This window comes from Cupriavidus sp. YR651 (assembly GCF_900101625.1).
In the GTDB taxonomy this organism is placed as follows: Bacteria; Pseudomonadota; Gammaproteobacteria; order Burkholderiales; family Burkholderiaceae; genus Cupriavidus.
Genome location: NZ_FMYZ01000005.1, coordinates 283,796 through 398,831, shown reverse-complemented (window position 1 = coordinate 398,831; position 115,036 = coordinate 283,796). Strand labels below are relative to the sequence as shown.

At 65.9% G+C, this 115,036-nt stretch carries 102 protein-coding genes and 2 tRNA genes (2 of these 104 cut by a window edge); 48 read left to right on the top strand and 56 right to left on the bottom strand.

Features of this window, described 5'->3' with window-relative positions; translation table 11 throughout:
• From aceF to lpdA, 3 genes are all read left to right on the top strand, one after another.
• Positions 1-662: the final stretch of a dihydrolipoyllysine-residue acetyltransferase gene (aceF, locus tag BLR29_RS16860; RefSeq protein WP_092138149.1), read on the top strand. It extends 1,006 nt beyond the left edge of the window; the window shows 662 of its 1,668 coding nt (coding positions 1,007-1,668); its start codon lies off the left edge, out of view; it ends in the stop codon at positions 660-662.
• Positions 663-830: 168 nt separating this feature from the next.
• A complete protein-coding gene (locus BLR29_RS16855) occupies positions 831-1,460 on the top strand; it encodes an Ntn hydrolase family protein (RefSeq protein WP_092138148.1) in 630 nt (209 codons plus the stop codon).
• Between the two features lie 39 nt (positions 1,461-1,499).
• Positions 1,500-3,290, top strand: coding sequence for a dihydrolipoyl dehydrogenase (gene lpdA / locus BLR29_RS16850; protein WP_092138147.1), 1,791 nt, complete (start codon positions 1,500-1,502; stop codon positions 3,288-3,290).
• 436 nt (positions 3,291-3,726) lie between these two features.
• Here lpdA and phaP1 read toward each other — a convergent pair whose 3' ends face one another.
• A complete protein-coding gene (gene phaP1, locus BLR29_RS16845; protein ID WP_092138146.1) occupies positions 3,727-4,305 on the bottom strand; it encodes a TIGR01841 family phasin PhaP1 in 579 nt (192 codons plus the stop codon).
• Positions 4,306-4,783: 478 nt separating this feature from the next.
• Between phaP1 and BLR29_RS16840 the strand changes: the two genes are divergently transcribed.
• The 5 genes from BLR29_RS16840 to pbpG all read left to right on the top strand — a co-directional run bounded on the left by BLR29_RS16840 (position 4,784) and on the right by pbpG (position 9,421).
• Complete coding sequence (locus BLR29_RS16840; RefSeq protein ID WP_092138145.1) at positions 4,784-5,791, top strand: histone deacetylase family protein; 1,008 nt, start codon at positions 4,784-4,786, stop codon at positions 5,789-5,791.
• Positions 5,788-6,723: a DMT family transporter gene (locus tag BLR29_RS16835; protein WP_092138144.1), complete on the top strand. Its 936-nt coding sequence runs from the start codon at positions 5,788-5,790 to the stop codon at positions 6,721-6,723. The genes BLR29_RS16840 and BLR29_RS16835 overlap by 4 nt, the downstream gene beginning before the upstream one ends.
• 106 nt (positions 6,724-6,829) lie before the next feature.
• Entirely contained in the window at positions 6,830-7,279 is a 450-nt protein-coding gene (locus BLR29_RS16830) for an acyl-CoA thioesterase (protein ID WP_092138143.1), read from the top strand.
• A gap of 38 nt (positions 7,280-7,317) precedes the next feature.
• Entirely contained in the window at positions 7,318-8,073 is a 756-nt protein-coding gene (locus BLR29_RS16825; RefSeq protein ID WP_255371287.1) for a nitroreductase, read from the top strand.
• A gap of 163 nt (positions 8,074-8,236) precedes the next feature.
• Positions 8,237-9,421, top strand: coding sequence for a D-alanyl-D-alanine endopeptidase (pbpG, locus tag BLR29_RS16820; protein ID WP_092138142.1), 1,185 nt, complete (start codon positions 8,237-8,239; stop codon positions 9,419-9,421).
• 78 nt (positions 9,422-9,499) lie between these two features.
• Here the strand turns inward: pbpG and BLR29_RS16815 are convergent, their stop codons facing one another.
• A complete protein-coding gene (locus tag BLR29_RS16815; protein ID WP_092138141.1) occupies positions 9,500-10,285 on the bottom strand; it encodes an IclR family transcriptional regulator in 786 nt (261 codons plus the stop codon).
• A gap of 236 nt (positions 10,286-10,521) precedes the next feature.
• Here BLR29_RS16815 and BLR29_RS16810 point away from each other — a divergent pair, with 236 nt between their 5' ends.
• The 3 genes from BLR29_RS16810 (at position 10,522) to BLR29_RS16800 (ending at position 13,042) form a co-directional block, all read left to right on the top strand.
• Positions 10,522-11,259 carry a (Fe-S)-binding protein gene (locus BLR29_RS16810; RefSeq protein WP_092138140.1) on the top strand — a complete coding sequence of 246 codons (738 nt, stop codon included), beginning with the start codon at positions 10,522-10,524 and terminating at the stop codon, positions 11,257-11,259.
• 107 nt (positions 11,260-11,366) lie between these two features.
• Positions 11,367-12,779, top strand: coding sequence for a LutB/LldF family L-lactate oxidation iron-sulfur protein (locus BLR29_RS16805; RefSeq protein ID WP_092138139.1), 1,413 nt, complete (start codon positions 11,367-11,369; stop codon positions 12,777-12,779).
• The gene (locus tag BLR29_RS16800) at positions 12,776-13,042 is read left to right on the top strand and encodes a hypothetical protein (protein ID WP_092138138.1); all 267 of its coding nucleotides are present in this window, start codon (positions 12,776-12,778) and stop codon (positions 13,040-13,042) included. The genes BLR29_RS16805 and BLR29_RS16800 overlap by 4 nt, the downstream gene beginning before the upstream one ends.
• A gap of 172 nt (positions 13,043-13,214) precedes the next feature.
• On the opposite strand, the gene BLR29_RS16795 is transcribed toward BLR29_RS16800, so the two are convergent.
• The 15 genes from BLR29_RS16795 to BLR29_RS16725 all read right to left on the bottom strand — a co-directional run bounded on the left by BLR29_RS16795 (position 13,215) and on the right by BLR29_RS16725 (position 28,545).
• Positions 13,215-14,009 (bottom strand): ABC transporter ATP-binding protein, encoded by a 795-nt coding sequence (locus BLR29_RS16795; RefSeq protein ID WP_092138137.1) that lies wholly within the window; start codon positions 14,007-14,009, stop codon positions 13,215-13,217.
• A 1-nt stretch (position 14,010) separates the two neighbouring features.
• Complete coding sequence (locus BLR29_RS16790; protein ID WP_092138136.1) at positions 14,011-14,907, bottom strand: ABC transporter permease; 897 nt, start codon at positions 14,905-14,907, stop codon at positions 14,011-14,013.
• 200 nt (positions 14,908-15,107) lie between these two features.
• A complete protein-coding gene (locus BLR29_RS16785; protein ID WP_092138135.1) occupies positions 15,108-16,088 on the bottom strand; it encodes an ABC transporter substrate-binding protein in 981 nt (326 codons plus the stop codon).
• Positions 16,089-16,381: 293 nt separating this feature from the next.
• Positions 16,382-17,440 carry an aldo/keto reductase gene (locus BLR29_RS16780; RefSeq protein WP_092138134.1) on the bottom strand — a complete coding sequence of 353 codons (1,059 nt, stop codon included), beginning with the start codon at positions 17,438-17,440 and terminating at the stop codon, positions 16,382-16,384.
• Positions 17,441-17,578: 138 nt separating this feature from the next.
• Entirely contained in the window at positions 17,579-18,622 is a 1,044-nt protein-coding gene (locus BLR29_RS16775) for a quinone-dependent dihydroorotate dehydrogenase (protein WP_092138133.1), read from the bottom strand.
• Between the two features lie 186 nt (positions 18,623-18,808).
• Positions 18,809-19,612 (bottom strand): arginyltransferase, encoded by an 804-nt coding sequence (locus tag BLR29_RS16770; RefSeq protein WP_092138132.1) that lies wholly within the window; start codon positions 19,610-19,612, stop codon positions 18,809-18,811.
• A 340-nt stretch (positions 19,613-19,952) separates the two neighbouring features.
• Positions 19,953-20,696, bottom strand: a complete 744-nt coding sequence (aat, locus tag BLR29_RS16765; RefSeq protein WP_092138131.1) for a leucyl/phenylalanyl-tRNA--protein transferase — start codon at positions 20,694-20,696, stop codon at positions 19,953-19,955.
• Positions 20,697-20,721: 25 nt separating this feature from the next.
• Complete coding sequence (locus BLR29_RS16760; protein ID WP_092138130.1) at positions 20,722-21,306, bottom strand: NUDIX hydrolase; 585 nt, start codon at positions 21,304-21,306, stop codon at positions 20,722-20,724.
• A 217-nt stretch (positions 21,307-21,523) separates the two neighbouring features.
• Positions 21,524-21,599 (bottom strand) — tRNA-Met (locus BLR29_RS16755).
• A 123-nt stretch (positions 21,600-21,722) separates the two neighbouring features.
• Positions 21,723-22,475, bottom strand: coding sequence for an RES family NAD+ phosphorylase (locus tag BLR29_RS16750; RefSeq protein WP_176860974.1), 753 nt, complete (start codon positions 22,473-22,475; stop codon positions 21,723-21,725).
• On the bottom strand, positions 22,435-22,824 hold the full coding sequence (locus tag BLR29_RS16745; protein WP_092138128.1) for an MbcA/ParS/Xre antitoxin family protein: 390 nt from the start codon (positions 22,822-22,824) through the stop codon (positions 22,435-22,437). Before BLR29_RS16745 ends, BLR29_RS16750 begins: the two co-directional genes overlap by 41 nt.
• A 101-nt stretch (positions 22,825-22,925) precedes the next feature.
• Positions 22,926-24,188 (bottom strand): benzoyl-CoA 2,3-epoxidase subunit BoxA, encoded by a 1,263-nt coding sequence (gene boxA / locus BLR29_RS16740; protein ID WP_092138127.1) that lies wholly within the window; start codon positions 24,186-24,188, stop codon positions 22,926-22,928.
• Positions 24,189-24,255: 67 nt separating this feature from the next.
• Positions 24,256-25,683, bottom strand: a complete 1,428-nt coding sequence (gene boxB, locus BLR29_RS16735) for a benzoyl-CoA 2,3-epoxidase subunit BoxB (protein ID WP_092138126.1) — start codon at positions 25,681-25,683, stop codon at positions 24,256-24,258.
• 53 nt (positions 25,684-25,736) lie between these two features.
• Positions 25,737-27,434 carry a 2,3-epoxybenzoyl-CoA dihydrolase gene (gene boxC / locus BLR29_RS16730; protein WP_092138125.1) on the bottom strand — a complete coding sequence of 566 codons (1,698 nt, stop codon included), beginning with the start codon at positions 27,432-27,434 and terminating at the stop codon, positions 25,737-25,739.
• A 172-nt stretch (positions 27,435-27,606) separates the two neighbouring features.
• Entirely contained in the window at positions 27,607-28,545 is a 939-nt protein-coding gene (locus BLR29_RS16725) for a helix-turn-helix transcriptional regulator (protein WP_092138124.1), read from the bottom strand.
• 319 nt (positions 28,546-28,864) lie between these two features.
• On the opposite strand from BLR29_RS16725, the gene BLR29_RS16720 reads away from it, so the two are divergent.
• The 8 genes from BLR29_RS16720 (at position 28,865) to BLR29_RS16685 (ending at position 38,578) form a co-directional block, all read left to right on the top strand.
• On the top strand, positions 28,865-30,580 hold the full coding sequence (locus tag BLR29_RS16720; RefSeq protein WP_092138123.1) for a benzoate-CoA ligase family protein: 1,716 nt from the start codon (positions 28,865-28,867) through the stop codon (positions 30,578-30,580).
• Between the two features lie 28 nt (positions 30,581-30,608).
• Positions 30,609-31,424: an alpha/beta fold hydrolase gene (locus BLR29_RS16715; protein WP_092138122.1), complete on the top strand. Its 816-nt coding sequence runs from the start codon at positions 30,609-30,611 to the stop codon at positions 31,422-31,424.
• Positions 31,425-31,521: 97 nt separating this feature from the next.
• Positions 31,522-32,715, top strand: a complete 1,194-nt coding sequence (locus tag BLR29_RS16710; RefSeq protein ID WP_092138121.1) for an ABC transporter substrate-binding protein — start codon at positions 31,522-31,524, stop codon at positions 32,713-32,715.
• Between the two features lie 100 nt (positions 32,716-32,815).
• Positions 32,816-33,682 carry a branched-chain amino acid ABC transporter permease gene (locus tag BLR29_RS16705; protein WP_092138120.1) on the top strand — a complete coding sequence of 289 codons (867 nt, stop codon included), beginning with the start codon at positions 32,816-32,818 and terminating at the stop codon, positions 33,680-33,682.
• Positions 33,683-33,709: 27 nt separating this feature from the next.
• Positions 33,710-34,798 (top strand): branched-chain amino acid ABC transporter permease, encoded by a 1,089-nt coding sequence (locus tag BLR29_RS16700; RefSeq protein WP_092138269.1) that lies wholly within the window; start codon positions 33,710-33,712, stop codon positions 34,796-34,798.
• Positions 34,799-34,803: 5 nt separating this feature from the next.
• Positions 34,804-35,571 (top strand): ABC transporter ATP-binding protein, encoded by a 768-nt coding sequence (locus BLR29_RS16695; RefSeq protein WP_092138268.1) that lies wholly within the window; start codon positions 34,804-34,806, stop codon positions 35,569-35,571.
• Positions 35,568-36,290, top strand: a complete 723-nt coding sequence (locus tag BLR29_RS16690) for an ABC transporter ATP-binding protein (RefSeq protein ID WP_092138119.1) — start codon at positions 35,568-35,570, stop codon at positions 36,288-36,290. Before BLR29_RS16695 ends, BLR29_RS16690 begins: the two co-directional genes overlap by 4 nt.
• Before the next feature lie 389 nt (positions 36,291-36,679).
• Positions 36,680-38,578 (top strand): potassium transporter Kup, encoded by a 1,899-nt coding sequence (locus tag BLR29_RS16685; RefSeq protein ID WP_092138118.1) that lies wholly within the window; start codon positions 36,680-36,682, stop codon positions 38,576-38,578.
• A gap of 104 nt (positions 38,579-38,682) precedes the next feature.
• Here BLR29_RS16685 and BLR29_RS16680 read toward each other — a convergent pair whose 3' ends face one another.
• A complete protein-coding gene (locus BLR29_RS16680) occupies positions 38,683-41,046 on the bottom strand; it encodes a Tex family protein (protein ID WP_092138117.1) in 2,364 nt (787 codons plus the stop codon).
• A 165-nt stretch (positions 41,047-41,211) separates the two neighbouring features.
• Between BLR29_RS16680 and BLR29_RS16675 the strand changes: the two genes are divergently transcribed.
• From BLR29_RS16675 to BLR29_RS16665, 3 genes are all read left to right on the top strand, one after another.
• Positions 41,212-42,006 carry a hypothetical protein gene (locus tag BLR29_RS16675; protein WP_092138116.1) on the top strand — a complete coding sequence of 265 codons (795 nt, stop codon included), beginning with the start codon at positions 41,212-41,214 and terminating at the stop codon, positions 42,004-42,006.
• Between the two features lie 51 nt (positions 42,007-42,057).
• Positions 42,058-42,261 carry a YdcH family protein gene (locus tag BLR29_RS16670; RefSeq protein ID WP_092138115.1) on the top strand — a complete coding sequence of 68 codons (204 nt, stop codon included), beginning with the start codon at positions 42,058-42,060 and terminating at the stop codon, positions 42,259-42,261.
• Positions 42,262-42,480: 219 nt separating this feature from the next.
• Positions 42,481-44,769: an ATP-dependent DNA helicase gene (locus tag BLR29_RS16665; protein WP_092138114.1), complete on the top strand. Its 2,289-nt coding sequence runs from the start codon at positions 42,481-42,483 to the stop codon at positions 44,767-44,769.
• A gap of 149 nt (positions 44,770-44,918) precedes the next feature.
• Here the strand turns inward: BLR29_RS16665 and BLR29_RS16660 are convergent, their stop codons facing one another.
• Positions 44,919-45,749, bottom strand: coding sequence for an outer membrane protein assembly factor BamD (locus BLR29_RS16660; protein WP_092138113.1), 831 nt, complete (start codon positions 45,747-45,749; stop codon positions 44,919-44,921).
• Positions 45,750-45,764: 15 nt separating this feature from the next.
• Between BLR29_RS16660 and BLR29_RS16655 the strand changes: the two genes are divergently transcribed.
• Both BLR29_RS16655 and pgeF read left to right on the top strand, forming a co-directional pair.
• Entirely contained in the window at positions 45,765-46,991 is a 1,227-nt protein-coding gene (locus BLR29_RS16655; RefSeq protein WP_092138112.1) for an RluA family pseudouridine synthase, read from the top strand.
• The gene (gene pgeF, locus BLR29_RS16650) at positions 46,975-47,775 is read left to right on the top strand and encodes a peptidoglycan editing factor PgeF (RefSeq protein ID WP_092138267.1); all 801 of its coding nucleotides are present in this window, start codon (positions 46,975-46,977) and stop codon (positions 47,773-47,775) included. Before BLR29_RS16655 ends, pgeF begins: the two co-directional genes overlap by 17 nt.
• A gap of 43 nt (positions 47,776-47,818) precedes the next feature.
• Here pgeF and BLR29_RS16645 read toward each other — a convergent pair whose 3' ends face one another.
• Positions 47,819-48,064, bottom strand: a complete 246-nt coding sequence (locus BLR29_RS16645) for a hypothetical protein (protein ID WP_092138111.1) — start codon at positions 48,062-48,064, stop codon at positions 47,819-47,821.
• A gap of 332 nt (positions 48,065-48,396) precedes the next feature.
• Between BLR29_RS16645 and phaC the strand changes: the two genes are divergently transcribed.
• The 9 genes from phaC (at position 48,397) to BLR29_RS16600 (ending at position 59,581) form a co-directional block, all read left to right on the top strand.
• Positions 48,397-50,253: a class I poly(R)-hydroxyalkanoic acid synthase gene (gene phaC / locus BLR29_RS16640; RefSeq protein ID WP_092138110.1), complete on the top strand. Its 1,857-nt coding sequence runs from the start codon at positions 48,397-48,399 to the stop codon at positions 50,251-50,253.
• A gap of 91 nt (positions 50,254-50,344) precedes the next feature.
• Complete coding sequence (locus BLR29_RS16635) at positions 50,345-51,526, top strand: acetyl-CoA C-acetyltransferase (RefSeq protein ID WP_092138109.1); 1,182 nt, start codon at positions 50,345-50,347, stop codon at positions 51,524-51,526.
• Positions 51,527-51,631: 105 nt separating this feature from the next.
• Positions 51,632-52,372 carry a 3-ketoacyl-ACP reductase gene (locus tag BLR29_RS16630; protein WP_092138108.1) on the top strand — a complete coding sequence of 247 codons (741 nt, stop codon included), beginning with the start codon at positions 51,632-51,634 and terminating at the stop codon, positions 52,370-52,372.
• A gap of 376 nt (positions 52,373-52,748) precedes the next feature.
• Entirely contained in the window at positions 52,749-53,300 is a 552-nt protein-coding gene (phaR, locus tag BLR29_RS16625; RefSeq protein WP_092138107.1) for a polyhydroxyalkanoate synthesis repressor PhaR, read from the top strand.
• 333 nt (positions 53,301-53,633) lie between these two features.
• Positions 53,634-54,614, top strand: coding sequence for a tRNA dihydrouridine synthase (locus BLR29_RS16620; protein WP_092138106.1), 981 nt, complete (start codon positions 53,634-53,636; stop codon positions 54,612-54,614).
• A 171-nt stretch (positions 54,615-54,785) separates the two neighbouring features.
• Entirely contained in the window at positions 54,786-56,168 is a 1,383-nt protein-coding gene (gene rimO / locus BLR29_RS16615) for a 30S ribosomal protein S12 methylthiotransferase RimO (RefSeq protein WP_092138105.1), read from the top strand.
• Between the two features lie 135 nt (positions 56,169-56,303).
• Complete coding sequence (gene bktB / locus BLR29_RS16610) at positions 56,304-57,488, top strand: beta-ketothiolase BktB (protein WP_092138104.1); 1,185 nt, start codon at positions 56,304-56,306, stop codon at positions 57,486-57,488.
• Between the two features lie 36 nt (positions 57,489-57,524).
• A complete protein-coding gene (locus BLR29_RS16605; protein WP_092138103.1) occupies positions 57,525-58,169 on the top strand; it encodes a hypothetical protein in 645 nt (214 codons plus the stop codon).
• A gap of 200 nt (positions 58,170-58,369) precedes the next feature.
• The gene (locus tag BLR29_RS16600) at positions 58,370-59,581 is read left to right on the top strand and encodes a cystathionine beta-lyase (protein ID WP_092138102.1); all 1,212 of its coding nucleotides are present in this window, start codon (positions 58,370-58,372) and stop codon (positions 59,579-59,581) included.
• A gap of 13 nt (positions 59,582-59,594) precedes the next feature.
• Here the strand turns inward: BLR29_RS16600 and BLR29_RS16595 are convergent, their stop codons facing one another.
• The 7 genes from BLR29_RS16595 to mfd form a co-directional block, all read right to left on the bottom strand.
• Positions 59,595-60,041, bottom strand: coding sequence for a cupin domain-containing protein (locus BLR29_RS16595; RefSeq protein WP_092138101.1), 447 nt, complete (start codon positions 60,039-60,041; stop codon positions 59,595-59,597).
• A 222-nt stretch (positions 60,042-60,263) separates the two neighbouring features.
• Complete coding sequence (locus BLR29_RS16590) at positions 60,264-61,895, bottom strand: PepSY-associated TM helix domain-containing protein (protein ID WP_092138100.1); 1,632 nt, start codon at positions 61,893-61,895, stop codon at positions 60,264-60,266.
• Positions 61,896-61,905: 10 nt separating this feature from the next.
• Positions 61,906-62,196: a hypothetical protein gene (locus BLR29_RS16585; protein WP_092138099.1), complete on the bottom strand. Its 291-nt coding sequence runs from the start codon at positions 62,194-62,196 to the stop codon at positions 61,906-61,908.
• Positions 62,193-62,498, bottom strand: coding sequence for a hypothetical protein (locus tag BLR29_RS16580; RefSeq protein ID WP_092138098.1), 306 nt, complete (start codon positions 62,496-62,498; stop codon positions 62,193-62,195). Before BLR29_RS16580 ends, BLR29_RS16585 begins: the two co-directional genes overlap by 4 nt.
• A 231-nt stretch (positions 62,499-62,729) precedes the next feature.
• Entirely contained in the window at positions 62,730-63,584 is an 855-nt protein-coding gene (gene serB, locus BLR29_RS16575; RefSeq protein ID WP_092138097.1) for a phosphoserine phosphatase SerB, read from the bottom strand.
• A 253-nt stretch (positions 63,585-63,837) separates the two neighbouring features.
• Positions 63,838-65,052, bottom strand: coding sequence for an acetylornithine deacetylase (gene argE, locus BLR29_RS16570; RefSeq protein WP_092138096.1), 1,215 nt, complete (start codon positions 65,050-65,052; stop codon positions 63,838-63,840).
• Positions 65,053-65,133: 81 nt separating this feature from the next.
• The gene (gene mfd / locus BLR29_RS16565; protein ID WP_092138095.1) at positions 65,134-68,586 is read right to left on the bottom strand and encodes a transcription-repair coupling factor; all 3,453 of its coding nucleotides are present in this window, start codon (positions 68,584-68,586) and stop codon (positions 65,134-65,136) included.
• 116 nt (positions 68,587-68,702) lie between these two features.
• On the opposite strand from mfd, the gene ispD reads away from it, so the two are divergent.
• Entirely contained in the window at positions 68,703-69,503 is an 801-nt protein-coding gene (gene ispD / locus BLR29_RS16560) for a 2-C-methyl-D-erythritol 4-phosphate cytidylyltransferase (protein ID WP_369804628.1), read from the top strand.
• 39 nt (positions 69,504-69,542) lie between these two features.
• A complete protein-coding gene (ispF, locus tag BLR29_RS16555) occupies positions 69,543-70,049 on the top strand; it encodes a 2-C-methyl-D-erythritol 2,4-cyclodiphosphate synthase (RefSeq protein WP_092138094.1) in 507 nt (168 codons plus the stop codon).
• A 22-nt stretch (positions 70,050-70,071) separates the two neighbouring features.
• Here the strand turns inward: ispF and BLR29_RS16550 are convergent, their stop codons facing one another.
• The 6 genes from BLR29_RS16550 to ompR all read right to left on the bottom strand — a co-directional run bounded on the left by BLR29_RS16550 (position 70,072) and on the right by ompR (position 76,114).
• Positions 70,072-70,653 carry a GNAT family N-acetyltransferase gene (locus tag BLR29_RS16550; protein ID WP_092138093.1) on the bottom strand — a complete coding sequence of 194 codons (582 nt, stop codon included), beginning with the start codon at positions 70,651-70,653 and terminating at the stop codon, positions 70,072-70,074.
• A 235-nt stretch (positions 70,654-70,888) separates the two neighbouring features.
• Positions 70,889-71,410, bottom strand: coding sequence for a carboxymuconolactone decarboxylase family protein (locus tag BLR29_RS16545; protein WP_092138092.1), 522 nt, complete (start codon positions 71,408-71,410; stop codon positions 70,889-70,891).
• A gap of 118 nt (positions 71,411-71,528) precedes the next feature.
• On the bottom strand, positions 71,529-72,077 hold the full coding sequence (locus tag BLR29_RS16540) for a peroxiredoxin (protein ID WP_092138091.1): 549 nt from the start codon (positions 72,075-72,077) through the stop codon (positions 71,529-71,531).
• Between the two features lie 395 nt (positions 72,078-72,472).
• Positions 72,473-73,762: an MFS transporter gene (locus tag BLR29_RS16535; RefSeq protein WP_092138090.1), complete on the bottom strand. Its 1,290-nt coding sequence runs from the start codon at positions 73,760-73,762 to the stop codon at positions 72,473-72,475.
• A gap of 255 nt (positions 73,763-74,017) precedes the next feature.
• Complete coding sequence (locus BLR29_RS16530; RefSeq protein WP_092138089.1) at positions 74,018-75,367, bottom strand: ATP-binding protein; 1,350 nt, start codon at positions 75,365-75,367, stop codon at positions 74,018-74,020.
• 24 nt (positions 75,368-75,391) lie between these two features.
• The gene (gene ompR, locus BLR29_RS16525; RefSeq protein WP_006576352.1) at positions 75,392-76,114 is read right to left on the bottom strand and encodes an osmolarity response regulator transcription factor OmpR; all 723 of its coding nucleotides are present in this window, start codon (positions 76,112-76,114) and stop codon (positions 75,392-75,394) included.
• Positions 76,115-76,398: 284 nt separating this feature from the next.
• Between ompR and BLR29_RS16520 the strand changes: the two genes are divergently transcribed.
• Positions 76,399-76,803 (top strand): hypothetical protein, encoded by a 405-nt coding sequence (locus BLR29_RS16520; RefSeq protein WP_092138265.1) that lies wholly within the window; start codon positions 76,399-76,401, stop codon positions 76,801-76,803.
• A gap of 52 nt (positions 76,804-76,855) precedes the next feature.
• On the opposite strand, the gene BLR29_RS16515 is transcribed toward BLR29_RS16520, so the two are convergent.
• Positions 76,856-78,118 (bottom strand): Zn-dependent hydrolase, encoded by a 1,263-nt coding sequence (locus tag BLR29_RS16515; RefSeq protein WP_092138088.1) that lies wholly within the window; start codon positions 78,116-78,118, stop codon positions 76,856-76,858.
• Between the two features lie 39 nt (positions 78,119-78,157).
• Complete coding sequence (hpnD, locus tag BLR29_RS16510) at positions 78,158-78,994, bottom strand: presqualene diphosphate synthase HpnD (RefSeq protein WP_092138087.1); 837 nt, start codon at positions 78,992-78,994, stop codon at positions 78,158-78,160.
• 409 nt (positions 78,995-79,403) lie between these two features.
• Here hpnD and BLR29_RS16505 point away from each other — a divergent pair, with 409 nt between their 5' ends.
• The gene (locus BLR29_RS16505) at positions 79,404-80,609 is read left to right on the top strand and encodes an efflux RND transporter periplasmic adaptor subunit (RefSeq protein ID WP_255371284.1); all 1,206 of its coding nucleotides are present in this window, start codon (positions 79,404-79,406) and stop codon (positions 80,607-80,609) included.
• Positions 80,610-80,619: 10 nt separating this feature from the next.
• A complete protein-coding gene (locus BLR29_RS16500; protein WP_092138085.1) occupies positions 80,620-83,730 on the top strand; it encodes an efflux RND transporter permease subunit in 3,111 nt (1,036 codons plus the stop codon).
• 135 nt (positions 83,731-83,865) lie between these two features.
• On the opposite strand, the gene BLR29_RS16495 is transcribed toward BLR29_RS16500, so the two are convergent.
• The 6 genes from BLR29_RS16495 to BLR29_RS16470 all read right to left on the bottom strand — a co-directional run bounded on the left by BLR29_RS16495 (position 83,866) and on the right by BLR29_RS16470 (position 89,478).
• The gene (locus BLR29_RS16495) at positions 83,866-84,102 is read right to left on the bottom strand and encodes a hypothetical protein (RefSeq protein ID WP_092138084.1); all 237 of its coding nucleotides are present in this window, start codon (positions 84,100-84,102) and stop codon (positions 83,866-83,868) included.
• A 113-nt stretch (positions 84,103-84,215) separates the two neighbouring features.
• Complete coding sequence (locus BLR29_RS16490) at positions 84,216-85,109, bottom strand: HpcH/HpaI aldolase/citrate lyase family protein (RefSeq protein WP_092138083.1); 894 nt, start codon at positions 85,107-85,109, stop codon at positions 84,216-84,218.
• An 8-nt stretch (positions 85,110-85,117) separates the two neighbouring features.
• A complete protein-coding gene (locus tag BLR29_RS16485; protein ID WP_092138082.1) occupies positions 85,118-86,077 on the bottom strand; it encodes a Bug family tripartite tricarboxylate transporter substrate binding protein in 960 nt (319 codons plus the stop codon).
• A 42-nt stretch (positions 86,078-86,119) separates the two neighbouring features.
• Positions 86,120-87,136, bottom strand: a complete 1,017-nt coding sequence (locus BLR29_RS16480; RefSeq protein ID WP_092138081.1) for a cyclase family protein — start codon at positions 87,134-87,136, stop codon at positions 86,120-86,122.
• 11 nt (positions 87,137-87,147) lie between these two features.
• Entirely contained in the window at positions 87,148-88,380 is a 1,233-nt protein-coding gene (locus BLR29_RS16475; protein ID WP_092138080.1) for a CaiB/BaiF CoA transferase family protein, read from the bottom strand.
• A 24-nt stretch (positions 88,381-88,404) separates the two neighbouring features.
• Positions 88,405-89,478 (bottom strand): tripartite tricarboxylate transporter substrate binding protein, encoded by a 1,074-nt coding sequence (locus BLR29_RS16470; RefSeq protein WP_255371283.1) that lies wholly within the window; start codon positions 89,476-89,478, stop codon positions 88,405-88,407.
• A 66-nt stretch (positions 89,479-89,544) separates the two neighbouring features.
• On the opposite strand from BLR29_RS16470, the gene BLR29_RS16465 reads away from it, so the two are divergent.
• Entirely contained in the window at positions 89,545-90,420 is an 876-nt protein-coding gene (locus BLR29_RS16465) for a LysR family transcriptional regulator (protein WP_092138079.1), read from the top strand.
• Here the strand turns inward: BLR29_RS16465 and BLR29_RS16460 are convergent.
• On the bottom strand, positions 90,392-91,339 hold the full coding sequence (locus BLR29_RS16460) for a LysR family transcriptional regulator (RefSeq protein WP_092138078.1): 948 nt from the start codon (positions 91,337-91,339) through the stop codon (positions 90,392-90,394). The genes BLR29_RS16465 and BLR29_RS16460 overlap by 29 nt on opposite strands.
• A 117-nt stretch (positions 91,340-91,456) precedes the next feature.
• Between BLR29_RS16460 and BLR29_RS16455 the strand changes: the two genes are divergently transcribed.
• Positions 91,457-92,323 carry an NmrA family NAD(P)-binding protein gene (locus BLR29_RS16455; protein WP_092138077.1) on the top strand — a complete coding sequence of 289 codons (867 nt, stop codon included), beginning with the start codon at positions 91,457-91,459 and terminating at the stop codon, positions 92,321-92,323.
• A gap of 26 nt (positions 92,324-92,349) precedes the next feature.
• On the opposite strand, the gene BLR29_RS16450 is transcribed toward BLR29_RS16455, so the two are convergent.
• From BLR29_RS16450 to BLR29_RS16415, 8 genes are all read right to left on the bottom strand, one after another.
• Positions 92,350-93,669 carry a S1 family peptidase gene (locus tag BLR29_RS16450; protein WP_255371282.1) on the bottom strand — a complete coding sequence of 440 codons (1,320 nt, stop codon included), beginning with the start codon at positions 93,667-93,669 and terminating at the stop codon, positions 92,350-92,352.
• 205 nt (positions 93,670-93,874) lie between these two features.
• Entirely contained in the window at positions 93,875-94,288 is a 414-nt protein-coding gene (locus BLR29_RS16445) for a DUF3830 family protein (protein WP_092138076.1), read from the bottom strand.
• Positions 94,289-94,409: 121 nt separating this feature from the next.
• Positions 94,410-95,603, bottom strand: a complete 1,194-nt coding sequence (locus tag BLR29_RS16440; protein ID WP_092138075.1) for an amidase — start codon at positions 95,601-95,603, stop codon at positions 94,410-94,412.
• Positions 95,604-95,638: 35 nt separating this feature from the next.
• Positions 95,639-96,712 (bottom strand): ABC transporter ATP-binding protein, encoded by a 1,074-nt coding sequence (locus BLR29_RS16435; protein WP_092138074.1) that lies wholly within the window; start codon positions 96,710-96,712, stop codon positions 95,639-95,641.
• Positions 96,713-96,730: 18 nt separating this feature from the next.
• Complete coding sequence (locus tag BLR29_RS16430) at positions 96,731-97,807, bottom strand: ABC transporter ATP-binding protein (RefSeq protein WP_092138073.1); 1,077 nt, start codon at positions 97,805-97,807, stop codon at positions 96,731-96,733.
• A gap of 2 nt (positions 97,808-97,809) precedes the next feature.
• Positions 97,810-98,709 (bottom strand): ABC transporter permease, encoded by a 900-nt coding sequence (locus BLR29_RS16425; protein WP_092138072.1) that lies wholly within the window; start codon positions 98,707-98,709, stop codon positions 97,810-97,812.
• 9 nt (positions 98,710-98,718) lie between these two features.
• A complete protein-coding gene (locus tag BLR29_RS16420; RefSeq protein WP_092138071.1) occupies positions 98,719-99,669 on the bottom strand; it encodes an ABC transporter permease in 951 nt (316 codons plus the stop codon).
• Between the two features lie 129 nt (positions 99,670-99,798).
• The gene (locus BLR29_RS16415; RefSeq protein WP_176860980.1) at positions 99,799-101,466 is read right to left on the bottom strand and encodes an ABC transporter substrate-binding protein; all 1,668 of its coding nucleotides are present in this window, start codon (positions 101,464-101,466) and stop codon (positions 99,799-99,801) included.
• Positions 101,467-101,654: 188 nt separating this feature from the next.
• Here BLR29_RS16415 and BLR29_RS16410 point away from each other — a divergent pair, with 188 nt between their 5' ends.
• Positions 101,655-102,902, top strand: a complete 1,248-nt coding sequence (locus BLR29_RS16410; RefSeq protein WP_092138070.1) for a Zn-dependent hydrolase — start codon at positions 101,655-101,657, stop codon at positions 102,900-102,902.
• A gap of 65 nt (positions 102,903-102,967) precedes the next feature.
• Here the strand turns inward: BLR29_RS16410 and BLR29_RS16405 are convergent, their stop codons facing one another.
• On the bottom strand, positions 102,968-103,774 hold the full coding sequence (locus BLR29_RS16405; protein WP_092138069.1) for an IclR family transcriptional regulator: 807 nt from the start codon (positions 103,772-103,774) through the stop codon (positions 102,968-102,970).
• A gap of 230 nt (positions 103,775-104,004) precedes the next feature.
• Between BLR29_RS16405 and BLR29_RS16400 the strand changes: the two genes are divergently transcribed.
• The 5 genes from BLR29_RS16400 (at position 104,005) to BLR29_RS16380 (ending at position 108,590) form a co-directional block, all read left to right on the top strand.
• Positions 104,005-104,703 (top strand): GntR family transcriptional regulator, encoded by a 699-nt coding sequence (locus tag BLR29_RS16400; protein ID WP_176860973.1) that lies wholly within the window; start codon positions 104,005-104,007, stop codon positions 104,701-104,703.
• A gap of 35 nt (positions 104,704-104,738) precedes the next feature.
• Positions 104,739-105,416, top strand: a complete 678-nt coding sequence (locus BLR29_RS16395) for a DUF2848 domain-containing protein (RefSeq protein ID WP_092138068.1) — start codon at positions 104,739-104,741, stop codon at positions 105,414-105,416.
• Positions 105,413-106,735 carry an amidase gene (locus BLR29_RS16390; RefSeq protein WP_092138067.1) on the top strand — a complete coding sequence of 441 codons (1,323 nt, stop codon included), beginning with the start codon at positions 105,413-105,415 and terminating at the stop codon, positions 106,733-106,735. The genes BLR29_RS16395 and BLR29_RS16390 overlap by 4 nt, the downstream gene beginning before the upstream one ends.
• Positions 106,736-106,883: 148 nt before the next feature.
• Positions 106,884-108,209, top strand: a complete 1,326-nt coding sequence (locus tag BLR29_RS16385) for an MFS transporter (RefSeq protein ID WP_092138066.1) — start codon at positions 106,884-106,886, stop codon at positions 108,207-108,209.
• Positions 108,210-108,503: 294 nt separating this feature from the next.
• Positions 108,504-108,590: transfer RNA gene (locus BLR29_RS16380), tRNA-Leu, on the top strand.
• Between the two features lie 7 nt (positions 108,591-108,597).
• On the opposite strand, the gene BLR29_RS16375 is transcribed toward BLR29_RS16380, so the two are convergent.
• From BLR29_RS16375 to BLR29_RS16370, 3 genes are all read right to left on the bottom strand, one after another.
• Positions 108,598-108,861, bottom strand: a complete 264-nt coding sequence (locus BLR29_RS16375) for a site-specific integrase (protein ID WP_255371280.1) — start codon at positions 108,859-108,861, stop codon at positions 108,598-108,600.
• 130 nt (positions 108,862-108,991) lie between these two features.
• On the bottom strand, positions 108,992-109,684 hold the full coding sequence (locus BLR29_RS33205) for an Nmad2 family putative nucleotide modification protein (protein WP_176860972.1): 693 nt from the start codon (positions 109,682-109,684) through the stop codon (positions 108,992-108,994).
• Positions 109,681-110,574 carry an Nmad3 family putative nucleotide modification protein gene (locus BLR29_RS16370; RefSeq protein WP_092138065.1) on the bottom strand — a complete coding sequence of 298 codons (894 nt, stop codon included), beginning with the start codon at positions 110,572-110,574 and terminating at the stop codon, positions 109,681-109,683. The genes BLR29_RS33205 and BLR29_RS16370 overlap by 4 nt, the downstream gene beginning before the upstream one ends.
• 235 nt (positions 110,575-110,809) lie before the next feature.
• Here BLR29_RS16370 and BLR29_RS16365 point away from each other — a divergent pair, with 235 nt between their 5' ends.
• Positions 110,810-111,220, top strand: coding sequence for a trypco2 family protein (locus BLR29_RS16365; RefSeq protein ID WP_143018469.1), 411 nt, complete (start codon positions 110,810-110,812; stop codon positions 111,218-111,220).
• Between the two features lie 63 nt (positions 111,221-111,283).
• Here BLR29_RS16365 and aspA read toward each other — a convergent pair whose 3' ends face one another.
• The gene (aspA, locus tag BLR29_RS16360) at positions 111,284-112,702 is read right to left on the bottom strand and encodes an aspartate ammonia-lyase (protein WP_092138063.1); all 1,419 of its coding nucleotides are present in this window, start codon (positions 112,700-112,702) and stop codon (positions 111,284-111,286) included.
• A gap of 217 nt (positions 112,703-112,919) precedes the next feature.
• Between aspA and BLR29_RS16355 the strand changes: the two genes are divergently transcribed.
• On the top strand, positions 112,920-113,822 hold the full coding sequence (locus BLR29_RS16355) for a M28 family peptidase (protein ID WP_092138062.1): 903 nt from the start codon (positions 112,920-112,922) through the stop codon (positions 113,820-113,822).
• A 28-nt stretch (positions 113,823-113,850) separates the two neighbouring features.
• On the opposite strand, the gene BLR29_RS16350 is transcribed toward BLR29_RS16355, so the two are convergent.
• On the bottom strand, positions 113,851-115,036 hold the 3' portion of the coding sequence (locus BLR29_RS16350) for an AMP-binding protein (protein ID WP_092138061.1). It continues 1,646 nt past the right edge of the window; 1,186 of the gene's 2,832 nt are visible here — the last part of the coding sequence; its start codon lies off the right edge, out of view — the gene reads right to left on this strand; its stop codon occupies positions 113,851-113,853.

The following is a 115,036-nucleotide window of genomic DNA, read 5'->3' as shown; positions in this document are numbered from 1 at the left end:
GCATCAAGAAGATTTCCGGTGCCAACCTGCACCGCAACTGGGTCATGATCCCGCACGTCACGAACTGCGACGAGGCGGATATCACTGAACTGGAAGCCTTCCGTGTCCAGCTGAACAAGGAAAACGAGAAGTCCGGCATCAAGGTCACGATGCTCGCGTTCATGATCAAGGCCACGGTCGCGGCGCTGAAGAAGTTCCCGAACTTCAATGCCTCGCTGGACGGCGACAACCTGGTGCTGAAGAAGTACTTCAACATCGGCTTTGCCGCGGACACCCCGAACGGCCTGGTCGTGCCGGTGATCAAGGACGCCGACAAGAAGGGCGTGCTCGAGATCAGCCAGGAAATGGGCGAACTGGCCAAGCTGGCCCGCGACGGCAAGCTGAAGCCGGACCAGATGCAGGGCGGCTGCTTCTCGATCTCGTCGCTGGGCGGCCTGGGCGGCACCTACTTCACGCCGATCATCAATGCGCCGGAAGTCGCCATCATGGGCGTATGCAAGTCGTACATGAAGCCGGTCTGGGACGGCAAGCAGTTTGCGCCGCGCCTGACGCTGCCGCTGTCGCTGTCGTGGGATCACCGTGTGATCGACGGCGCCGAGGCAGCCCGCTTCAACACGTACTTCGCGGCGCTTCTGGCGGACTTCCGCCGCATCCTGCTGTAAGCGGTCGCTTGAAGATGATTCTGGCGTCGTTGCGCGGCCTTGCCGCACCACTTGTGCAGTCTGTGGCCGCGCGTCCAGCCAGAACCGCTCCGCTTCATCTTGAAGCAACCGCACTGCACACCGGCACTGCCGGTGTGCGAACTGCGGCGTGACGAGTGGAGGTGATCCATGACTACCTGCGTTGTCGTCAGAAAGGGTGCCGAAGTGGCGATCGCGGCGGACGCTCTGGTCACCTTCGGGGACACGCGCCTGTCGCGTGCCTATGAACGCAACCAGAAGGTCTTCCCGGTAGGCGAGAGCTTTGTCGCGCTCGCCGGCACGACGGCGCACTTCCCGGTCATGCGCAGCCTGCTGGCCGGCATGGGCGAGGAATGCCGGCTGCTCACGCGCGACGACGTATTCCGGACCTTCCTGAAAGTGCATGAGCGACTCAAGAACGAGTACTTCATCAACACCAAGGAAGACGAGGACGACCCCTACGAGTCATCGCAGATTGTCTGCCTGATCGCCAATCCGGGCGGCATCTTCGGTGTCTATTCCTACCGCGAGGTGTTTTCGTTCGACCGTTTCTGGGGCATCGGCTCGGGCCGCAACTATGCGCTCGGGGCCATGCATGCGGTCTACGACCGGCCCGACATGGACGCTGGCGCCATCGCGCGGATCGGAGTGGATGCGGGAGTGGAGTTCGACAAGAGTTCGGCAGGACCAATCGACGTGCATACCGTGCGGCTGCAGGCGCAGCCGTCGCCGGCGCAAGCCAGTGGCGACGCGGCAACCAACAACGAAGGCGCGGCCTGACCCGCAGGCGGGCAGGGCGCGCATCCCAGGAGGAAAAGCATGAGTGTGATCGAAGTCAAGGTGCCGGATATCGGCGATTTCGACGCGGTGGAAGTGATCGAGGTGCTGGTCAAGGCCGGCGACACGGTCGAGGAAGAGCAATCGCTGATCGTGCTGGAGTCCGACAAGGCCAGCATGGACGTGCCGTCGTCGGCCACCGGCAAGGTCGTGGACGTCAAGGTCAAGGTTGGCGACAAGGTAGCCAAGGGCACGGTGATCTGCACGGTGGAAGCCGGCGCGACCGCAGCGCCGGCACCGGCCCCCGCCGCAGCGCCCGCTCCGGCGGCGCCGACCCCCGCGCCGGCAGCCGCTGCACCGGCGGTCGCACCGGCTGCGGCAACGCACAGCGGCAGCGCCGATATCCAGTGCGACATGCTCGTGCTGGGCGCTGGCCCCGGTGGCTACTCGGCCGCTTTCCGCTCGGCGGACCTGGGTATGAACACCGTGCTGGTCGAGCGCTATGGCTCGCTTGGCGGCGTGTGCCTGAACGTGGGTTGCATCCCGTCGAAGGCGCTGCTGCATAACGCGGCCGTGATCGACGAGGCCAAGGCCCTGGCGGCGCACGGCATCCTGTTCGGCGAAGCCAAGATCGACCTGGACGGCCTGCGTCACTACAAGGAAACCGTGGTCGGCAAGCTGACCGGCGGCCTGGCCGGCATGGCCAAGGCCCGCAAGGTGCAAGTTGTGCGCGGTATCGGCAATTTCCTGGATCCGCACCACCTGGAAGTCCAGGAAACCGAGGGCGATGGCAAGGCGACCACCGGCAAGAAGACGGTGATCCGCTTCGAAAAGGCGATCATCGCCGCCGGCAGCCAGGCCGTGAAGCTGCCGTTCATCCCGGAAGACCCGCGCATTTTCGATTCGACCGGCGCGCTGGAGCTGCGCGACATCCCGAACAAGATGCTCGTGATCGGTGGCGGCATCATCGGCCTGGAAATGGCCACCGTGTACAGCACGCTGGGCGCGCGCATCGACGTGGTGGAAATGCTCGACGGCCTCATGCAGGGCGCTGACCGCGACCTGGTCAAGGTCTGGGACAAGATGAACAAGCATCGCTTTGACAACGTGATGCTGAAGACCAAGACCGTTGGTGTGGAAGCCAAGCCGGACGGCATCTACGTGAAGTTCGAAGGCGAGGCCGCACCGGCTGAACCGGTGCGCTACGACGCGGTGCTGGTGTCGGTGGGCCGCACGCCGAACGGCAAGAAGATTGGCGCTGAGAAGGCTGGCGTGGCCGTGACCGACCGTGGCTTCATCGACGTCGACAAGCAACTGCGTACCAACGTGCCGCACATCTTCGCAATTGGCGACATCGTTGGTCAGCCGATGCTGGCCCACAAGGCCGTGCACGAAGCGCACGTGGCCGCGGAAGCGGCCCATGGCGAGAAGGCGTACTTCGACGTCAAGCAGATTCCGTCGGTGGCCTATACCGATCCGGAAGTGGCCTGGGCTGGCCTGACCGAAGAGCAGTGCAAGGCGGAGGGCATCAAGTACAGCAAGGGCACGTTCCCCTGGGCTGCTTCGGGCCGCGCCATCGCCAATGGCCGCGACGAGGGCTTCACCAAGCTGATCTTCGACGAGGAAACCCACCGAATCATCGGCGGCGGTATCGTAGGCATGCATGCCGGCGATCTCATCAGCGAAGTCTGCCTGGCCATCGAGATGGGCGCGGATGCCGTGGACATCGGCAAGACGATCCACCCGCACCCGACGCTGGGCGAGTCGATTGGCATGGCCGCGGAGATCTACGAGGGCGTCTGCACGGACGTGCCGCCCCCGCGCAAGCGCTGAGAACCTGGTCGCGCCGAAACGAAACAGCCCGCCTGATGGCGGGCTGTTTTCATGTCAGCTTGGCAACTAACCGCCAGGAATTCTTGGCGACCGTAAAGGCTGGCTGGAAGAGGCGTGAATCTGGGGCGGGAACGGGAAGGGGCGTTCAGCCTGGGGTGCGGGCGGGAAGGCGGGAATTCGCGCGGCGTGCCCGTCGAGCAGGCCAAAAAAAACCCGGCACCCTCTTTCAGGGCCGGGCTTGAACGATACCTTTGGAATCTAAGGAGACCGGGGTACCGAGGAGACATCGGCACGCGGCGAAGGCGGGACCTGGATGCATCGGATTCCCGTCGTCACCACCGTTGGCAAAACGTCCATTGGAGCGGGGCGCTTTGCCAACGGACCGGCCGGAGCCGGTTCGCTGGTCTTGCCTGTTACAGCTTGCGACTTCTACAGCTTAGGCCGTGGTCGTCGGCTTCTTGGTTGCCGTGCGAGCCGTGGCGCTGGCTTGCTGGGCAGCCTTGGTCGCGGCGGTGGCGGCAGCCTGGAAGTTGCTTTCGGCCATTTCCACAGCTTGCTTCGTGGCCTTCTGGACCGACTCGTACGCGTTGTTGGCAGCCGAGATGGCCGACTTCACGATCGCGACGGTCGATTCCGAACCGGCCGGGGCGTTCTTGGCGAAGTTGTCGACGAGCGCTTGCACGTTCTTCGAGCCTTCGGCCAGTTGGGCTTCAGCCACCTTGGTGAACTCGCTTTGGGTTTCCGAAGCGATTTCGTACAGGTGACGCGTGTAGGCGAGGGTCTTTTCGGCAACCGGTTGCACCAGGGAGGCCTGAATGGCCAGCAGTTCCTGGGCGTCCTTGGCGGACAGTGCCTTCTTGGCGTTGTCGACGTTTTCGGCGAAGGTGGCCTTGACCACTTGCAGGTTCAACTCGACAAGCTTTTCGACGCCTTCGAATGCCTTGGTGGTCAGACCGAACAGGGTCTCCAGGTTGGCTTTTTGTGCGGCTGCAACTTGTTCCGGGGTCAGGATCATTGCTGGTCTCCAGTGGTGAACTTCAAGGTCAAGCAAAATAGAAAATTAGGCCGCCCAGATGTCAAAGCCATGACTTGTGTCGTAGCCGAGCCCGAGCGTATGTTCGTTTGCGGTCGATCCGAGGTCAGAAACCTTTGGTGCGCCGCAACAATTCCAATTCTAGAGAAACTTCGAATCGTGTCAAGCGGTTTTGGTGCGGTGCACAAAATGTCTTTCGGTTTGCACCCTTCTATGGGCAGTAATGTCCACGTATCCCGCATGGGGCAAGGGTTTATCCTGATATGGCGTGGTTGGTGCGACGCGAGAATCGCCGCGCTGATGGGGTGCCTTGAACATGCGTTGAGTGGCGATGCTACTATCCCAGACTGCCCGGTCGGCGAATGTGGATCTCCCGCCACTTATCCGGGCCGGATCAGGCATTCCTGCCTCGAATCCTGATGTCCCATCTCGTCGCTACCCCGAAGCCGACCTGCCATCGATGCTAGCTTTCTACGCCGACCACTTCGTATTGCCATTGCCGCCGGGACACCGCTTCCCGATGCGCAAATACAGCATGCTGCGGGATGCGGTGGTGCGGGAGGTCGCGGGCATCGAACTGCGGGAAGCCCCGCGGGCGGACGACAATGCACTGCGGCTGGCCCATACGGCCGACTACATCGCCGAAGTGTCTGCCGGACGGCTCGACGCCGCGCGTCAGCGAGAGATCGGCTTCCCGTGGTCCCACGAGATGGTGGAGCGCTCGCGGCGCTCGGCCGGCGCCACGATCGCCGCCTGCAGGACGGCCATGGAAGAGGGTGTTGCAGTGAACCTGGCCGGGGGCACCCACCATGCCTACGCCGACAAGGGCGGCGGTTTCTGTGTCTTCAACGATGCCGCGATTGCAGCCCGCCAGCTCCAGCGCGACGGGCGTGTGCGCCGCGTCGCCGTGATCGATCTCGATGTGCATCAGGGCAATGGCACCGCGTCCATCCTGCGCGACGACCCGACAATCTTCACGCTGTCGCTGCATGGCGAGAAGAATTACCCCTTCCGCAAGGAGGCCAGCGATCTGGATGTGGGTTTGCCTGACGGGTGCGACGACGACGGCTATGCGGCCGCGCTGGTGTCCGCGCTCGACGCGCTCTATGCACGCTTCAATCCTGAACTCCTGATCTACCTGGCCGGCGCCGACCCTCACGAGGGCGACCGCCTCGGGCGGCTGCGACTGACCCTGGCAGGCCTGGCGCGGCGCGACACGATCGTCTTCGAATCCGCGCTGGCGCGCCGCCTCCCCATTGCCGTGGCGATGGCGGGTGGCTACGGCAATCAGATCGAGGATACGGTGGCTGTTCACACGCAGACCGTCGGCCTGGCTGCGCACTATCACGCGCGCTACCGGGCTGTGGGCGCCGACAGCCGCGCTTCCGGTATCTCCACGGGCGTCGTTGCCGAAGACCCCGCCGGTTTTCCCCCGGGCTCGTCCAACCTGGCGACGGCGGCGTCATGAGTTCGCGCGCTACTACCCGACCCAGCAACGCCGATATCTCCACGGGCGCGCGCCTGTGGGTGGCTGGCATGCCCGCGCTGTTCGTCCTGATCTGGAGTACGGGCTTCATCGTCGCGAAGTACGGCATGCCCTATGCCGAGCCGATGACGTTTCTCTTCCTGCGCTTTGTCGGGGTGTTGGTCCTGATGGTGCCGTTCGTGCTGCTTGCGCGCGTGCCGTTGCCACAGCGGCAGACAGCCGATGGCCCACGCGTTGACTGGGCGCGCGTCGGCCATATCGCCGTGGCGGGGCTGTTCCTGCAGGCGGGCTACCTTGGCGGCGTCTGGGCGGCCGTGAAGCTCGGCATGCCCGCCGGCTTGTCGGCGCTGATCGTTGGCATGCAGCCGCTGCTGACGGCACTCTTTGTCAGCCGCATGGGTGAGCGCGTGAGTGGCAGGCAATGGATCGGGCTGCTGATCGGGCTGGCTGGCGTGGGCCTGGTCGTCGCCAACAAGCTCACCGCGACGGGATTGTCGCCCGCCAGCCTGGTGCTGGCCGTCGGCGCGCTGGTCTCCATCACGTTCGGCACCCTCTACCAGAAGCATTTTTGCCCGGTGTTCGATCTGCGCATGGGCTCGGTGATCCAGTTCGCGGCGTCGGCCGTGGCGTGCCTGCCATTCATGTTTTTGTTCGAAACGCGTGAGGTGCATTGGAACCTTGCGATGGCGGGTGCGCTCTTATGGTCCGTCGTGGCGCTATCGATCGGCGCCATCTCGCTGCTGTTTGTGCTGATCCGGCAGGGTGCGGCGACCAAGGTTTCCAGTCTGATGTACCTGACGCCACCGACGACCGCCGTCATGGCCTGGCTGCTGTTTGGCGAGCGTTTCTCGCCGCTGGCCGCGGCGGGCATGGTGGTCGCCGTTTCGGGTGTCGCGCTGGTTATCCGCCGGTAGCGGCCAGGCAGGACACCGCCAAGCCACCAGCAAGCCACCAACAAGGTACGGAAAGACCGCCAATCGGCCCCAAAGACAGACCCAGACGAACGTTCTCTGACCCGCCATGAAGCCAGAACCCGATCGCCGCAGTGCCTTTGCGCACTTCCAGCCCATCACGACGCGTTGGATGGATAACGATGTCTATGGCCACGTTAACAACGTTGTCTACTACAGTTATTTTGATACGGTCGTTAACACGTACCTGATCCGGGCGGGCGCGCTCGACATCGAGTCGGGCGCCACCATCGGGCTGGTGATCGAGACGCAGTGCAACTATTTCTCATCGCTGACCTTCCCGGATACGGTCGTGGCGGGGCTGCGTGTGGCAAGACTCGGCAATTCGAGCGTGCGCTATGAAGTGGGGCTGTTCCGCAATGACGACGACGTCGCAGCGGCACAGGGACACTTCGTGCACGTCTACGTCGATCGCGAGACGCGGCGCCCCGTGCCATTGCCGCAGGCATTGCGGCAGGCGCTGGAACCGCTGGTGATGCAAGGCCAGGCGTCAGCCTGAAGCGTGTGCAACCGTACAAAACCTGGAGACGAAAGAGCATGTTCAACCCCGGTAACGCCATTCGCGCAACCCTTGAGGCCACCGCGGCCAATGGCGATACGTCCGTGACCGATGCCGCCGCGATCGTCGATCGCGCCATCACCACGCGCCGGTCGATCCGTGCGTTCCTGGATACCCCCGTGCCACGCGAAACCGTGGAGGAGATCCTGGCTGTGGCCAGCCGCGCGCCGTCCGGCACCAATGTCCAGCCGTGGAAGGTTTATGTACTGTCAGGGGATGCCAAGGCGCGGTTGTGCGCCGATGTGCTCGCCGCCTACGACGATCCCGATCGCGATGACAAGTATCGCGAGGAATACCCGTACTACCCGCGCGAGTGGGTCAATCCGTACCTCGCCCGGCGCCGCAAGGTGGGCTGGGACCTGTACGGGTTGCTGCAGATCACCCGCGAGGACAAGGCGGCCATGCACGAGCAGCATGCCCGCAATTTCCGTTTCTTCGATGCACCGGTCGGCCTGATCTTCACGATCGACCGGATCCTGGAGCAGGGCAGCTGGCTTGACTACGGCATGTTCCTGCAAAGCATCATGGTGGCGGCGCGTGCACGCGGACTGGACACATGCCCGCAAGCCGCCTTCACTCAATTTCATAGTGTCCTGGCCAGGCAATTGCGGCTGACCGAGGACGAAATGGTCGTTTGCGGCATGTCGCTGGGTTACGCCGACCCGGAGGCCACCGCCAACCAACTGAAAACGGAGCGTGAACCGGTCAGTGGGTTCGCGCGTTTCCTGTCGTGATGACGAAAGTGTGGTTTTGAGGAATGATCTAATCGTCTCATTTCCCGTAATGTGGAAATGTATGCGAATCGAACTTTAAAGAGGCTTCGTAAGTCATTAATCTTGCTAACAATTTGTTATTTTCCTAAACTAGCGCAATTCCTATGCCGCGCTGAACAGAATCATGTTCCGGTCCGACCCTAATATGCCCCGACTCTTCGGCCTCTCCCAACTGACCGCCATCGCGACGACCGCGCTGGTGTCTGTTGCCTTGCTGGCCGCGCCGGCCACGTACGCAGCGACGAAGTCGACTGCGACGAAAACCTCGGCGAAAAAGCCAGTAAAAGCTACCAAATCCTCTAAAAAAGTCGCGAGCGCGCAAGCGGAAGCTGCGCCGTCACGAAAGGTGATCGTCCTGCGGGGCGGCAAGCGCACCGTGGTCGCCAGCCGCGCGGCGCCAGTGCGAGCCGTCTTCGTGCCAGCCAAGCCGTCGCTGGCCGAGGCCATGGGCCTGCGCGATACGGAAGACGCACTTGCGTTGCGTTCCTCCGTGGCGCTGGTGATGGATCAGAACACCAACGAGGTGCTGTTCCAGAAAAATCCGACTGCCGTGCTGCCGATCGCCTCGATCACCAAGCTGATGACGGCCGTGGTAGTGATGGATTCGCACCTGCCGATGGACGAAGTGCTGACGGTGAGCGAAGAAGATCGCGATACCGAGAAGCACAGCAGCTCGCGCCTGCGCTTTGGCACGCAGCTGACCCGCCAGGAGCTGCTGCTGCTGGCGCTGATGTCGTCGGAGAACCGCGCCGCGTCGGTGCTGGGTCGCAGCTACCCGGGCGGCCTGCCGGCATTTGTGGGAGCGATGAACCGCAAGGCACGCGAGCTCGGCATGAATGACAGCCACTTCGTGGATTCCAGTGGCCTGTCCAGCAGCAACGTCTCGAGCGCGATGGATCTGGCCCGCCTGGTCAATGCCGCGTATCGCAACCCGACCATCCGCGAGTTCTCGACCCAGACCGAACACGAAGTGAACGTCCTGGGCCGCACGCAGCACTACGTCAGCACCAACCGCCTGGTGCGCGGCGGCAACTGGGAGATCGGCCTGCAGAAGACCGGTTTCATCTCGGAAGCGGGCCAATGCCTGGTGATGCAGGCGCGCGTCAACGATCGCAACGTGGTGATGGTGTTCCTGGATTCCGTGGGCAAGCTGTCGCGCTTTGCCGATGCCACGCGCGTGCGCAACTGGCTCGAGCATTCGCCGGCAACGCCGACGCAACAGCGTCCGTTCCCGTCGTCCCCAAACCTTACGCAGGGTCCCCACACGCCTCAGGCGATCCTGGTCTCGCAGCAGGCACGCGGCACCTGACAGGTCGCCGCAGCCAATTGAAAACGCGCCGCGGGCAGAAGCCCGACGGCGCGTTTTTTTATGGTCCGCAGGGGGGAGTCAGGCAGCGGCTTCGACCACGTAGCCCATGCCGCGAGAGATCTGCAGCGCGGTGTCCTTGAGGTTCTGCAGCCAGCTGTCCTGCAGGCGGTCCGCGGGGGCTGACAGCGACAGACCCGCCACAAGGCGCCGCGAGTCGTCATAGATGCCGGCCGCGATGCAGCGCACACCGAGTTCCAGTTCCTCGTTGTCGCGGGCATAGCCGTTGGTACGCACCCAGCTCAGCTCGCGCTCCAGCTTGGAGATGTCCGTGATCGACGTACGCGTATGGCCAGCCAGTCCGGTGCGCGTGGCGTAGTTGCGCACCCGGGCCGATTCGTCGGCGGCCAGGAACAGCTTGCCGACCGATGTCAGATGCAGCGGCGCGCGTCCGCCAATGGCGCGCACCACCTGCATGCCGGAGCGTTCGCTGTAGGCGCGCTCGATGTAGACAATCTCGTCGCCCTGCCGCACGGACAGGTTGACGGTCTGCCCCGTGACGCGGTGCAGCGCGCGCATCGGCGCCAGGGCCGCGTCGCGCACCGACAGGCGCGCCTTGACCAGATTGCCCAGTTCCAGCAGGCGCATGCCCAGCCGATAGCTTCCCGGATCGGATCGGTCTACGAACCGGCACGCCACCATGTCGTTCAGGATGCGGTGGGCGGTGGACGGGTGGAGGCCGGTGGCCAGGGAGAGTTCTTTCAGGCTGACGGGATCCGCGTGCTGGGCCAGTGCGTCCAGCAGCGTCATCATGCGTTCGATCACCTGGATTGAAGTCTTGCCGGGTGACTTGTCTGCTTCTGCCATAGGGAAAATGTTGCCGTGCGGCAAATTAAGCGGTTGCCTGATTCTATCTCACATCGTGAAAATTTCAATAGATGAAAAGTGATTACCGAGGTCATCCTCGGGTGGGGTAGCAAATGGCCGGCGCGTGCATGAGCCGTGTTGTGCATCACGCTGAACAAGTTTGCGGCGCGTGCTGCCCGCAGCAACGGGCCGAAGGCGCATAATTGCGAGGTTTCGGGTCTGGAAAAAGGGAAGCGATGCGAATCGGACTGTTCGCCACCTGTCTGGTGGACCTCATGCGGCCGGAGATCGGGTTTTCCGTGCTGAAGCTGCTGGAATCCGCGGGCTATGAGGTGATGGTGCCGGAGGCGCAGACCTGCTGCGGACAGCCGTCGTACAACTCGGGCGAGCGCGTCGTATCGCGGGACCTCGCCGAGAAATTCCTGCGCGAGTTCGAAATGTTCGACTACGTAGTGGTGCCGTCCGGCTCCTGCGGGGGCATGATTCGCCACCACTATCAGGACTTGCTGCGCGACGATCCCGAACTCCACGGCCGCTATGAGCGCCTGCGCGAGCGCGTGTACGAGCTGACCGATTTCCTGGTCAATGTGGCAAAGATCGAGGCGCTGGATCCCGCACTGGGTCCCGGATTCGCCGGCCATATCACCTACCACGACTCCTGCTCGGGCCTGCGCGAGCTGGGTGTCAAGCAGCAGCCGCGCGCGCTGCTGGGCAAGCTGCCCGGCGTGCAACTGACCGAGATGAAGGACTGCGAGGCCTGCTGCGGCTTTGGCGGGACGTTCTCGGTCAAGTACGGCAACATTTCCACGGCCATCGTCGACGAGAAGTGCGCCAACATCCAGGCCAGCGGCGCCGATGCCGTAGTGCTGGGCGACCTGGGCTGCATGCTCAATATCGAAGGGCGGCTGCGCCGGTCCGGCGATACGCGCACGCGCGTGCTCCATATCGCCCAGGTCCTTGCCGGCGACGCCTGACGACGACCCCTTGCGGCCAGAAGGCGATCCCCCAAGGCGATTCCCCCAAGGCGAACCCCCCAAGGCGAACCCCTAACCAAGCGAACAGCACCAAGCGAGCCCCCGCGATGCAAGTTCACAGCATGGAATTCAAGGCGCGTGCCGGCCAGAAGCTGGCCGACCAGCGCCTGCAGCAGAACCTCAAGAAGCTCTCCACCAAATTCGTGACGGCGCGGGCCGATGCCATTCGCGACATCGATTTCGATGCCACGCGTGCCGCGCTGAAAGAGCGTCGCAATCGCGCGCTGGAAAACCTGGACGTGTGGCTGGCGACGTTCGAAGAAAACGCCACACGCCGTGGCGCCACGGTGTTGTTTGCCGAAACCACGGCCGATGCGGCGAAGCTCGTGGCCGAGATCGCCCGGAACCACGGCGTGAAGAAGGTCATCAAGAGCAAGTCGATGGTGACCGAGGAGATGCGCCTGAACCAGGTGCTGGGCGAGATGGGCGTGCAGAGTATCGAGACCGATCTGGGCGAGTACATCCTGCAGATCAACGATGCCGAGCCGCCGTCGCACATCATTGCGCCGGTCATCCACAAGGACAAGGACGAGATTGCAGATCTCTTTGCCAAGGTCCACAACAAGCCGCGCCTGACGGACATCCCCGAGATGACGCGCGAGGCCCGCGAGGTGCTACGGCCCGAGTTCCTCTCCGCCGACATGGGGGTGACGGGTGGCAACTTCATCATTGCCGAGACGGGCTCGGTGGCGGTGGTGACCAACGAGGGCAACGAGGGCATGTGCACGATCATGCCGCGGGTGCACGTGGCCGTGACCGGTATCGAGAAAGTGTTGCCGACGCTGGAAGACCTGGCCACCGTGATGCGGCTGCTGCCGCGCTCGGCGACGGGGCAGGCCATCTCGAACTATTTCTCGATTCTCACCGGACCGCGCGCCGAGGGTGAGCGCGATGGTCCCGAGCACATGTACTTCGTGCTGGTCGATGGTGGCCGCAGCGGGCTGATCGGCGGCGAATTCCAGGAGATGCTGCGCTGCATTCGCTGTGGCGCCTGCATGAATCATTGTCCGGTCTACCAGAAGATCGGCGGCCACGCCTACGGTTGGGTCTATCCCGGTCCGATGGGCAGCGTTCTGACGCCGAGCTATGTGGGGCTGGCCAACGCCGTGGACCTGCCGCAGGCGGCGACACTGTGCGGCGAATGCAATCGCGTGTGTCCGGCGTCGATTCCGTTGTCGGACCTGTTGCGCAAGCTGCGCGAAAAGCAGATGGAGCGCGGCTTGCGGCCATGGCAGGAGCGCGCGGCGCTGCAGGTCTGGGGGTACATTGCCCGACGCCCCGAACTCTATGCGTTCGCGACCCGGATGGGCGCGCGCATCCTGGCGCGCATGGGCGGGCGCAGCAAGCTCATCGCCAGCCTGCCGATGGCCGGCAAGGGCTGGACGGACACCCGGGACATGCCGGCGCCGGCCGGCCGGACGTTCCGCGAGCTTTACAAGGAAAGGAGGGCGCGGTCATGAGCGCGAATCAGGAATCGCTGGCTGCCATGCGGGTGGCGCTGGACCAGCATCTGGCTGGCGCATTGCCGGTGGCGGATCTCGTGGCCACGTGGCGCGGCTCGGCCAGCGGATTGTCATTGCCCCCGGTGTTCGGCCAGGCGATGGAGGAATTGCTGCGCCGGATGGAGATGTCGGCCGTGTTTGCGCAGGACAGTTGTTCATTCTCCAGCACTGCCGTGACGGATCAACTGAAGCGGTGGCTCGATAAGGCCGCCACGGTCTGAGGGATCGCCGGGGTACGACCCCAGGGCGACGATCCGGGGCATTGTCGATAGCGCCCCGGAGAAAAGAAGGGCTGGCACATGCCAGCCCTTTCTTGTTGCCTGTCTGTCTATCCGCCAGTCTGTCGCCCGTTCCCCACGCGCGACATGCGCCAACTGCGCGGCAGGCGCGGCGTCAGCCCAGCAGCAGTGCGTCGTCGTCCAGTTGCTCGTGGCGCGTTTGCTCGAACATCTTGAGCAGGTCGGGCACGTCGAGCCCCTTGCGCTGATCGCCAGACACATCCAGCACGACCTGGCCCTGGTGCAGCATCACGGTGCGCTGGCCGTAGTCCAGCGCCTGGCGCATCGAGTGCGTCACCATCATCGTCGTCAGCTTGCTGTCTTCCACGATGCGCGCCGTCAGTTCCAGCACGAAAGCCGCGGTCTTGGGGTCCAGTGCCGCCGTATGTTCATCCAGCAGCAGGATGCGCGACGGCTGCAGCGATGCCATCAGCAGGCTGACCGCTTGCCGTTGACCACCAGATAGCAGGCCGATCCGGTCCGTCAGTCGGTTTTCCAGCCCCAGGTTCAGCAGGCGCAACTTGTCGCGGAACAGTTCGCGCGATGCCTTGTTCAGCGCCGGGCGGAAACCGCGCCGCGAGCCACGCGCCATGGCGAGCGCCATGTTTTCCTCGATCGTCAGCGCCTCGCAGGTGCCTGCCATCGGGTCCTGGAACACGCGCGCCACCAGGTGAGCGCGATCCCAGGCGGGCTGGCGCGTCACGTCGGTATCGTCGATCGTGATGCGGCCGCTATCGACCATCTGGTCGCCGCTGATCGCATTGAGGAAGGTCGACTTGCCGGCGCCGTTGGAGCCGATCACGGCCACGAACTGGCCGCTCGGGATTTCCAGGTTCAGGCCGCGCAGCGCGCGGTTTTCGATCGGTGTGCCCGGGTTGAAGGTCAGCTTCAGGTCTTGTGCGCGCAGCATCTCAGGCACCTCCGTTCTTGCGGGCAAACAGCTTCTTGCGTGTGGCCGGCAGCACCAGGGCCAGCGTCACCAGTGCGGCGGTCACCAGGTTCAGATCCTGCGCCTTGAGGCCGATGAACTCGGTGTTCAGCGCCAGCGCGATGAAGAATCGATAGAGGATGGCGCCCAGCACCACGGCCAGCGTCACGAGGACCAGGCGGCGCGCCGGCAGGATCGTCTCGCCGATGATGACCGCGGCCAGGCCGATCACGATCGTGCCGATACCCATCGAGATATCGGAACCGCCTTGTGTCTGCGCAAACAGCGCGCCGGCCAGGGCCACCAGGGCATTGGACAGCGCCATGCCGGCCAGCGTGGCACGGCCGGTCGGCACGCCCTGCGCACGCGCCATGCGCGGGTTGGCGCCCGTCGCGCGCATGGCCAGGCCAAGCTGCGAGGAGAAGAACCAGTCCAGCGCGATCTTCGCCAGCACGACGACCACGAACAGCACCAGCGGACGCAGCACGTAGTCCGGCATCCACTCGGGCTGCAGGATCGTGAACATCGTCGGCTCGGTGATCAACGGGACATTGGGGCGGCCCATGATGCGCAGGTTGACCGAGTACAGCGCGATCATCATCAGGATACTGGCGAGCAGATCCATGATCTTGAGGCGCACGTTCAGCCAGCCGGTGATGAAGCCCGCCAGCGCGCCGGCGAAGATCGCCACCAGCGTGGCCAGGAACGGGTCCTGGCCGGCGGAGATCAGCGTGGCGGCCACGGCGCCGCCCAACGGGAAGCTGCCGTCGACGGTCAGGTCGGGGAAGTTCAGGATGCGGAACGAGATCAGCACCCCGAGGGCCACGAGGCTGAAGATCAGGCCGATCTCCAGGGCGCCCAGAAGGGAAAAGAGGGACATGGGGAAATCCTGTTGCGGGTTCCGGTCCGGTGCCCGCGCGTCGGGTTGGTGGCGGGCTGGCGGGTGCCGGATTCGGGTGCCACGGCGGCGGCCCGGTCGGGCGGTGCGTCGTGGCGTCCGGGCTGGCCCGGATAGGGCCACGGGGGCGCGTCAGGCCATGCGACGGAGGTTCCGCCGTCGCACGGCAACTGCAGCGGGTCTTACTTGATAACGGTCTTGGCTTCCTTCACCAGGTCCGGGGCCAGCGTCACGCCTTGCTTCTCGGCGGCGCTCGTGTTCACGAACAACTCGAGATTGTCCGAGGTCTGCGAGGCAATCGCGCCCGGCTTTTCGCCCTTCAGGATGCGCACCACGACCTTGCCGGTCTGGTGGCCAAGGTCGCCATAGTTGATGCCCAGCGCGGCGATGGCGCCACGCTTCACGCTGTCGGTGTCAGCGGCCACCAGCGGGATCTTCGACTCGTTGGCCACCTTCACCAGCGCCTCATACGCGGACACCACGTTGTTGTCGGTGTTCGTGTAGATCACGTCCACCTTGCCGATCAGGCTCTTGGCGGCCGGACCGATGTCGACCGTACGCGGGGCGGCGGCTTCCTTGAGCGACAGGCCCTGCTTGGCCAGCATCTCCTTCAGTTCCTTCACGACCACGACCGAGTTGGCTTCGCCCGGGTTGTAGACCATGCCCACGGTCTTGACCTTGGGCACCACGCGCTTGATCAGGGCGACCTGCTTGTCCAGCGGGAGCTTGTCCGATACGCCGGTCACGTTGGTGCCCGACGCGCCCCAGCCCTTCACCAGCTGGGCGGCCACGGGATCGGTCACGCCCGAGTACACCACGGGCACGGACTTGGTGGCAGCCACCACGGCCTGGGCCGAGGGGGTGGCGATGGCCACGATCGCGCTCGGCTGGTCGCCCACGAACTTGCGGGCGATCTGGGCGGCGGTGCCGGTGTTGCCCTGGGCGCTCTGGTATTCCCACTTCAGGTTCTTGTCGGCGTCGTAGCCGGCGGCCTTCAGTTCGTCGCGCACGCCGTCGCGGATGGCGTCGAGCGCGGGGTGATCGACGATCGACAGGACCTTCACGGTCGGGGCGGTCTGGGCCTGTACGGCGCCGCTGTAGAGCAGGGCCAGGGCGACCGCGCTGCCGAGAATGGTTTGGGTGGATGCCTTGAGACGCAGCATGTAATTGTTCTCCCCCGAAGGATCGGTTCTTTGGTCAGCCGCGATGGGTCATGGGACCGTCGTCCTGGGCAGGTGGCCGCCGGGACGTCAAGGCGTACCTCAGGGCAACCCGGCCGGTCCGTGGCGGACGCATCGCGCCCCGGCGGCAGGGCGGAGGCGTGCGTGGTCGCATCGGATACGACGACGAGAAGGCTGGGAGGATACCATTTTCGCCGCGCCGGTGGCTCTCTTTTAGTGCTGCGCGGCGGCATATCCTGCTGAAAAACGCCTCAAGGGGCGAGGCGTGCCGCAAATTATTGCGCCGGATTGTGGATTTCGGCGTGAATGCGCTGGATGGCCGTTACCACTTCGTCCGGCAGTTTCACGTCCCACGCATCGATGTTTTCCCTGAGCTGCCCGAGGTCGGTGGCGCCGATGATCGTGCTGGCGGCGAACCAGCGCGAATAGGCCCAGGCCAGCGCCATCGTGGCGCCCGACATGCCATGCGCACGCGCCAGTTCGACGTAGCGGGCGGCTGCCGCGATCGTCTCCGGACGCATGTAGCGCGGGCTCCAGTCGGCGGAAAAACGTGTCAGGCGGCCCACTGCATCCGGGTTGAAGACGGGCTGCCGCGCGTCGCCGGTCAGGTACTTGCCGGTCAGCTGGCCAAAGCCGAGGGGGCTGTAGACCAGCAGGCTGACGTCGCTGCGGAAGCAGGCTTCGTCCAGTCCCTGCTCGAAGCTGCGGTTGAGCAGGTTGTAGGGGTTCTGGATGGTCGGGATGCGCGGCAGGCCGTGCAGTTCGGCCTGCTTGATGAACTCGGCCACCCCCCACGGCGTTTCGTTGGACACGCCGACGTAGCGGATCTTGCCGGCGCGCACCAGGTCGCTCATGGCTTCCAGCTGCGACGCGACCGATGGGCACGCGCGCTCGGCGTCCGGGTTGAAGCTTTTCTGGCCGAAGATCGGCGCGTTGCGGGCCGGCCAGTGGATCTGGTACAGGTCGATATGGTCCGTCTGCAGGCGCCGGAGCGAATCTTCCGCTGCCGCGCGGATGCTGTCCGGCGTGAAGTCGCCACCATTGCGGATCCACGGATTGCGCGCCGGGCCGGCCACCTTGCTGGCCAGCACCACGCGGTCGCGCGGCTGCGTCTTCAGCCAGGTGCCGATGATGCGTTCCGTGCTGCCGTAGGTCTCGGCGCGCGGCTTGACCGGGTACATCTCGGCCGTGTCGATGAAGTTGATGCCGCGCGAGAGCGCGTAGTCGAGCTGGCTATGGCCCTCGGCCTCGGTGTTCTGCTCGCCAAAGGTCATGGTGCCCAGGCAGATGCGTGAGACCTCGAGGTCGCTGCGGCCGAGTCGGATCTTTTCCATATCTTTTCTCCCTGTTATCCGCTGTCGCCTATCCCCCTTGTGCCCTTTGCGCCCGTGTCTCGTCCCTCAGGCATACCGGAATACCGGACGGCGCGCCGGACCGGGCGGGGAGGCAACCCGGTCGGCCGTCAGCATGCCTCAAATGCGCTGGCCGCGCAGCGCGGCGGCGCAATCGCGCACCAGCGCGGGGCCGCGGTAGATCAGGCCGCTGTAGACCTGCACGAGCTGCGCGCCCGCGTCGATCTTGGCGCGGGCATCGGCGCCGCCGAAGATGCCGCCCACGCCGATAATCGGCACCGCTTCGCCGACCACGGCGCGCAGGCCGCGCACCACGCGTGTGGAGGCTTCGAACACGGGCCGGCCCGACAGGCCGCCGGCTTCCTCGGCGTGCGGCAGGCCCTTGACGGCATCGCGCGAGATCGTGGTGTTGGTGGCGATGACGCCGTCGATCTTGTGGCGCACCAGCGCGTCGCCGATGTTGCCGATCTGGTCGTCGTCCAGGTCCGGCGCGATCTTCAGCGCCACGGGCACATAGCGCTTGTGCTGGTCGGCCAGGCGCTGCTGCGCCGCCTTGAGCGTGGAGAGCAGGCTGTCCAGCTCGCTCGCGCCTTGCAACTGGCGCAGATTCTTGGTGTTCGGCGACGAGATGTTCACCGTGACGTAGCTGGCGTGCGGGTAGACGCGCTCCAGGCAGTGCAGGTAGTCATCTGCCGCGCGTTCGATCGGCGTATCGGCGTTCTTGCCGATGTTCAACCCCAGGACGCCGCCCTCCGCCTTCCAGCGCGATGCGCTGACATTGGCGATAAAGGCATCGACGCCGCCATTGTTGAAGCCCATGCGGTTGATCAGCGCATCGGCCTGCGGCAGGCGGAACATGCGCGGACGCGGGTTGCCCTGCTGGGCGCGCGGGGTGACCGTGCCGACTTCGATGAAGCCGAAGCCAAATGCGGCCAGGCCGTCGATATAGGCGCCATCCTTGTCCAGGCCAGCGGCCAGGCCGACGGGATTCGGGAAGCGGATGCCCATCACGGTGCGCGGATCGTCGGCAATCGCGTTGCCGATGCAACCGGCGAGACCCATGCGCTGGGCGCGCATCAGGTTGTTCAGGGTGAAATGGTGGGCGTCTTCCGCATCCATCGAGAAGAGGGCGGGACGAAACAGGGGATAGAGCGCGTTGAGCACGAGGGTGGGGCGCGGCCGTGGCCGGCGTGGAGTCTGAGCCAAGGCGGCATTGTAGCGGCTGGCGGACGGTGGCGGCCCGTTGGCGCAGCGGGGTGTCCGTCGACCGGCCAGCGGTGCCGCCCATTGAATCGTCCATCGAATTGCCTGTCGAGTTGCCGGCGAGACGTGATGCTGCGACGGTGTCCGCTATTCCTGCGCGGGGCCCGGCTCCGGTCGGGTGGGGGGCACGGGAGCGGCGGCGTCGCCCTCGCCCTCGAATGCGTGCCACTGGTTGCCGGTCAGCACCTGCAGGGGGCGGAAACGCGCCTTGTACGCCATCTTGCGGCTGTCGGCGATCCAGTAGCCGAGGTACAGGTGTGGCAGGCCCAGTTCACGCGTCTGGTTGATTTGCCAGAGGATGTTGTAGGTGCCATAGCTGGTACCCAGCGCCAGCGAGTCATAGAACGTGTAGACCGAGGACAGGCCGTCGTCGAGCACATCGATCATGCTGACCATGCGCAGCCTGCCAGCTTCCGGGGACCCGGGCGGCTCGCGGAATTCCACCAGGCGGGAGTTGACGCGACTCTGCAACAGGAACTGTTCGTACTGGTCGCGGCTGTCCTGATCCATGCCGCCGCCGGCGTGCCGCATTGACTGATAGAGCAGGTACAGCGCGTAGTGCTCTTCGACGTACGTCAGCGGCGCCACCAGCGCCTGCAGGCCCTGGTGCTGTCTCCAGGCCCGGCGCTGGCTGCGGTCCGGCTGGAACTGGTCGACGAGTACCCGGCAGGGCGTGCATGCGCGGCATTCGTCGCAATACGGTCGGTAAGTGAAGATGCCGCTGCGCCGGAAGCCGGCCCGGACCAGACGCGAATAGACATCGGCGTTGATCAGGTGAGCGGGCGTCGCCACCTGCGAGCGGGCCATGCGGCCGTCCAGATAGCTGCAAGCGTAGGGCGCCGTCGCATAAAACTGCAGCGCGGATAGCGGAAGTTCCTTGAGCTTGCTCATGACGTCGAATAGAAGCCTGGCGCGGCCGTCACCGTAGATCGCACGGGGCGAGGGGGCGGGTGGCGGACGATGCCCGGTGGTCGGGTCCTGTCTGGAGTCTATCAGAGCAAAACCGCGCGCGTCTGCAGCGGGACGTGCGGTGCGCAAATTTGAGTGCGTGACGGGCGTGGCGAGAATGGAGGAAGCGGAGGGCGCAATCCCGCGATTCCACAAACCTCGCCCGGCAGCCTGCGCGGTGAGATGTCTGCCGATCCGGAATGTGAGTCGCCTTCCACTTGAAAGGTCTTGGGTGAGCGCGCATGCATGCCGGTGCGCGTCCCGATGCGTTGGCTCGTGCGGACTACGCGCCGTTGCCGCTTGCCCACTGCGCCAGTACCGACTTGTCGAACTGCCACGGCACGATATCGGGCTGCATGGAGGCGGCGCGTACGTGGGCGACGAAATCCGACCGGGCGATCGGCCGTGCGCCGAGTGACGCCAGATGATCGGTCTCCTGCTGGCAGTCGATCATCGTCACGCCGTGGCCGTCCAGGAATGCGCAAAGCGCGGCGAGCGCGATCTTCGACGCATCGGTGCGATGGGCAAACATCGACTCGCCGTAGAACATTCGGCCCAGTGCCACGCCGTAAAGACCACCCACGCATTCGCCCTGATACCAGGCTTCCACGGAATGGGCGAGGCCGTTGCGGTGGAGTGCCCCGTAGGCGGCGACGATATCGTCGGTGATCCATGTACCGAATTGACCGTCGCGCGGTGTCATGGCGCAGGAGCGCATGACGGCGAGGAAATCGTTGTCCACATGGATTTCCCAGTCTGGATCGCGCAGCGTGCGACGCAGCGTCTTGCGCAGCGAGGCGGAAACCTTCAGCGCACGCGGGGCGAGCACCATGCGTGGATCGGTGCTCCACCAGAGCACGGGCTGTCCTTCGGAATACCAGGGGAAGATGCCTTGCCGGTAGGCCAGCAGCAGGCGCTGCGGCGACAGGTCGCGGCTGGCGGCCAGCAAGCCGGGCGCGTCACTGGCGGAGCCCAGTGCCCGGTCGACGGGCGGAAACGGGTCCTGCGGGTCCAGCCAGGTGATCATGCGTCTGACGCGGGGCGGGGCGCCCTCAGGGGGTAACGGTGGCTCGGCTCGTCAGCGGCCGCATCGGCTTGTCGATGTCGAGGCTATGCAGGCGGAAGCTGCCATCCGCAAGCTTGCCAGCCGCGCGATCGGCAAAGAAGCAGCGCAGCGTGTGGATGACGGTCGGGAAGGCCAGGTCGTCCCACGGCACATCGGCTTCATCCACCAGCTTCACTTCCAGGCTTTCCTCGCCCGGGGCGATGTCGAGATCATCCAGTTGTGCCAGGTAGAACAGATGGACCTGATGCACATGCGGCACGTTCAGGATCGAAAACAGCTCGCCAACCTGCACGCGGGCGCCGGCTTCTTCCAGCGTCTCGCGCGAGGCGGCCTGCGCCGTTGTCTCGCCGATCTCCATGAAGCCGGCCGGCAGCGTCCAGAACCCGTAGCGGGGTTCGATGGCGCGCTTGCAGATCAGGATCTTGTCTTCCCAGACCGGGATGGTGCCGACGACATTGCGCGGGTTCACATAGTGGATCGTGCCGCAGCCGTCGCATACGCTGCGCGGGCGATTGTCGCCATCGGGTACGCGCAGTACCACCGCATGACCACAGTTCGAGCAGAATTTCATGAGGGGCGTCCGGAAGGAATGGCGCCAAGTGTATCACCGCGCCGGGCGGCGGCCCCAGTGTGGATGTTGCCGTGCGAACGAATCCCGCAGGGGGCCACGCAGTGCATCGCATGGGCAACAAGCGGGCAACCCGGGATCGCAACAGGACGGCAGAGGACAACAAAAAACGGGCAACAAAAAACCCGCCATGTGGCGGGTTTGGTGTACGACGGGTTGTTGGTTGCGGGGGCAGGACTTGAACCTGCGACCTTCGGGTTATGAGCCCGACGAGCTGCCAACTGCTCCACCCCGCGTCCGTCGAAGCTGAGAGTATATGGCAACTGTTTGCGCATTGCAACAGTTCATTTGCTCAGCCTGCAATGACGCGCCATTTGGCGCGCCATCACTAGATTGGATTGCCGCGCGTGCACCGTGGTTCAGGTTGATTTCGGACTTTCGGTTGTGCGCTGCCACAGGGCGGCTTCGAATTCGAAGCTGTCGCGTTGCTGCAGGTCGTCGCGTTGCCAGATCACACGATCGCGGCGCACCGTCAGCATCCAGGTGGTGGTGGCCAGTGGATTCGGATGGTCGAACGCGCGCGGCGTCAGCACGGCGGCGCAGGGGCCGCGTTCCGGATCGCGCACGGACATGTACCGGATCAGGCCGATGCCAGCCTCCCGTGCAATCCGGCCAAAGTCCTGGCAGGACGCGTGATCGTCGGGGTTGGTCCAGCGAGCCGCGTCCTCGGCGAATGGCGGGGCATCGAGGGCCACGCCGTCAGTCTTTACGCTGACCTGGAACAGCGTCTGCGCGCGGGCGTCGATGCGCGGCAGGGCGGGGCTGTCCAGCAGGAAGCGCCAGCGCCAGTAGCCCAGTTCCGCACAGGCGGTGCGGATGGCATCGGCGCCGTAGAACACGCCCGGGTCCTGTCCGCCACGGAAGCGGGAGCCCCAGGGCGATGGCGGATAACGGAATGGCGTGAAAATCAGGTAGTGAAGATGGCGGGCGTCGGGCGGAATGACAGGCTTGCCGGCATCGAGCACCGCTTCCAGCACCGCCTGTTCTTCCAGGCTGTCCACGAGCGGCATGGTCGATACCACGTGCTGGGCCTCCACGGCCCGCCATAGCGTGAGCGCGAACGGCTTGCGCTCAGATGCGACCGCGGGTGGCGTCCAGGTAGTGAACGACACGTACGAGACCCTCAGTCGTGCGGATCAGCTCCAGCGGTTTTCCGCCGAGCGCGAGATTGTCATGGGTAAGCCAGAGACGGGCCTGCTCGTCGTGGCCCAGGATGGCATCGAGCGACCGGAACAGGCGGACGAACAGCACACCGAATTCCCACTCCTTGCGATGCGTATCGAGCACATAGCCGCCCGAGGCCATGCGCGATACCGAAGCCGTGCTGATGCCGAGCACGCTGGCCACGATGGCCTGGCTGATGCCAAGGAAGGCGGCCGCACGCATGACGGCCTTGGTGAGCGTGGTGCCGGGGTCGGGGCCGCCGACGGGTTCAGTCTCCGGAAGATGGCTGGTTTGCATCGCCTATGCTCCTGTTTCTTGAGAAACATTATAGGCGCCCAGTTTCAGAAGGGAAGTGCGAAACGCGGGCGATGCCGGGCCATCGGCGGCGATAAAAGTGCTTAATAAGTCTCTATATGAAGGCGGCCTTCCGCGCGCAATGTGGCTTCCAGGTCCTGCCAGGATTGTCCGGCCGCGGCGCAGACCTCGGCGAATGCCGCCAGCACGCCATCCTCCATGCCTTTCAGACCGCAGATATAGACGTAGCCGTTCGGATCCGCCAGCAGCGCGGCCGTCTCGGATGCCGCTTCCCGAATGGCGTCCTGCACGTATCGGCGCGGCACCTCCGGATCCCGGGAAAAGGCGAAGTGGATATCCAGGAAGTCCCTGGGCAGTTTCAGCAAGGGACCGAAGTACGGCAGTTCCTGCTGGTTGCGGGCGCCGAAAAACAACATCCGCCGGCCGCCAAAGTGCGCCATGTTGCGGCGCATGCGCTCGGTCATCGCCCGCATCGGGGCGGACCCCGTGCCCGTGCAGATCATCATCACGCTGGCTTCGCGGTGGTTCGGCATCAGGAACGTATTGCCGAAGGGGCCCACCACCTGGACGGTGTCGCCCTTGGCCAGGTCGCACAGGAAGTTCGACGCCACGCCACGCACTGGCTTGCCGTCATGATCCTGGTCCACGCGTTTCACGGTGAGGGCCAGGTTGTTGTAGCCCGGGCGCTCGCCGTCGCGCGGACTCGCCACCGAGTACATGCGGATGTAGTGCGCCTTTCCCGATGCATCGGTGCCCGGCGGCATGATGCCGATCGCCTGACCTTCCAGGATCGGGAAGAAGTGATTGCCGAAGTCCAGCACGATATGGTGAATGTCGCTCGATGCGTCCTCGGCCGTCAGGCGATAGTTGCCGGCGACGGTGGCGGTCAGGGGCTCGCGCACCCCGTGCAGGTTGACATAAGGGTGGGCGGCGGACCACGGGGCCCTGGCCGATGTGTGGCGGCTCGTCTCAACTGCCTGCACGTCCGCAGCGGGCCCCCGGCTGCTTTCCGCCGCGGCGCCGATGACGGCATCGGCCGCGTCGGCTGCTGCGGCGGCATCCATGGCGGCCTCCGGCAGCGGCACCTCGTCCGGCAGTTCATCCCATAGCAGCTGGGCGTCGATCGTGTACGCCTGGCCTTTCAACATCGTGCGCCAGTTGTCGATCGCGCCGGTCGGGCAGGGCGACAGGCACGCATTGCAGCCGTTGCAGACGTCCGCCTTGACCACATAGTTGCGGTCGTCGTGGGTGATGGCGTCGATCGGGCATGTGTCTTCGCAGGTGTTGCAGCGAATGCAGATTTCCGGATCGATCAGGTGCTGCTTGATGATTTCGGGGGCGCCCATGGTTGTCTCCGTCTGTCGGCCGGGGCACGCGCCCCGGCCCTGCGGCCTTGTGGTGTGGCTGGTTGCCTCAATTAAAGCGCACGTACTCGAAGTCCATGGGCTGGCGGTTGATGCCGACGGCCGGCGGCGCGATCCAGTTGGCGTAGCGGCCCGGTTCCACGACGCGGCCCATCAGCGAGGCCACGAAGGCGCGGTCCTCGTCCGAGGCCAGCCATTTGCGTTCGTTGGCTTGCCATTCGGCTTCGGTCAGCACCTCGCCGGTCGGGGACACGTGCACGTTGGCAAACGTGCCGATCTTGCGGTTGAACGCCTTGTGCGGCACCGTCAGCCGGAACGGAATGCCGGCTTTCTCGATCACCTTGTTCCAGCGCGACACGCCGCCCACGGAATCCTTGATGTAGTCGTCGCGGAGTACTTCGTTGAGCGCATTGAGCATCGGCACCTCGCGCTCGGCCAGCTTGCCGTCTCGCACGTCGAGAATCCGGTACACGTCGCTCTTGAGCACGTGGTCGTCGGCGCGCTTGCCTTCCTCGAAGCGGCCCTTGAGGCCGGCGCTGTAGAACGTGGCCGCATTGGACGACTGGTCGGCGCCAAACAGGTCGATCGTCACGCTGTAGTGAAAATTCAGGTAGCGCTGGATCGTTTCCAGGTCGATCACGCCAGCGGCGCGCACATCGGCGGGGTCCTGGATGTCGCGCTCGCGCATGACCTCGCAGGTGCGCTGTATCACGCGGGACACGCCCGATTCGCCCACGAACATGTGGTGCGCTTCCTCCGTCAGCATGAAGCGCGTCGTGCGCGCCAGCGGATCGAAGCCCGATTCCGCCAGGGCGCAGAGCTGGAACTTGCCGTCGCGATCGGTGAAGTACGTGAACATGAAGAACGACAGCCAGTCCGGCGTACGTTCGTTGAAGGCGCCAAGAATGCGTGGGTTGTCCTCGTCGCCGGACCGTCGGCCCAGCAGCGCCTCGGCTTCCTCGCGGCCGTCGCGGCCGAAGTGGCGGTGCAGCAGGTACACCATCGCCCACAGGTGGCGGCCTTCCTCCACGTTCACCTGGAACAGGTTGCGCAGGTCGTAGAGCGACGGCGCGGTCAGCCCGAGGTGGCGCTGCTGCTCCACGGACGCCGGTTCCGTATCGCCCTGCGTGACGATGATCCGGCGCAGGTTGGCGCGGTGCTCGCCCGGCACTTCCTGCCATGCGGCTTCGCCCTTGTGCTCGCCGAAATGGATCTTGCGCGCCGCATCGGCGGGCTGCAGGAAGATGCCCCAGCGATAGTCGGGCATCTTGACGTGTTCGAAATGCGCCCATCCCGACGGGTCCACGGACACCGCGGTACGCAGGTACACATCGAACTGATGCGACCCCTCCGGTCCCATGTCGCGCCACCAGTCCAGGAACGCCGGCTGCCAGTGCTCGAGCGCGCGCTGCAGCGCGCGGTCGTCCGACAGGTTGACGTTATTTGGAATCTTCTGGCTGTAGTCGATGCTCATGATGCGGGTCTCCTTGGTCTTGTGTGCCAGTCGTATGCCGTCAGGTGGCGGGGTCGTCAGACCCGATCCCAGTCGAAGCGTGCCTTGTTGCCGGTGCCGAACACCTTGAGCGCACCGTGTTCGCCGACCGCGTTGGGCCGGTTGAAGATCCAGTTCTGCCAGGCCGTCAGGCGGCCGAAGATGCGGGTCTCCATGGTTTCCCGGCCGCCAAAGCGCAGGTTGGCCTCCAGCCCGGTCAGGGCGTCCGGGGACAGGCTGGCGCGTTCCTCGATGGCGATGCGGATTTCGTCGTCCCAGTCGATGTCGTCGGGGGACGCGGTGATCAGGCCGAGCGATTCCGCCGCCGGGCCGTCGAGCGGCCGGCCGGCCTGCTCGCGCACGGCGGCGATGGCGTCGGCATCCTCATAGAAGCGCGCGGCCAGGCGCGTCAGCCCGTTCGGCATCGGATAGCGGCCAAAGTTGGCGGCGTCGGCCACCACGCGCGGGGCGGCATCGGGCGTATCGGGCAGTTGCAGCATGTAGGTGCGGTCGGCCGCCAGCGCCAGTTCCAGCAGCGTGCCGGCGAAGCACGATCCAGGTTCGATCAATGCGAACAGGCTGCGCGACGAGACGTCCAGGCGGGCCAGCGTGCGACGCAGCATGCCGAGCGTTTCGCGCACGAACCAATGGCTCGCGTGGGTTTCCATCAGCGCATCGGCGGCCAGCACGTTGGCGGCGTCGCCCTCGGTCTTGAGAATCCACATGCCGATGTCGAGGTGGTTGGCGCGCAACGTGAGGATCGCGTCGTCGAGTTCGCGCGCCATCTTGAGCGGCCACCATTGGGCCCCGGCGGCCAGGATGCCGGCGATGTCGGTCGGCTCGCCGCCGCCCGGTGCGGACACCGTCAGCGTGGCGCGGCGTCCGGCGCGGTCGATGTCCACGCGCACGGTGTCATAGCGATAGCCATCCGCTTCCACGGTGCGGGAAAGCGGCGTCAGCAAGACGCCGGCCTCCCCGGCGGGGCGGTCGCTCTGCGCGGCCAGCGCCTGCGCGCGCTCCTGCACGTAGTCGGCAAAGCGCGCGGGCTTGACCACCTCGTCCACCAGTTTCCAGTCCTTGGCGCGCTGGCCGCGCACGCCTTCCGTGGTCAGGCAGAAGATGTCGGCGTGGTCGCGGCGCACGCGGCGCTTGTCGGTGACGCGCGTCAGGCCGCCCGTGCCGGGCAGCACGCCCAGCAGCGGCACTTCGGGCAGGCTCACGGCCGACGAGCGGTCGTCCACCAGCACGATTTCGTCGCATGCCAGCGCCAGTTCGTAGCCGCCGCCAGCCGTGGTGCCATTGCAGGCGGCGATGAACTTGATGCCCGAGTGCCGGCTGGCATCCTCGATGCCATTGCGGGTCTCGTTGGTGAACTTGCAGAAGTTGACCTTCCATGCGTGGGTGGACTGGCCGAGCATGAAGATGTTGGCGCCCGAGCAAAAGATGCGCTCGCGGGCGCTGGTCATCACCACCGTGCGGACTTCCGGGTGCTCGAAGCGGATGCGCTGCAGCGCATCGTGGAGTTCGATGTCGACGCCGAGATCGTAGGAATTGAGCTTCAGAGCGTAGCCGGGGCGCAGCCCGCCGTCTTCGTCGACATCCATGGAAAGGGTGGCGACAGGGCCGTCGAACGTCAGTTTCCAGTGGCGGTATTGATCGGGGTGACGCTCGAATGTGACGGGTGCGGGGGTCGCGGCGGCCGGGGCAGCCGGCGTCGTGGGGGCGAGGGCCGACATGAGGTGTCTCCTTGATGCACTATAGTGCCTTATGGCTTTGCATGAAATATAGTGCATCGACGGAGGCGATGCAAGGCCGCCCCGCGAGCGGGCAGGGAAAGTCAGGAGGGCCTACGAATGGGACTGCGGAAAGGAGCTACGAGAGGATGGTGGCGTCGGGGCCCTGGGCCGCTCAGGCGCCGACCATCCGCATCTGGGCGAGCAGGGCCTTGAGCGAGGTATCGGCGTCCTGGCCGCTGGTGTCGATCGACACATCGGCCCGTGCGTAAAGCGGCGCGCGCGCCTGCAGGATGCGGCGCAGGTCGGTCATGGCTTCGCGGTTGCCTTCCATGGGGCGCATGTCGCCCTGGGCGACCACACGGGCCATGTGTTCTTCGGGGGAGGTGCGCACCCAGACCGTATAGCAGCGCGACAGCAGCAGGTTGAAGGTGGCTGGCTCCGACACCAGGCTGCCCGGCGTGGCCAGCACCATCGTGTCGTGTTCGCGCAGCACGCGCTCCAGTGCGCGCATCTCGTAGCGGCGATAGGCGGCCTGCCCGTAAAGCGAATGGATCTCGGACAAGCTGGCGCCGGCTTCCTGTTCGATGGCGGTATTCAATTCGACGAACGGCATGCCCTCCGCAGACGCCAGTGCGCGGCCAAGCGTGGATTTGCCGGCGCCACGCAGCCCGATCAGCGCGATGCGGCGATGGCGCGCATCGCGCGACTCGGCTGGCGACAAGGCGTGACGCGCGGCGTCGCGGACACGGGCCAGGTCGCCGGCGGGCAGTTGGGCGAGCCACTGCACGAGCTGGGAAAACTCGGCGGCGCGATGGCCGCTCTGACCGGCCGGATCGGCGTGGCCGTCCACCTCCGCCAGCACGACCGGCAGCGGCACATCCAGCGCGCCGGCCACCTGGCGCAACAGCAGCACCGATGCATTGCCGGTGCCGGTTTCCAGATTGGCCAGATATCGCTCGGAGACACCCGCACCGCGCGCGAGATCCTTGCGCGACATGCCACGCGATGCCCGCAGCGAACGGATCCGGTCCCCCAGTTGCGTGAGGTAGGGATCGCGCTCGCCAGCCGGGCGGGCTTCGGCGTTCAACTGCGGTTCGGGATCGCGGCGCATGCGTGTCGGGGTGCGGTTCGGATGTGGCCAGAGGCCGGGCAGGGCGGCATTATACGTGCGGCGACAGAGCGTCCCGGAGAGCCGGATCAGATCCTGGCAAGCCCTCGGTCGCGCCGTGATCGACGACGACTTTGGCGGATCGGGTCGCCTTGATGCCTGTTATATAGTGCATACCCTTGCTTGCATAATAGTCGATATGAAATAAAATGCATCGACAACGGCGGCCCCAGGGCTGTCGGCACAAGAAGACAACCTGCTGTAGCCATGATGATCCGCGCGACGCCGGCGGACGCCAGAAAATGGCCAGAGGAGTGGAGACATGACGCCCCCGATCACCAGTGCCGCCCCGGCCGTTCCGGCTGCGGCGGCAGGGCTTGCGCGCCCGGCCACATCGATTGCATCTTCCCCACCGGTAACGGACGCCGACGCGATTGTCGCCGTGCTGCCCGCCCGGTACAACGCCGCCGAGGATCTGTTGTCGAGGAACCTCGCCGCCGGCCGTGGCGCCAAGATTGCCTATATCGACGACAACGGCCCGACCACCTTTGCCGGACTCGACGATCGCTGCCGCCGGTTTGCGGGCGCGTTGCAGCAGGCCGGTTTCCGGCGCGAGGAACGCGTGCTGCTATGCGCGCTCGACACCATCGATTTCCCCACCGCATTCCTGGGTTGCCTGCTGGCCGGCGTGGTGCCGGTGGCAGTCAATACGCTTCTGACGGCCGATGACTACGCCTACATGCTGACGCACAGCGGTGCGCGGGCGGTGGTGGTGTCGGCGCCGCTGATGCCGGTCATGCAGGCCGCGATCGCCAAGGCAGGCGTGAGCCCGGATCTCATCGTCGCCGCGCCCGGTGCGGACAATGCGGAGGCTACGGGCGATAGCGCTGGCGACGCCAGGCCCGCCCGCACGGTGGCGAAGATGGTTGCCGCTGCCGACCCGCTCGCCGAAGCCGTGGCCACCGGCCCGGACGACATGGCGTTCTGGCTCTACTCATCCGGTTCCACGGGGCGCCCCAAGGGCACGGTCCACACGCACGCCAACCTGTTCCACACCGCCGACCTCTACGCGCGCCAGGTGCTGGGCCTGCGCGAGGACGACGTGGTGTTCTCCGCCGCCAAGCTGTTCTTTGCCTACGGACTGGGCAACGCGCTGACGTTTCCGCTGTCAGTCGGCGCCACCACGATCCTGATGGCCGAGCGGCCCACGCCACAGGCGGTTTTCCGTCGCCTCACCACGTATCACCCAACCGTTTTCTGCAGCGTGCCGACGCTGTTTGCCGGCATGTTGGCTGCGGCGGACTTGCCACCGCGCGCCGACGTGACGCTGCGCGTGTGTACGTCAGCCGGCGAAGCACTGCCGCGCGACATCGGCGACCGCTTCCTGGCGCATTTCGGCTGCGACATCCTCGACGGCATCGGCTCCACGGAGATGCTGCACATCTTCCTGTCGAATCGTCCCGGCGAGGTGCGCTACGGCACCACGGGCCGACCCGTGCCGGGCTATGCGCTGAAGCTGCTCGACGAGCGCGGCGAACCCTGCGCCGCCGGCGAGATCGGCGATCTCTATATCAAGGGCCCGTCGGCCGCGCTGATGTACTGGTGCAATCGCGAGAAGAGCCGCGACACGTTCGTCGGCGAGTGGACGCGCAGCGGCGACAAGTATGTGCGCGACGAAGAGGGCTACTACACCTATGCTGGCCGCAGCGACGACATGCTCAAGGTGGGTGGCATCTACGTCTCGCCGTTCGAGGTGGAGGCCGCGCTGGCGCAGCACCCGGCCGTGCTGGAAGCGGCCGTCATCGGCGTGGCCGATGCCGACGAGCTGGTGAAGCCGAAAGCCTTCGTGGTACTACGCCCCGGCCAGCAATGGCATGACGGCATGGCGGCCGAGTTGCAGGCGTTCGTCAAGTCACGGCTCGCGCCGTACAAGTATCCGCGTCAGATCGAATGCGTGGAGGAATTGCCCAAGACGGCCACGGGCAAGATCCAGCGCTTCCGGCTGCGCCAGCGCGAGGAAGCCGCGCGGCAGCCCTGAACCCGCAGCGTCCTTCCGCGAGACCGACATGCAAAGCGAACTGGTGACGATTCCGTTCGACGGACGTCGCATCGACATCGAGTGCCAATGGCTGCGTCCGGAGCGTATCCGCCGGCCGCTGGTGGTCTTCCTGCATGAAGGCCTTGGCTCCGTCAGCATGTGGCGCGAATTTCCGCGCCAGCTATGCGAGGCTGGCGACTTTCGCGGGCTGGTGTTTTCCCGCTACGGCTACGGCCGCTCCACGCCACGTCCGCATGCGGAAAAGTGGGGCGTGGATTTCATGCACCGCCAGGCGCGCGAGGCGCTGCCGGCGCTGTTCGATGCGCTCGACATCGGCCCCGGTCGCCGCCATGGCAAGCCCTGGCTGCTCGGCCATAGCGATGGCGGCTCCATCGCGTTGATCCACGCGGCGAGCTTTCCCGATGCCATCGATGGCCTGACCGTGCTGGCGCCGCACATCATCGTGGAAGACATTTCCGTCCGCAGCATCACGGCCACGCGCGAAACCTACCTGACCACCGACCTGCGCAGCAAGCTGGCGCGCCATCATGCCGACGTCGACTCCGCCTTCTGGGGCTGGAACGATATCTGGCTGAACCCCGCGTTCCGGGAATGGGACCTGCGGCCGCTGCTGGACGGCATCCGTTGCCCTGCGCTGGCCGTCCAGGGGGAGGACGACGAATACGGCACGATGGCGCAAATCGAGGGTATCCATCGATATGCCCCGCAGACCGTGCTGCTTAAACTCGCGCGCTGTGGACATTCGCCCCACCGGGACCAGACGGGGGCGTTGACGGCGGCCACGGTGGCGTTTATAACGACACATACTTCAATCCTAAAATAATTCGGCCGACGGGTTGGACACCACGGGTCGGGCATCGCTTGCATGCCCAGGTGTCGCACGGGCCAAACATGGCTTCAGACCACCAGGAGGAGATCCCATGCATCGCATTGCATCGCGCAAGCTGCTGCCCGTCTGTCTGGCCGCCGCCACGCTGCTGGCTGCCGCCGGCGGCGCGCTGGCCCAGAGTGCCCCGGCCGCGTCCGGCAAGATCAAGGTTGGCTTCATGCTGCCGTACACGGGCACGTATGCGGCGCTCGGCACAGCCATCGAAAACGGCTTCCGCATGTATGTGCAGCAGCAGGGTGGCAAGCTCGGCGGGCGCGAGATCGAGTACTTCAAGGTGGACGACGAGTCCGACCCGGCCAAGGCCCCCGAGAACGCCACCAAGCTGATCAAGCGCGACCAGGTCGACGTGGTCGTCGGCACGGTGCACTCGGGCGTGCAGATGGGCATCGTCAAGGTGGCCAAGGAAAACAACACGCTGCTGATCATTCCGAACGCCGGCGTGGACGAGGCCACGGGTCCGCTGTGCGGCCCTAATATCTTCCGTTCGTCGTTCTCCAACTGGCAGCCGGGCTATGCCATGGGCCACGTGCTGGCCGACCGCGGCATGAAGAAGGTGGTCACGCTGACGTGGAAATACGCGGCGGGCGAGCAATCGGTCAAGGGCTTCAAGGAAGCCTTCGAGGCCAAGGGCGGCAAGGTGGTCAAGGAACTGAGCCTGCCGTTCCCCAATGTGGAATTCCAGGCGCTGATCACGGAGGTGGCATCGCTCAAGCCGGATGCCGTGTTCGTGTTCTTTGCCGGTGGCGGCGCGGTCAAGTTCGTGAAGGACTGGCAGGCGGCAGGGCTCAAGGACAAGATTCCGCTGTACGGATCGGGCTTCCTGACCGATGGCACGCTGGAAGCGCAGGGCACCGCCGCACAGGGGCTGGAGACCACGCTGCACTATGCGGATGGCCTGACCAACAACCGCGACAAGGGCTTCCGCCTGGACTACGCCAAGACCTACAAGCTGCAGCCGGACGTGTACGCGGTGCAGGGCTACGACGCCGCGCAGCTGCTGGCCGCCGGCGCCAATGCGGTCAAGGGCGACATGACGCGCAAGCCCGAGGTCATCAAGGCGATGGAGGCCACCCGGGTCGACAGCCCACGCGGCAGCTTCACATTGTCGAAGGCGCATAACCCGGTGCAGGACTTCTATCTGCGCAAGGTCGATGGCCGCGAGAACAAGGTCAGCAGCGTGGCCGTGAAGGCGCTTGCCGACCCTGCACGCGGCTGCCGCCTCTAAGAGGCACTGTCCCGGCGTCCCGCGCGCTCCGACTTGCGCGAGCGCCGGGACATACGCCGACAGACGCCCGCATCGGCATCATCAAGGATTGGCCCGCAGCATGGACATCGTTTCTTTTCTCATCCAGTGCCTGAACAGCGTGCAGTACGGCCTGCTGCTGTTCCTGGTGGCGAGCGGCCTGACGCTGATCTTCGGCATCATGGGCGTGATCAACCTGGCCCACGGCAGCTTCTACATGCTCGGCGCCTACCTGGCGTTTGCGCTCGCCAGCCTGACGGGCAACCTGTTCATCGCCATTCCGCTCGGCATTGTGCTGGCCGTCGCATTCGGCTACGTGCTGGAGTGGTTTTTCTTCAGCTACCTGTATCAGCGCGATCACCTGCAGCAGGTGCTGATGACCTACGGGCTGATTCTGGTGTTCGAGGAACTGCGCAGCATCCTCGTCGGTGACGATGTGCACGGCGTGGCCGTGCCGGCGCTGCTGGACGGCGCGCTGCCGATCGGCAACGACATGACGTATCCGGTCTATCGGCTGTTTATCTCCGCGGTCTGCCTGTTGGTGGCCGGGGCGATGTACTACGTCATCCGCCGTACGCGCCTCGGCATGATGATCCGCGCGGGCGCCACCAATCGGGAGATGGTGCAGTCACTCGGTATCAATGTCACGGTGCTGTACCGCTTCGTGTTCGCGCTGGGCGTGGCGCTGGCCGTGCTGGCCGGGATGATCGCGGCCCCGGTCTCGTCGGTCTATCCGGGCATGGGCGGACAAGTGCTGATCGTCTGCTTCGTGGTGGTGGTGATCGGCGGGATCGGGTCCGTCAAGGGTGCGCTGGTGGCGTCGCTGCTGCTGGGCTTTGTCGATACCTTCGGCAAGGTGTTCTGGCAGGATGCGGCCGGCGTGCTGATCTACCTGCTGATGGCGGTGATCCTGCTGTGGAAACCGCAGGGCCTGTTCCGGGCCGGCTGACCCGGACGAGAGGAAATGACGATGGCCATGCAACCGAATTCTTCCACGCCACCGCTGCAGGACGTCCGCCGGCCAGGCTGGCTGGCCGCGCTGGGCTGGATCCTGGCGCTGGCGGTGCTGTGCGTCGCACCGCTGGTGCTGACCGCCGACAGCAACAAGTTCTATATCGAGCTGCTCAGCAAGGTCATGATCATGGCCATCTTCGCGCTGTCGCTGCAACTGCTGATCGGCTACACCGGGCTGGTGAGCCTGGGACATGCCGCCTACTTTGCCGTGGCGGCCTATGCGACGGCGATGCTCGCGCCCGAGGGCGGGGCGGGCAACGGCTGGCTGCTGCTGCTGGGTGCGCTGGCCGCCGCGGCCGCGCTGGCGCTGGTGGTGGGTGCGCTGGTGCTGCGCACGCGCGGCGTGTACTTCATCATGGTCACGCTGGCCTTTGCGCAGATGGTTTATTTCGTCTTCCACGACACCAAGATCGCGGGCGGCAGCGACGGGACATATATCTACTTCCGGCCCGAATTCCAGGTATTTACCGATCGGCCGCTGACGGTCAACGATCCCGTGCAGTTCTACTGGATGGTGCTGGTGGCGCTGATCCTGACCGTGGTGGCGCTGGCGGTCCTGCTGCGCTCGCGCTTCGGGCATGCGCTGGTCGGCATCCGGCACAACGAGCAGCGCATGCGCGCCGCCGGGTATGCCACCTATCGCTACCAGCTTGGCGCGTTCGTGGCCGGCGGCATGTTCGCGGGGCTGGCGGGCTATCTCTACGCCATCCAGTTCGGGTTCGTGAATCCGGAGATTGCGTCGTGGCACCAGTCGGGCAACGCCATGCTGATGGTGATCCTGGGCGGTGTGGGCAGCCTGGCCGGTGCGGTGCTGGGCGCGTTCTCGTTCGTGCTGCTGGCCGAGTGGTTCAGTACGCTCACCAAGCACTGGCAACTGCTGATGGGCGGCTTCATCATCCTGGCCGTGGCGCTGCTGCCGCGTGGGCTGGTCAGCGTGCCGGCGGTGCTGCGCCATCGATCGCCCCGCCGCAAGGGGAATGGCGCCGGCGCAGGCAAGGATGCCGCGGGAACCAACGCGGAGACCAATGCGCGCAGCCGGGAGGCAACATGACCCAGATGACGACCACCCCGCCCGTGCTGCAGGCGGAGGGCCTGACGCGCCGGTTCGGCGGCCTGACCGCCGTCAACGACGTGACCCTGGCGCTGCAGCTGCACGAGATCCACGCGGTCATCGGCACCAATGGCGCCGGCAAGTCCACGCTGATCAACATGCTGTCGGGCGAACTGCCGCCATCGGCCGGCCGGCTTCATCTGCAGGGGCAGGACGTGACCGGCTGGGCGCAGCCAAAGCTGGCGCGCCACGGCATTGGCCGCAGCTACCAGCGCAACAACATCTTCCTGCCGCTGACCGTGCGCGAGAACTGCCGGCTGGCGGCGCAATCGCGTGCGCAGCGGGCATGGCGGCTGTGGGAGCCGGCGCAGGGTTGCCGCACCAGCCACGCGCTGGCCGATGAAGCGCTGGAACGCGCGGGCCTCGCGGCGCATGCCGGGCGTCTCGCCAGCGAACTCGCGCACGGCCAGAAGCGACAGCTGGAGGTGGCGATGTGCCTGGCCACGCAGCCCGTGGCGTTGCTGCTCGACGAGCCGCTGGCGGGCATGGGCGCCGAGGAATCCGCACGCATGCTCGATCTGCTGCGCGGCTTGCGCGACGGTCACGCGATCCTGGTGGTGGAACACGACATGGAGGCGGTCTTCGCCGTGGCCGACCGGATCACCGTGATGGTCAATGGCACGGTGATCGCGTCGGGCAGCCCCGCCGAGATCCGCGCCAACCAGGAAGTGCAACTGGCCTATCTGGGCGAGGAAGAGGAGACCCACGCATGAGCGCCCACTCGCCCGACATCATCGACGCGATCGGCGTCAACGCGTGGTACGGATCCAGCCACGTCTTGCGCGGCGTGGATTTCCACGTTGGCGCGGGCGAAACCGTCGGCCTGCTGGGCCGCAACGGCATGGGCAAGAGCACGCTGCTGCGGACGCTCCTGGGCCACGTGCGCCAGCGCGAGGGCGATATCCGCGTGGCGGGCCGCGACATGTCGCGCGCGCAGCCGCATGAGGTGGCGCGGCTCGGCGTGGCGTATGTGCCGGAAGGTCGCGGCATCTTCCCGAACCTGTCCGTGCGGGAAAACCTGCTGATGGCCGCCCGGGCCGGCTGCAACGGCCGCAAGGACTGGGACGAGGCCCGCGTGCTCGATCTGTTTCCGCGCCTCAAGGAGCGCCTGTCGCATGGCGGCCAGCAACTGTCCGGCGGGGAGCAGCAGATGCTGTCGATCGGCCGGGCGCTGATGACCAATCCCGAGTGCCTGGTGCTGGACGAGGCCACCGAAGGGCTGGCGCCGAAGATCGTGCGCGAGATCTGGAACGTGATTGCCACGGTACGGGCCACGGGCATCGCGTCAGTGGTGGTGGATCGCAACTATCGCGCGGTGCTGGCCCATGCGGACCGCGTGGTGGTGCTGGAGAAGGGGCAGGTCGTGCTGACCGGCCCCGCGGCCGAACTGGCGGCGGCGCCCGCCGCGCTGGACCGCTACCTGGGCGTTTGAGCGCCGTCTGTTTGATCGCCACCTGAGGGGTGCTACGCCAAGTTGCGGATGCAGCATTTGTCGCGCGCGAGCAACGATCGCTGCGTGGCCCAGCCCACCCCCGCCTCCCGGACAGGGCTTGACCCTGCCATGCTTCCCTTCCATGCTTCATGGGTTCCGGGCCGGGACACCGGCATCTTCCACAGTGGTCGTCTTACCGCACTTCATCTAGAATGCGCCCGTTTGTGCAATGCAATAGAGGCCATAACGCCCCATCGCGGACCGGAGCCGCTTGCGTGAGAGTACCCGTGCTCAGGACGTCACATTTCCTGGGTTGCATACCTGGCATCCTGCCGGGCTAGCCGAAGTCAGGCCGGGGAGGCGCGAGCCGGTCCACCAGACCCAAATCCATGACTCAATCCGCAACCAGTCACTACTTCGTCGAAAGTCCGAGTACGCGTGCGCTCGTCGTCAGCGCGATCGGCGTCGTCTTCGGCGACATCGGCACCAGCCCCCTGTACGCCCTCAAGGAATGCTTCAGCAAGGAGCACGGGATTCCATTCACGCCCGATGCCGCGCTCGGCATCATCTCGCTGCTGTTCTGGGCGATGATCATCGTGGTGTCACTGAAGTACGTGGTGTTCGTGATGCGCGCGGACAACGACGGCGAGGGCGGCGTGCTGGCCCTGATGGCGCTGGTGTTGCGGACGGCCGCGCCGCGCTCGAACAAGGCGCGGTTCCTGATGATGCTCGGCATCTTCGGCGCCTGCATGTTCTACGGGGATGCGGTCATCACGCCGGCGATCTCGGTGCTGTCGGCCGTGGAGGGCCTGGAGATCGCCACGCCGCAATTATCGAACTTCGTGATCCCGATCACGCTGGTGATCCTGATCGCGTTGTTCCTGATCCAGCGCCACGGCACGACCGCGGTAGGCAAGTTCTTCGGCCCCATCATGACGGTGTGGTTCATCACGCTGGGCGCGCTGGGCGTGTTCAACCTGATGCAGGCGCCGGAGATTCTCAAGGCGGTCAACCCGTACTACGGCATCCACTTCCTGATCGAGCATTCGCTGCAGGCCTTCATCGTGCTCGGCGCGGTCTTCCTGGTGCTGACCGGTGCGGAGGCGCTGTACATCGACATGGGCCACTTTGGCGCGCAGCCAATCCGTATCGGCTGGTTCGTGCTGGTCATGCCGTGCCTGATGCTGAACTACTTTGGCCAGGGCGCGCTGTTGCTGACGAATCCGGAAGCGGCGTCGAACCCGTTCTACCTGATGGTGCCGGGCCCGCTGCTGATTCCGATGGTGCTGCTGGCCACGTGCGCCACGGTGATTGCGTCGCAGGCGGTGATTTCCGGCGCATTCTCGCTGACCAGCCAGGCCATCCAGCTGGGCTTTGTGCCGCGCATGCGCATCCGCTACACGTCGGCAGCCGAAATCGGCCAGATCTACCTGCCGGTGATCAACTGGGTCCTGCTGGTGATGGTGGTGGCCGTGGTGATCTCGTTCCGCAAGTCGGAAAACCTGGCTGCCGCGTATGGCATCGCCGTGACCACGACCATGCTGATCACGACCTTCCTGGCCGCGGTGTGCATGCGCAACGTGTGGAAGTGGAATCCGCTGCTGGTGACGCTGCTTGGCGCGGGCTTCCTGCTGGTGGACCTGACGTTCTTCGCGGCCAACCTGCTCAAGGTGGCGGAGGGCGGCTGGTTCCCGCTGCTGATGGGCAGCGTGGCGTTCTTCCTGCTGATGACGTGGTACAGCGGCCGCAAGCTGCTGCGCGCGCGCAGCCTGGAGGACGGGATTCCGCTGGAGCCGTTCATCGCGGGCCTGCTGGCGCACCCGCCGCACCGCGTGGAAGGGACCGCCGTGTTCCTGACCGGCAACACGGAGTCGGTGCCGGTATCGCTGCTGCATAACCTCAAGCACAACCGCGTGCTGCATGAGCGCGTGGTCTTCCTGAGCTTTGTCACGCGCGACATCCCGTTCGTGGACGACGACCACCGCCTGACCTGCAAGGACCTCGGCGGCGGCGTGTTCATCCTGAAATCCGAGTACGGCTTCAAGGAAACCCCGGACGTGCAGCGCGTGCTGGACCTGGCGCACCGCAAGCTGAACATGGACTTCGAGTTGATGGAGACGTCGTTCTTCATCGCGCGCGAATCGGTGATTCCGTCGAAGCTACCCGGCATGTCGATGTGGCGCGAGAGCCTGTTCGCATGGATGCATCAGAACGGCGCCAAGCCCTCCGACTTCTTCTCGATCCCGGCCAACCGGGTGGTGGAACTGGGGACCAAGGTCGAGATCTGAATACCGGCGTTGCTGTCCACCGCGATGCGTGTGGACAGAACGTAAAAACGCCCCGCACGGCGCAAACCGTGCGGGGCGTTTTTACTTTGCAGCGCGGGTCTGGCTCAGCGCTTCAGCTTGGCGAACGCGGCCGCCATTGCGCCTGCCGGTTCCGGATCACGGCTGCGGCCGCCGCCAAAGCCCTTGGCGCCACCGCCATTGCGCTGGCCGCCCCGGTCGTTGCCGCGCTCCGCACCCGGACGCGACGACGTCTGCCCCGGCTCGTCATCCAGCCGCATGGTCAGGCCGATCCGGTTGCGCTTCACGTCCACTTCCATGACCTTGACCTTGACGATCTGGCCGGCCTTGACCACTTCGTGCGCATCCTTGACGAACTTGCTGGACAGCGCCGAGATATGCACCAGGCCGTCCTGGTGCACGCCGATGTCCACGAATGCGCCGAACGCCGCCACATTGGTGACCACGCCTTCCAGCACCATGCCGGGCTGCAGGTGCTTGATGTCCTCCACGCCGTCCTGGAACGTGGCCGTCTTGAACTCGGGGCGCGGATCGCGGCCCGGCTTTTCCAGCTCGGCCAGGATGTCGCGCACCGTCGGCAGGCCGAAGGTCTCATCCGTGAACTGCTGCGGCGACAGGCCGCGCAGCGCGTCGCGGTTACCCATCACGTCGGGCAGGCCGCGCTTGATGTGGTCGAGAATGCGTTGCACCACCGGATAGGCTTCCGGGTGAACCGACGAACGGTCCAGCGGGTTGTCGCCGGTGTTGATGCGCAGGAAGCCGGCAGCCTGCTCGAACGTCTTGTCGCCCAGGCGTGGCACCTTCTTCAGCGCGTCGCGGTTGGCAAACGCGCCATTGGCATCGCGGAATTCAACGATGTTGCGCGCCAGCACCGTGTTCAGGCCGGACACGCGCGCCAGCAGCGGGGCGGAGGCCGTGTTCACATCCACGCCCACGGCATTCACGCAGTCTTCCACCACGGCGTCCAGCGCGCGTGCCAGCTCGCGCTGGTTGACGTCGTGCTGGTACTGGCCCACGCCGATCGATTTCGGGTCGATCTTCACCAGTTCCGCCAGCGGGTCCTGCAGGCGGCGGGCGATGGACACCGCGCCGCGCAGCGACACGTCGAGCTCCGGGAATTCCTTGGCCGCCAGCTCGGAGGCCGAGTACACCGATGCGCCGGCCTCGCTCACCACGATCTTGGTCAGCTTGAGGTCCGGGGCGCGCTTCATGAGGTCCTGCACCAGCTTGTCGGTCTCGCGGCTGGCCGTGCCGTTGCCGATCGAGGCCAGGGCCACGTTGTGCTGCTTTGCCAGGCGTGCCAGCGTGGCCAGCGATCCCTCCCAGTCGCGACGCGGCTCGTGCGGATAGATCGTGGCCGTTTCCAGCAGCTTGCCGGTGTGGTCCACCACCGCCACCTTGCAGCCGGTGCGAATACCCGGGTCGACACCCATCACGGACTTCGGGCCGGCCGGCGCGGCCAGCAGCAGTTCATGCAGGTTGCGGCCGAACACCTTGATGGCTTCGTTCTCGGCGGTCTCGCGCAGTTGCGTCAGCAGCTCCGTCTCGATATGGGGCTGCACCTTCACGCGCCAGCACCAGCGGCACACATCGCCCAGCCATTTGTCGGCCGGGCGGTTCAGGTTCTGGATGCCTACGTGGCGGGCGATCATGCCTTCGCACGGATGCGGCACCATCGCGTCCTGTTCCTCGCCCAGCCCCAGTTTGACCATCAGCACGCCGGCATTGCGGCCACGGAACAGTGCCAGCGCACGGTGCGACGGCACGGTGCGAATCGTCTCGCTGTAGGTGTAGTAGTCGCGGAACTTCTCTTCCTCGGCGTTTTCCTTGCCTTCCATCACGGTGGAGACCACGATGCCGTGATTCCAGAGGTGCTCGCGCAGCTTGCCCAGCAGCTCGGCGGTCTCGCCGAATTGCTCGGAGAGGATGTCGCGCGCGCCGTCCAGCGCGGCCTTGATGTCGGGCACGCCGCCTTCGGCGGTCGGGTTGCCGTTGACGTACTTCGCGGCCTCGGCCTGTGGATCGAGCGTCGGGTCAGCCAGCAGCGCCTGGGCCAGCGGCTCCAGGCCGCATTCGCGGGCGATCTGGGCGCGCGTGCGGCGGCGGGGCTTGTACGGCAGGTAGAGGTCTTCCAGCGTCTGCTTGGTGTCCGCGGCTTCGATCGCCGCGCGCAGTTCGTCGGTCAGCTTGCCCTGTTCCTCGATCGAAGACAGGATCGTCGCGCGGCGTTCTTCCATGTCGCGCAAGTACAGCAGTCGTTCTTCCAGGTTGCGCAGCTGCGTGTCGTCCAGGTTACCGGTGACTTCCTTCCGGTAGCGGGCGATGAACGGCACGGTGGCGCCTTCGTCCAGCAGGTCGACGGCCGCTGCGACCTGGCGGGGTTGCACGGACAGTTCGGCCGCGATGAGCGACACAATCTTTTGCGAGACGGAAGCAGGCAAGTTGGACATCGGGAATCGAGTCAGTCGAAAGCGGGGCATTTTGCCACAAGCGGGCGGGGCTTCCCGTGACGGGCAGGCACCTTTTCCCATGCCTGTTTCCTGGCGCGCCTGCGGACACACATTGCAACGTCCGCGGGTGGGGCCCGCAGGCCCCCCGGGTGATAGAATCCAGCCATGATCGTCAAGCCCCAACCGGCCGCCGTGGCCGCCACATTGCCGGCTGCCCGCGAGCTGGCCACCGTCACCGTTTCCGCCCTGGCGCTGGCTGCCGCACTGCTGGCCGCGCCCGTGTCCCGTGCGCATGCCCAGGCCTCCGCGCCCGCTGTGCCCGCTGCCGCAGCGCCGGCCCCCGTCGCCACGACTGGTGCCCCGCGTGACTTCGCGGCCGAACGCAAGGCCATCGGTGATTCCCGGACATGGACCAACTATCGCTTTGCCACGGCCGAACACGACTGCTACAGCAAATTCCTGGTCAACAGCTGCATCGAGAAGGCCAAGGAAATCCAGCGCGACGAACTGCATGTGCTGCGCACGAAGGAGCTGGAAGTGGGCGACGCGGAGCGCGCCTACAAGGCGGCCGAGCGCGATCGGGAGCAGGCCTTGCGCCGTGCCGAATACGAAGCCGGCCAGCCCGGCCGCACGGCCAACGAACAGGCCAGCAAGGCATCCTACGATCGCAAGCAGCAGGATCAGGCGTTGCGCGACGCCCAGCATGGCGCCGATGCGCCACAGCGTGCCGCGAACGCCCAGGCCTACGACAAGAAGCAGGCGGACTTCGACGCCAAGGTAAAGGAAGCCCAGCAGAAAGGTGCCGCAGACGCCCGCCAGCGCCAGGAGAACACCAAGGCATATCAGCAGAAGCAGGCCGATGCCGCGCAGCGGCAGAAGGACCTGGACGAGCGCCGTGCCAAGGCCGAGGAACAGAAAAAGCAAGGGCAGGGGTCCACCCCGAGCCCGTTCGGGTTCTGAGCACCGGCGATGCGGCTTCGGCCGCCGCCGGGGAGCAGGGGGAGTCGCACCATGGATGAAAACCTCAACACGCTGGCGCGCCAGATCATCGAACTGCAGATCGAGCACCGGGACCTGGATTTCCTGATCGACCGTCTCTCCGAGGACGCCGCCGGCGACGAGCTTCAACTGCGCCGGCTCAAGAAGCGTCGTCTCAAGCTCAAGGACGCCATCACGCTGCTGCAGCTTCAACTGGAGCCCGACGTTCCTGCATGACGTTCCCGCATGACGTTCCTGAGGTGGGCGGCGCCACCTGCAATGCCACGCCGCAGTCCCACCTTGCATTGCTACCTCGTGATACGAAATTCGAGGCGTTGTCAGAATGAACGAAGCGGTACCGCCCCGGCGCGTGGCCGCGGGCGGTCAAACCATGGGGTGAGCCCGCCCCGGTCGCCGGAACCATCCTGACAGCGCCCCCAAGCAGAAAACCGCACCTTGCCTGAATCGATCGACGACACGCTTCCCGACTCCACAGAAGCGCCAGACATATCCGGCGACGCCGCTTCCATTGGCGACGCGATCGCCGCAACGTCGGCCAGTCAGGCCGCCCTGCAATCCGCCCAGCTGGGCACCGTCTTTGCCGATACGGGGACGCTTGCCACCGCGATCCCGGGCTACCGGCCGCGCGCGTCGCAGCGAAAGATGGCCGAAGCGGTCGCGGGTGCCATTGCCCAGAACGACACGGTCATCGTGGAAGCGGGGACGGGCACGGGCAAGACCTTTGCCTATCTGGTGCCCGCGATGCTCTGGGGCGGCAAGGTCATCCTGTCCACGGGAACCAAGAACCTGCAGGACCAACTGTTCCTGCGCGACATCCCCACGGTGCGGCATGCGCTGAACGTGCCGATTTCGGTGTCGTTGCTCAAGGGGCGCGCCAACTACGTCTGTCACTACCATCTGGAGCGCGCCCAGGCCAACGGGCGCCTGGCTTCGAAGCAGGATGCGGCCTGGCTGCGCGATATCGCGCGATTTGCCAAGACTTCCGCATCCGGCGACAAGGCCGAGCTGGCTGCCGTGCCCGAGAACGCCCCGGTCTGGCAGATGGTGACCTCCACGCGCGACAACTGTCTTGGCAGCGAGTGCCCGAACTACAAGGAATGCTTTGTGATGAAGGCGCGCAAGGAGGCCCAGCAGGCGGACCTCGTCGTGGTCAATCATCACCTGTTCTTTGCCGACGTGGTGCTGCGCGATACCGGCATGGCCGAGCTGCTGCCGGCTGCCAACACGGTGATCTTCGACGAAGCCCACCAGCTGCCCGAGACCGCCACGCTGTTCTTTGGCGAGACGCTGTCCACGAGCCAGTTGCTTGAAATTGCACGCGACACGGTGGCGGAGGGCCTGTCCCACGCGCGTGATGCCGTGGACTGGGTGGCGCTGGGCGCGCCGCTGGAGCGCGCCGCGCGTGACCTGCGACTGGCCTTCAGCAAGGACAACGCCCGGCTGGCGATCGGCCAGATCGAGGCCGATCCGCGTACGCGCGAGCCGTTCTTCGAGACACTGGATGCGCTGGATTCGGCGCTGTCCGATTTTGTTGAGGCGCTGGAGACCCAGGCGGAACGCGCCGAGTCGCTCGAGCAGTGCCACCGTCGCGCCGTGGAGCTGGCGCAGCGTCTGGCCGCATGGCGCGATGACCGGGGCGGCACGGCGCCGGCGCCTGCCATCGGCGGCGACGGCGAAGCGAGTGCGGACGGTGCGCAGGGTGGTGCGCCAGGTGCTGCAAGCGGGGAAGGCACGAAGGCGGGCGACGCTACGGCCAAGGCGCCCGCGGCACCGGCGCAGTTCGGCCCCGATACCGTGCGCTGGGTGGAAGTCTTCTCCCACACGGTGCAGTTGCATCGCACCCCGCTGTCGATCGCGCCGATCTTCACGCGCCAGCGCGAGGGCCAGCCGCGCGCGTGGGTCTTCACCTCGGCAACGCTGTCGGTGAAGGGCAATTTCACGCACTACGCGGCGCAACTGGGCCTGGACAAGGACCGTTCGCTGACGCTGCCCAGCCCATTCGACTACGCGCAGCAGGGCCTGCTCTATGTGCCGCGCGACATGCCGGCGCCGCAGTCGCCCCAGTTTACCGAGGCGGTGGTGGAGAAGACGCTGCCGTTGATTGAAGCGGCCGGCGGCCGGACGTTCCTGCTCTGCACGACGCTGCGCGCCGTGCAGAAGGCATCGGACATGCTCTATGACCTGTTTGCCGAACGCGGGCTGGATCTGCCGCTGCTGGTGCAGGGTCAGGCCAGCCGCACCGAATTGCTCGACCGTTTCCGCCAGCTGGGGAATGCCGTGCTGGTGGGTAGCCAGAGTTTCTGGGAAGGCGTGGATGTGCGGGGCGAGGCGCTGTCGCTGGTGATTATCGACAAGCTCCCGTTCGCGCCGCCAGACGATCCGGTGCTGGCCGCGCGCATGGAGGTGCTGCAGAAGAAGGGCCTGAGTCCGTTTGCCGTGCATCAGCTGCCGCACGCAGTCATCACGCTGAAGCAGGGCGCAGGGCGGCTGATCCGTTCCGAGTCCGACCGTGGCGTGCTGGCGATCTGCGATACGCGGCTGGTGGAAAAGCCTTATGGCCGTCAGATCTGGCAGAGCCTGCCGCCGTTCACGCGCACGCGGGAGGCTGATACCGTGATCCGCTTCCTGGAAGGCCTGCGCAATCCGGTGGAGAAGGCGGAAGGCGCCGGGCAGGCGGAACTCGCCGGCAACGCGGAGGGGGAAGGGGAGGTGGAGGCCGGTTAGTCCCGGTCGACGCGGGCTCGCGGCTCACGGCCGACGGCCCGTTGCGCCGGTTTCCTGGCACCAAAACAAAAAGCCCGACGGTCACCGTCGGGCTTTTTGCGGGCTGTGGCTGCCGACGGGGAGTCAGCGGCAGCGTGCCGCTGCGTGCCTCAGAACACTTCCCACCAGGCCTTGTCCTTGCGGCGCTCGCCGTACTTGATGAAGTCACTGTTCGGGTAGTTGCGCTCCATCACGCGGGCGGCATCGTCGCGGAGGTCCTTCATGCCAAGCGAATCGTACGAGCGCACCATGATGTACAGCGCTTCCTCGTTGGCCGGCGCGCCGTCGTAGTCCTTCAGGGCTTGCTGCGCGCGGTTCACGGCGGCCAGGTAGGCGCCACGGCGATAGTAGTAGCGAGCCGCATGGACTTCGTGCAGTGCCAGCGAGTTGATGATGTACTGCATGCGCAGCGTGGCGTCAGGCGTGTACTTGCTGTCCGGGTAGCGGGTGATCAGCGTCTGGAACGCATCGTAGGCGGCACGTGCCGCCTTCGGGTCGCGTTCGCTCAGATCCTGCCCGGAGAAGCGGCCGAGCCAGCCCAGGTTGTCGTTGAAGTTGATCAGGCCCTTGAGGTAGTAGGCGTAATCGATGTTCGGATGGCTCGGGTGCAGCTGGATGAAGCGATCGACGGCGGCCAGGGCGGCGGCGGTTTCGCCATCCTTGTAGCTGGCGTACGCGGTATCGATCTGGGCTTGCTGGGCATAACGGCCAAACGGGTACCGCCCTTCCAGCTTTTCATAGAGCTTGACGGCGCGGGTGTAGTCGCCGCCATCCAGGGCATCCTTGGCTTCCGAATATAATTTGTTCGCCGACCAGCCGGCTGTTTCGTCGGGCTGGTCTGCAAGCAGGCCGCATGCAGACAGCATGACGCAGCCGCCTGCGAGCAAAATCGCTCCAAATCTCGCGCGCCAGTCAGCGCGTTTCATGCTCTGCAATTGCATGGCAACCTGTTCCGGATGAAAAATAGCGTCAAGCATTATAGCCGAAGCCCCAAGGCCGAAAACGGTCTGGCACGCCACACGCAGGCAACCGGTGAATCCGCCGTCGATGCCGAAGATCTCGATGACTTCGGCGATGAGACGGCGGCCGCACCGGCTACCTCCGATCTGGTCCCGTTGTACCTGGAAGTCGACAGCGCCGCGCATGGCGAACGCCTCGACAAATTGCTTGCACGCCACTTCAGCGAATTCTCGCGCAGCCGCATCCAGCAATGGATCGAGGACGGCGCGGTACGCGTGGATGGCGAGCCAAGCCGTGCCAAGGCAGCGGTGCTGATGGGCCAGAAAATCGAAATCCAACCCCAGGCCGCACCCGAGTCGCAGGCCTTTACTGCCGAGGATGTGCCGCTCGACGTGGTGTTTGAAGACGAAACGATGCTCGTCATCAACAAGCCAGCCGGGCTGGTGGTCCATCCGGCTGCGGGCAACTGGAGCGGCACGGTGCTCAACGGCCTGCTGTACCGCGACCCCGCGGCGGCGCGCCTGCCGCGCGCAGGCATCGTGCACCGGCTCGACAAGGAAACGTCCGGCCTGATGGTCGTGTCGCGCACGCTGACCGCGCAGACCGACCTGGTCCGCCAGTTGTCGGCGCGCACGGTCAAGCGGACGTACCTCGCGCTGGTGTGGGGGGAAACGCCCGACGAAGGCACCATCGACGCGCCCATCGGCCGCGATCCGCGCGAGCGCACGCGCATGGCCATCGTCCATACCAACAGCGGCAAGCCGTCGCGCACGCATTTCCAGACGCTCGGTACCGTGCCGCTGGGCCGCGGCAAGGTGTCGATGGTGATGTGCCAGCTGGAGACCGGCCGCACGCACCAGATCCGCGTGCATTTCGAGTCGATTGGCCACCCGTTGGTGGGGGATCCGGTCTATCACAAGGCAACCCAGCGCGGCCAGCGTCCGGCTATCCGCGTGACGCTGCCCGTGCCGTTCACGCGCCAGGCGCTGCATGCGTACAAGCTGGGGCTGGTGCATCCGGTGACTGGCCGCAAGGTGTCGTGGGAGGCCGATCCTCCCGAGGATATGCAGGCCCTGATCGACGCGCTGGACTTCGAAGGCCACGCGGACGAGGAGGGCGACGAGGACGACTACGGCTACGACGAAGGCGATTATGACGATGGCGACGCTGACGATGATGACGAGCCAAGCGACGGGGAAGAAGGTGATGGCGACAAACGCTGACGCATCCTGGATCGTCCCGGACTGGCCCGCGCCGGCGCGCGTGCGCGCGCTATCGACGACCCGTGATGGCGGTGTCAGCACCGGACCGTACGGGCTGGCCGATGGCAGCGTGGGTGGGCTCAACCTGGGCACGCACGTCGGCGACGATCCTGCGGCCGTTGCCGCCAATCGCGCCCGGCTGGCGGCGCGGTTGCCGGCCATGCCGCGCTGGCTGGAGCAGGTGCACGGCTGCGCCGTTGCCACGGCCGACGACGTCAATGCCGACCGCGAAGCGCCGCCCCGCGCGGATGCGAGCGTCGCCATCACGCCCGGCCACGTCTGCGCGATCATGACGGCCGATTGCCTGCCGGTCCTGTTGTGCGATGCGGCGGGTACCGTCGTGGGTGCCGCGCATGCGGGATGGCGGGGGCTGTGCGATGGGGTCATCGAGGCCACGCTGGCGCGCATGAGCGCGCAATCCGGCCCGAATCCGGTGTGGCTGGCGTGGCTGGGTCCGGCAATCGGTCCCTCGGCCTTCGAGGTGGGTGCTGAGGTGCGCGAGGCCTTCCTGCAGAAGGCGCGCGACAACGAACGGCAGGCCGTCGAGTCGGCGTTCCGGCCCGGTGCGCCCGGCAAGTACTGGGCGGATATCTACGCACTGGCGCGCACGCGACTGGCCCGCGCAGGTTGCACTCAGGTCTTTGGCGGCGACGCCTGCACGGTCACCGACGCCGACCGCTTCTACTCGTATCGCCGCGACCGCACCACGGGCCGCATGGCCTCGCTGGTCTGGCTGGATCACTGATCCGGCCCTGCGGCGCGCACATCAGGTTCGGATCAAACTCGACTCAAACCGCGCCGCCGTCCTTCTCCCCGGTGGGCTTGCTGGCCGCTGCATCACGCGCGGCGGCCAGTTCCGCTTCCTCTTTCGCCTTGCGCCGCTGACGGCGGCCGGGCGTGCCCATGATGTACAGCACGATCGATACCGGCGCGAGACCATAGAACAGGAACGTGGCCAAGCCTGCCACGACATTGGTCTCGGTGATGGCCATCATCATGGCGACGTAGAGCCAGCCAATTGCCACGATATACATCAGGCTTTCATCTCTTTCGTGTACAGGGGTGGGGTTGCCCGGTAACCCGCGCCAGGCTTACCGTCCGGTAGGTCGGGCGTCGAATCGAGGACAACTGTTCGCCGTGCGGAATTCCGCATTGACAGCGTCTCCATTGCAAGGCAACAATGCCTTCAAATGTATCGGAACCGCGGAGGTTCTCCAGGGTTTCGCCGGCAAGCATAGCGTATGACGGAAGGCGCCCAGAGGCGCCCAGGCAGTCGCAGTCAGACGCAACCCGGATCAGGGGCGGGTCGGGAGACAGTTACCCCGAGCCCGTCTTCATATCACGACGGCAGAGAGACGAATACATCATGGCGACCGGCAAAGGTGCGGCAGCTTCCACTCAGGAAGGCAAGTCCCAACCGTTTCAGTTTGTGCCGGGGCCATTTGATCCAGCCGCATGGCTGGAGTGGTCCCGTCAGTGGGCACCCGAGACCAACGGCAACTTGCCGCCCGGTTTTCCCGCAGGCATGGCCGGCGGGTTTCCCGGCAGCGACGCGATTGCCAAGGCGTTCCAGGGCGCCCTCCAGGGCAGCGCGGCCGCCGGGCTCAAGATCGACCCCGCATCGCTCGCACAGATCCAGCAACGCTATTTCAAGGATTTCTCCGAGCTCTGGCGCGAGATGGGCGAAGGTGTCGGCATCGATGGCAAGCCAAAGGACAATGCCGACGCGGCTAGCCACCGGCTGTCCGACCGACGCTTTGCCAGCCCGGCCTGGCGCAACAATGCGCCATATCGCTACGCCGCGGCGTTCTATCTGCTGACAGCGCGCGCGATGACCGAACTGGCCGATGCCGTCGACGCCGACTCCAAGACGCGCCAGCGCATCCGCTTTGCGGTATCGCAATGGGTCGACGCGATGTCCCCCGCTAACTTCCTGGCCACCAATCCGGACGCGCAGCAGCGCCTGATCGAATCGGGCGGCGAATCGCTGCGCAACGGCGTGCGCAACATGCTGGAAGACCTGAGCCGCGGCAAGATCTCGCAGACCGATGACACCGCCTTCGAAGTGGGCCGCAATGTGGCCGTCACCGAGGGCGCGGTGGTCTACGAGAACGAATACTTCCAGCTGCTCCAGTTCAAGCCGCTGACCGACAAGGTCTATGCGCGCCCGCTGCTGCTGGTGCCGCCGTGCATCAACAAGTACTACATCCTCGATCTGCAGCCGGAAAGCTCGCTCGTGCGGCACGCGGTGGAGCAGGGCCATACGGTGTTCCTGGTGTCGTGGCGCAATCCCGATGCCTCGATGGCCGAGCGCACCTGGGACGACTACCTCGAACACGCGGCCATCCGCGCGATCGAGGTGGTGTGCGACATCAGCGGGCAGGACAAGATCAACGTACTGGGCTTCTGCGTCGGCGGCACGATCATCGCCACCGCGCTGGCGGTGCTGGCCGCGCGTGGCGAGCATCCTGCAGCCAGCCTGACCCTGCTGACCACGCTGCTGGATTTCAGCGACACCGGCATCCTGGACGTCTTTGTCGACGAGGCGCACGTGAAATTGCGTGAGGCCACGCTTGGCGGCGCGGCCGGTGCGCCGTGCGGCCTGCTGCGTGGCGTGGAACTGGCGAACACGTTCTCGTTCCTGCGTCCGAACGACCTGGTCTGGAACTACGTCGTCGACAACTACCTGAAAGGCAACACGCCGGTGCCGTTCGACCTGCTGTTCTGGAACGGGGACGCCACCAACCTGCCGGGCCCCTGGTACTGCTGGTACCTGCGCCACACCTACCTGCAGGACGAGCTCAAGGTGCCGGGCAAGCTGACGGTATGCAACGCCCCGGTGGACCTCGGCGCGATCGATGTGCCGACGTACATCTACGGTTCGCGCGAAGACCATATCGTGCCGTGGGCGGCTGCATATGCCTCCACCGCGCTGCTGAAGAACAAGTTGCGCTTCGTGCTGGGCGCGTCGGGCCACATCGCCGGTGTGATCAATCCCCCGGCGAAGAAGAAACGCAGCCATTGGATCAACGACGCACTGCCGGCTACCGCGCAAGAATGGATGGCCGACGCCAAGGAACAGCCCGGCAGCTGGTGGCCGGACTGGATGGCGTGGCTGGGCAAACAGGCCGGCCAGAAGCGCGCCGCGCCGGCCGACTACGGCAATCCGCACTACCGGGCCATCGAGCCCGCGCCAGGGCGCTACGTCAAGCATCGCGCCTGACACCCCCTGACAACCCCGTGTGGGCCGGCGGCACCGCCGACGGCCCGGTTTTCGCACCAATCTGCATATCGCTTTCTCGAAAGGACCTCAAATGACTGACATTGTCATCGTTTCCGCAGCCCGTACCGCAGTAGGCAAGTTTGGCGGTTCCCTGGCGAAGATCCCGGCACCGGAACTGGGTGCGCTCGTGATCAAGGCGGCGCTGGAGCGCGCCGGCGTGAAGCCGGACCAGGTGAGCGAAGTCATCATGGGCCAGGTGCTGACCGCCGGTTCGGGCCAGAACCCGGCCCGCCAGGCATCGCGCAAGGCAGGGCTGCCCGATATGGTCCCGGCCATGACGATCAACAAGGTGTGTGGCTCGGGCCTGAAGGCCGTGATGCTGGCCGCCAACGCCATCGTGGCGGGCGAGGCCGAAATCGTGGTCGCCGGCGGCATGGAGAACATGAGCGCCGCACCGCACGTGCTGCCGGGCTCGCGCGATGGCTTCCGCATGGGCGACACCAAGCTCGTCGACACGATGATCGTGGACGGCCTGTGGGACGTCTACAACCAGTACCACATGGGCATCACCGCCGAGAACGTGGCCAAGGAATACGGCATCACGCGCGAGGCGCAGGATGAATTCGCCGTGGCCTCGCAGAACAAGGCCGAAGCCGCCCAGAAGGCCGGCAAGTTCGACGAGGAAATCGTCCCGGTGCTGATTCCGCAGCGCAAGGGCGACCCGGTGGCCTTCAAGACCGACGAGTTCGTGCGCCACGGCGCCACGCTGGACAGCCTGGCTGGCCTGAAGCCCGCCTTCGACAAGGCCGGTTCGGTGACGGCCGCCAACGCATCGGGCCTCAACGACGGCGCCGCCGCGGTGGTGGTGATGTCCGCGGCCAAGGCAAAGGAACTGGGCCTGAAGCCGCTGGCTACCATCAAGGCCTACGCCAACGCAGGCGTGGACCCGGCCGTGATGGGCATGGGCCCGGTGCCGGCATCCAAGCGCTGTCTGTCGCGCGCGGGCTGGGGCGTGAAGGACCTGGACCTGATGGAAATCAACGAGGCGTTTGCCGCGCAGGCGCTGGCCGTGCACAAGGAAATGGGCTGGGATCAGTCCAAGATTAACGTGAACGGCGGCGCGATCGCCATTGGCCACCCGATCGGCGCCTCCGGCGCCCGGATCCTGGTCACGCTGCTGCATGAAATGAAGCGCCGCGATGCCAAGAAGGGCCTGGCCTCGCTGTGTATTGGCGGCGGCATGGGCGTGGCGCTGGCCGTGGAACGCAATTAAGTGCACTGAGGGGTGTGCTGGCGCACGCACGCGATCGTGCGCCGGCGTCTATAACGAAGATCGTCGCATCGACAACATCGATAAGCGAGCCAACAAGGAGTGGATATGACTCAGCGCATTGCATATGTGACCGGCGGCATGGGCGGCATCGGGACCGCGATCTGCCAGCGACTGGCCCGTGACGGCTACAAGGTGGTGGCGGGCTGCGGCCCGAATTCGCCGCGCCGCGAGAAGTGGCTCGAGCAGCAACGTGCCCTCGGTTTCGAGTTCGTGGCGTCCGAAGGCAACGTGGCGGACTGGGATTCGACCAAGACGGCCTTCGACAAGGTCAAGGCCGAAGTAGGCGAGGTCGACGTCCTGATCAACAACGCCGGCATCACGCGCGACGTGGTGTTCCGCAAGATGACGCGTGCCGACTGGGACGCCGTGATCGACACCAACCTGACCTCCTTGTTCAACGTGACCAAGCAGGTCATCGACGGCATGGCGGACCGCGGTTTTGGGCGGATCGTCAACATCTCGTCGGTGAACGGGCAGAAGGGCCAGTTCGGCCAGACCAACTACTCCACGGCCAAGGCCGGCCTGCATGGATTCACGATGGCGCTGGCACAGGAAGTGGCCACCAAGGGCGTGACCGTGAACACGGTGTCGCCGGGCTACATCGCCACGGACATGGTCAAGGCCATCCGCCAGGACGTGCTGGACAAGATCGTCGGCACCATCCCGGTCAAGCGCCTGGGCCTGCCGGAGGAAATTGCGTCGATCTGTGCCTGGCTGGCGTCGGATGAATCCGGCTTCTCCACCGGGGCCGACTTCTCGCTGAACGGCGGCCTGCACATGGGCTGACGTGGTTCGCGCCGCACCGCTTGGTGCGGCGCAGCCAGCGCGGTGCACAAGGGCTGCGCCGCGCTCTGCAACCCCACGCAATGCGGGTCGCCTGCCAGTCGGGACGGCCCGCATTGGCTTTCTTGCTGCGGGTTTTCCTTAAGCGTGGCGACTTTCCATAGTGCTTTCTTGAGCATAGAATCAGGGCAGCGGCGCAACCGGCACCAAAGTAGAGCGGAGCGCGGTCCTGTCGGGTCGATCGGTCCTGTCTGGTGATATTCCCGGTTGTGTCAGGCGCGGAAAACCGCGCTGTTTGCGCACTGCACCGCATGCGGTGCAGCAGCGGGTAACGGCCATGCCGGCCCGGCATCAGCGACGACAAAAGGATAGAGCACCGATGGCCACGACCAAAAAAGGCGCAGAGCGACTGATCAAGAAGTATCCCAATCGCCGGCTCTACGACACGCAAACCAGCACGTACATCACCCTCGCGGATGTCAAGCAGCTGGTCATGGATACCGAAGACTTCAAGGTCGTCGACGCCAAATCCGGCGATGAGCTCACGCGCAGCATCCTGCTGCAGATCATCCTGGAAGAGGAGACCGGCGGCGTGCCGATGTTCTCCAGCGCCATGCTTTCCCAGATCATCCGTTTCTATGGCCATGCCATGCAGGGCATGATGGGGACGTACCTGGAAAAGAACATCCAGGCGTTCATCGACATCCAGAGCAAGCTGGCCGAGAACTCCAAGGGCCTGTATTCGGGCGAACCCTTCAGCCCCGACATGTGGTCGCAGTTCATGAACATGCAGGGTCCGATGATGCAGGGCATGATGAGCAACTACATCGAGCAGAGCAAGAACCTGTTCGTGCAGATGCAGGAGCAGATGCAGAACCAGGCGAAGAACATGTTCGGCACGTTCCCGTTCAACCAGCCGGACAAGAAGTAAGCCCGCCACCCCGCCGGCGGTGCGCCGCCGGTGTCATCGCCACCCCCCCGAATTTCCAGTGCTACCGGGCCCGCTCACGCGGGTCCGGAGTGCTGCTGTCGGCTGCACGGCGAGGGCCGGAGCCGGGCGAAGCCGGCATGAGGGCGATCGGTTAGAATCGCGCCAATTCGGGTGATGTGCGCCAATATCGAGGTGCCTCCCCATTCTCAAACGTGGCGGCTCATATTGCGGACTCGCCTGTACAGCGCGATTCCCAATGTCCTCCCACATCCCATCTTTTCACCAGGCGCTTGCCATCGAGGCCGGGCCCGATGCTTCGGCGAAGGCTTTCGCATGAGCCGGCTGTTTCTTGCCCCGATGGAAGGGCTTGCGGACTACGTGTTGCGCGACGTGCTGACCGGCACGGGCGGCTACGACGGTTGCGTATCCGAGTTCGTCAGGGTGACGGGATCGCTGCTCCCCGCGCGCGTCTACGAGCGCGATACCCCCGAGATCCTCGACGGAGGCTATACGCGCAGCGGCACGCCGATGGTGATCCAGTTGCTCGGCAGCGATCCCGAATGGCTCGGGCGGAATGCGGCGTACGCAGCAACCTTGTCGCCGCATGGCATCGACCTGAACTTCGGTTGCCCTGCAAAAGTCGTCAACCGGCACGGCGGCGGCGCGATGCTGCTGGCGACGCCTGAGCTGCTGAACCGGATCGTTGCCTCGGTGCGCGCGGCGGTGCCTGCCAGCATCGCCGTCACGGCGAAAATGCGGCTTGGCGTATCCGATACCTCGCTGGCCGTCGACTGCGCCACGGCGCTGGAGGAAGGCGGCGCGGCCTCCATCGTCGTGCATGCCCGGACACGGGATCACGGCTACCGGCCGCCAGCGCACTGGGAGTGGATCGCGCGGATCGATGCCGCCGTGGACGTGCCCGTCATTGCCAATGGCGATGTCTGGACGGTCGCGGACTGGGAGCGATGCCGTGCTGTCAGCGGCTGTGCCGATGTGATGATCGGGCGGGGTGCGGTGTCCGATCCTTTCCTGGCCCTTCGGATACGCGGGCAGATGGACGCCACGCCGTCCGACGAGGATTGGCCGCTCGTGCTCCGCCAGATCACCGATTACCTGAAGAAACTGCAGGCCCGCATCGCCTCCTGCCATGAGCACGGGCGCGTCAAATTGTGGCTTAGCTATCTCAAACGGACGTGGCCGCAGGCCGCCGAGTTGCACACGGCCATCCGGCGCATGCAGGATTCGAGCGAGATTTACGCCCTGATCGAACGTACGCTGCAGGGCTACCCGCGGGCATCTTCCGCCCTGGATTGACGCCGCCTCGCCGCGGTTTGTCGCGGCGTGTGTGGCTGATGTATGACCGACGTTTGGCCGATGTGTGGGGTTAGGCGCCGGGAATCCCCGGCGAACGGTTAAAATGGTCGATTCGCCTTGATCGCCTGACGGCCATGTCCCGCCAGGCCAGCCCCACATTCGGATAGCCCTGTGAAAAACCCTTCAGAATCAACGATCCAAAAAGACCATAGTCCGCGTGTGGGATTTGTGTCGCTCGGCTGCCCGAAGGCGCTGGTCGACTCCGAGCAGATCATTACGCAGCTGCGCGCCGAGGGCTATGCCATCAGTGGCACTTATGACGGCGCCGACCTGGTCGTGGTGAACACCTGCGGCTTCATCGACGAGGCCGTGCAGGAAAGCCTGGACGCGATTGGCGAGGCGCTGACCGAAAACGGCAAGGTGATCGTGACCGGCTGCCTGGGCGCGAAGAAGGACGCCGCGGGGCATGACATCGTGTCGTCGGTGCACCCCAAGGTGCTGGCCGTGACCGGCCCGCACGCGCTGGGCGAAGTCATGCACGCCGTGCACACCCACCTGCCCAAGCCGCACGACCCGTTCACGGACCTCGTGCCGCCCGCCGGCATCAAGCTCACGCCCAAGCACTACGCCTACCTGAAGATCTCGGAAGGCTGCAACCACCGCTGCTCGTTCTGCATCATCCCGTCGATGCGCGGCGACCTGGTGTCGCGCCCGGTGGCGGAAGTCATGCTGGAGGCCGAGAACCTGTTCAAGTCCGGCGTCAAGGAATTGCTGGTGATCTCGCAGGACACCAGCGCCTATGGCGTGGACGTGAAGTACCGCACCGGTTTCTGGAACGGCCGTCCGCTGAAGACGCGCATGACCGAGCTGGTGGCCGCGCTGGGCGAACTGGCCAGCCAGTACGGCGCCTGGGTGCGCCTGCACTACGTGTACCCGTACCCGCACGTCGACGAGATCATTCCGCTGATGAACCAGGGCAACGTGCTGCCGTATCTGGACGTGCCGCTGCAGCACGCGCATCCGGATGTACTCAAGCGCATGAAGCGCCCAGCCAACGCCGAGAAGACCCTGGATCGCATCCGCGCCTGGCGCGAGGTTTGTCCCGACCTGACCATCCGCAGCACGTTCATCGCTGGCTTCCCGGGCGAGACCGAGGAAGAGTTCCAGACCCTGCTGGATTTCATCGCCGAAGCCGAACTGGACCGCGTGGGCTGCTTTGCCTATTCGCCGGTCGAAGGCGCCACGGCCAATGACCTGCCCGGCGCGCTGCCCGACGAGGTTCGCGAGGAACGCCGCGCCCGCTTCATGGAAGTGGCGGAGGCGGTTTCCGCCCGCCGGCTGGAGCGCAAGGTCGGCCAGACGCTGCGCGTTCTGGTGGACGAGGTCAATCAGGAAGGCGGCATCGGCCGGTCGTCCGCGGACGCCCCCGAGATCGATGGGCTGGTCTATATTGACCCGGCCGCCAAGCCGTCGCAGCGCTACAAGACCGGCGATTTCGTCAACGTCAGGATCACCGGCGCCGACGGTCACGACCTCTGGGGTGAAATCGTCTGACGGCTGACGAAGTGGCTGACGAAGTGGCAGGCGAGTTGCCTGCCTGTCGAGACAATTAGGTAAAAGTACGGTCGTTCGTTTATGGGGCGCCCGGACTATACTGTGCGCCGCAACATGAATTCATGGAGACCAGACATGACGCGTGAAGTGGTGGTTGTCAGCGGTGTGCGCACCGCAATCGGCACCTTTGGCGGCAGCCTGAAGGACCTCGCCCCGACCGAGCTGGGCGCAATGGTGGTACGCGAGGCGCTGGCCCGCGCCAATGTGTCCGGCGACGACGTCGGCCACGTGGTGTTCGGCAACGTCATCCAGACCGAACCCAAGGACATGTACCTGGGCCGCGTGGCGGCCGTGAACGGCGGCGTGACGATCAACGCCCCGGCGCTGACCGTGAACCGCCTGTGCGGCTCCGGCCTGCAGGCCATCGTGAGCGCCGCGCAGACCATCCTGCTGGGCGATACCGATGTGGCGATCGGCGGCGGCGCGGAAAGCATGAGCCGCGCCCCGTACCTGGCGCCGATGGCGCGCTGGGGTGCCCGCATGGGCGACGCCAAGCTCGTCGACATGATGCTCGGCGCGCTGCACGACCCCTTCCACGCGATCCACATGGGCGTGACCGCCGAGAACGTCGCCAAGGAATACGACATCTCGCGCACGCAGCAGGACGAGGCCGCGCTGGAATCGCACCGCCGTGCGTCGGCGGCGATCAAGGCGGGCTACTTCAAGGACCAGATCGTCCCCGTCACGCTGAAGTCGCGCAAGGGCGATGTGGTGTTCGATACCGACGAGCACGTGCGCCATGACGCGACGATCGACGACATGACCAAGCTCAAGCCGGTCTTCGTCAAGGAAAACGGTACCGTGACCGCGGGCAATGCGTCTGGCCTGAACGACGCCGCCGCCGCCGTGGTGCTGATGGAGCGTGCCGAGGCGGAGCGTCGTGGCCTGAAGCCGCTGGCGCGCCTGGTGTCCTACGGTCATGCCGGCGTGGATCCGAAGACGATGGGCATCGGCCCGGTGCCGGCGACGAAGATCGCGCTGGAACGCGCCGGCCTGTCGGTCAAGGACCTCGATGTCATCGAGGCCAACGAGGCGTTCGCCGCCCAGGCGTGCGCGGTGACCAAGGCGCTGGGTCTCGATCCGGCCAAGGTCAACCCGAACGGCTCCGGCATTTCGCTCGGCCACCCGATCGGTGCGACGGGGGCGCTCATCACCGTCAAGGCACTGCACGAGCTCCAGCGCGTGCAAGGTCGCTATGCGCTGGTGACGATGTGCATCGGTGGCGGCCAGGGCATTGCCGCGATTTTCGAGCGCGTTTAAAGTCACACGACGACGCACCACTCCCGAGGTTCCGCCTTGCCCCGACCGATCCCGTTTCTGTTCCGACTGACCGTTGCCGCGACGCTTGCGCTGATCGTTCCGATTGCCGCGCAGGCGGCCGGCGGCACGGCGCTGTCATCCGGCCCGGTGGCGGGCAGCACGGCGGGTGGGCAGGGCGGCGCGCTCGGTATCAATGAGGCGATCCGTGATGGCGAGGCCCGGCGTGGTGCCGCGCTTTCCACGGGGCCGATCGGTCCGCTGGCTCCGCGGGCGGAGTACGCCAGGTTGCCGGTCTACGTCGGCAACGTCGGCGACAAGTCCGTGCGGCTGCGCATCGGGCCCAAGTCCGACACGCGAGACAGCCTGCAAGGCGAATACACGACCGGCGATGCCAAGGGCGTACGCCTGCTTTCCGGAGAGTGGGAAAACGGCGCATTCCTGATGGAGGAGTCGGACGACGGCACGCGCGTGTCCGGCAACTGGGAAGGCCAGATCGACCAGAACGGCGCGGTGCGCGGGACGTGGACCGACGCGTTCAACCCGGCGATCGTGCTGCCATTCTTCATCCGCCCGTTCGGCGGCTACCTCGTGATTCCGCCGTTCGACATGCGGCCCAATAGCGGCGTTACCTACGCGCCGCCGCCGCCCAAATCGTCGATCTCGGTCGGCAACCCGCGCTAGTTTCCGTCGCTGCCGACATCATCGCGGCAATCGCCATCAAGGCGGCGACTCTCCGGGTCGCAATGGTGCCGCAATGGCGCCGCAATGAATGTGGCGCAGTGGATACCCCTGCATTTGCTGGTAAGCTCGGACGTCTGAACTGACTTCCCGTGCGCGGGCCGTAAACTGACCCGCGCCATCCAGATAGCAAGGAATCCGCCGTGTCCGACCGCTCCGAATCCGACTCGTCCCATTACCTGCAGACCGTTGCCGTCCAGCCAGACCTGGATATCGCGCCCGGTTTCCAATCCTTTTCCACACCGACCTATCGCGGCTCCACCGTGGTGTTCCGCAACCTCGCGGAACTGCGCGCCTATGGCGACCGCTCCACCACGTACTGGCGCTACGGCCTGCACGCCACGCCCACCAGCGAGGCGCTGTGCCAGCAACTGGCCCAGATCGAGGGCGGCAGCCAGACCCTGCTGCTGCCATCCGGGATGGGTGCGATTTCACTGGTCTATTTTGCTTTCCTGAAGGCCGGCGACGATGTGCTGGTGCCGGACAACGTCTACGGTCCGAATCGTGACCACGGCGAATGGCTTGCGCGGGACTTTGGCGTGACGGTGCGCTACTACTCGCCGATGATCGGCGCGGGCATCGCGTCGATGATCCAGCCGAACACGAAGCTGATCTGGCTGGAAGCACCGGGATCGGTCACGATGGAAGTGCCCGATACGAGCGCCATCGTGGCCGCGGCCAAGGCGCGCGGCGTGGTGACCGCCATCGACAACACATGGTCTGCCGGCGTGTACTTCCGCCCCTTCGACAAGGGCATCGACATTTCCATGCAGGCGCTGACCAAGTACCAGTCCGGCGGCAGCGACGTGCTGATGGGCGCGGTCATCACGCGCGACGGCAAGCTCTACGACCGCTTGAAGCGCACACGCATGATCATGGGCTGGGGGGTCTCCGCCGATGACTGCTACCTGGTGTTGCGCGGGCTGTCGAGCATGCCGGTCCGGCTGGCCGCTCACGACCGCGCCGCTCGCGAGGTCGCCGAATGGCTGACCCAGCGGCCGGAAGTCACGCGCGTGCTGCATCCCGCGCTGCCCGACTGTCCGGGGCATGCTGAATGGCGGCGTGACTTCACCGGCGCCAGCGGCCTGTTTTCGATCATCCTGCACAGCCGCTACACGCGCGAACAGGTCGATGCGTTCGTGGAGGCGCTGAAGCTGTTTGCAATCGGCTGGTCATGGGGCGGGGCGCACAGCCTGGCGGTGCCTTATCACGTGGAGGCCATGCGCCCGGCCGGGACTTGGCCGCCAGCGGACTGGGAAAATGCCGGCGAGCTGGTGCGGCTGTACATCGGCCTGGAAGACACGCGCGACCTCATCGCCGATATCAAACAGGCCATGGAGCAGCACCTGCGTTAGAAGGCGGGGCCGGTCAGGGCGAGGGTTTTGCCGGCACCAGCCCGTATCCGGCCATGACCGCCAGCAGCTTTGCGCGGTCGGGCGGCCCGCCGGCGTTGACGATGGCGCCGACATCGCGGAAATACTGCGCGCCAATGTCAGGCGAGATGACGATCAGTGCGCGGGCGACGTCGCCGTGCGGATTGCTGAACTGATGCACCGATCCGCGCGGGGTCGACATCCAATCCCCCCGCGACAGGTCCCGGCTGACGCCATCGACCGAGTACCGAAGTACGCCATCCAGGACGTAGACGCACTCTTCGTTATGGGTATGGCTATGGGGTGGCGGCACCTGCGCGCCGGGCGGCACGGTCAGTTCGAACATGCCCATTCCGCCGGTTGCCGCGCCATCGAGCAGGTAGTGGATAGTCAATCCGCCCACCTTGATGGGTTCGCCGGATGTTGCGCCGCCAGAAGTCATGGTTGGTCTCCCTCAAGTTCCTCGGGGTGAGGATTGCGGTGCGTACTTCAGACCTTGCATTGTAGGTCGGCGATGCCAGGCACATATCAAAACAAAAGGGCTGGGTCCCGTGCACGGGATCCAGCCCTTCTCAGCCTGGCCAACCAATTGTGACCAACCGATTGGCCGACTTCCTGAGATCAGCGCATCAGTCCGATTTGTGATGGCGCGACGGCGTCGCGCTCAGGACGCATCCACCTTGCGCATCGTCGCCTGCGGGGCGCCTTCCGCGGAGGCGCTGCGTAACGCCCACACGGATTCGGCGGGGCCATTGCGCGCCCGGCGAGCCGTGGCGCGGGCCAGCGCGACATAGCCCACGGCCATGGCGATGGCGCCGATATCGAATCCTGCCACGGCCCAGCGGCCATGCAGGGCTGCCACGAACAGATGATCCCCCGTCAGCAGCGCGTTCGACAACGGCACGGTCAGCGAGGCGAGGGCCGCCACATAGAGCAACTCCACGGCGGCCCGTACGGGCGCACGCAGCAGTGACCAGGCGATCGCTACGAAGAATACCGGCCAGAACACCACGCTGACGGCGCGCTCCGGCCACAGCAGCGCGGCGGGGAAGCACAGGGCCACGCCGATGCAGGTGCCGATGCATACGCCCACCGTGGCCTGCGCCAGCAGCCGATGCACGCGCGGCTGCTCGGCCTGGCGCGTCTTGCGGCGCGTCTCGATCCAGAGCAGGTTGCCCGAGTAGAACAGGAACGCACCTGCCAGGCCGGCCAGCAGGTAGACCAGCCGCACGGCCAGGTCGCCGAAGGTGCCGAAATGCAGCGCGTACATCGCGCTGTAGAGCGCATGGTTGCCATCGCGCCCGCCGGCGGTCTGGTTGGCGATCAGTTGCCCCGCATTCGGTTCGTTGGCTGCGGCGTGGATGCCCACCGCGCCGCCGTTACCCAGTGCGCGGCTGCTGTCACCGCGCACCTCGGCCACGGCGTTGGCATCGCCATAGCGCTGGAAGCGGATGGCTTCGGGCGTGAAGCGTTCACCGCCATGCTCGCGCGCGATGGCCAGCAACTGCGCCGCGGGCATCGTCGGCGAGGGGCGGCCGGCCGCGGTGACTTCCGGCGCGGCACCGATCACGCGCGGCACGACTTCCATCAGCTTGCCGTCGAACGTCAGCACGTTGAAGACCATCACCATGATCAGCGACAGGCAGAACAGCGCGCCCGTCACCGCGAAGATCAGGTGGAAGGGCAGGCTGAACAGGCCGATCACGTTATGCGCGTCCATCCAGAAGCGCTTGAGGTTGCGTCCCGGGCGCACGGCAAACAGGTCCTTCTTCAGGCGCGGCAGGTGCAGCAGCACGCCGGAGACCAGCGCCAGGCCGTACAGCACCGAAATCACGCCCATGAAGTACATGCCACCAGTATCCAGCCCAAGCGAGTAATGCAGCGAATTCAGGAACGCCGACAGCTCGCCGGTCACGTGATCGAGCGATGTCTGTTGCTGCGCGGCCGCGTCGCCATTCAGGCGTGCGCCGTTCATCGTCAGCCATTCGCCGGCCTTGTTCTGCCAGTAAGCGTTGAAGTCGGGCTCTTCCTTGCTGGGCAGGCCGACGAAGACGCTGTTCGCGGCATCGGGATGCACGGCCACGAGCTTCTGCACGAACGCGTCGATGGCGGGGCCTTCGACCTGCACTTCCGTGGCATGGCGGCCCTCCAGGCGGGCGGGGTTCTGCCACACGTGGAGTTCGTGGTGGAAGACCGTGATGGCGCCAGCGAAGAAGGCGATGAACAGGGCCCAGCCGGCCATCAGGCCCACCCACGTGTGGAGGGTGTTGTACAGGCGCAGGGTATTGGGTTTCATGCGGGGTGCCTCACGATCCGGACAGCGTGGATGCGACCGGCATGGCATGCATCAGGCGCAGCGCCCAGAGGATGCCAAAGCAGACGAGATTGGCGCCGGCCAGCCACAGCCAGGCGCCCCGGCTGGTGGCGAACAGCAGGCTGAGGCTGACGATGGCCACATAGAGCACGAAGCTCAGCGTGACGGCCGCGACGACGCCGCCCTCCCAGCCGCCGGGCAGCCACAGGATGCCGAGTGTGCAGAGCGCGATCGCCAGCGGAAATCCCAGCAGTGCGCCGGCGAGCCATTTGGTGCCCATCATGACGTGCTCTCCTCGCGTTGCAGGCCGCGCCGGTGCTGCAGCCACGTTCCGATGAACGGCCACAGCGACAGGCTGCAGGTCAGCGTGATCAGCGTGGCGGCGATGGCCACGGGCCAGCCCTCGGGCACGCTCATGGTCCATGCGCTGGCCAGCGTCAGGGCCAGGCCCAGCCAGCACAGCAGGGTGGGCGCCACGGGCGGTCGGCCGTCGCCGCTGGCGGTCACGAACAGGACCTGGTTGGGCGCGGCAAGGTACAGGCACGCGGCGGCGGCCAGTCCGAGCAATACGGCTAACGCTTGCATGCGGTCGGCATCAGAAGAGTCGGGGAATCCTCAATAATAATGATTCGCATTTGTTTTCACAAGCAAATCACGATGTTGTGAGGCGTTTCAGTACGTTTCTGAGCTGATCTGCGGAGAAATGGCGATGAAGGGGGAAAGCGTGAGGGGAGTTTTGGACGATGTCCGGCGCGGCTGGCCGGACATCGTGGAAAAACGGGGAAGCGGGGGAAAAGCGGGGGAAGCAGGCGGGGATTAGCCGGGGAAAAGATTCAGCAGGCCGTCCAGTCCGACATGGTTGAATGCGACGCCAGCCTGTGCGCGCACCACGGGCTTGGCGCGGAACGCCACGGACAGCCCCGCCACGGCCATCATCTTGAGGTCGTTGGAGCCGTCGCCCATGACGATCGCTTGCGACACATCGGCGCCGATCTGCTCGCACACCTCGCGCACCGTGCGTGCCTTGACGTCGGCATTGACGATTTCGCCCACGACATTGCCGGTGAGCTTGCCGTCGACGATTTCGAGCGTGTTGGCGCGCGTGAAATCCAGCTTCAGGCGCGGCTTGAGCTTGTCGGTGAAATGCACAAAGCCGCCCGAGACCAGGAGCGTACGCAGGCCCAGCGCCTGCACGGCCTGCAGCATGCGCTCGGCGCCCGGCGACAGGCGCAGGCGTTCCTCGTAGACGCGATCCAGCACGCTGGCATCCAGGCCCTTGAGCAGCGCCACGCGACGGCGCAGGCTCTCGTTGAAGTCAGTGATTTCACCGCGCATGGCGGCTTCGGTGATGGCCGAGACCTCCGCCTTGAGCCCGCAGAAGTCGGCGATTTCATCGATGCACTCGATCGTGATCAGTGTCGAGTCCATATCCATCGCCACAAGCCGGAAATCCGACAACTTCCGCCCGGCCGGCACCACGGCCCAGTCGATGCCGCGCGGGGCGCACACGGTGTCCAGTGCTTCACGCAGCGCCGGCGACAGCGGGGCGCATGCATCGGCGGCTGCGACGGTCTCCGACCGCAATGCGAATGCGGAGGCGTCCGCAATGGGGCGGATGGCGTCGAGATCGGCGGGGGTCAGCGGGGCGAGGCTCTGGAGAATCAGGGGCATGACGGCAGGGACGAGGCGAGCTTGAATCGAGGGCAGGGCGGGACCGGTCTGGGCAGGTCTGGATCAGGGCGGATGACATCCGGCCCGGTTCGGCAGACCGGGGAAAGGCGATATTGTAAGCCTTCCGGCAGGCCGGGCAGGCACTTTGCGCGGGGCTGCTGCCCGGGTCGCGGCCCAAGGCCGCAATCCCAGATCGCCCGGATCGCCCAGGCCGCAATCCCAGGCTGCAAACAGGCAGCCGTCGGTGCGTGGCTCAGGCTGCCACGCGCAGGCTGTCCACCACCTTGTGCAGGAATGCCTCGCAGGCTTCGAGCTGTTCCAGCGCCACGAACTCGTCGGGCTTGTGGGCTTGCTGGATATCGCCGGGGCCGCAGACCACGGCCGGAATGCCGGCGCGCTGGAACAGGCCGGCCTCCGTGCCGTACGCAACCTTGTTGGTTTCGCGATCCGCGGTCAGCGTGCGGACCAGTTGCGTGATGGCGTCCGATTCCGCGGCGTCCAGCGACGGCGCCGCGGCAATCTTGGCGAGCGTCAGGGCCGCGTCGGCATGCTCGGCGCGCATTTTCGGCAGCAGCACGTCGTTGGCGTAGCCCTGGACGCGCGCGAAGATCGCTTCCGGATCGACGCCTGGCAGGTTGCGGAACTCGAACACGAATTCGCACAACGCGGGGATCGTATTCAGTGCGATGCCGCCCTGGATCGTGCCCGTGGATGCGGTCGTGAATGGCACGTCGAATGCCTGGTCGTACGGCCCGTTGGCCTTGAACTCGTCCGCGATGTCGCGGATGAAGCAGATCATGCGTGCAGCGTATTCGATCGCGTTCACGCCCTTCGGCGTCAGCGACGAGTGCGCGGCCTGCCCCTTCACGCAGCAACGGTAGGCATTGATGCCCTTGTGAGCCACGATCACGCGCATGCTGGTTGGTTCGCCGACGATGCAGCCGCCGGGGCGCACGCCCCGGTCGCGCAACTCGGCCAGCAGGTAAGGCGCACCCATGCAGCCGATTTCCTCGTCGAACGACAACGCGTAGTGCACCGGTTCGCGCAGCTTCGCTTCAAGGATGGTCGGCAGCAGCGCGAGGCTGGTGCCGATGAAGCCCTTCATGTCGCAGGTACCACGGCCATAGAGCTTGCCGTCGCGGATCACGGGCTTGAACGGATCCGTGGTCCAGTTCTGGCCATCGACCGGCACGACGTCCGTGTGGCCGGACAGCACGATGCCACCGTCCGTGGCGCCATTTGCGGCCGGCACGGTCACGAACAGATTGGCCTTGTCGCCCTGCGGGTTGTAGCTCAGATGCGGGCGCAAGCCCTTGGCCAGGAAGTGATCGCGTGCGGCCTCGATCAGGCCGAGGTTGGAGTGGCGCGAGGTGGTATCGAACGACACCAGCCGCTGGGTCCATTCGAGCGCGCTGCCGCGCTTCGGGGCTTCGGTGGCGGGGCGTTGGGTGTCGGCGTGGGCGTGCATGGGACTTGAAACTGGTTGATTCGTCAAGGGGTTGATCCTACACCCGGCGCTGGAAACGAGCCAGTTCCGGGCCGGGAACGGTCAGGCCAGCTGACGCAGGGTGTGCTTGATGGTCTGGGCTCGCACGGCCACATCGGGCATCTTGGCCTCGATCTTCAGCTTGTCTTGCCCCGCCAGCTTGATATGGCGGTTCTTCTGCACCAGGTCGATGATGCGAATCGCGTCGATCGGTGGGTTCGGCACGAACTGCATGCTGATGCTGGCCTCGCCGGCGTCGATCTTGCGCACGCCCAATGGCGCCGCGGCGATGCGTAGCCGGTGGGTCTCCACCAGTGCCTGGGCCTGCGCGGGCAGGCGGCCGAACCGGTCGATCAGCTCCTCCTGGATGTCGTCGACGCGTTCCGCCGTCTCGCAGTTGGCCAGCCGCTTGTAGAGCGACAGGCGCTCGTGCACGTCGGCGCAGTAGTCGTTGGGAAGCAATGCCGGTGTGCCCAGGTTGATCTCCGTGGTAGCCGCCAGGGGCGCCATCAGGTCAGGTTCCTTGCCGGCCTTGAGCGCCTTCACCGCGGCGTTGAGCATGTCGGTGTAGAGCTGGAAGCCGATTTCGTGGATTTCGCCGGACTGCTTGTCGCCCAGCACCTCGCCCGCGCCACGGATCTCCAGGTCGTGCATGGCCAGGTAGAAGCCGGAGCCCAGCTCTTCCATCTGCTGGATGGCCTCGAGCCGGCGCTGCGCCTGTTTGGTCAGGCCGTCGACATCATGGACGAGGAGGTAGGCATAGGCCTGATGGTGCGACCGGCCCACGCGGCCGCGTAACTGGTGCAACTGGGCCAGCCCGAACTTGTCGGCGCGGTGGATCAGGATGGTGTTCGCGGTCGGCACGTCGATGCCGGTCTCGATGATCGTCGTGCACAGCAGGATGTTGTCGCGGCGTGCGACGAAGTCGCGCATCACGCGCTCCAGCTCGCGTTCATGCATCTGGCCGTGCGCCACGGCAATGCGGGCTTCAGGCACCAGCTCGGCCAGCCGTGCGCGCTTGTTGTCGATGGTCTCGACCTCGTTGTGCAGGAAGTAGACCTGCCCGCCGCGCTTCAGCTCGCGCAGGATGGCCTCGCGGATCACGCCGTCTTCCTCGCGCCGCACGAAGGTCTTGATCGCCAGCCGCTTCTGCGGCGCGGTGGCGATGACCGAGAAATCGCGCAGCCCTTCCAGTGCCATGCCCAGCGTGCGCGGGATCGGCGTGGCGGTCAGCGTCAGGATGTCGACCTCGGCGCGCAGCGTCTTCAGCGCCTCCTTCTGGCGCACGCCAAAGCGGTGTTCCTCGTCGATGATGACCAGCCCCAGCCGCTGGAACCTGACTTCGTCCGACAGCAGCTTGTGCGTGCCGATGACGATGTCGACCGTGCCATCGTTGATCTGCTTGATGGCGGCGTCGATTTCCTTTTTCGTCTTGAAGCGCGACAGTTCCACGATGCGCACCGGCCATTCCGCGAAGCGGTCGGAGAGCGTCTGGAAATGCTGCTCGGCCAGCAGCGTGGTGGGCGCCAGCATGGCCACCTGCTTGCCGCCGAGCACGGCCACGAACGCCGCGCGCAGCGCCACCTCGGTCTTGCCGAAGCCGACGTCGCCGCACACCAGGCGGTCCATGGGTTTGCCGGAAGTCATGTCGGCGATGACGGCGGCGATGGCCGCGGCCTGATCCGGCGTTTCCTCGAAGCCGAAGCTCTCCGCGAACGTCTCGTAGTCCTTCGGCGACAGCGGGAACGCAAAGCCTTCGCGCGCGGCGCGGCGCGCGTAGAGGTTCAGCAGTTCGGCGGCGGTATCGCGGATCTGCTGCGCGGCGCGGCGCTTGGCCTTGTCCCACTGGCCGGAGCCCAGATGGTGCAGCGGCGCGGTATCGGGATCGGCGCCCGAGTAGCGCGAGATCACGTGCAATTGATGCACCGGTACATAGAGCTTGCTGCCCTTGTCATAGTCCAGGTGCAGGAATTCCTCGTCGCCCTGGCCCATGTCGAGCGTGACCAGACCCTGGTAGCGGCCGATGCCATGATCGCTATGCACGACCGGATCGCCGATCTTCAGCTCGGCCAGGTCGCGCACCATCGAGTCGACGGCGCTGGCCTGTTCCTGCTTGCGGCGGCCCGCGCGGCGCGCCGTGCCGGCGTAGAGCTCGGCCTCCGTGACGAAAGCCAGCTGCACCGACGGCAGGGCGAATCCGCTCTGCAGCGGCGCAACGACGATGGAGAAATGCGCGTCGCCCGCCAGGAATGCGGCGAAGTCATCCACGGTCTGCGGACGCAGGCCGCTTTCGGCAAATAGCTGCAGCAGCGTTTCGCGTCGACCGGCGGAGTCCGCGCACATCAGCACGCGCGTAGCCTTGTCGAGCAGCAGCGACTCCAGATTGACAAGCGGATCCTCGGCACGCCGGTTGACCGAGACATCGGGCAGCGTGCCGGAGAAGGATGGTTGCCCGGACGGCGCGGCGTCGCGTTGCAGCACCAGCCGGGCTAGCGGCTTGGCCCCCACGAAGAACTGCTCGTCGGACAGGAACAGGTCCGATGGCGGCAGCAGCGGGCGTTCGCGGTCGTGCCGCATGAACGTATAGCGTTGCGTGGTATCGGCCCAGAAGCGGCGGATCGCCTCGTCGACATTGCCGGCAAACGCGAGCTGGGTGCCTTCCGGCATGTAGTCGAACAGCGTCGCGCTCTGCGCGAAGAACAGCGGCAGGTAGTACTCGATGCCGGCGGACGGCACGCCGTTGCCGATGTCCTTGTAGATCGGCGATTTGGTCGGGTCACCTTCGAAGACCTCGCGCCAGCGGCCGCGGAAGGCCGTGCGCGCGGCCTCGTCGAGTGGGAATTCGCGGCCCGGCAGCAAGCGGACTTCCTTGACGGGATAGAGGCTGCGTTGCGTGTCGGGGTCGAAGGCGCGGATGGTCTCGATCTCGTCGCCAAACAGGTCGATCCGGTACGGCAACGCGGAGCCCATCGGGTAGAGGTCGATCAGCCCGCCGCGCACGCTGTATTCCCCGGGCCGCATCACGGCGCTGACGTGCTCGTAGCCCGCGAGCGTGAACTGCGCCTTGAGCGCATCCTCGTCCAGCCGCTCGCCCTGTTTGAAGAAGAACGTGTAGGCCGCCAGGAACGAGGGCGGCGCAAGGCGGTAGAGCGCCGTGGTGGCCGGCACCAGCATCACATCGCACTGGCCGCCCTGGATGTCGTGCAGGGTCGCCAGACGCTCCGAGACCAGATCCTGGTGCGGCGAGAAGCTGTCGTATGGCAGGGTTTCCCAGTCGGGCAGCAGGCGCACGCGCAATTCCGGCGCGAACCACGGAATTTCCTCGGCCAGGCGCTGGGCGTCCATCGCGCTGGCGCAGACCACGGCCAGCATCGGCATGCTGCCCTTGTGCTGGCGCGCGTAGGCGGCCACCAGCAACGCGTCGGCGGAGCCGGTCAGGCCGGCCACGGCATGGCGCATGCCGGGTTTGACCAGCGGCAGGTTGGCAAAGGGGAAAGCGGCTTGGGTGTCAGGCATTGGCAGCTGGGCGGTCCAAAACGACGACGCCCCGCCGGCAATGCGGGCGGGGGGATGCAATCATGGCCCGGCGCTCGCGGTCAGGCCGTGGCGGCAGGCAAGGGCCGTATTATAGAATGCGCACCGGCTGGCTCGCTGGCCGGTTTCCTAATTCCATGCCCCTCACGCCCGTGTCAGATCGCCGATTTGCCTTGATTCCCTGTGCCGGTACCGGCAGCCGCGCTGGCGGCCATGTCGCCAAGCAGTACCAGACGGTCGCTGGCCGTCCGATGATCTGGTACGCGCTGGCGGCGTTTTCCGCGAGCGAGGCCATCAGCGCCACCGCACTTGTGCTCGCCCCGGACGACATGCCGCTGGAATCGCGCTTTGGCGCCGAAATGTTCGCGGGGCTGCGCTTCGACACCGCTTTCGTGGGCGGCGATACGCGCCACGCCTCGGTGCTTGCCGGCCTGCATCACCTTGCGCAGCTGGGCGCGGTGGATACGGACTGGGTGCTCGTTCACGATGCCGCCCGCCCCGGACTGACGCCCGCCATGATCGATTCTCTCGTCCGGGCGGTAGAGGCCGACGACGATGCCAACGAAGCCATTGGTGGCATCCTGGCCGTGCCGGTCCCGGACACGCTCAAGCGCGCCGATGCCGGCGCCCGCATTGGCACCACGGTCTCGCGCGAGGGCCTGTGGCAGGCGCAGACGCCCCAGATGTTCCGCGTGGGTGTGCTACGGCAGGCGTTGCAGGATGCGATGGCGGCCGGCGCGGTCGTCACGGACGAAGCCAGCGCGATCGAGCGCCTGGGCCTGCATCCGCGTCTGGTCAACGGATCGCTGCGCAATTTCAAGGTGACCTACCCGGAAGACTTTGCGCTGGCGGACGTGCTGCTCGGCACGGGCGCGAGCCATACGTCGCCCAAACGGTAATCCGACGCCAACCCCAACAGACTTCCGCAAGGAGCCGCATTGAATCCATTTGATTTCCGTATTGGCCAGGGCTATGACGTGCACGCCCTGGTGCCGGGCCGCAAGCTGATCCTGGGCGGCGTGGACATTCCCCATGACCGCGGGCTGCTGGGTCATTCCGATGCCGACGCACTTCTGCACGCCGTGACGGACGCATTGTTCGGTGCCGCGGCGCTGGGCGATATCGGTCGCCATTTTCCGGATACGGACCCCAACTTCGCCGGCGCGGATAGCCGCTTGCTGCTGCGCGAGGCTGCCCGGCGTGTGCGTGAGGCCGGCTATGAGCTGGGTAACGTGGATGCGACCGTGATCGCGCAGAAGCCCAAGCTGGCGCCGCATATCGCGGGCATGGTGGCGAACCTCGCGGAAGACCTGGGATTGCCCGTCACGCGTTGCAACGTGAAGGCCAAGACCAACGAGAAGCTTGGGTTCGAAGGGCGCGAGGAAGGCATCGTCGCGCAGGCTGCGGTACTGATCTATCGCAGAAGCGGCGACGCCCAGGATTAAGAGGTTGCCTCGAAAAGCCTGTTCAGGCCGGTGGCGGCGCGGGGGCCGGCGCTTCTTCCGGCGTGATCGCGTATGTGTAGTCGATCAGGCGGCCCATGGAGCCGCTGCGCGCGCCGGCCTCGGTGCGTTTCTGAAAGCCCATCTGCTGGCAGAGGCGATTGGCCGAATCCATCTCCGGCATCGTGCGCACCACCAGCGTAGGGGAGCCGATGTCGCGGGCACGCTGGATGCAGATCTGCATCAGCGTGTGGCCCAGCCCCAGTCCGCGCGCCTGCGGGCTCACGGACAGCAGTCGTGCCTCGGGTTGCGTCAGCGTGATGGTGCTGTCATCCAGCGCGGGCAACGTGGCGCCCGGATGGCAAAACAGCACGGCACCGCTGATGCCGTGGTCGCCCTCGGCCACCCACCATTCCATGTCGGGATTGTCCTTGGCGGCCAGCACGGATTGCATGCCGCGCTGAAACGATGCGCGACAATCTTCCATGATCTCCAGCTCATACTGACCGTAGGCCTGCTGCGTGACCGTGGCGATGTCGCCCCAGTCGTAAGCCGCCGCTAGCCGAAAGCGGAAGCGGGGCGAAGTATGCGAAGGCAAGGTGCTCATGGCGGGAAAAGTCTCCGTGTCCTTTTGTCGATTGTAGGCCGTCCGATGCACAAATGCACCGGTGACATCCGACTGTCCCCGTAACAGGGTATCGCGCCGTGTTGCGCATCCGCCAATGAAAAGCCGGCAGCACCTTGCGGTGGCTGCCGGCTTGTCTCGTGCACATGGCGTTGTCGGCGACGTCGACAGTGTGGCAACGTCGTGACAACTTGCCGCGCGATGTTTGCCGTGGTGTTTATTCCGCGGCGATCACGTTGGCGGCGGCGCCGATGACGGCCGCGATACGGCCCACGTCACGCAACTGCTGCGCGCTCATGCCTTGCTCGTCCTTGAGCAGCTGGTAATGCGACTTCACGCAGAAATGGCACTTGCCGATGATCGACGCGGCCAGTGCATACATCTCGAAGCGGCGCTTGTCCACACCACCATGGGTGGCGTAGGCGTTCATGCGCAGGCCGGCGGGCTGGCTGGCCAGATCCGGATCCTCGGCCATCTCGACAAACGGATACCAGATGTTGTTCATGCCCATCAGCGCGGCAGCGGTTTGCACGGCGGTGACTTCCTCGGGCGACAGCACGTTCGCGTTGCGAATCACATCGACGATGACCTTGCTCTTGGCGGCAAAGGCGGCGGCCAGCGCAACGGCAACGGCATCGTTGCCTTCCAGCGAAGAGCGCGCGATCGTGCCATCGATGTTCAGGCGAATGTCCTTCGCGAAGTCGGGGATCCGGTTCTTAATCGTGCTGAGGAATTCCATTTATTTCTCCTATCGTCCAGGGCTCAAAAAACCCGCACAGAGCGGGTTTTGACGTGGAGGGACGCCGCCCTCCACGCGCGCCGGTCCGCCCCGGAGGGCGGTTGGCAGGTAAAGCAGATTACAGCGTGGCGCCACCGACCGCGCGGTTGCACGGGCACAGCTCGTCCGTTTGCAGGCCGTCCAGAATACGCAGGACTTCTTCCGGATTACGGCCGACGTTCAGGTTGTTCACCGACACGTGCTGGATCACGTTGTCCGGGTCGACGATGAAGGTGGCACGCAGGGCCACGCCGGCTGCCTGGTCGCGCACGCCCAGCTGGTCCACCAGCGAGCCCGTCACGTCGGCAAATTGCCACTGGTTCAGCTTGTTCAGGTCCTTGTGTTCGCGGCGCCATGCCAGCTTCACGAACTCGTTGTCGGTCGAACCGCCCAGCACGATCGCGTCGCGATCGGCGAAGTCATTGTTCAGCTTGGCAAAGGCCACGATTTCGGTCGGGCACACGAAGGTGAAGTCCTTCGGGTAGAAGTAAATGATCTTCCACTTGCCTTCGAACGACTTTTCAGTGATGTCTTCGAAAGCCGACTGGCCGTTCTCTTCGTGGTTGTTGAAACCCGGCTTGACGCCAACGACGTGGAAGGCTTCGATCTTGTCACCAACGGTCTTCATAGACTTCTCCTGATACGGTTGAACAGAGTGAGGCGGGCGATACGCGCCGGGTCTCGAAGTGAAGTCTTCGGGACGTGCGATGCGAGTCGCGAAAAAACAGAATTATCCGTCGTCAAAGGGTGTCGCGGCCAATTGATATTCTCAAACAGGCCGATAGGGACAGGTACGACGGGGGAAAGAGCGGCATGTGCCCGAGGGACGGGCGGGGAAGCGCGAGTATGCCATGCGCGGACGCGCAGGGCGAAAGGATGGAGAAAATTCGTGGTGACACGCGCCGCCTTGATACTCCTGCGTGCCACCGGTGAGGCACCAGTGTGTCAGGCGTATGAAGGCGGCGTCTTGATGCGCTTCGCCGGCGGCGATGGCGAAGCGCCGCTGGCTTTGTGAGTCGTGCGTCAGGCGGTGCGCAGCGCGGCTTGCATCCGGCTGGAGCGGAAGATGACCAGCGTGGCCACCAGCCCGCACGCGGCGGCAAACATCAGCCACAGGCCCGGCGCGGCCTTGTTGCCGGTCTCGTGGATCAGGTACGTGGAGATGGCCGGCGTGAAACCGCCGAACAGCGCCGTGGCCAGGCTGTACGCCAGCGAGAAGCCCGCGGTGCGCACGGCGGCCGGCATCACTTCGGTTAGCGTGACGACCATCGCGCCGTTATAGCTGCCGTACAGGAAGGACAGCCACAGTTCCACCATCAGCAGGCGCCCAAACGAGGGCTCGGCTACCAGCCACGACACGGCAGGGTAAGCCGTCACCAGCGTGGCGATGGTGAAGATGATCAGCAGCGGCTTGCGTCCCACGCGGTCGGACACCGCGCCCATCAGCGGCAACCAGATGAAGTTGGACAGGCCCACGCACATCGTGACGATCAGGTTGTCGACGTCGTCGAGTTTCAGCACGGTCTTGCCGAACGTCGGCGTGTACGCAGTGATCATGTAGAACGACACCGTCGTCATCACCACCATCAGGCAACCGGCGATGATGATGCCCCAGTTGTCGAGCATCGAGCGATAGATCTCGCGGATCGACGGGCGATGCTTGCGTGTGAGGAATTCCTCGGTCTCTTCAAGCGAACGGCGGATCAGGAACAGGAATGGCACGATCAGGCAGCCGATCAGGAATGGCACGCGCCAGCCCCAGCTATCCATCTGCGCCGGTGCCAGCGTGGCGTGCAGGATCACGCCCAGCAAGCCGGCGAAGATCACCGCCACCTGCTGGCTGGCCGATTGCCAGGCCACGTAGAAGCCCTTGTGGCCGGGCTTGGCGATCTCGGACAGGTACACGGACACGCCGCCCAGCTCCACGCCAGCGGAGAAGCCCTGCAGCAGCCGGCCAAACAGCACCAGCAGCGGCGCGGCCACGCCGATCGATGCGTAGCCAGGCACGAGTGCGATCAGCAACGTGCCAAGGGCCATCAGGATCAGCGTGACGATCAGGCCCTTGCGGCGGCCATGATGGTCGATGTACGCGCCGAGCACGATGGCACCCAGCGGGCGCATCAGGAAGCCGGCGCCGAACGTGGCCAGCGAAAGCATCAGCGACGCGAATTCATTGCCGCTGGGAAAGAACGTCTTGGCGATGGCGGCGGCATAGAAGCCGTACACCATGAAGTCGTACATTTCCAGGAAGTTGCCGCTGACGACGCGGAACACGGTGCGAAACCCGTGCTGAGTATTGGGAGTGCTGGACATGGCTGTCTCTCGGTCACCGCCTTGGGGTCGGCGGCATGTTGTTCGATCGATTCAGCCAGGGCGTAGGGGGTGTTGCGGCAGGCGGCGCCATGGCTGGGGATGCAACGGTATGCATCGGCCTGTCGATGGCGGCAAGTGTGCGCTGTGACGCTGTCAAATCCCTGTCAACAGCCTTTCAAATCCCTATCAAATGCTGTCGAAAACCTGTCAGTGGCGTGGGGATGTGCACCGGAACCAGCTTTCCGGCGAAGACGCTCAGGCGCGGCGAAAGAAGGCGCTGACGACGAGACCGCTCTTGGGAGGCTGGCGGTTGGCCAGCACCAGGCGGCCGCCGTTGCGCTGCAGGATGCGGTTGACGATGGACATGCCCAGCCCGGCGCCCTTGGCCTCGCTGCGGGCGCTGTCAAGGCGATAGAACGGTCGCGTCAGCAGGGACAATTGCGCGTCGGGCACGCCAGTACCGCTGTCGGCCACGGTGAGCACCGCTTCCTTGTCCTCGAGCCGCGTGGAGATCTCCACCTCGGCCATGCCGCTTTCCTCGTCCTTGGCATAGCGGCGCGCATTCTCGACCAGGTTGTCGAGGATTCGCTGAATCTCCATGCGGTTGGCCACGGCCATGACGGGGCCGTTGGCACGCACGTGCACGCGCACGTCATCGTGCGCTGCATAGACGCCGACAGCGTCCTGCACGAGCGCGGAGAGGTCCACGGGTTCCACCATTTCCTGGCCCGGGCGCGCGTAGTTGAGAAACTGGCCGATGATGGCGTCCATCTGTTCGATGTCGGCGATCATGGCTTCGCGCGTGGTGTTATCCACCGGTGACATCTCGGTTTCCAGCCGCAAGCGCGTGAGCGGCGTGCGCAGGTCGTGCGAGATGCCGGCCAGCATCACCACGCGGTCGTCGTCCAGTTGGCGCAGGTCGCGCACCATCTGGTTGAAGCTGTGGTTGGCCTGTGCCACTTCGCTGGCGCCGTGCTCGCGCAGCGGCGGCGCGTCGCCACCGGCGCCAATCAGGCGCGCCGCGTTGGCCAGGCGTTTGAGCGGGTAGTTGACGCGCGCCGTGATGAAGGCCGCGCCGATAATCGACAGCAGCAGCGCGGCAATACTCCACCACAGCCACTGGATGCCAGGCACGCGCTCGAAACGTTCGGGACTGATCGCCACCCAGTAGTCGTCGCCCTCGATCTCGAAGCTGACCCAGACGCCGGGAATGTCGTTGACCGTGGTGGCGATGACGGTGTCCTCGCCCAGCCGGCCGCGAATTTCCTGCTGCACGAGTTGCGTCAGGAACGGGTTGGCCGTGGGTGCGGCGAAATCGTCGTCCTTTTCGCGCGGATAAACCTTGATGCCCTCGTTCTGGACGAGGTCGAGCAGCAGGAACCGACGCCGCGCGGGATCGGAGTAGAGCAGGGCCGCGCGGGTGAGCTTGACCACGCTGACCACCTGCATGGCGATCTGCTGGGCACGCGGTGCGCGTTCAAAGAGCCGATAGCTCTGGAACCAGATGCCCAGCGAGATCGCCAGCAACAGGGCGATCAGCATGAAGGTTCGCCAGAACAGCGAACCAAAGAAGCGCGTTGCGGTTCGGCCGAGAGCGGTCGCCACGATACTGACTGCGGACGACCGGGATTACTTCACGCCATCGGGAATGAAGACATAGCCCAGGCCCCAGACCGTCTGGATGAAGCGCGGGTTGCCCGGGTCCGGCTCGATCAGCTTGCGCAGGCGCGAGATCTGAACGTCCAGGCTGCGGTCGAATACTTCGTATTCGCGGCCGCGCGCCATTTCCATGAGCTTTTCGCGCGACAGCGGCTGGCGCGGATGGCGGGCAAACACCTTGAGCACCGAGAATTCCCCGGTGGTCAGCGTGATTTCCTCGTCGTTCTTGGTCAGCGTGCGCGTGGCCAGGTTCAGCACGAAATCGCCGAACGCGAAGGTCTCCGGCGTTTCCGACGGAGCGCCCGGGACTTCGGCCGGGCCCTTGCGGCGCAGCACGGCGTGAATGCGCGCGATCAGTTCGCGCGGGTTGAATGGCTTGGGCAGGTAGTCGTCGGCACCCATCTCCAGGCCGACGATGCGGTCCACATCCTCACCCTTGGCGGTGAGCATGATGATCGGCGTCTGGTCGTTGGCGCCGCGCAGCCTGCGGCAGATGGACAGGCCATCTTCGCCGGGCATCATCAGGTCGAGCACCAGCAGGTCAAAGCGCTCGCGCAGCCAGAGCTTGTTCATGGCGGTGGCGTTCTCCGCCACGAGGACCGTGAACCCCTGTTCGCCAAGGTAACGGCGCAGCAGGTCGCGCAGACGCGGGTCGTCGTCCACGACGAGAATCTTGTGGCTGGTATTTTCCATGGCGGTATCTTAGCGATTATCGCTTTCGCTCAAAATGGCTTAACAAAACGTTACATACTTTACCCCGTGGTATGGCGGCGTGCACCTTTCGTGCATTTACACTCCGCAAACCGTTTCCTGATCGCGCCTTCGCGCACTCGGAAAACTCGGTCACCACGGGCATCCATTCCTCATCACGACGACGTTGGCACAGCTGCCTGCCGTCGGGCAGAGAGCGGCGGATGCGCCAGCGGGTGGCGGTCAAGGGGACCGCCGGGGGCTACAGTCAAAACCGCCATTATCCAATGAAAGTGAAGCAAAACCGGCACGGGCAAACCCTGCGTCGCGCTATCGGCGCGCGGCTTGCATGGATTGCCGGCCTGGCCATGGTTGTCATCCTGGTGCCAGGGGGCACACGCGCCCAGTCGGCCGGGATGGCACACCTGCTTCACCCCAAATCCCAGCAGGGCGAGGACGCCAACGCCAGCGCCGCGGCCGCTCCCGCGCCCCCACGGGAACGCGAACGCGAACAGGCCGATCAGCGCGAGGCCCGCGGACGCGCCGAAAAATACCGCTCGGAACGCGACATGGCCGAGCGTGCCGGCCGACAGGGCCCGGCAGGCGGCAAGCCCAAGCTGTCGCCAGACGAGCGCAAGACGCTGCGCAAGAACCTCTACGACCTCGGGCGGGAGATGTACCAGGGCGGCTGACCGCCACGCTGCCTCTCCCGTGCCCGAACTGCGGCATTCTGCCGCCCTCGCATCAGTCCTGTGGCCGGAAGTGCCGCAGGAAATCCACAAAGACTTCCGCTGCCTGCTGGGCGTCCTCGACGGTGATGGTTTCCAGCGGATTGTGGCTGATACCCCCGTTGCCGCACCGGACAAACAGCATCGCCACATCGGTCATCCGCTGCATCATCATCGCGTCGTGCCCGGCGCCGGACGGCAGCTCGAAGGCCTCCAGCCCACGCTTCTTCAATACCGCGGCGAATTGATCCATCAGCCAGCGCGCGCACGGCGCGTTGTTGACCGGGGTCACGCGTTCCACCGTCGCGGTCAGCCCGCGCCTCGCGGCGATCCGCTCGATGCCGCTCAGGATGTCGGCGATCGCGGCTTCGCGAATGCCATCCTCTCCCGCACGAATATCCATCGAAAACTGACATGACGCCGGAATCACATTGCTCGATCCGTTCGGCACCTGCAACTGGCCGACCGTACCGACCAGCGTTGGCACCTGCGCGCACCGGTCCTCGACCAGCAGGATCATCTCGGCTGCGCCCGCGGCAGCGTCGCGCCGCATGCCCATCGGCGTGGTGCCGGCGTGGCTGGCCAGGCCGTCCACGCGGACCTGGAAGCGGCTGCTACCGGCAATCTGCGTGACGATGCCGAGCGGCAGCCCGCGATGCAGCAACACCGGTCCCTGTTCGATATGCACTTCGACAAAGCCGGCCAGCGTGGCCGGGTCGATGGCGGCGGCGCGCAGCGCTTCAACATCGCCAGCGCCCGGCAGACCGGATTCGGCCAGCACCGCACGCATCGTCACGCCATCGGCGTCCTCGCGGTCCAGCAGGGCGGGATCGAACCGGCCGGCCAGCACGCTGCAGGCCAGGAAACTGGTCTTGAAGCGCAGGCCTTCCTCTTCGGCAAAGCCCACCACCTCAAAGTGATAGGGCAGCCGGATGCCAGCGGCATTGAGCGCGCCCACCACGGCGATCGGCAGCAGGATGCCCAGCCGACCGTCGTACCGGCCCCCGTTGCGTACGGTATCGAAGTGCGATCCCGTCATCAGCACTTTCGGATCGGCCACGGCCGGATCGGCGGCATAGCGGCCGATGACGTTGCCGATGGCGTCCACGCGCACCGCCATGCCGGCGGCTTCCATCCATTGCACGAGCTGCGCCTGCGCCTGGCGATGCGCCGGCGTCAGGAACGCGCAAGTCAGGCCGCCCTCCATATCGGAAAAACGGGCGAGGGCGTCGGCGCGGTCCAGAATCGACTGGCCGAGCGAGGGCGTGGCGGTGGTCATGGTGTCTGTCAGTGCGGGCAATTCAGGGAAAGGTGAATCTCAGCCGTTGCGCAGCCAGGTCTTCCAGGCGATCCAGAGCTTGCGCAGCGGCGTCAGGGCGATCCGTTGCGTCAGCACCTGGAACTGGCTGGCCTGCACTTCGTCCAGCAACGCATGGTAGATCGCGGCCATGACAAGCCCGGCGCGCTGGGCGCGGCGGTCTTGCCGGGGCAGCAACGCCAGGGCTTCACGATACAGCGCACGCGCCTTGTCCGCCTGATCCTGCATCAGCGCGACAAAGCGATCCGAATGGCGTGCCTGCAGGATATCGGCGGCCGGTACCTGGAAGCGCTGGAGCGTATCCACGGGAATATAGATGCGGCCACGGCGCGCGTCTTCGCCCACGTCGCGAACGATATTGATGCGTTGCAGCGACAGGCCGAGCTTGTCCGCGAACGCGAGCGTCTTCGGATCGGTAAAGCCGAAAATCCGTGCCGACAGCATGCCGACCACGCCCGCCACGCAGTGGCAATAGCGGTTCAGGCCGGCCTCATCGAGATAGCGCGACTGGGCCAGATCCATTTCCATGCCATCGAGCACCTCGGCCATTTCCGACTGCGGCAGGCCGCAGGGCGCCAGGTGTGGCTGCAGCGCCTGCGTCACGGGATGTGTCGGGTTGCCGTCATACAGGCGACGCAGTTCGGCGCGCCACCAGTCCAGTCGCTGGTGGGCGACGCCGGCGTCATGGCTGTCGTCGACGATGTCATCGACCTCGCGGCAGTAGGCATAGAGTGCCGTGATGGCGCGGCGGCGTTCGGGCGGGAGGAACAGGAAGCTGTAGTAGAAGCTGGAGCCGCTCTGGGCGGCCTTGTCCTGGCAATACTGATCGGGCGTCACGCCAGTCTCTGTGTAGTGGGGCGGCGGCGGGGGCGCCAAAGCGGCGAATTGTAACATCGCCCGCTGTCGGCCTGGATCGGGTGCCGCTGAGTCGAGAATTTCGTCTATTCGTCGCCCGGCGTTTGACGCACCCGGGGTCGATCGCTATATTACTGACCGGCCAGTTATTTATTCCACGGCAGGCTCCCCAGAGGGCCGCCGCGAGACGCCTTCCTCATTCGCCGCATGGCAGCACGGGTCGCCTGTCGATCGCTTTTTGATCGATTTCCGGTCGCCTCGCTGTCGCGCGCTGGTCGCCCCATCGCTGTAACAGGCTTCATCCGACGTTCCACCGACTCAAGACGCTTAACTCATGCCAGTGCCTCATCCCAGGCCGGAAGTCGCGGCCGCCGACGTTGATGTATCTCCGATGCCAGCCGGACGCCTCGGCGCCATTGCAGCCCGCCGCGCGTGGCCGCAAGGGGGGCTGGGGGCGCTGGCGGCAGCTGCCGCCGTCGCAGGCATGCTCGCGCTGGCGGGCTGTGGCAAGAAGGCGGAACCGGTGGAGGATGTGCGCCCGGTCCGGTTGATGCAACTGCACCCGGCCGCCGGCAAGACGTCGTTCGAGTTTTCCGGCGATGTCCGCCCGCGCATCGAATCCCGGCTGGGGTTCCGCGTCGGCGGCAAGATTTCCGCCCGGCTGGTCGATGTGGGCGCCGCCGTGAAGAAGGGCCAGCCGCTGGCCCGGCTGGATCCCACCGACCTGGCGCTGGCCGAAACCGGCGCGCGTGCCCAGTACGAGGCCGCCCGGACCGATCGCGACCTCGCGGCGTCGGACCTCAAGCGCTACAACGAACTGGCGGCCAAGGGCTTTATCAGCGCCGCCGAGCAGCATCGCCGCCAGGCCACGTTTGACGCCGCGGCGGCGCGCCTGAATCAGGCGCAGGCCAATCTGCGCAATCAATCCAACCAGACTACCTATGCCGTGCTGACGGCCGACGGCGACGGCGTGGTGACGGGGGTGGACGCCGAGATCGGCCAGGTCGTCACGCCCGGCCAGCCAGTCATCCGCGTGGCGCAGACCGCCGAGAAGGAAGTGGCGATCGGCCTGCCCGAAGACCAGGTGGATATGCTGCGCGGCACCACCGACGTCAGCGTCCGCACCTGGTCCGAGCCGGACCGCGTGCTGCCAGGCCGCGTGCGCGAGATCTCCGCAGCCGCCGACCCGGTCACGCGCACCTATCCCACCCGTGTATCCGTGCCGAATGCCCCCGCCGACCTGCGCTTCGGCATGACCGCCGTGGTGACGTTCACGCGATCCGGCGAGGCCGCCGCCATCCGCATTCCGCTGACTGCGTTGCTGCAGGAACGCGGCAACAACCAGGTCTGGATTTACCAGGGCGGGCAGGGCGGCAGTGGCACGGTCAAGCCCGTGACGGTGACGCTGGGCGAGCCGCAGGGCAACGAGGTCGAGGTGCGGCAAGGCCTGACGCCGGGCCAGACCATCGTCACGGCGGGCGTGCACCTGCTCAAGGCGGGCCAGAAGGTCAAGCCGATGCAGGGCGTGACGCCGGCGCAGCCGGCATCCAGCCCGGGCGCCGCGGACGCGAGCGCCTTCGCAAGCCGCCAGGGCTGAGGGCGGCCGGATGGAACATTCCCGCTTCAATTTGTCGCGCTGGGCGCTCGAGCACCAGCCGCTGACCCGTTACCTGCTGGTCGTGCTGCTGGTGGGCGGCCTGCTGGCGTTCTTCCAGCTCGGGCAGGACGAGGACCCGCCGTTTACGTTCCGCGTGATGGTGGTGCAGGCCTTCTGGCCGGGCGCCACCGCGGAGCAGATCGCCGTGCAGGTCACGGACAAGATCGAGCGCCAGCTCCAGGAAGTGCCTTACGCCGACAAGATCCGCAGCTTTTCCAAGCCCGGCGAAACCACCGTGATCTTCCAACTGGCGGACAACTCGCCGGCCAAGGACACCGCGCAGATCTGGTACACGGTGCGCAAGAAGATCGGCGATATCGCGCAGACGTTACCGCAGGGCGTGCGCGGGCCGTTCTTCAACGATGAGTTCGGCGATGTCTACGGATCGATCTACGCACTTTCCGCGGATGGCTTTACCTACAAGGAACTGCGCGAGTACGCCGACCTGGTGCGCCAGGAACTGCTGCGGGTGCCGGCGGTGGCCAAGGTCACGCTGCTGGGGCTGCAGGACGAAAAGCTCTACGTCGAGTTCAACCAGACCCGCTTTGCCCAGCTGGGGCTGGATATCAACGCCATCGCCAATCAGATCGCCGAGCAGAACAACCCGACGGGCAGCGGCGTGCTGGTCACCCCCACCGACAACCTCCAGGTCCGCATCACCGGCCAGCTCGGTGGCGTGGAAGACCTGCAGAACCTGGTGCTGCGTGGCCCCAACGGCATCGCCAACATCCGGCTGGGCGACATCGCCCATGTCTACCGCGGCTACATCGATCCCCCCGCCAGCCGCATGCGCTTCAACGGCAAGGATGTGATCGGGCTGGGCATTTCGATGGAAAAGGGCGGCGACATCATCGCGCTGGGCAAGGAGCTGCGCCGCGTGGTGGACGGCCTGCACAACCAGTTGCCGATCGGCATCGAGATGGACCAGGTCCAGGACCAGCCTCAGGCCGTCAAGCGGTCCGTCGGCGAATTCGTGCACGTGCTGATCGAGGCCGTGGTGATCGTGCTGGGCGTGAGCTTTGTCTCGCTGGGCCTGCATACGCGGCCGCTGCGGCTAGATGTGCGCCCCGGGCTGGTCGTGGCGCTGACCATCCCGCTGGTGCTGGCCGTGACGTTCCTGTTCATGAATATCTTCGGCATCGGGCTGCACAAGATATCGCTCGGCGCGCTGATCGTGGCGCTGGGCCTGCTGGTGGACGACGCGATCATCGCCGTGGAGATGATGGTCCGCAAGCTGGAGGAGGGCTTCTCCAAGATGGAGGCGGCCACCTTTGCCTACACGTCGACGGCCATGCCGATGCTGACCGGCACGCTGATCACCGCGGCGGGCTTCCTGCCCGTGGGTCTCGCCAAGTCGACGGTGGGCGAATATACGTTCGCGATCTTCGCCGTGACCGCGCTGGCGCTGGTGCTGTCGTGGCTGGCGGCGGTGTATTTCACGCCGTATCTCGGCTACCTGTTGCTGAAGACCCGCGCGAACGACGGCGGCCATCACGAGGTATTCGATACGCCGTTCTACTCGCGCTTCCGCCAGTTGGTGAACTGGTGCGTGACGTGGCGCAAGTCCGTGATCGCGGTGACGATGGTGACCTTTGCGCTTGGCATCTACGCGTTCAATTTCGTCGAGAAGCAGTTCTTCCCCGACTCCAGCCGCCCGGAGCTGATGGTGGAGCTGTGGATGCCCGAGGGCACGAGCTTCGCCCAGATGGAGAAGGAGGCCAAGCGCTTCGAGGTGGCCATGCGCCGCGACAAGGCCGTGGACAGCCTGACCACCTTCGTCGGCACGGGCGCGCCACGCTTCTACCTGCCGCTGGACCAGATCTTCCCGCAGAGCAACGTGGCGCAGGTCATCGTCATGCCGGTGACGGTGGAGGCGCGGGATGCGCTGCGCAAGCGGATCATGCAGGTGCTGGCGGCCGAGTTCCCGCAGATGCGCGGGCGCGTGAAGCTGCTGCCCAACGGGCCGCCGGTGGCGTATCCGGTGCAGTTTCGCGTGATCGGGCCGGACGCCGCTGGCGTGCGCAAGGTGGCCGACCAGGTGCGTGCTGTGATGAGCGCCAACCCCAACACGATCGGCGTGAACGACAACTGGAACGAGAACGTCAAGATGCTGCGCCTGGAGATCGACCAGGACAAGGCGCGTGCGCTGGGCGTGACGACCAACGCCATCGCCCGCGCCACGCAGGCCGTGCTGACCGGGGTGCCGGTGGGGCAATACCGCGATGCGGACAAGCTGATCGACATCGTCATGCGCACGCCCAAGAGCGAGCGCGATGCGATGTCCGACCTGACCAACGTGCTGGTGCCGACCAACACCGGCAGGGCGGTGCCGCTCACGCAGGTGGCCCGCGTCACGCTGAAGTCCGAACCGGGCGTGATCTGGCGCGAGAACCGCGACTTCGGCATCACCGTGCAGGCGGACGTGGTGGATGGCATCCAGGGGCCGACCGTTACCGCGCAGATCAATCCGAAGCTGAACGACTTGCGCGCCAACCTGCCGCCGGGCTACCTGATCTCCGTGGCCGGTGCCCAGGAGGAAAGCGGCAAGGCCGGCGCGTCGATCGCCGCGCAGCTGCCGCTGTGCATCTTCCTGATCTTCACGCTGCTGATGCTCCAGCTGCACAGCTTCTCGCGTGCGGTGATGGTGTTCCTGACCGGACCGCTGGGTTTGATCGGCGCGGCGGCCACGCTGCTGCTGTTGCGCGCGCCGATGGGGTTCGTAGCCCAGCTCGGGATCACGGCGCTGCTGGGCATGATCATCCGCAACTCGGTGATCCTGGTGGACCAGATCGAGCAGGACATCAAGGCCGGCGTGGCGCCGTGGCATGCCGTCGTGGAGGCCGCCGTGCGCCGCTTCCGCCCGATCATCCTGACCGCCGCCGCTGCCGTGCTGGCCATGATCCCGCTGTCGCGCTCCGTGTTCTGGGGGCCGATGGCGGCGGCCATCATGGGTGGGCTGGTCATCGCCACCGTGCTGACGCTGCTGTTCCTGCCGGCGCTCTATGCAGCGTGGTTCCGGGTCAAGCCGCCAGAGGAAGATTCGGGGGTGATGGCGGGCTAGCAGTGACGGGTCGATGGGATGGGGAGCCACAGCCGGGATCACGCGGCCCGGGACGCGCTCCGGGATGGCCCGCAGATGGCCCGCAGATAGCCAGGTTGGCCGGGATGGCCCTGAGGCAATGCAAAGCGCCGGCGACTACCGCCGGCGCTTTTTCCATTCATAGTCCGCCGGCGGGTCCGCTGCCCCCGGCTTGCCGACGGCGTTGGGATTCTCCGAGCACAGGGTGACAAAGCTCACGGGCTCCCCGGCGAATTGCCGCCGCCGCAGCGCTTCAGTGAACTGCAGCGCCTCCTTCAGCGCATCGCCGGGGAACGTCTGGGCATGTGGGGCGAGTCCTTCGCTGGTGGCCTCGGTCCAGTAGATCATATACATACGGGTTGTCCTTCCGCTCGCTTCCCAGCCAGCATCGCGGCCCAGCGCCGTGATGCTTCAGAGATTGCGGAATAGCGTACACCCCCGCCGCAAGACTACCGATGCAGCCCGATTCAGCCGGCGATCAGCCCCAGCGAACGCGCCTGCGCCAGCACCACGCGGGCGCGGTCAACGAACGGGCGGTCGACCATCTTGCCATCGACGAGATATGCGCCGACACCACTGGCATCGGCCTCGTCGGCCGCCGCGACGACGCGCTGCGCGGCGGCGATCTCCGCATCGGACGGACGGAACACATCGTTGGCCAGCGCGATCTGGCTTGGATGGATGCAGCTCTTGCCGAGGAAGCCCAGACGACGCGCAAGGGCAGCCTCGGCGCGGAAGCCTTCCGCATCGCGGACGTCGGCAAATGCGGAGTCGTAGGCGAACACGCCGGCTTCGGCGGCGGCGATGCGCAAGCCGAACATCGCCTGGCTGATCGCGGCGATCTCGCGGCGATGGATGCCGGCGGGCTCGAACAGATCGGCCAGCCCAAGCTGCAGCCCGGCCACGCGCGGGTCGGCGGCGGCCAGTTCATACGCCAGCCGCAGGCCACGCGGCGATTCGATATTGAGCAGCAACTTCACCGGCGCGGCCGCGCCGGGCGTGCCGCCGGAGCCGAAGCCATTCGTGGCCTCGGCCCGTGCCACGGCCTGCGCGGCCTCGCGGACCTGGTCCACATGCTCCACTTTCGGCACGTTGATCATGTGCAGGCCGGGCCGGACCACGGCGGCGACATCGGCCTGGAAGTGCGGCGTCTCGGGGCCGTTCACCCGCACGATCAGCGTCTTGCCCGACGGCGTGGCGTGTCCCGATGTCAGCAGGTCCTGCAAGGCGGCGCGGGCCTCGGCCTTGCGCGGCTCGGCCACCGCGTCTTCCAGATCGAAGGACAACGCATCCGCCGCGCTGGCCAGCGCCTTGTCGAACAATTCCGGGCGCGATCCCGGCACAAACAGCTTGCTGCGCATGGCGTTCCTCACTCCGCGTTGATATGGCGAGCCTTGACCAGCGCGCCCCAGCGCGCGGCCTCGGTCTGCACGAACTTGCTGAACTGCTGGGGCGAATTGCCCACCGGTTCCAGTCCGAGCTGACGCAGCTTGTCTTGCACCTTCGGGTCGGCCACCGCCGCCTGCACTTCCTTTGCCAGGCGCTGGACGATCTCCGGCGACGTGCCGCGCGGCACGAAGATGCCGTTCCACTCCAGCACCTCGAAGTCGGGCAGGCCGCTTTCCGCCAGCGTCGGCGTATCCGGCAGCCCGGCATTGCGCTTGAGCGACGTCACCGCCAGCGCGCGCAGCTTGCCGGTGCTGGCGTAGTTGAGCGTCGACGCGACGTTGCCGAAGTAAGCCGATACCTGGTTGCCCATCACATCCGTCAGGGCCGGGGCGCCGCCCTTGTACGGCACATGCATCAGGTCGATGCCGGCCTTGGCGTTGAGCATTTCCCCGGCCAGATGGGACCCGCTGCCGGCGCCGGCCGACGCGAACGTCAGCTTGCCCGGGTGCGCCTTCGCATAGCTCAGGAACTCCTTGATGGACTTGTACGGCGCATTGGGCGGCACCACCAGGATATTGGCGGCGGTGGCCACCAGCGAGATCGGGATGAAGTCCTTGAGCGGATCGAACGACAGCTTGCGAAGGCTCGGATTCACGGCAAACGCGGACGCGTCATACAGCACCGTATAGCCATCGGGCGTGGCCTTCGCCACGGCTTCCTCGCCGATCACGCCGGCCGCTCCGGGGCGGTTGTCGATGACCACCTGCTGACCCAGCGTAGTGCTCAGGTGCTGCGCGATCACGCGCGCGGTGTTATCGGCGCCGCCACCGGCGGAATAGGGCACGATCATCCGTATCGGGCGGTCGGGCCAGGCCGCGGCGGCCAGCAGCGGCATGCAGGCGGCCGCGGCAACCAGCAGTTTCCGGCAGGTCGGTGTCATCGGTTGTCTCCAGTTGGAATGGGTTGTCTGTTGTCTTCTGGTTCAGACGGTGGCAATGGGATTCGCGGGCGAGCCCACCGCGCGCGGCAGGTGCAGCGGCGGTGCGGTCAGCAGGAACGACGAGCGCCCGGCCGCGCGCAGCCATGCGGCCAGTGGCGTGAGATGCCACATCTCGCCGAGCGGGATGCCCAGCTTGACCAGGCAGAGTTCATGCAACGGCAGCAGTGGCCCTGTGGTGCCCGGCGGCAGGCTGTGCCGGCGCTCCTCGACGGCGTGGTTGTCGGCGGCGATGGCCGCGATGCCAGCGTCGTCGATCCAGCGCAGCAGCCGCGCATCGGTACCGTCCAGCACGGCGCAGGCGTTGCGCAGCGGCGTATGGTCGTCGTCGGCCGACAGGGCCAGCGCCATCGCGGCCAGGCCAGTGTGCAGGCACAAGATGTCGCCACGCTGCACGTCCGCGCCACCGGCTTCCAGCACGCGCATCAGGTCGTCATAGCCCACGGCATGGCGTGCGTTGCCGAAGTGATGATGCAGATCCGCCAGCGTGCCGCGCCCCTGGATGCCACGCGCGGCCATCGGCGCGACGGAGAGTGCATCGGCGCCGATGAAGGTCCCGTCCGCCGCCGCGCCCGACCCGACCGAGAAACCGTTGTAGCCGACGGTCTCCGGCGTGCCGTCGCCGTCTGCGTCGAACATGCAGTTGACGTGCCCCAGCGCGTCCCATTGCGTCGAATATTGCGGAGACAGCGTGACATGGTCGTCGCTGATGACATCGGTGGCGCCAGGTACGTCCCCGCCCATCGGACGATTGAACACGCGCTGGCCGTCTTTCTCCGACGCATGCAGCACGGGCGGGCGGCGGCGCGGGTTCAGCACGCCGGCGCGCGGCACGTCGAGTGGCAGGGAAAGCGAGAACGTCAGCCCTTCGCGGACCTCGCGCACGGCGGCCAGCACCTGTTGCGGGCCGATGAGATTGAGCCGGCCCAACTGGTCGTCGGGGCCGAAGTCGCCCCAGTTGGCGCCGTCCGGACGATGCGTCCAGCGGGGATGTGCGGTCATGGCGGCGATCCTCAGGCCGGGGTGTTGCCGTCGATGACCACGCCGGCGGCGCGCAACGCCGCGATCCGGTCTTCGTCGTAGCCGGCGGCGCGCAGCGCCTCGGCCGAATGCTCGCCCAGCGCCGGCGCCGCGCGGCGGAAGGCGCCGGGCGTGCCGCCGAGCCGCGGCGTGATGTTGTGGACGGGAATCTGGCCCATGTCGGCATCGGGCAGTTCCACCACGATGTCGCGTGCACGGAAGTGCGGGTCGCGTTCGATATCCGACATGTCGTAGATCGGCCCAATGGTCACGCCCGCCTTGTCGAAAAAGGCCACGCAGTCGTCCTGCGTCATCGTGCCCAGGAATTCGCCGATGATGCCGTCGAGCAGCGCGGCATGCTTCACCCGTTCCGCATTGGTGGCGAAGCGCGGGTCGACGATCAGCTCGGCGCGGCCGATCGCGCGGAACAGGCGCTCGGTCATCGCCTGCGTGGACGCCGACAGGCAGACCCACTTGCCGTCCGAGGTCTGGTACGCATTGCGCGGCGCGCTGTTGGTGGACCGGCTGCCCGTGCGCGGCTTGACCTTGCCGGTCAGGCGGAAGTTGGCCGCTTGCGCGCCAAGGATCGCGAACACGGGGTCGAGCAGCGGCAGGTCGATGACCTGGCCCTGGCCGCCGCGCACCTCCACGTTGCGCACGGCGGCAAGCACGCCAACGGCGCCGTAGAGGCCGGCCGTCATGTCGCCGAGGTAGATCGGCGGCAGCACCGGTTCACGATCCTCGAAGCCGTTCATCGACGCAAAGCCCGACATGCCTTCCACCAGCGTCCCGAAGCCCGGGCGGTGGGAATAGGGCCCGTCCTGGCCCCAGCCGGACACCCGCACGATCACGAGCTTCGGGTTGCGTGCGAGCAGCACCTCGGGCGCCAGCCCCATCGCTTCCAGCGTGCCGGGCTTGAAGCTCTCGATAAAGACATCGGCGTGGCCGACGAGGTCCAGCACCACGTCGATCGCGCCTGGCGCGCGGAAGTTCAGGCACAGGCTGCGCTTGTTGCGGCAGTACGCCTTCCACGCGGTGGAGACCTCCTTCACCTTCCAGTCGCGCAGCGTGTCGCCGCTGGCGGGTTCCACCTTGAGCACGTCGGCGCCCAGGTCGCCCAGGGCCATCGTCAGTGTGTTGCCTGCGACCAGGCGGGAAAGATCGAGGATGCGGATGCCGTCCAGCGGTCCGGTGGCATCGGGGGCAAAGGCTTGCTGCGTGAACATGGGGCGTGACCGGCTGGCAATGAGTTAATCGGCGGTGATGTGGCGGGCCTTGGCCACCTGCTTCCAGCGCGCGGTGTCCGCGCGGATATGGTCGGCAAACTGGGCGGCGGTCATCGCGGACGGCTCGGCGCCTTCGCGGGCAAAGATCTCGCGCATTTCCGGCGTGGCGATGATGTCGCGGATTTCCGCGTTGATCCTGTCGACCAGCGCCTGCGGCGTGCCGGCGGGCGCAAAGACGCCCCACCACAGTTCGGCCGAGTAGTTCGGCACCGCTTCCGCGACGGTCGGCCATTGCGGCGCGAACTTCGAGCGCGTCGGCGACGTCACGGCGAGCGCGCGTACCTTGCCACCCTTGACCTGGCCCGCCACGGACGGAAAGCTCGCGATGACGAATTGCACCTGGCCCGCGATGAGATCGGTCAGCGCGTTGGAAATGCCTTTGTAGGGCACATGCGTGAACTCGCTGCCGCTGTCGCCGGCCAGCAACTCGCTGGCCATCTGGTTGATCGAGCCGATACCGGCCGAGCCGTAGTTGATCGCGCCGCGGTCCTTGCGTGCGGCGGCCACCAGCTGGCCGACCGTCTTGTACGGGGACTTCTCCGCCACGGCCACCACCATCGGGCCGCTGGCCAGCATCGCCACCGGGGCGAAGCTCTTGACCGGGTCGTAGTTCAGCTTGGGCTGCACCGCGGCGTTGGCGGTCAGCGTGGAGGACGTTACCAGCAACGTCGCACCGTCCGGCGCCGACCGTGCCACGAATTCCGCACCGATGGCGCCACCGGCGCCCGGCTTGTTGTCGACGATCGCGGTGACCTTGAGTCGCGTGGAAAGCTTCTCGCTGAGCAGGCGTGCAAATACGTCGTTGCTGCCGCTCGGCGGGAATGGCACGACCATGCGGATCGACTTGGGCACGACCGGTTCCGCGGCATGCGCGGCGGGCAGGGTGGCGATCGACACGATGCTCATGGCCACGGCGGCCAGGGCTGATATGGCGCCCAGGGTGCGGGCACGCGGCGTGAAGGAAGGCAGCGCAGAAGGGTGCAGCGTCACGATGGTTTGTCTCCGAAGGGTCTTGTCGCGGCGCATGGCCGTCTGCATGGCATCGTAGTCGTGGCCGTTGTTGAGATAAAGTGACGTTTTTAAACCTATCGGTGAGGAAAACTCATGAAGGTCGAGTTCTTCCAGACCCTGGCCGCCGTGTTGCGGTGCGGCAGTTTTGCCGGGGCGGCCACGGAAATGAGCCTGTCGCCCAGCGCGGTCAGCCTGCAGATGAAGCAACTGGAGACCTACTTTGGCCAGCCGCTGTTCGACCGCTCCGCGTTGCAGGTCCGGCCCACCGCCTTCGCGCATGAGGTCAGCGCCACCGTGCAGGGGACGATGGATGCGCTGGAAACGCTGCGGCGCCGCTCGGCGCCGGTCGTCGAAGGCAGGATCCGGCTGGGCGTCATTGAACCGATGCAGGTGACCGTGCTGCCGGGCTTTACGGCGCTGGTGCGGGAGTCGTATCCCAAGCTGGACGTCCGACTGGAGCGGGGGCGCTCGTCGGCGCTCGTCGACGCCTTGCGGTCCGGCACGATCGACGCCGCAGTCGTGGCTCAGCCGGAGACGGGGGCGTCCACACGGATCCGGTGGACGCCGCTGTTCCGCGAGCCGTGCGTGCTGGTGGCGCCGCCCGACTCGGGCAGCAAGGGTGTGGCGGCGCTCCTCAAATCATATGAGTGGATTCGTTTCGATACGTCGACGATCGCCGGGTCGGCCGCCGCCGACTACGTCAAGCGCGTGGCGCCCGAGGTGCGGTCGCGGATCGAGCTGCTGTCGATTCCGGCCATCGTGGCGATGGCGTCGCGCGGACTCGGGGTCTCCGTGCTGCCGGTGCCCGATTCCTATCTGCTGTCGGCATTTCCGGTACGCGTGCTGACGCTCGGCGACAGCGCGCCCTCGCGGCAGATTTCGTTTGTCTCGCGCGTGGCCGAGGCGGAGGACCGGCTGGTGCAGGCGCTGCTCGATTGCGTCAGCCGCGCCGTGGCGGCGCGGGGCTGACTGGCGCGGATCGGCGCTGGCAGATCTCCACCACGAAATCCACGAACGCCCGCACCTTGGCCGGCAGGTGCTGCCGCGACGGATAGAGCGCATACAGCGGAAACTTCTCGTCGGGCCAGTCGGTCAGCACGGGCACCAGGCGGCCCTCGGCGATCAGCGATTCGGCACCGTAAGTCAGGGTCTGGCAGATGCCGTGGCCGGCCGCGCAGACGCTGTGCATGGTGCCGCCTTCGTTGACCACCAGCCGCCCGCGCGCCTGCACGACCACGTGTTCGTCGCCACGCCAGAATTCCCACGGGAACGGGCGGCCGGTTTCCGGATCGCGGAAATGGATGCAGGTGTGCCGGTCGCCCTCCAGGTCCGCCGGCGTGCGCGGCTTGCCGTGCCGCTTGAGATAGGACGGCGCCGCCAGCGTCACCACCGGCACATCCATCAGCTTGCGGGCGACCAGCGTGGTCGCGCGCGGATGGCCAAAGCGGAACGCCACGTCGAAGCCATCGGCCACCATGTCCCCCAGCGTGTCCCGCGTCACGAGGTCCATCGTCAGGTGAGGGTGGGCGTCGACGAAGGCCCCCAGGTGCGGCGCGAGGACGAGCCGCGAGAAGAACGGATCGACGTTGGCGCGCAGCCGGCCACGCACCGCCGACACGCCCTGGGAGGCCGCCGTGGTGACTTCCTCCAGTTGCGCCAGCAGCGGCGTCACCTCCTCGTAGAACCGGCGGCCGTCGTCGGTCAGCGTCACCGAGCGGGTGGTCCGGTCGAACAGGCGGATGCCGAGCCTTGCCTCCAGTCGCGCCACCGCCCGGCTGACACCGGACTGAGTCATGTCGAGCGTCTCGGACGCCCGCACGAAGCTGCCGTTTTCCACGATCGCCCTGACGACCCCGAGGCCGTCGAGCAGGCGTGCGTCGAATCCCATCTTTGATGCCTCGCAGTCATCAATCAAGTGACGGGCATGTTATCGCGGAATCGTCGTGGATTGACCAGAATTCGGTCACCGCAGCCGTGACGCGCTGCATCCCGACAGGAGAGAAACATGTTTGCTGTGACTGGAATTACCGGACAGGTGGGCGGTGTGGTGGCGCTGGCACTGCGGGCGGCGGGGCACGAGGTGCGGGCCGTGGTGCGGTCCGCGGAAAAAGGCAGGACCTGGGCCGGCGAAGGCTGCGACGTGGCGGTGGCCGAGATGCATGACGCCCAGGCATTGGAACGCGCATTCACGGGCACCGACGGCGTGTTTATTCTTCTGCCGCCGAACTTCGACCCGTCGGATGGCTTTCCCGAATCGCGCGCGATGATCGAGGCGATCCGCCGGGCGCTGGAGGCCGCCGCGCCGAAGCGCGTGGTGTGCCTGTCGACAATCGGCGCGCAGGCCGGGCAGCCCAACCTGCTGCGTCAGCTGTCACAGCTGGAGGCGGTGCTTGGCACGCTGCCAATGCCGGTGGCCTTCCTGCGCGCGGGCTGGTTCATGGAAAACACGCTCTGGGATATCGAGCCGGCCCAGCTCACGGGCGTCATCGACAGCTACCTGCAGCCGCTGGACAAGCCGGTGCCGATGGTCGCCACCGCGGATGTTGGCCGGGTGGCGGCGGAACTGCTGCAGGACACGTGGGAGGGCCGTCGCGTGGTGGAGCTGGAAGGCCCCGAGCGCGTGAGCCCGCTGGATATCGCGGCGGCGCTATCCATGCTGCTGGGGCGGCCGGTGCGGGCCCGCGCGGTGCCGCGCGCGAGCTGGGAAGCGTTGTTCCGCGCGCAGGGCATGCGCAATCCCACGCCCCGCTTGCAGATGCTCGACGGCTTCAACGCGGGCTGGATCCGCTTTGAAGCGTGCGAAGGGCACACCCGCAAGGGCCAGCTACCGCTGCGGGCGGTTCTGGCGGGGCTGACGGCGCGCGTGGACTGAGCAAGCCCGGCGCCGGCCGGGGGGCGTTACTCGAAGCGATGCGAGACCAGTTGCAGCGTCTCGTTGACCCGCTCCCAGCTGGAGTAGGTGGCCTCGAAACGGACCACGCGCCGCAGTTCGGGCGCATACCAGGCCGACGCCTTGTAGCGCGAGTTGGTCGACGAGTTGCTGCCCGCGCCGTAGAACGGCCGGCTGACCCAGCCCACGTAGTTGATGCGGATCGTGCGGAGGTCCTTGCCATCGACGCTGAGCGAAGCTTCCGAGGCCGCCGTGCCTTCGAGTTCGGTGCGGAAGCCGTTGCCCGGTTGACGGTAGGCGGCCTTCCACCGCATGCCAATCTTGACGTCATCCGGCACCCAGCCACCGGTGGGCGAGGCGATGTCGAACTCGCCGCCGATCGGCGTGGTGATGCTCGAAACACGGCCGTCGCGGGTCTCGACGCGGGCGCCCTGGTTGAAGATCACGCGGTCGCCGTCGAGGCGGTCCACGCGGTACGTCACCGGGCGGCGCGTCTTGGTATGGTTATCGATCAGCTCGTATTGCCAGACTTCGCCCACACGCGGCGATTCCGTGCCACCGGCCTGCGCCGCCTGGGTGGCCACGCCCGCCGCAACCGCTTGCGCCGCCGGGGCGGCCGGGGCCTGCGACGGCTGGTAGGTGGCCATCGCGACACTGCCGCGCGCCTTGATTTCGGAGATCCACGTCGCGGGCAGGGCGCGCGTCAGCGTGTCGCCAGCGGTCGGCCGGGACAGGATGCCGATCAGGCGGCCACTGTCGTCGAACAGGGCGCCGCCGCTGCTGCCCGGCGCGTCGGGCATGGAGGCCTGGATGCGTTCCAGCTTGCCGGTGGATGCGGCCTGGAGGCCGGTGACCGTGCCCTCGCGCACGCTGACGATGCTGCCATCGACCACGGAGGCCGCGTAGACGCGCTGACCGAACGCCGGGGCGGCCGACGGGCTCACCGCGGCCGCAGGCGCCGTGAAGTTGGCGACGTTGAGCAGGCAGAGGTCGCGCTCCACATCGGGCGCGGCGAGCGTGGCGCCATAGCTGATGTTGTCACGACGCACCGCGATCGACCGGGCGCCGGCCAGCAGATGGCAGGTGGTGACCAGTTGCCCCGGCCCAATCACCACGGCGGACCCGGATTGCATCGGCGTTTCCTGTGCGCCGTAGGTGCGAATGGCGTAGACGCTCGGCGATACCTTGGCGATCAGCGGCGCCGATTCCAGCGCGGCCGCCGGTGACGCGGCGAGACCCATCCACAAGCAGGACATGGCGCCAAGCGCGATGGCGCGATGAATTGGCAGGCGGCGCGCCTGCATCTCCGATGTCTTGAACGGCTTCATTCTTCTTTTCCCCGGAATATTCTTATTGCGTGCCGGCGGCATTCTGCGCCGGCCGGCCGCTACTCTACCGTGAGCACCGGGGAAACGTCACGCGGCGGCCGCACACCGTTGTGCCATCCGCAACAGGTTTCGCCCGCCCCGCAGCGTGCCCCGGCCGCCGTGGCGGCGTTGCAGGACGGCCTGCGTGCCGCGGCGTCGCTGCCGGCTACTCGGCCAGTTCGAATACCACGTCCTGCGCGCCTTCCCACAGCACCTTGGTACCCAGCGCGCGCAGGTGCTCACGGCCCTCGACGATGGTCAGGAAGTGGTTGCCGGCCAGTTGGCCCATCTTGCTGGCAAAACAGCAGCTGCCATAGGCCAGGATGATCTCGGTTTCGCTGTAGCCGCCGGGGTAGAACAGGATGTCGCCCACCGAGGGGTGGCTGGTATGGTTTTCGAAGCCGACCCCGAGCCGGAATTCGCCGAGCGGGATCCAGCAGCCTTCGCCGCTCCAGCGCACGTGGATCAGTTTCTGGCGATAGGGCAGCAGTTTCAGGAACGCCTCCACGGTCTGTGGAGCGTCGGGGTGGGTCTCGGCGATGAAGGTTTGGCCGGCGGCGGTGATGCGAAGACGGGGCATGGTGGTCTCGATGTCGGTCGACGTAGGGTTTCGGGGCGCCTGGCAGGACGCATGCGGGGATCGCACGCCCCGTATGAAACCAGCGGGAAGCGCGACCCCGGCATCCGGGACTGTACGCGCGTCAGACCACTGCCGTCATCAGCTTTTCCGCGAGGGCGATCAGGCTGCGATCGCTGCCCCTCGGGCCGAGCAGCGAGATGCCCAGCGGTGCCCCTGCGCGGCCGGACAGCGGCAGGTTCAGTTGCGGAAAGCCGGATAGCGGCGTCAGGCACAGCACGTGGGCTGAGGCGGTGCGATAGTCCTCCAGCGTTTCGCCGGCCGCTGTGCGCAGCGGGGCGATATCGGGCATGGTCGGCAGCACCAGCACGCCGTCGTGACCGAGCAAGCGGCCCAGGTGCGCCGTGAATTCGCGCCGGATCGCGGTCGACTGCTCGAACTGCACCGCTGTCACGCCCTTGCTGAACGCAAAGCGCGCGGCGATATCGGCCCCCAGATGCAGGCCGTATTGCTCGATCAACGCGCCATCGGCCTGCCACGCTTCCCATCCCTGCACGTAGCGGAACGCCCAGTACAGGTCCGACAGCGGCCGGTCGGCCACGTCCACCGGCGTGGCCTGGCCGAGCGCGGCCTCGATACGGGCGACCGTTGGCGCCAGCGCGGCCCGGGCGTCGGGCGTGGGCAGCTCAAACAGGTCCGAGGCCAGCAGCAGGCGCGGCGTGGCGGGCAGCGGATCGGCATCCCTGGCGCCGAACAACACATCGGCCACGCGCGCGAACGTGGCGACGTCTCGCGCGAAGAAGCCACAGGTGTCCAGCGTCTCGCACAGTGGCATGCAGTGGGAGAGCGAGATCCGCCCATGCGACGGGCGGATGCCGAGCAACCCGCAGTGGCTTGCAGGCGCGCGGACCGAGCCGCCGGTATCGGTGCCGAGCGCGAAGTCGCACAGGCCGTTGGATACCGCCGAGGCGGACCCGGATGACGACCCGCCGGTGATGCGGTCGGGTACGGCGCCGTTGACGGGGCCACCGTAGTGCGCGTTCTGGCCGTTCATCGAGAACGCCAGCTCGTCGGTATGCGACTTGCCGATAAAGCGGGCGCCGGCGTCGAGCAGTTTCTGGACCGTGGGCGCGGTCACGGTCTTGATACCCGAGCGCGCCAGGACGTGCGGATTGCCGCCGCCAGTGGGATAGCCCGCCACGTCGAACAGGTCCTTGACGGCAAACGTCAGGCCGCGCAATGGACCGGTGGACGCGTTGGGCACCGCCACCTCGGGATAGGGCATGAAGGCGCGGGCGGGATGGGTAGCCAGGGTCATGGGGTTCGACTTCCTTGTTCCGGTGAGGGGTGGATTCAGGCGGCCACTTCGGCTTCGGTGGCCAAGGGCTGGTTGACCAGCACGCAGCTGACGCGATGGCCATCGCCGAGCGATGTGGCGCGCGGCACGTCTGTCAGGCAGGCGGAGCGCGCATGCGGGCAGCGTGGCGCAAAGGTGCAGCCCGGCGGCAACGCGGCGAGGTCGGGCGGGGCACCACCGATCGTCTGCAGGCGCTGGCCGCGATCCATGCCGTGCTGGCGGCTTTGCAGCAGGGCGATCGTGTAGGGGTGGCGCGCCTCGCGGAGCAGCGTGCGGATGGGTCCCTCCTCGACGATGCGCCCGCCGTACATCACCGCGACGCGGTCGGCAATCTCCACGGCCGCGCCGATGTCGTGCGTGACGAAGACGATCGACAGGCCCAGCTCGCGTTGCAGCTCGCGCAGCAGGATCAGCACCTGGATCTGCACGGTGGCATCCAGTGCCGTGGTGGGTTCATCGGCCAGCAGGATCCTTGGTTGCGCCGACAACGCCAGCGCGATCATCGCGCGCTGCCGCATGCCACCGGACATTTCGTGCGGATAGGCCGCCAGCCGGCGCTCCGGGCTCGGAATGCGCACGGACTCCAGCGCCTTGAGCGCCAGCGCGCGCGCTTCCGTGCGGGAGACCTTCCGGTGTGTGCGGATGCATTCGACGATCTGCTGGCCAACCGTATAGACCGGGTCCAGCGCCAGCAGCGGTTCCTGGAACACCATCGCGACGGTGCCGCCACGCAGGCGGGCCAGCGCGCGTTTGTCGAGCTTGAGGACGTCCTGGCCATCGACGCGGATCTCGCCGTGCATGCGCGTGCGGCGCGGCGGATGGAGCCGCATCAGCGCGCGCAGCGTGACGCTCTTGCCGGATCCGGACTCGCCGATCAGCGCGACGGCCTCGCCGGGCGCCACGTCGAGGGACACGCCGTTGACGGCCCGGATGGTCTTGCCGCCCCCGGAAAACGTCACGTGGAGATCGCGCACCGATACCGCGGGCGAGACGGGCGAGATGGCGCGGGCATCCGCGGCATCCACGGACGAGGTGGCGCTGGGGGCGATGAGTGGGGTGTTATCGGACATAGGGGTCTCCCGGCGCGATCAGGGCGTGGCCGCGTGCAGGCCGGGCGTCATGCGCCGCAGCGGCAGCGAGTGGCCACCGTCTGGCATCGCCATCAGGCACGAGACGGGATGGCCGGCGAGGGCGTCTGACAGCACCGGCGCGCGGCGTTCGCATACCGGCTCGGCACGCACGCAGCGCGGGTGAAAACTGCAGCCGGGCGGCGGGTTGATCGGGTTCGGTGGGTCGCCGGCCAGCGGCGCGGCCAGCGTGCGCTGGTCCGGGTCCATCGACGGCATCGAGGCCAGCAACGCGCGCGTGTAGGGATGGGCCGGGTTGGCGTAGATCGATTCGGTGTCGCCAATCTCCACGACCTTGCCCAGGTACATCACCATCACGCGGTCGCACAGGTAGCGGATCACGTTGAGGTCGTGGCTGATAAAGACGTAGGTCAGGTCGAATTCCGCCTTGAGGTCCAGCAGCAGGTTCAGCACCTGGGCCTCCACGGATTTGTCGAGGGCGGACACGGCTTCGTCCAGGATCACCAGCCGCGGCCGCAGCGCCAGCGCGCGGGCAATGTTCACGCGCTGGCGCTGGCCGCCGGACAACTCGTGCGGATAGCGGCCGGCGAAGCGCGCCGGGTCCAGCCCGACCCGCTCGAGCAGATAGCGCGCGCGCTCCGTGGCCTCCCGCGCCGGCACGCCATGCACGCGCGGCGTGAACGCGATCGATTCCTCGATGGTCAGCCGCGGGTTCAGCGACGAATAGCTGTCCTGGAACACCATCTGCACCTGGCTGCGGAACGCCTTCATCGGCAGTTGCGGCGAGCCCACGCCTTGCGCATCGAAGATCAGCTCGCCGCTGTCGTGCGGCGTCAGTTGCATCAGCAGCCGCGCCGTGGTGGATTTGCCGCAGCCGGATTCGCCGACCACGCCCAGCGTTTCGCCCTTGAGCACATCAAAGCTGACGCCATCGACGGCGCGCACCACGCCGGCCTTGCGCAGGGGGATCGCCGACTTGAGCGGGAAATGCCTGACCAGGTCGCGCGCGATCACAAGCGGCTGGGCCGGGCCGCCGACGTCCTGCGCGTGGGCGGGCGCTACGGGAATATCGTTCATGCTTAATCCTTGATTTCCATGGCCGAGCGGATGCCATCGGCCAGCAGGTTGAAGGAGATCGAGGTCAGGAAGATCATCGCCCCCGGCAGCGCCGCGACCCATGGCTGCGTGTAGATGGCGGTGCGCAGCGTGTTCAGCATCAGACCCCATTCGGGCTCGGGCGGCTTGACGCCGAGGCCGAGGAACGACAACCCGGACGCCAGGATCATCGACACCGAGATCAGGCTGGTGGCGTAGACGAAGATCGGGCCGAGCACGTTGTTGAGCACGTGCGCGCGCACGATGGTCAGCGACGACGCACCGGAGGCGCGCGCCGCATCGACGAACTCCCGATTGCGGACCTGCGTGGTCACGCTCTCCGCCACGCGCACGATCTGCGGCACGAAGACGATGGTCAGCGACAGCAGCGCATTGCCCACGCCGGCACCCAGCGTGCCCGACAGCGCGATGGCCAGCAGCACCGAGGGGAACGCGTAGAGGATGTCGGTCAGCCGCATGATCACGGTGTTGGTCCATCCGCCCGCGTAGCCGGCGACGATGCCGAGCGCACTGCCGATCACGAAGGCGAGCAGCACGGGCGTGATGCCCATGAACAGCGACAGCCGGCCACCGAGCATCAGGCGCGAAAGCATGTCCCGGCCCAGCTCGTCGGTGCCGAGCAGGTAGTGCTCCGTGCCGACTGGCTTGAGCCGCTTGAGGATCGACGATGCGTAAGGATCGGCGGGCATCAGCGCCGGGGCGAAGATCGCCATGGTCACCAGCGCGATGAGGATCAGCGCGGCGGCCATCGCCAGCCTGTTGCGCAGCAGGCGGCGGCCCACGGTGGCCCAGTAGCCGGGCGAACGCTGCACGGGCAGCGGCGCAGGGGACCGGGCAAGGGTGGTCATGTCGGTGGTGTTCATGGCGGCGCCTCAGTTACGCTGGATGCGGGGGTCGAACAGCGTCTGCAACGCGTCCACCAGCAGGTTGAGCAGCACGAAGAACACCGCCAGCACAAGGATCGTGCCTTGCAGCAGCGGGAAATCGCGCTGGAAAATGGCCGAGTTCAGCAGGAATCCGGTACCAGGCCACGAGAACACGGTCTCGATGAGGATGGAGCCGCCGAGCAGGTAGCCGAGTTGCAGGCCCATGACGGACAGCGCGGTCGGCGCGACGTTCTTGACCACGTGGCGGAACACCGCGAGATCGGACAGTCCGCGCGCCCGCAGGCCGACGATGAATTCGTTGGAGAGGATTTCCGCCACCAGCGCGCGGATCGTGCGGGCGACGATGCCCATCGGGATCACGGACATCGTCACGGCCGGCAGCAGCATGTACTGCAGGTGCTCCCAGTCCCATGTCCAGTCGCCGGAGCCGCCCGGACCGGCACCCGTCGCCGGGAGCCAGCCCAGCAACACCGAAAACGCGATCACCAGCACCATGCCGAGCCAGTAATGCGGAATGCTGACGCCGAGCACCGAGAGGAACGAGGCGACGCGGTCCGACACGGAATCGCGCATATAGCCGGCCACGAAGCCGAACAGGCAACCGAACGTGAAGCCGATCAGCGTGGCGACGGAGGCCAGACGGATCGAGTTGATGACGGCACCCGATACCTCGGACATCACGGGGCGGCTGGTGGCGATGGATGTGCCCAGGTCACCGTGCAGCGCGCGCACGAGCCAGTGGGCAAATTGCTCTAGGAACGGCTTGTCGAAGCCGTACAGCGCGGTCAGCTGACGCCGGAGGTCTTCGGAGGCGTCGGGCGGCAGGACGGAAACCAGCGGATCGCCGGGCGCGATATGGACCAGGGAGAAGCACAGCAGCGCGACCCCCAGCAGGATTGGCAACGCATACAGGATGCGGCGGAGCAGGTAAGTCATGGTCTGTGGCCGGCGAGTGGACGAGTAGGCGAGCGGGAGGCGGGAAGGTGACAGGGCGCGTGTGCCACTTGTTCGTGCCTCGCTCCCGCCCGACGGAAGCGAGGCACCAACCCTCGGCAATGCGGCGGCTCAATCCATCGACATGGTCGCGATATCGATGAACCAGCTCTGCGGTTGCACGACGCCCTTGACCTTCTTCGAGATCGCGCGCGGGCCCACGTCATGGGCGATCAGCACGAACGGGGATTCCTCGACGATGCGCGCATGCAACCGGGCCAGCGCCGCGTCACGCGATTTTTCGTCGAACGAGGTGCGCGCGTTCTCGATCAGCTTGTCGAACTCCGGGTTGCCAAAGAAGCCCCAGTTGTTCGACACCGGTGGCTGCGTCTTGGTGCTGACGAAGCGCACCATCGCAAAGAACGGGTCCATCGCCGCGAAGCTCACGTTGATCGCATTGGCGCCGTGCGCGCTCGGGTCCTTGGCGCCGATCCGCCAGTTGGTGAACAGGGTGTTCCACTCGACCACATCGAAATCGACGTCGAAGAAGCATTCCTTGAGGTTCTGCTGCACGTACTCGTTCATCGGCAGCGGCTGCATCTGGCCGGACCCGGACGCCGAGACTTGCACCTTGACCTTGAGCGGCTTGGCGGCGGAGTAGCCGGCTTCCGTCATCAGCTTGCGCGCCGCGTTGGCGTCGTACTTGATGTCGAACGTCGGATTGCCCCACCACGGGTTGCCGGATTCCACAATCCCCTTTGCCTCGGCCATGTAGCCGCCCAGCAGTGTCTTCAGGCCCGCGCGGTTGACGCAGAGGTTGGCGGCCTGGCGCACGCGCTTGTCCAGCCACGGGGAATTCGGCGCGAACGAGAGTTGCCACGGCCACATGTGCGGCTGGGCGTTGGCGTAGACCTCGAAGCCGCGGCTCTTGATCTGCGCGATCGCATCCGGCGCGGGCGCCTCGATCCAGTCCACCTGGCCCGAGAGCAACGCGGCCGTGCGCGCGTTGGCCTCAGGCATCGGCACCATCACGACCTTGTCGATCTTCGGCACGCGCCTGGCGTCCCAGTAGCTCGCGTTCCTTGCCACTTCCAGGCGCTCGCGCGGCACGAAGCGCGTCATCCTGAACGGACCCGTGCCGGAGGCATCGGCGGCGAATGCGACCCACGCCTGCTTGCTGCGCTCGGCCGGGTCCGTGACCGATGCCGGCACGGCGGCCAGCTTCTTTTCCCATTGCGTGGGCGACGCCATGAACAGGTTCGACACGTTGTACGGCAGGAACGAATCGGGCTCCGCCGTCACTAGTTCGACGGTCATGTCGTCGATCTTTCTGGCGCTGCGCAGCGTGGGCATGCGCGATGCCGTCACGCCGACCTGGCTCGGGTCGAATTGCCTCGCGGTCTTGTCGAGCACCTTGTTGACGTTCCACACCACGGCGTCCGCATTGAACGGCGAGCCGTCGTGGAACTTCACGCCGGGACGCAGCCTGAAGGTCCATTTGGTCTTGTCGGTGGCCTCCACCTTCCACTCGGTGGCCAGGCCTGGAATCAGCAGGCTGGGGCCGTTGCCCTTGGAGAGATCCCATTGCGTCAGCGCGTCGTACAGGGGGATGCCGGTGAAGCGGTTGCCCTCGAAGCCCTGGTCGGGCTGGCCGAGCGTGCGCGGGATATCGGCGGCGGTCATGCCGATGCGCAGCACCTTTTCAGCCATCGCGGCGCCGGGCAGGGCGAGCAGGGACAGGGCGACGGCGGCGGATACGGACCGGATGGCAGCGGAGAAACCTTTCGCGTGGGAGGACATGGGGTGGTTCACAGGCATTGCTCCTGGTTGGGGGAAGGGCTGCGTCCATTCAAGCAAGTCATGTGCCAGTCGGAGGACGTCGCTGTCGGCGATCCGCGGGGCGCGGCACTGGCTGTCGAAGGTTGGCCGGTGGTCTGCTTCTTGCAACACGGGTCTTTGCCATTCACTCAAGAGCAAACAAGGCAGATATGGATTCGCACCACCTTCCCCGCATCAATGGCGCCCGGCTGTGGCAATCGCTGATGGATCTGGGCGCGATTGGCGCCACGCCAAAGGGCGGCGTTTGCCGCATCGCGCTGACCGACGAAGACCGCAAGGGCCGAGACCTGGTGGTGCAGTGGTGTCGCGACGCGGGACTCGATGTGCGCGTGGACGAGATCGGCAACGTGTTCGCGCGGCGCGCCGGCAGCGACCCTCGTGCCCGTGCGGTCGCCACGGGCAGCCACATCGATACGCAGCCCTCCGGTGGCAAGTTCGATGGCAACTTCGGCGTGCTGGCAGGGCTGGAGGTCATGCGCAGGCTCGATGACCTGGGCATCGTCACGCGCGCGCCGCTGGAGGTGGCGTTCTGGACCAACGAGGAGGGCACCCGCTTCACGCCGGTCATGATGGGCTCGGGGGTGTTTGCCGGCGTGTTCGGGGCCGGGGACGCGCGACGGCAGCAGGATCGCGACGGCGTAAGCGTGGGCGATGCGCTGACCGCCATCGGCTATCGCGGCGAGCACCCGGCTGGCGAGGTGCCCGGTGGCATGTTCGCGGCCTACTTCGAGGCGCATATCGAGCAGGGCCCTGTGCTGGAAGCGGCCGGACTGCCGATCGGCGTGGTCTCCGGCGCGCTCGGCCAGCAGTGGTATGACGTGACGGTGACCGGCCAGGACGCGCATGCGGGGCCCACGCCGCTGGCATTGCGCCATGACGCGCTGCTGGCGTCGGCGCGGATGATCGAGGCCGTGAATCGCATCGCGCGGGACGAAGCGCCGCACGGCCGCGGCACGGTGGGCTATGTCGAGGTCAAGCCGAACTCACGCAACGTGATTCCAGGGCGCGTGGATTTCACGGTGGATTTCCGCAACCTCGCGCAGGACGGGCTGGATCGCATGGATGCCGCCATGCGCGCGGCGTTCGCCGGCATCGCCGATATGGCGGCGGTGCGCGTGAAGATCCGCCAGGTCGTCAAGTTCGAGCCGTGCCTGTTTGCGCCCGAATGCGTGGACAGCGTGCGCCGCGCGGCGGCGGCGCTGGGGCTGCCGCACATGGACGTGGTGAGCGGGGCGGGGCACGACGCGGTCTACGTGGCCCAGCGCGCGCCGACCGGGATGATCTTCGTGCCTTGCAAGGACGGCATCAGCCACAACGAACTGGAGGATGCGCTGCCCGAGCATATCGAGGCGGGCGCCAATGTCTTGCTGCAAGCGATGCTGGCTCACGCGCGCTAAGAGGCAGACGTTCCGGAGAGGAGGGGCTCCGGCCCCTTGCTGCCCTCAATCCCTCTCAGGGCGTTTCAGTGCCCGATCGATCGGGAAATCGCCCACGCGCATTCGATCACCAGGGGCGCGAGCTTGCGCTGCGCCTCGGCCATCGTCCAGCGGCTGGCCGGCGGCGACACGTGTACCGCGCCAACGGCCACGCCCTGGCTGTTCACGATTGGCGCGCCGACGCCCATATCGCCCAGGAACAGTTCCTCTTCATTGCAGGCATAGCCCACGCCACGGCAGGCCACCACGCGCTCGAAGATCGCATCGACATCGGTGAGCGTGGCCGGCGTGCGCGGCACGCGCGTGGACGCCTCGAGCATCGCCCGCACCTGCGCGTCGGGCAGCGTGCTCAGGTAGGCCCGGCCGGAGCTCGTGCAGTACATCGGAATCCGCATGCCCACGGGCGTGAGTACGGGCATGTGCTTGGCGGTCATCAGCTGTGCCACGTAGACCATGTCGAGCCCCACGGGCTCGGTCAGGTTGGCCGTCTCGCCGCTCGCATTGGCCAGTTGCGACAGGTAGGGGCTGGCAATTGGAATCAGCGCGTCGGCGGCCAGGTAGTTGTAGCCGATCTCCATCACCTTCGGCGTCAGGCGGAAGCGGCGCGTCTGCGGGTGCTTGTCGACGTAGCCGAGCCGCTCCAGCGTATGCACGGTCCGCTGCGCGGAGCTCTTGGTCATGCCGGTCAGCGCGGCCAGCTCGGACAGTGTCAGCGTGCGATGCACGGCGCTGAAGGCGCGCAGCACTTCCAGGCCTTTTTCCAGTGACTGGTTGAAGAGCGGGTCGGGGCGCTCGGGGTCGGCAGCGGCGTGTGAGCCGGCGGGGGCGTTCATGAGAAGGATCGGATTCCGGCACCACCGTCGGGACCGCTGCACCACGATGGCTGCATATTGCACCAAGATATTTATGAATCGATTATCGATTCATAACGGATTGGCCATGATACGGGTTGCCATGGTCTTTGGCGCAGGATCGGCGTTTACCCCTAGAAAATACCGGGTTGTGCGCAGTGAAATATCACACTAGTATCACAGCAACTTCAAACGAATCAGAGCGAGATCCCGTGGCCAATCCCATCCGGCTGGTCGGCAATCCCGATCCCACCGCCGCAGTTCCCACGCCGGCCCAGAGCGGCGCGGCGATGCGCGAGCATGCCTACACCGAAATCAAGCGCCGCATCATCGCGTGCGAGTTCCGTCCCGGCGAACCGCTGAACGAAGCGCAGGTGGCCGCGCTGCTGGGGCTGGGGCGCACGCCGGTCCATCAGGCGCTGCATCGGCTGGAAGTGGAAGGGCTGGTGTCCATCCTCCCGCGCAAGGGTGTGCTGGTGACGCCGCTGTCCCTGAACGAAGTGCTCGACATGATCGAAGTGCGCGCGACCAACGAGGTGCTGTGCGCCACGCTGGCCTGCGAACGCGGCCACGACAGCGATTTCAAGGCGATGCGCGACATCGTCGACCGCTCGCCGGACCTGATCGCCAGGCGCGATATCCCCGCGCTGGCCTCGCTGGATCTCAAGTTCCATACCGCCATGTCGGCCGCGTCGCGCAACCGCGTGCTGGCCGAACTGCTGCGCGGCCTGCATGAAAAGCAGGCGCGATTCTGGTTCCTCTCGCTGTCCGATCCGCAGCACCTGGAGAACGTCTACCAGGAGCACCTGGAGATCGTCGACGCCCTCGAGCGGCGCGACGTGCCGGCGGTGCGCGAGGCCATCCGCGAACACATCGACGAATTCCGGAAGAACATCATCCGGACGCTCTGACCGACCCTTTTCCCCTCGTAACAAGGTAGTACGCAATGCCGACACTGAATTTCCAGGTAGCCGGCGGGGGCGCGCTCGCCCTCGACGTCGAACGTCTGATCATCGCCGGCTGGACCGGCCGCGACAAGGACGCCGTCCAGCATCACATCGAGGAGCTGCAGGCGCTGGGCGTGAAGCCGCCCGCGACCGTGCCGACGTTCTATCCGCTGGCCGCATCGCTCCTGACCACCGACACCACCATGGAAGTCCCGCGCGACGACTCCTCGGGCGAAACCGAGTTCGTGCTGCTGCAGGGCGACGATGCGCTGTACATCGGCATTGGCTCGGACCACACCGACCGCAAGGTCGAGGCCTATGACGTGACCGTTTCCAAGCAGATGTGCGCCAAGCCGATGGGCCGGGAGATCTGGCGCTTCGATGAGGTGATGGATCACTGGGACAGCCTGGAAATGCGTTGCTGGCGCGTGCGCGACGGTCAGCGTGCGCTGTATCAGGAAGGCAAGGTCACGCGCCTGCTGGACCCGCGCGACCTGATCGAACGGCTGACCGGCGAGCCGCAGTTGCCGCCGGGAACGGCGATGTTCTGTGGCACGCAGGCAGTCATTGGCGACCTCGGCCACGGCGAGGCCTTTGAAGTGGAACTGCACGATCCGGTACGCAACCGGACGCTGCGCCACGCCTATCGCGTGGAAAGCCTGGCGGTGGCCGGATGAGCGCCCCGACCATTGCCGCGCTGGCGGCATCGCTCGCGGCGGGCCGCACCACGAGCGTGGCGCTGACCGAGGACGCGCTGGCCCGCATCGAACGTCACATGCAGGCAGGCGGTGCCGCGTTCATGCAGGTCGACGCCGACGGCGCACTGGCGCAGGCCCGTGCCGCCGACCAGGCGCGCGCCGCTGGGTTGGTGGCGTCGCCGCTGGCAGGCTTGCCGGTGTCGATCAAGGATCTGTTCGATGTGCGTGGGCAGGTGACGCGCGCCGGATCGAAGGCCCTCGACGGCCATGCCCCGGCGCAGGCCGATGCCGAAGCCGTGGCACGCCTGCGTGCCGCCGGCGCCGTGCTGATCGGCCGGACCAACATGAGCGAGTTTGCGTTCTCGGGCCTCGGCCTGAACCCGCACTACGGCACACCGCGTACGCCATTCGATCCGGAGCGGGTTGCCGGTGGATCGACCTCGGGTGGCGCGGTGAGCGTTGCCGCGGAGATGGCCGTTGCCGCGCTCGGCACGGATACGGGTGGTTCGATCCGCATTCCGTCGGCATTCTGCGGGTTGACGGGATTCAAGCCGACTGCGCGCCGTGTGCCGCTCGATGGCGCGGTGCCGTTGTCGACCTCGCTCGACTCGGCCGGCCCGCTCGCGCGTTCAGTGGCCTGCTGCGCGGCAATGGACGCCGTGCTGAGTGGCCAGACGCTCGACACGCGGCCCGCCGACCTCGCTGGTCTGCGCCTGTATGTGACGCGCGATTTCGTCTGCGACGGGCTCGATGCGGAAGTGGCGGAGGCTTTCGAGGCCACGCTGTCGCGCCTGTCGGCGCTGGGTGCCCGCATCGTGCCGTTCGATTTCCCAGAGCTGCGCCGCCTGCCCGAGATCAACGCTGGTGGCGGCCTGACCGCTGCCGAGGCGTGGACGTGGCATCGCGCGTTGCTGGCCGAGCAGGGCGATCGCTACGACCAGCGCGTGGCCCAGCGCATTCGCAGGGGGCAACAGCAGACCGCGACGGACTACATCGAACTGCTGGCGGCACGCCGTGACATGCAACGTCGCGCGGCCGACCGGTTGCGCGACGCCGACGCCTGGCTGATGCCAACCGTCGCCGTGCGCGCACCGCGCCTGGACGCGCTGGAGCGTGACGAAGACTTCTTCGCCACCAACGGCCTGGTCCTGCGCAATCCGAGCGTGATCAATTTCCTGGACGGCTGCGCGGCATCACTGCCCGTGGCGCAGGGGATTGGCCTCGGCGTGTGCGGCCTACTCGGGCAGGACGCGCGCGTGCTGCAGGTAGCTGGCGCCATCGAGCAGGGACTTTCGTGAAGTGATGCAGTCTTTGATTTAGCAACCTGGCAATTTTTCAATCGGCCGGATTCCCACGGCCTGCCGCCGCGCGCCAGCACAGCGCCCAGCGAGAGGGCCCCGCCAATGTAGCGGGGCCCCGCCCACCACACCCAAGGAGTAGTCACCGATGTCTTCCGTGATGACCGGCGCCCCGGGCGCCCTGGAGAGCCTGCCTCCCGCGCAACTGGCTCAGCAACGCAACGAGGCGTATCGCAAGATCACCGTGCGCCTGATTCCGTTCCTCGTCTTCCTGTTCATCCTGGCCTGGATCGACCGTGTCAACGTCGGCTTTGCCAAGCTGCAGATGCTGCAGGACCTGCAGTTCAGCGAGGCCGTCTACGGCCTGGGCGCGGGGATTTTCTTCATCGGCTACTTCCTGTTCGAGGTGCCGAGCAACCTGCTGCTGGAGAAGATCGGTGCCCGCAAGACGCTGGCGCGGATCACGATCCTCTGGGGGCTGGCCTCGATGGCGATGATCTTCGTGAAGACGCCCGCGCAGTTCTACGGGATGCGCTTCCTGCTGGGGATCTTCGAAGCAGGCTTCTTCCCGGGCGTGGTGCTGTACCTGACGTACTGGTTTCCGGCCGAGCGCCGGGCCCGCATCAATGGGCTGTTCATGACGTCGTTCGCCATCGCCGGCGTGATCGGCGGGCCGCTGGCAGGCTTCATCATGAGTGCGATGGACGGCGTGGACGGCCTGGCCAACTGGCAGTGGCTGTTTGTCATCGAGGGCATTCCGTCGGTGCTGGCCGGTATCGCCGTGCTGATGTACCTGCCGGAAAAGCCTGCCAATGCCGGCTGGCTGACCCAGGCGGAAAAGGACATCGTGACGCGCGATGTGGAAGCCGAGGCACGCGATCCCGCCAAGCATTCGGCCCTGAAGGATGCCTTTGCCAACGCCCGGGTATGGATCTGCGCCGCGATCTACTTCTGCGTGGTGAGCGGCAACGCGACGATCGCGTTCTGGTCGCCGTCGATCATCAAGGAGCTGGGCGTGCAGGGCAACCTGCAGATTGGACTCGTGTCGGCGATTCCCTTCGTGGCAGGGACGATCGCGATGGTGCTGAACGGCATTCACTCGGACCGCTCGGGCGAGCGCCGCATGCACTGCGCGATGGCGACGCTGCTGGCCGCCGTGGGCCTGACGCTGACCGGTCTCTGGCTGCATAGCGCGGTGCTGGCACTGGTGGCGCTGACGGTGGCGTCGATCGGCATCCTGGCCGCATTCCCGGTGTTCTGGTCGCTGCCGTCGGCCTTCCTGGCCGGTACGGCCGCCGCCGGCGGCATCGCGCTGATCAACTCGATCGGCAACCTGGCCGGCTTTGTGGCCCCTTACATGATCGGCTGGTTCAAGACCAATACGGGCCGGCTGTCGTCGGGCCTGTATTTCGTGGCGGCGCTGGAAGCCTGCGCGACGGTGCTGGTGCTGGCGTTCATCCGCGCCAGGCGCTGACGACACAAGGGTCGACGCCACGGGCTGACGGCACAAGGTTTGGCCCCGTGGCTGACGACACACGTGCTGGCGCCGTGGCTGGCGGGCAGGGGGCTGGATTCCCGTGGCGCCTTGCGCTACAATCCGCAGCCTCGTTGCACCGCAGGCGGAAGTTGCGCCGGCGGCACGGCCGGACCCCCGGCAAGGCAGCCAGTGAAAGGCGGGCAGTTCCAGCCGCCTTTTTTGCTTTGTCGGGGCGCATCGCGCCCGCCAACGAGACCGCGGCCCCCCATCAGGGTTGGCGCCGCAAGGACCGCGAGGGTGGCGAAATTGGTAGACGCACCAGGTTTAGGTCCTGACGCCAGCAATGGTGTAGGGGTTCGAGTCCCCTCCCTCGCACCAAAAATCCTTATAAATCAATGGTCTGGACTGTTGATGCTGTCAAAAATTTAGCCAGTTTTGCCAGTTTCGCAGCAAATTTGCCAGCATTTCCGGCGAACTTCTTTACAGCCCGATTCCCCGCCTCGACGTCTGCCGACGGCATCCAGTGGCTATACACGCGGGCGATCATCGTCCAATCTGCGTGGCCCATTTGCTTGACCACCCGCATCGGGTGCTCGCCAGCTGACAGCATCATCGAGGCGTACGTGTGCTCGGTGAGATCCGCATGCACTTCTCAAATGGGTCCAGGAACTGGCTCCGGGTGCCACACAGGGCCTATCTAGAGAAGGGGCCGAAAGTGCCCTTCGGCAAAAGGCGGTACGCCTACGTGGATATACAGGTACTCCCTTGGGCGTTAGGGCTCAGCAGCGACGCTTAGGAAAGGGTACCGTTGTTGCTATAGGCGACAAGTCGGAGGCTTTGTGACACCGTCCGACCTGTCCGTTCGTCGGCGGAAAGCGCTCCCCAGTTTCCATTTCTGCAAGCCACGCAAGAACGCCGGGAGTCGCGTTGATTGGCCTCCCGTGGACGCCACATGGCCATGTGGCAAGCCATTGCTCGAGCCTTTTAACGTCGTCGGGTCGGCGCCTCTTGTGCACGGCATGACCGACCCCGTCGTGAACAAGATGGATAAGCTCTGTTGGCAGCGGCGGACTGCTTGCGCCGAAATACCAGAATCGTGAGCCTATCAGTGCGTTGCGGCCACTAATGTCTCTCGTCTGATTGCCGGCGTCATGAACCACATTGGGAACCTGTATGAGATTGCCGGTCCCATCTGGCCGATAGATATTGTCAGGTACCGGCGAGGCGTCAGGCTGGCGATCACGGAAGCGGGCGTCCTGCCAGTACTTCCCTAGGGGCAGAGACTCGGCTACCTGCATTACATACACGACCTTATCTGGCGCGCGGCTGCGAACGCCGATTATCCAGTCACCAACGGATGCGGCTTTGCGAACTCTGGGCTTGCATATGCTTAGCGAGCATACGTTGCCGTATGGTCGAGGTGCGGAACCACTGTCGCAGCGGACAACGTAGCGATAGATGCGTGGTGTCATGATCTTTGGCTGGTGCCGACTTCGTGTACATCCCTAAACAGCTTTGCCAACCACTCGGCGGATTCAGGGTAGCAAGCGCAGTCCAGGACAAACTCTTGCCCTTTTCCAACAGTCTGTAGAAGAACGGAAACGTGGTCAGCAGTCCAGCGAGATTTCTCTCGGTGGTATGACAGCGGGGATCTGCCGTCTACGGGCATGAACCACGCGGGCAATTTCCAGCGTGAGCGTGTGTGCCCATCCGCCGTAAGCTGCAATGACGGAACGTATCGCTTGAATAGTCCGCCGCCTCGATATTTCGTACCCTTACCTGCCAGACAAAGGGTGTCGCCGGCTACGTAGATAGTATTGTTCCTGCTGCTGAAGCGGTTTGCACCTGCGACGTGCGGATGATCGCGCAACCACGGATAGGAGTTCGCTATGGCCCGCTCGCGGCCTGTCACCGCAAGTACCTCCCCGACCTGCAACCAACCGAATAGAGCGTGTATATCCGGGCTGGCGCGTGTGTAGCGCCAAACGCCATTGACTTGCTCGACGTTGCGAAACCAGCCGAAGAACAGGAACAAGTCACCACGACCGACGCCTTGGTTTTGCAGGTGGGTCTGCGCAGAAGCAACTTGTCCGAACGCCGGGCGCCAACCCGGAGCACGAGCAAGCATGTGTTCTTGCAGATCTGGGTCGACATGGACTGCAGTCTCAGCGTCGATGCTGCTGCGTGTGAGATCGGAGACCATGGCGCTGATGTCCAGGCCATCAACCCTTAGCATGCCGATGCGCTGCGGATCCCTTGGTGATGGAATCGGCAGTGGGACTAATCTTCCGTCGGGGAGAATCGGGCTCGGTACGCCCCCATACCCCGAGTCGAAGCCCTTACGGCTAAGAATTACACGCATATTCCGTGGCAACTTTGGTCGTGCAGTGATTATGAGTTGCAAGAGACCAAAATATGCGAGGCTGCCCCACTCGTTCGTGGGGTTCATCACATCGAACTCACGCCGAGCAGATTCCCGGCTGCTGATGGGGCACGACGGGAGTTCTGATTCTCGCTTGTCATTACGTGGGCTTCCGAACAGACCAATGTGATGCCTGAATGTCACTTTGGCCGGCATCACAAACGGGGCTACAGTTATGGCGACTGTCCGAAACCTTTCTCTGCTGGCGACAGCAGGTCTTCTGTCTGCTTGCTGCGTGGTTGCGCCGAAGGAGCAGCCCGTAGCCACATTGCCGTTGGACAAAGTGCTCGAGCAGATCAGCGCGCAGATCACCAAGGCGCGCGCTGAGGAATGCAAGAAGCAGGAGCGCCTGGGTGTCTATTTGCACGACATTGAGTTGACGCTCGGGCTGACGGTTGACAAAACGACGGACGGCAGCGTGGCCGTAACGTTTCCGGTGATAGGCCAACTGGCTCCATCCGGAAAATTTGAAAGCAGCACGAAGACAACTGAAGCCAACACGCTCGTCATCAAGTTCGCGAGTATCGCGCCGCCGAAGTCCCCAGATCCATGTGTCAAGGGCGGTGGAGCACTCCTGGTCCAGTAGGGTCGGATATTCCGGTCTGCGCGCCTTGGGGGCAACGGTTCCTGGACATTGGGGCATCCAGATTTATGTTTTAGCGCCCATGTCCGCGCGTGGCTGGATCAGTGCTTCGGGTCGTAGCGCGTCTTCGAGGGCCTCCGGGGTCATCAGGCCGCGCGCCAGCACGACTTCACGGATCGTCTTGCCCTCCGCAAAGGCCTGGGAGGCGACCGAAGTCGCGTTCTTGTAGCCGATGACGGGGTTGAGGGCCGTCACCAGTGCGATGGATCGTTCGATGGTCTCGCGCAGGCGCTCGGGGTTGGCGGTAATGCCATTCACGCATTTCTCGGCCAGCGTGTGGCAACCGTTGGTCAGATGCCGGAAGCTCCGGAACAGGCTCGCTGCAATCACCGGCTCGAATGCATTGAGCTGCAGCTGGCCTGCTTCGGCGGCAAACGTGATGGTGATGTCGTTGCCGAATACCTCGAAGGCGATCTGGTTGACCACTTCCGGAATGACCGGGTTGACCTTGCCGGGCATGATGGAGGAGCCGGCCTGCATCGGGGGCAGGTTGATCTCGCCAAGTCCTGCGCGCGGGCCGCTCGACAGCAATCGCAGGTCATTGCATGTCTTCGAGAGCTTGACGGCGATTCGCTTGAGCACGCCGGAGATCTGGACGAAGGCGCCGCAGTCCTGCGTGGCTTCCACAAGATTCGGCGCCAGCGCGAGATCGAGGCCGGTGATGCGCCGCAGCGCGGCCAGCGCCTTCGCGGCATAGTCAGGATGGGCCGTGATGCCGGTACCGATGGCCGTCGCGCCGAGATTGATCTCGCGAATCAGCGAGGCTGCTTCGCGCAGCCGCGCCATGTCTTCTTCCAGCATGACGGCATAGGTGGAGAACTCCTGCCCGAGCGTCATCGGCACCGCATCCTGAAGCTGCGTACGGCCAAGCTTGAGCAGGCCCGCGAACTCCGTTGACTTCCTGTCGAAGGCGCTGCGCAGCACTTCCATCGCTTCGAGCAGGTGTTCGATCGCAAAGCACGTGGCGATGCGGAGTGCCGTTGGATAGACGTCGTTGGTGCTCTGCGCCATGTTTACGTGTTCGTTCGGATGGAGGTAGGCGTATTCTCCTTTCCGATGGCCCATGTGCTCGAGCGCCCGGTTGCAGATCACCTCGTTGGCGTTCATGTTGGTCGACGTGCCCGCGCCCCCCTGGATCGTGTCGACGATGAACTGATCGTGCAAGCGGCCATCCCTCAAGTCATGGCAGGCGGCGATGATGGCCTCGCGCAACGCGGCCGGTAGCAGGCCCAGCTCGGCATTGGCCTCGGCGGCGGCCTGCTTGACGGAGGCCAGCGCAATGATGAGTTGTGGCCACGAAGAGATGGGTGTGCCGGTAATCTGGAAGTTCTCCCAGGCCCGCAGGGTATGGACGCCATAGTAGGCGTCGGCCGGCACCTGACGTTCGCCAAGCAGGTCGGCTTCGGTGCGATAGGTGGTAGTCACGATGCACTCCGATAGAGGGTTGGCGAGAAGCCATGCGATCGACCTGGGCAGCGTCTGCCCGGCGAGGAACGGCTGGAGATGTCTTCATTAGAGTCAATGGATGGCCATCGGTAAAGCCCTCGGATCACGCCGAATCTGCGATGTACGCGTCGCGGAGGGATCGTTCGATCCGGCGCATCGCCATCCCGCATTTTGATAAGAAGGACTATCGAACTGTATGCGGACTGCGCACGACCCCGACCTGGCTGCGGCGTTGGAGCATCATGTAAAGGTCCTTGCCGGAGACATTGGCGAACGCAACGTGTTTCGGCCGGACGCGCTGCATGCGGCAGCCGACTATATCGCGCAGGTATGGACCAGACGTGGCTGTGCGGTGATGCGTCAGGAATATCAGGTACGAGGCGTCCCCTGCGCCAATATCGAGGTTGCGCTCGCAGGCCGCGTTCATCCTGACGAAATCATTGTGCTGGGCGCGCACTACGACACCGTGCGGAACAGCCCCGGGGCCGATGACAACGCCAGCGGGGTCGCCGCGCTGCTCGAGATCGGGGGCATGCTTCAGGCTCTCTCGCCCTGGCACACGGTACGTTGCGTTGCGTTCGTGAACGAGGAAGCGCCGTTCTTCTTTCGCAAGGACATGGGCAGCCTGAGGTATGCAAGAGCCGCGCGGCTGCGCGGAGATCGCATTCACGTGATGCTATCGCTCGAGATGCTGGGTTACTACCTGGACGAACCTGGCACCCAACGCTATCCGCCTCTGCTGCGTTACTTCTATCCGGCGCGTGGCAACTTTATCGCCTTTGTTTCCAATCTTCGCTCGTGGCGTCGATTGCGATCGGTGGTCAACGCGTTCCGGACCTCGTCCGGTTTTCCGTTCGAAGCAGCGGCGCTGCCGTGGTGGGTACCCGGGGTCGCCTCGAGCGATCACTCGTCCTTCTGGCGCCAGGGCTATCCGGCCATCATGGTGACGGACACCGCCTATCTGCGTAATCCGAACTACCATACCGCGCACGATGTACCCACCACGCTCGACTACGGTCGCATGGCCGCGGTGACGCACGGGTTGGCCGCGAGCATCGCGTCGCTGAGGCCAGGGGGCGCGAGTCCTGACAAGGCGTAGGCCGGAGGTTTGCGTCAGTGGCCGCAGGCTAGGCCGGCCTCGTATTCTGGTGTTTCACGCGCAAGGCATCGGGTTCGCCGCAGTAGTGCAGGATCTCCATTCGCGCCGTGTTGCGCAGGCGCACGACGGCCGGCCAGTCGTTTCCGTTGGGCCATAGCGGGTTGCCGATGACCACGCCGACCGGCCCGCGGCGCGGCAGCCACTGCCCGTCCCGCAGGGCGGACCGCGTGCCGCGGATGGCGACCGGCACCACCGGCGCGCCGGCACGCGCGGCCGCAAGGAAGGCGCCCGTGCGGAAGGCCTGCAGTCCTGGCGCACGCCCGAACGTGCCTTCCGGGAAAAACAGCGCCGAATGCCCGGCGCGCACCGCCGCCACCAGGCGCTCCACGTCTTCGTGCTCGCGCCGAGTGTCGGTGCGATCGAAGAAGTCCGCGCCGATGCTGGCCAGGTACACGCCCGGAATGGGCTGGTTTCGCAGTTCGCGCTTGGCCACCAGGCACACCGGCGAGCGCAGGGCTGCCACCAGCACGATGCCGTCAAGGTAGCTGGCATGGTTCGACACCAGGATGCATGGCCGGTCTCGTGGCAAGCGATCGAGCCCCTCCACGAACCAAGGCACGGCGCCAAGCCTGAGCAGGAGGCGGGCGGCGCGATGACTGAGCGCCCAGCCCAGTTCCGGCCGGTGCAGCACGACCGCTCCCAGCCAGGTTGCCGGAGCCAGCGCGGCGAACAGGACCCAGACATAGAGCGCATATGACAGGCTCGCGGCAGTCTGCCGGCCGCGCCGGAACTGCGGCAGCAGGGCCTGCCAGCCGAAGCGCGCGATCTGCAGCCACGGCGCTTCCTGGCCCCGGTCAAGGCGTCCGTGCTCGAACCGTTCGCGGCATGCGGCGCGGCGGATCTTGCCGCTCGACGTCTTGAGGATGCTGTGCGGGGCCACCAGGGCGACATGGTCGGGCGGTATGCCCAGCACGTCGATGGCGGTCTTCAGCACCTGCCGGTGCAGCGTGTGGCGCGCAGGCGTGTTCTTCTCGGCGGTTTCCGCCATCACCACGATGCGCTCGGTGCCGCTGCCCGGATCGGCACTGCCAAAGACGGCGACGCAGCCCTTCCGTATCCCCGGGATGGCGCCGACTGCCTGCTCCAGCTCGTAGGGATAGATATTGCGGCCGCCGCGCACGATGGTCTCCTTGGCTCGCCCGGTGATAAAGATC

Bases quoted from the DNA above. Each gene is read 5' to 3' on its own strand.
- BLR29_RS16855 (WP_092138148.1), top strand. From the start codon at position 831: ATGACTACCTGCGTTGTCGTCAGAAAGGGTGCCGAAGTGGCGATCGCG.
- lpdA (WP_092138147.1), top strand. From the start codon at position 1,500: ATGAGTGTGATCGAAGTCAAGGTGCCGGATATCGGCGATTTCGACGCG.
- phaP1 (WP_092138146.1), bottom strand. From the start codon at position 4,305: ATGATCCTGACCCCGGAACAAGTTGCAGCCGCACAAAAAGCCAACCTG.
- BLR29_RS16840 (WP_092138145.1), top strand. From the start codon at position 4,784: ATGCTAGCTTTCTACGCCGACCACTTCGTATTGCCATTGCCGCCGGGA.
- BLR29_RS16835 (WP_092138144.1), top strand. From the start codon at position 5,788: ATGAGTTCGCGCGCTACTACCCGACCCAGCAACGCCGATATCTCCACG.
- BLR29_RS16830 (WP_092138143.1), top strand. From the start codon at position 6,830: ATGAAGCCAGAACCCGATCGCCGCAGTGCCTTTGCGCACTTCCAGCCC.
- BLR29_RS16825 (WP_255371287.1), top strand. From the start codon at position 7,318: ATGTTCAACCCCGGTAACGCCATTCGCGCAACCCTTGAGGCCACCGCG.
- pbpG (WP_092138142.1), top strand. From the start codon at position 8,237: ATGTTCCGGTCCGACCCTAATATGCCCCGACTCTTCGGCCTCTCCCAA.
- BLR29_RS16815 (WP_092138141.1), bottom strand. From the start codon at position 10,285: ATGGCAGAAGCAGACAAGTCACCCGGCAAGACTTCAATCCAGGTGATC.
- BLR29_RS16810 (WP_092138140.1), top strand. From the start codon at position 10,522: ATGCGAATCGGACTGTTCGCCACCTGTCTGGTGGACCTCATGCGGCCG.
- BLR29_RS16805 (WP_092138139.1), top strand. From the start codon at position 11,367: ATGCAAGTTCACAGCATGGAATTCAAGGCGCGTGCCGGCCAGAAGCTG.
- BLR29_RS16800 (WP_092138138.1), top strand. From the start codon at position 12,776: ATGAGCGCGAATCAGGAATCGCTGGCTGCCATGCGGGTGGCGCTGGAC.
- BLR29_RS16795 (WP_092138137.1), bottom strand. From the start codon at position 14,009: ATGCTGCGCGCACAAGACCTGAAGCTGACCTTCAACCCGGGCACACCG.
- BLR29_RS16790 (WP_092138136.1), bottom strand. From the start codon at position 14,907: ATGTCCCTCTTTTCCCTTCTGGGCGCCCTGGAGATCGGCCTGATCTTC.
- BLR29_RS16785 (WP_092138135.1), bottom strand. From the start codon at position 16,088: ATGCTGCGTCTCAAGGCATCCACCCAAACCATTCTCGGCAGCGCGGTC.
- BLR29_RS16780 (WP_092138134.1), bottom strand. From the start codon at position 17,440: ATGGAAAAGATCCGACTCGGCCGCAGCGACCTCGAGGTCTCACGCATC.
- BLR29_RS16770 (WP_092138132.1), bottom strand. From the start codon at position 19,612: ATGAGCAAGCTCAAGGAACTTCCGCTATCCGCGCTGCAGTTTTATGCG.
- aat (WP_092138131.1), bottom strand. From the start codon at position 20,696: ATGATCACCTGGCTGGACCCGCAGGACCCGTTTCCGCCCGTCGACCGG.
- BLR29_RS16760 (WP_092138130.1), bottom strand. From the start codon at position 21,306: ATGAAATTCTGCTCGAACTGTGGTCATGCGGTGGTACTGCGCGTACCC.
- BLR29_RS16745 (WP_092138128.1), bottom strand. From the start codon at position 22,824: ATGCAAACCAGCCATCTTCCGGAGACTGAACCCGTCGGCGGCCCCGAC.
- boxA (WP_092138127.1), bottom strand. From the start codon at position 24,188: ATGGGCGCCCCCGAAATCATCAAGCAGCACCTGATCGATCCGGAAATC.
- boxC (WP_092138125.1), bottom strand. From the start codon at position 27,434: ATGTCGGCCCTCGCCCCCACGACGCCGGCTGCCCCGGCCGCCGCGACC.
- BLR29_RS16725 (WP_092138124.1), bottom strand. From the start codon at position 28,545: ATGCGCCGCGATCCCGAACCGCAGTTGAACGCCGAAGCCCGCCCGGCT.
- BLR29_RS16720 (WP_092138123.1), top strand. From the start codon at position 28,865: ATGACGCCCCCGATCACCAGTGCCGCCCCGGCCGTTCCGGCTGCGGCG.
- BLR29_RS16715 (WP_092138122.1), top strand. From the start codon at position 30,609: ATGCAAAGCGAACTGGTGACGATTCCGTTCGACGGACGTCGCATCGAC.
- BLR29_RS16710 (WP_092138121.1), top strand. From the start codon at position 31,522: ATGCATCGCATTGCATCGCGCAAGCTGCTGCCCGTCTGTCTGGCCGCC.
- BLR29_RS16705 (WP_092138120.1), top strand. From the start codon at position 32,816: ATGGACATCGTTTCTTTTCTCATCCAGTGCCTGAACAGCGTGCAGTAC.
- BLR29_RS16700 (WP_092138269.1), top strand. From the start codon at position 33,710: ATGCAACCGAATTCTTCCACGCCACCGCTGCAGGACGTCCGCCGGCCA.
- BLR29_RS16695 (WP_092138268.1), top strand. From the start codon at position 34,804: ATGACGACCACCCCGCCCGTGCTGCAGGCGGAGGGCCTGACGCGCCGG.
- BLR29_RS16690 (WP_092138119.1), top strand. From the start codon at position 35,568: ATGAGCGCCCACTCGCCCGACATCATCGACGCGATCGGCGTCAACGCG.
- BLR29_RS16685 (WP_092138118.1), top strand. From the start codon at position 36,680: ATGACTCAATCCGCAACCAGTCACTACTTCGTCGAAAGTCCGAGTACG.
- BLR29_RS16680 (WP_092138117.1), bottom strand. From the start codon at position 41,046: ATGTCCAACTTGCCTGCTTCCGTCTCGCAAAAGATTGTGTCGCTCATC.
- BLR29_RS16675 (WP_092138116.1), top strand. From the start codon at position 41,212: ATGATCGTCAAGCCCCAACCGGCCGCCGTGGCCGCCACATTGCCGGCT.
- BLR29_RS16670 (WP_092138115.1), top strand. From the start codon at position 42,058: ATGGATGAAAACCTCAACACGCTGGCGCGCCAGATCATCGAACTGCAG.
- BLR29_RS16660 (WP_092138113.1), bottom strand. From the start codon at position 45,749: ATGCAATTGCAGAGCATGAAACGCGCTGACTGGCGCGCGAGATTTGGA.
- BLR29_RS16655 (WP_092138112.1), top strand. From the start codon at position 45,765: ATGAAAAATAGCGTCAAGCATTATAGCCGAAGCCCCAAGGCCGAAAAC.
- pgeF (WP_092138267.1), top strand. From the start codon at position 46,975: ATGGCGACAAACGCTGACGCATCCTGGATCGTCCCGGACTGGCCCGCG.
- BLR29_RS16645 (WP_092138111.1), bottom strand. From the start codon at position 48,064: ATGTATATCGTGGCAATTGGCTGGCTCTACGTCGCCATGATGATGGCC.
- phaC (WP_092138110.1), top strand. From the start codon at position 48,397: ATGGCGACCGGCAAAGGTGCGGCAGCTTCCACTCAGGAAGGCAAGTCC.
- BLR29_RS16635 (WP_092138109.1), top strand. From the start codon at position 50,345: ATGACTGACATTGTCATCGTTTCCGCAGCCCGTACCGCAGTAGGCAAG.
- BLR29_RS16630 (WP_092138108.1), top strand. From the start codon at position 51,632: ATGACTCAGCGCATTGCATATGTGACCGGCGGCATGGGCGGCATCGGG.
- phaR (WP_092138107.1), top strand. From the start codon at position 52,749: ATGGCCACGACCAAAAAAGGCGCAGAGCGACTGATCAAGAAGTATCCC.
- BLR29_RS16620 (WP_092138106.1), top strand. From the start codon at position 53,634: ATGAGCCGGCTGTTTCTTGCCCCGATGGAAGGGCTTGCGGACTACGTG.
- bktB (WP_092138104.1), top strand. From the start codon at position 56,304: ATGACGCGTGAAGTGGTGGTTGTCAGCGGTGTGCGCACCGCAATCGGC.
- BLR29_RS16595 (WP_092138101.1), bottom strand. From the start codon at position 60,041: ATGACTTCTGGCGGCGCAACATCCGGCGAACCCATCAAGGTGGGCGGA.
- BLR29_RS16590 (WP_092138100.1), bottom strand. From the start codon at position 61,895: ATGAAACCCAATACCCTGCGCCTGTACAACACCCTCCACACGTGGGTG.
- BLR29_RS16585 (WP_092138099.1), bottom strand. From the start codon at position 62,196: ATGATGGGCACCAAATGGCTCGCCGGCGCACTGCTGGGATTTCCGCTG.
- BLR29_RS16580 (WP_092138098.1), bottom strand. From the start codon at position 62,498: ATGCAAGCGTTAGCCGTATTGCTCGGACTGGCCGCCGCCGCGTGCCTG.
- serB (WP_092138097.1), bottom strand. From the start codon at position 63,584: ATGCCCCTGATTCTCCAGAGCCTCGCCCCGCTGACCCCCGCCGATCTC.
- argE (WP_092138096.1), bottom strand. From the start codon at position 65,052: ATGCACGCCCACGCCGACACCCAACGCCCCGCCACCGAAGCCCCGAAG.
- mfd (WP_092138095.1), bottom strand. From the start codon at position 68,586: ATGCCTGACACCCAAGCCGCTTTCCCCTTTGCCAACCTGCCGCTGGTC.
- ispD (WP_369804628.1), top strand. From the start codon at position 68,703: ATGCGCACCGGCTGGCTCGCTGGCCGGTTTCCTAATTCCATGCCCCTC.
- BLR29_RS16550 (WP_092138093.1), bottom strand. From the start codon at position 70,653: ATGAGCACCTTGCCTTCGCATACTTCGCCCCGCTTCCGCTTTCGGCTA.
- BLR29_RS16545 (WP_092138092.1), bottom strand. From the start codon at position 71,410: ATGGAATTCCTCAGCACGATTAAGAACCGGATCCCCGACTTCGCGAAG.
- BLR29_RS16540 (WP_092138091.1), bottom strand. From the start codon at position 72,077: ATGAAGACCGTTGGTGACAAGATCGAAGCCTTCCACGTCGTTGGCGTC.
- BLR29_RS16535 (WP_092138090.1), bottom strand. From the start codon at position 73,762: ATGTCCAGCACTCCCAATACTCAGCACGGGTTTCGCACCGTGTTCCGC.
- ompR (WP_006576352.1), bottom strand. From the start codon at position 76,114: ATGGAAAATACCAGCCACAAGATTCTCGTCGTGGACGACGACCCGCGT.
- BLR29_RS16520 (WP_092138265.1), top strand. From the start codon at position 76,399: ATGAAAGTGAAGCAAAACCGGCACGGGCAAACCCTGCGTCGCGCTATC.
- BLR29_RS16515 (WP_092138088.1), bottom strand. From the start codon at position 78,118: ATGACCACCGCCACGCCCTCGCTCGGCCAGTCGATTCTGGACCGCGCC.
- BLR29_RS16505 (WP_255371284.1), top strand. From the start codon at position 79,404: ATGCCAGCCGGACGCCTCGGCGCCATTGCAGCCCGCCGCGCGTGGCCG.
- BLR29_RS16500 (WP_092138085.1), top strand. From the start codon at position 80,620: ATGGAACATTCCCGCTTCAATTTGTCGCGCTGGGCGCTCGAGCACCAG.
- BLR29_RS16495 (WP_092138084.1), bottom strand. From the start codon at position 84,102: ATGTATATGATCTACTGGACCGAGGCCACCAGCGAAGGACTCGCCCCA.
- BLR29_RS16490 (WP_092138083.1), bottom strand. From the start codon at position 85,109: ATGCGCAGCAAGCTGTTTGTGCCGGGATCGCGCCCGGAATTGTTCGAC.
- BLR29_RS16485 (WP_092138082.1), bottom strand. From the start codon at position 86,077: ATGACACCGACCTGCCGGAAACTGCTGGTTGCCGCGGCCGCCTGCATG.
- BLR29_RS16480 (WP_092138081.1), bottom strand. From the start codon at position 87,136: ATGACCGCACATCCCCGCTGGACGCATCGTCCGGACGGCGCCAACTGG.
- BLR29_RS16475 (WP_092138080.1), bottom strand. From the start codon at position 88,380: ATGTTCACGCAGCAAGCCTTTGCCCCCGATGCCACCGGACCGCTGGAC.
- BLR29_RS16470 (WP_255371283.1), bottom strand. From the start codon at position 89,478: ATGCAGACGGCCATGCGCCGCGACAAGACCCTTCGGAGACAAACCATC.
- BLR29_RS16465 (WP_092138079.1), top strand. From the start codon at position 89,545: ATGAAGGTCGAGTTCTTCCAGACCCTGGCCGCCGTGTTGCGGTGCGGC.
- BLR29_RS16460 (WP_092138078.1), bottom strand. From the start codon at position 91,339: ATGGGATTCGACGCACGCCTGCTCGACGGCCTCGGGGTCGTCAGGGCG.
- BLR29_RS16455 (WP_092138077.1), top strand. From the start codon at position 91,457: ATGTTTGCTGTGACTGGAATTACCGGACAGGTGGGCGGTGTGGTGGCG.
- BLR29_RS16450 (WP_255371282.1), bottom strand. From the start codon at position 93,669: ATGAAGCCGTTCAAGACATCGGAGATGCAGGCGCGCCGCCTGCCAATT.
- BLR29_RS16445 (WP_092138076.1), bottom strand. From the start codon at position 94,288: ATGCCCCGTCTTCGCATCACCGCCGCCGGCCAAACCTTCATCGCCGAG.
- BLR29_RS16440 (WP_092138075.1), bottom strand. From the start codon at position 95,603: ATGACCCTGGCTACCCATCCCGCCCGCGCCTTCATGCCCTATCCCGAG.
- BLR29_RS16435 (WP_092138074.1), bottom strand. From the start codon at position 96,712: ATGTCCGATAACACCCCACTCATCGCCCCCAGCGCCACCTCGTCCGTG.
- BLR29_RS16430 (WP_092138073.1), bottom strand. From the start codon at position 97,807: ATGAACGATATTCCCGTAGCGCCCGCCCACGCGCAGGACGTCGGCGGC.
- BLR29_RS16425 (WP_092138072.1), bottom strand. From the start codon at position 98,709: ATGAACACCACCGACATGACCACCCTTGCCCGGTCCCCTGCGCCGCTG.
- BLR29_RS16420 (WP_092138071.1), bottom strand. From the start codon at position 99,669: ATGACTTACCTGCTCCGCCGCATCCTGTATGCGTTGCCAATCCTGCTG.
- BLR29_RS16415 (WP_176860980.1), bottom strand. From the start codon at position 101,466: ATGTCCTCCCACGCGAAAGGTTTCTCCGCTGCCATCCGGTCCGTATCC.
- BLR29_RS16410 (WP_092138070.1), top strand. From the start codon at position 101,655: ATGGATTCGCACCACCTTCCCCGCATCAATGGCGCCCGGCTGTGGCAA.
- BLR29_RS16405 (WP_092138069.1), bottom strand. From the start codon at position 103,774: ATGAACGCCCCCGCCGGCTCACACGCCGCTGCCGACCCCGAGCGCCCC.
- BLR29_RS16395 (WP_092138068.1), top strand. From the start codon at position 104,739: ATGCCGACACTGAATTTCCAGGTAGCCGGCGGGGGCGCGCTCGCCCTC.
- BLR29_RS16390 (WP_092138067.1), top strand. From the start codon at position 105,413: ATGAGCGCCCCGACCATTGCCGCGCTGGCGGCATCGCTCGCGGCGGGC.
- BLR29_RS16385 (WP_092138066.1), top strand. From the start codon at position 106,884: ATGTCTTCCGTGATGACCGGCGCCCCGGGCGCCCTGGAGAGCCTGCCT.
- BLR29_RS33205 (WP_176860972.1), bottom strand. From the start codon at position 109,684: ATGACACCACGCATCTATCGCTACGTTGTCCGCTGCGACAGTGGTTCC.
- BLR29_RS16370 (WP_092138065.1), bottom strand. From the start codon at position 110,574: ATGCGTGTAATTCTTAGCCGTAAGGGCTTCGACTCGGGGTATGGGGGC.
- BLR29_RS16365 (WP_143018469.1), top strand. From the start codon at position 110,810: ATGGCGACTGTCCGAAACCTTTCTCTGCTGGCGACAGCAGGTCTTCTG.
- BLR29_RS16355 (WP_092138062.1), top strand. From the start codon at position 112,920: ATGCGGACTGCGCACGACCCCGACCTGGCTGCGGCGTTGGAGCATCAT.